Origin of the sequence: Chlamydia abortus (assembly GCF_002895085.1) — a bacterium.
Lineage (GTDB): Bacteria > Chlamydiota > Chlamydiia > Chlamydiales > Chlamydiaceae > Chlamydia > Chlamydia abortus.
Genome location: NZ_CP024084.1, coordinates 920,903 through 1,036,245 on the forward strand (window position 1 = coordinate 920,903; position 115,343 = coordinate 1,036,245).

Here is a 115,343-nt window from a genome sequence, read left to right on the forward strand (position 1 = left end):
AGATTCCTTCTTGTGAACGTTATGTAGATACACTACGTGATGCCTGTGTGATTGTGTCTCATAAAGAACGAAGAGAAATTATTGAACAAGGGTTAAAATCACATAGCTCGGATAATGTTTCGCCGATCACCAATCCTCGTCTACTTGAGGAAACCGTTTTCCTTACAGAGCATCCTTTTGTGACTTGTGGACAATTTGACCCTGAGTTTTGTTCGTTACCTAAAGAGCTTCTCATTGCTGAAATGGTAAATCATCAAAAATACTTCCCCACACAAAATAGAGCTCAACAAATTACCAATCAGTTTATTTTAGTTTGTGACAACTGTCCCAACGACATTATTATTCAAGGGAATGAAAAAGCCTTAACTCCCCGTCTCACCGATGGAGCTTTCCTCTTTGCCCAAGATCTAAAAACTCCATTAACAACTTTTGTGGATAAACTCAAATCCGTCACCTACTTTGAAGCTCTTGGCTCACTTTATGACAAAGTACAAAGGTTAAAAGCTCATAAGAAAATAGTTTACCCACTCCTACCTTTATCCTCTGAAGAAGACATAAACACAGCCATAGAGTTTTGTAAAGCCGACTTAGTTTCTGCTGTGGTTAATGAATTTGCAGAACTTCAAGGTATCATGGGGGAATATTACCTGAAACATGCGGGATTATCTCATGCATCTGCGGTAGCCATAGGAGAACATTTACGTCATATTACTTATGGTCAAACGGTCTCCACAACGGGAACTCTATTAAGTCTGCTAGATCGTTTCGATAATTTACTTTCTTGTTTTATATTAAATCTTCGGCCGACTTCGTCTCATGATCCTTATGCCCTACGCCGTCAGTCTTTAGAGATTCTTACACTGTTGCATGCTTCCGAAATTTCCCTGGATCTTGAAAGTCTACTTTATCATTTAGCGGATAACTTTCCTTCTACTGTTGAAGGGACTTCCTGGGATAAACCTGCGGTGATCAAAGATCTCCTAGCATTTATATGGGGAAGACTAAAAACCTTCTTAGCCTCGCTAGGATTCAGCAAAGATGAAATTGCTACTGTACTTTCTGACACCTCCGAGAAAAACCCTGTGGAAATTATAAAGTCTGCGACAGCCATTCAAGACATGAAAGCGCATCAAGGAGCTGCTTTAGAAAAAATTACAACGACGCATAATCGCTTAAAAAAGATTTTAGCTTCTTTGAAACTCTCTACTCATAAACACACACCCATGGAGCTGGATCTGCAAGAAGCCCGGCTACAAGCCGCTCTTGATCGATTTGATGCATCGGCAAATATTAAGAATAAAAAAGATTATTTCCTCTGTCTTGGAGAACTGACAGACGACATTAATACGTTCTTAAATGAAGTTCATGTGACTAGTGGCAGCGAAGAATTGAAAAACTTACGCATTCATCTGTTAGTAATGGCTATGGAGAAATTCTCTTCGTATCATTGGGAGTCTCTAAAAAATTAAGAGAAAAAAAAAGTGGCCTGATAGGTGCCTATCTATGGCCACTTTCTCAATTCTAAATGCATAAGATATTACAATTCCAATTGAGTGATATCTAGAACTGTGTCTTGTGATCCATCGACAATGACAGTGACTAAGAATACTCCGTGTCCAGCCTCAGGGAATTGTGTAGATGGGAATCTACTCTGAAAATCTTGAACTTTAGACGAATTTTCTTCATCACCGACTTCAGGTTGTAAAACTGCTATAACTGCTAGATCCTCTAGTGAACATCCAAAGAAATCACTGAGATCAAGCCCTTCCTCAATCAACTCTTCTAAAAGTGGGTTATGCTGACGACTCAGCAAAACAATGACCAAAGAAATACCTTCATCTTGGGCATGTTTTAAGGCTGCGTCATAATCTTGGAAGACACAAGTACAGCAATCCTCTGAAACCACTGTACTCATTGGCTCATCTATTGCTTGGACCAGCTGAGTGGGCAATAAGAAACATGATAATAAAGCTAATAAAATACGCATAAAATTACTTTCCCTAATTAAAATGCTCACCACAATAGCAGGACACAGAGAAAAAAGATATCCCGATTTTAGAAATTCTATCTCGGGATACTTCTAGGGAAAATCTATTTGACCACTAACGTATAGAAATCATTGGCTTTACAGAATCCTCTTGAGGCAAATCTATGGAAGCTATATCCATAATTTTTTCATCCCTATCGGAAACAGATAAGGTAATTAAGTATGTTCCCTTAAGATCTTTAACTTCTGGGAACAGCCCCTTAAAGTGTGCGATTTCTGCAAGCATAGGATCAGGAATAGGGGGATAGATTAACAAATTAATGCCTGTAGGACTCAGAACAGTAAAATTAGCATATTTACTTAGCACTGATTCTTCCATATTTACGGCCATAGAGAATAGCTGTTGGAAAGCAACCGTATTTTCATCACTGTATAGAACAATTAGAGTACTCAAGCCCTTCTCTCTTGTCGATTGCAAGCAATCGATATAAGAGTGAAATATAGAGGGGTGTTTTATTGAAATGTCTTCGATCTGTTGATCATTTTCTTCATCTTTCAACGATGTGGTTGTTTCTCCTCCGATGGCTGGTAGGGCTAACAACAGCGAAAGTATTGATAACAAGATGTGCATCAGGCACCTCCATTGCTAGTTTCAGTGAAACAAGAAAGGTTAGGATACCAAAGCCTTAGTTTTAATCATAGTCCATTTTAATTTTAAAATAATAATAACTTCAACGATCTAATTAAAGTATATAGAAATAAAACTTATAATATTAATTATCAGGCATTTGGAAGTATATGCCTGATAATTTTCGACCATAACAGCTTAGCCTTATGGGTCCATAAAATTGGACACAGAAGCAGGAATGACTCTGAGTACTTTGTCATAACCCTTAGGGCTTATAGTAATAAGAACCACGCAAGGTTCTTGAAGATCTAACTCCCAGAAACGATCCTGGAAATCCCCCATATACAACACCATGGGATCGATCTTAGGATAATAATCCGTAGAACTAATGAGACCTCGTTGAAAGACAACGATATTACAGAAATCTGCTAAAGCTTTGGGGAAACAAAAATCCTTATCGGCGAGGTGTGACCAAATTTTTGCAGAACTAGGGTTGAAAAAAACGAAAATACAACACTTGCCCTTTTTCACAGCATCTTGATAAGCGGAGGAATACGAATAATATACTCTTTCTCCATTAGAAAGTTGTACATATTGCGGAGGGGAAAACTTGTTGGGAATAGCATTTTCTTGATCCTTTAAAGGCAACTCCCGCCCCCACATAGATAAAGAAGAGGTGAGCAAAAAAAGAACAAAACAACAAAAACGCATAAACATTATCCCTATGTATCAAGGTTGATGAAAGCAAAACAGGCTGCGATTTTCCATCAACAGCCGGCTAAATTCTCGAAAAAGGATAAAACAACAGAGATATAAAATCACCATTTGTAAAAAACTTTATTACAAAATGTGAACAAAAACTCTAGATAACCCCGTTTTTGGCTATTAAAGTTTCTAACTCGATTGCCTGCTGATTTTGCCACTCTTGAAGTAAAACAGAAGCACCGTAACCCAAACCAGCAACCTTAGCGAATTCACCTGCACGTACAACTAAAGAGCTACGACGTGCAGCCGCTAACCCCATAGCTTCCGAAACAATGAATCCTCGAGTGTGATTGGATTCCGCGATCGCCCCCCCACAACATAAAGCCCAGGAGAGAATTGGCAAAAGAAACTTAAAAGTTTTCATAAAAATCAACAAATTAACAAGTTAACAACGCAACATTTTATATTAAACTTATTAATTTTTCAATCTTTACAAAATGTTTATAATTAATTAGGCCAAAACTATAAATAGAGAAACTAACATGCCTGTGGCTCTAACAGAGTAATGACGACTCTATCTTTACGTAGACGAACGTAATCCTCTAGAATGGACAGCTTTTCTTCGTGAGCACTTTTCGATTGCCTTGATAAGGGGTGGCATTGCTCTTTCCATTGGCGATCTGCGAGCTTTTGTAAAGATTGTACAAACACTGTTTCGAGGCAATCGGTATTCATACGACGTTTGATGAGTAATTCTATAATGACCCGATCTTCTAATAAGGAGAGAGCTTCGTCAAAAGGAAGATTGCTTTGGTGTTTTTCGTAATAGGCAATGAGATGAGAAAATAGTTTCCTACATTCCGGATGTTTGAAATCCATAGCTGTGAAGTAATGTTTCGCTGTATGTGGGATACAAGTTTGGTGGGTTTTACAAAATAACATACAGCGCAAAACATCTGTTTCAATAATCACATCCGAATGAATTTTCGGTAATTTCTCTTTATTCACTAAAGAAGATTTCGCGGGTGTCATCCCCGATTCTAGTTTCGCTAGAGAAAATACCATACTTTCGGGAATCATCATTAAAGAAGCTAATTGCTTGAGATGTTCATAAACAACAATGGGGTTCCCCCATTTTTTAATTTGTGTGATCGTCTCCTCAATGACTAGAGCCTTTTCTCTTGGAGAGAAATTCGGATACACGCGCATTTTTTGACTGATAAGAAAAGTCAGATAATCTTCACTTTGATCTAATAATTCTCCAAGAGGCCGGGCTCCCTTATGCATCAAAAAAGAATCCGGGTCTTCTCCTTGAGGTAGACGGCATACCATAGCAGCAATGCCCGCCATCTGACACATATCGCCAACGCGTACGGCTGCTTTGATGCCAGCATCATCACCATCAAAAAGTAAATATGCTTTAAGCACTCCTAGTTTACTTAACTCTTTTACGTGATCTTCAGTAAATGAAGTGCCCTGGGCAGCCAAAGTACAATTAAATCCCGAGTCTATCATTTGCAAGCAATCCACTTGCCCTTCAACTAAAATCACGCGTTTTTCTTTTGCGATTCTTCTTCGTGATAGATGGAGTCCGAAAAGAGCTCGGGATTTCTTAAAGATTATTGTCTCAGGAGTATTAACATACTTACTCCCCCGTGTGTTTTCCAAAAATTTTCTTGATGAAAAACCAATAGTATGCCCTAGAGAATCGTGTATAGGAAAGATGATTCTACGAGAAAATAAAAACCATTTATTCCCTATAAAACCTGCATCTTCCAGTTGTTTTTCTGAAATATTTTTTTCTCGCATGGCGTGAACAAATAGAGTTTGTTCAGGCGCATAGCCTAAATGAAAACACCCTACTGTATCAGGAGAAAATCCTCGACGATATAAATATTGTAAAGCCTCCCTACCCTCAGCAAGCTGATACAAACAAAAACGAAATAGTTTTTCTGCCTCAGCGTTAATCTGTCGCAATTCGTCCTTAGCCCCTGTAGCAAACGGTGATTGGACATCTTTCATCTTAATCACAAGGTCAACATGGAACTTCTTTGATAAGGTGAGAACAGCTTCACTAAATGAATACCCAAGATGATTCATTAAAAAGCTAATGGCATCGCCATGAGCTCCGCAGCCAAAACAGTGATAATATGCACCTGTGGGATTAACAATAAACGAGGGGGTTTTCTCAACATGAAAAGGACAACACGCTTTATAGGTACCCCCACTTCTTTTTAAATGGAGGTGTTCCGAAAGCACTTCGATAATATCAATGCTGTGTCTAAGATTATCTAAACTTTCTTCCGTGTACATAGAGTATCGTCTTCGTTGTTCCTTGGTTATGCCATAATCGCCGCTTTAAAAGAAAGGCGGCTCGTCCTATGAATCAGCTATCAACAAAGCTCTAAGAGAAACCTATCTTGATCCCGAAGAATAAATATAGTAACCTAGCAGGCTAACGCATAGGAAAATTCGGCAAAATCTCTATGGTCTTTTACAGGAGTTTGCTAATCTAACCAGCAGTTATGAATTTATGGAATAGCAACATTGCTAGGCGTTCTCTTCCACTAGACTAGGTTAATCTCTAGGTAATACTTTTCCCCAAAGAAGAACTATGACATCAAAAAAAACTACACCTATGATGAAGCAATGGCATCAATGTAAAGAGAAAGCAGGAGAGTCGCTCCTTCTCTTTCGTATGGGGGATTTTTATGAGGCTTTCTATGATGATGCTATTGTACTCTCTCAAAATCTAGATATTACTCTCACACAAAGACAAGGAATTCCTATGAGTGGCATTCCTGTATCTACAATTAATGGCTATATAGATCGCTTGGTGAGTAAAGGGTTTAAAGTTGCTGTTGCTGAGCAACTGGATGAGGCGCAGGATAACAAAGGAAAGTCTGAACCTTTATCGAGAGAGTTGCAAAGATTTATTACTCCAGGGACACTGCTCTCATCTTCATTACTTCCTGAAAAGGCCAACAACTACATCGTATCTATCAACCGTGTTGGAGCACTTTTTGGATTGGCATGTTTAGATTTCTCTACAGGATCCTTTCTGCTACAAGAATATGATAACATGAAAGATCTTGTAGACGAAATTTGCCGTTTAGCACCCACGGAAATCTTAAGTTGCGACAAGTTCTATAAAAAACATGCTGATATCATCGAACAAATTCAACAACATTTAAAACTTACTTTATCTACTTATGCGGACTGGGCGTTTGAGCATCAGTTTGCCACTCAAAAGTTATCTTTGCATTTCCATGTGTCATCTTTAGATGGATTTGGTCTTAAAGGTCTCGTCCCAGCCATCAATTCTGCTGGTGCCTTACTTTCTTATCTCCAAGATAAGCTCCTCTTACCCGTGGAGCATATTTCCATACCTAAAACACAAGGGAACCAAAAACACCTACTTATAGATACTGCATCTCAGGTAAACCTTGAGCTATTGACTCCCATTCACGATCCTCAAGGGAAAAGTTCTCTGCTGCATGTTATGGAACGTACCAGCACTCCTATGGGAGGTAGGTTATTACGCAATACATTAGTGAATCCTTTTTATGATCAAAAAGAAATCCTACTACGTCAAGATGCTGTAGAATTTCTTTTAGATCGTTCAGAATTAAGGAAAAACCTTAAATCTTTGCTTTCTCAAGTCCGTGACCTTGAACGTTTAACTACGAAAATTACTACCTCGTTAGCCGGTCCCAAAGATATTGGGATGCTTCGCGACTCATTAAATGCAAGTATACGTGTATGTGAGGTCCTTTCTCCTTTACCCTTACCAAAATTTTTCCAAGGGAGATTTACTTTACCTATAGGTCTAACTTCTTTATCGGAATTACTTTCTCGTGCTCTTTTAGGAGAATTACCTTTAAGAATTTCCGAAGGTAATATTTTTTGTGATAATCATCATCCTGATCTGCAACGCCTACGCTATACCAAGGAACATTCAAAGGAATGGTTATGGCAATATCAGGAAACCATTCGCCAGCAAACAGGAGTGAAAAAACTTAAAGTTTGTTACTCCCAGGCGCTGGGTTACTATATAGAAGTAAGTAGTGATTTTGCTCCTTTATTACCCAAAGAATTTATCCGGCGTCAATCACGTCTACACGCAGAACGTTTCACAACTGAAAAACTGCAAGAATTTCAAGACGATATGTTAAATATCTCAGACAAACTGCAGACGTTAGAAACGCAACTATTTAAAGATTTATGTGCACAAATTCTTCAACAGCGCGAAGAAATTCTGTCCCTGTCTCAAGTGATCGCGGATATTGACTACATCCTTTCTCTGTCTGATCTTGCAGCAGAGTATAATTACTGTCGTCCTATCGTAGACACCAGCGACTCTCTATCGATATCAGGAGGGATTCATCCTGTTGCTCAAACTCTATTAGATAAGGGAACTTTTATTCCTAATGATATAAAAATGCACAGCACGCGAACGCGAATGATTTTAATTACTGGGCCGAATATGGCAGGGAAGTCGACATATATCCGCCAAATTGCCCTACTTGTCATCATGGCACAAATGGGTTCGTTTATTCCTGCGAAATCTGCCCATATTGGTATGATCGATAAGATTTTCACGCGCATAGGTGCTGGAGACAATCTATCTAAAGGGATGTCAACATTTATGGTAGAAATGGCAGAAACTGCCAATATCCTACATAATGCTACTGATCGATCTTTAGTTATACTTGATGAAGTGGGTCGTGGGACAAGTACCTACGATGGTTTAGCCATTGCACAATCTGTCGTAGAGTATTTGCTATTCACTGAAGGGAAAAAAGCAAAAACACTGTTTGCAACGCACTATAAAGAACTTACAGATTTAGAAAATCACTGCCCACATGTAGAAAATTTCCATGCCAGCGTGAAGGAAAATGGTGGGCAACCTGTGTTCCTCTATGAGATTCTTAAGGGACATTCTCAGAAAAGTTTTGGAATACATGTTGCGAAACTTGCTGGCTTTCCTCTTTGTGTGATATCGAGAGCGCAACAGATCTTACGTCAATTAGAAGGCCCGGAAGCGACTTCTAAACAACCTCAAGAAAAAGAGCTGCAGCTCACATTGTTTTAAATCATGCGTGTAGAGGATTTTACTCCGAAACTGATTCCGGCATCTCCAGGTGTTTATCTCATGAAAGACAGCTCTGGAGAAGTATTGTATATCGGGAAAGCAAAAAACTTACGCAATCGCATAAGCACCTACTTTCGCAAAGACGGGGATTCTAGAGAAAGAATTCCTTTTCTCATGAAAAAAACAACAGACATAGAAACAATTTTAGTTTCTAATGAAACGGAGGCTTTTCTTTTAGAGAACAACCTAATAAAAAAGTATCATCCGAAATACAATGTTCTTTTAAAAGACGATAAAACCTTTTTTTGCCTAGCCATATCTCTGACTCATCTTTGGCCGAAAATAGATGTTGTTCGTACTAAAGCAGTTACTTCTTCGAAAAAGCAGATCATTTTTGGTCCGTATGTGAGTGCAGAAGCCTGTCGCACACTTTTAGAAGTTATCAGTCAGTGGTTCCCTTTGCGCACCTGTTCTAACCGTGAATTTGCTTCAAGAAAACGTCCGTGTATTCTTTATGAGATGAAACGCTGTTTAGCACCTTGTGTGAACTTATGTTCTCATGAGGAATATGAACAAACTTTAGATAAGGCCGTGTTATTTTTAAAAGGCCAAATCTCGGAAATCGTCCAAGATTTAGAGAAGTCTATCGAGAAAGCCTCTAAAGAACAAAAATTTGAACAAGCAGGGATGTATTACCGGACATTAAAACTGATCCAACAAGCTATGGAAAAACAGCATGTAGAGAAATTCCATTTTCAAAATATAGATGCTATTGGTCTCTATCGAAAATACCAAAAGACTGTTATCACTGTATTAACAATCCGTTCTGGGAAGTTACTCGGAGCGCGTCATTTCCCGTTTTCAGAAAATGCTCAAGAAGATGCCGATGTGCTTTCCTCTTTTATATTGCAGTACTATACAAACCAACCTCAAACGCCTAAAGAAATTCTTACTCCTATTCCGCTAAATATTCCTGATCTTCCGTCTTTATTAAATAAAGATACCCCGCCACAGCTACGTTCTCCAAAAACCGGTTATGGTAGAGAATTGCTCAACTTAGCCAAAAATAATGCTCAGGTGCATGCAGAGACAACTATACAATCCTCGGCACTACCTTATGAGGAGTTGAAGAAAATTCTGAAATCTCCTGATTATCCTTACCGTATAGAGTGTTATGATAATGCGCATCTACAAGGATCTCATGCTGTTGGCGTATACATTGTCTATGAAAACGACGCCTTGTCTCCCAAAGACTACAGGACATTCTCTATTTCCTCTTCTGCTTATAATGACTTAGCTGCTTTCCATGAGGTGTTATCTCGTAGGTTTATCTCGCTCACTTCATCTATTCCCGATATGATTCTTATCGATGGAGGGCGCACGCAATACGCACAAGCAAAGAAAACATTAAAAGAACTCAATCTTACAGGGATTCAAGTTGTTTCCATAGCTAAGGAAGCAGGCAACCACAGCGGCTCATTAAAAAACGAAAAACTATTTTGTGATACGTTTCCCCAAGGAGTGCTACTCCCTCCCACATCAAAGCTATTGCAATTTTTCCAGAAACTTAGGGATGAGGCACATAGATTTGCGCTCAGTAGGCATCGAAAAAAGCGTCACAAAGACTTCTTATTACCCAAAGAAAAGATTCCCGGAATTGGCGAGATCAAAAGAAAACGTTTATTACAAAAATTTAAAAGCTGGGAACAAGTTATGAAAGCTTCCCAGGGAGAGCTGGAAGCTATCCCTGGGCTCACGAAAAAAGACATTCAACATGTGCTGGCTAAGCAAGCTGAAGATACGTATCTAGAAGACTGAACAGTGGCTTACTCTTCAACTTCTTCTTTTATCTCCTCTAAAAAGTCCTCTGCTGAGGGTAAATCTGCTACACATAATTCTTCTATTTCATCCTCTGACTCTGATTCAGAGCGATCCTTAGGTTGCGTTAACCCTTTGATAATCACATGAACTGAAGCGACGTGAAGACCTGTATACTCTGATATTTCAGACACTATACATCCTTGGATTTCTTCAGTTTTTTCTGGTATAGAAACACCATAATCAACGTTGACTTCGACACGAACTTTGACTAAATGATTTTTAGAATCTTGTTCTACATAGATGCCCTTCATTCTCTCGATATCTCTACCGAATAAGGTATCAATTAAATTCCCCCCTAAAAGAGAAACTCCGTTGATTTTAGCTAAACAATGCAAAATAATGACTTGAATTACACGAGTTTCTATATCACGGCTAAATACAGTCTCTGGAAACTCAATTTCTTTCACATCTAATTTTAAATTCTGCTTATCCATATTCCTCCTATGTGCCTATTTCGCTAGCGAGAAATGTACTCTATAGAAATAATAAACGCTAGTGATTAGTCTAATGGTCAACCGGTTAATATGCTACCCTCAATGCTACCTATTTCTTTTTTTCTGATTTACATTCTGTTAGGGTTTGTATCCGCTTATTTGGCCGTGAAAAAAAATCGTAACCCGATCGGCTGGTTTCTTGCGGGAATGTGTTTCGGCTTCTTCGGGATCATTATTCTTCTTATTCTTCCTGATCTCCCTCCAAAGAATGATAACTCTACCCCCTCTTCCGAGGAAAACGAACCGTCTAATAATATTTTACATTCTATTCTAGAAGATTCTTCTGTAATTTCATCTCCGCCCCCTGTGACGCAGGTTCCTAGGGATACAGAAAAATGGTTTTATCTAAATAAACAAAAAGAAAATGTCGGTCCTTTGTTTTTAGAGGACTTACTGGTATTCCTGAGAGACAAAAACAAACACGCTGAAGAAAACACAAATCCGGAGGATATCTGGGTATGGAAAAAGGGCATGGAAAACTGGGAGAGAGTCAGAAACATCCCAGAATTAAATGAGGCGTTAAAAATTCTTAAGTAAAAAACAAAAAATCTTTAACACCCCTTCTATCATCGTGGGTGTGGTAGGAAGATTCTCTACCAGCTTGCTTTGACAACTCCGGGAATTTCACCCATAGAAGCCATCTGTCTAAAACAAATTCTAGAAATAGCGAACTTTCTCAAATAACCACGAGGACGACCCGTTAACAAGCATCGATTATGTAAACGAATAGGAGCCGTGTCTCTTTTCATTTTATTCAGTGCAACACGTGCATTTTCTTTTTCTTCTTCGCTAGCGGTTAAGCTTTTTGCAATTTTACGAAGCTCGCTTCTTTTTTTGTAGTTCGCCTCTACTAACTTTCGGCGCTTATTTTCTCTCGCTACTGCTGACTTTTTCGCCATGCGTTCTTACCTAAAACTTATTAAATTATTTTTTACGCGCAGGCCCTGCTTGACGTTGCTTACGATTGGGGTCTATCTTATTGATAACATAAAGACGCCCTTTACGACGAACAAGCTTATCTCCCTTTGAAGGATCTGCTTTAATAGATGAACTCACTTTCATGAAAATTATCCCCTCGTGGTCCCTCTCGATAATGCTGAGAAAGACGCTCTAAATTATGGAATATCGCTAAAAGGGACTAATTTAACCCCTTCCGTACTTTTTGACAACAGGAGACTTAAGCTGATGACAAGTTCCGTGTGCAAACGCGATAATCTCTTCAGTCCTCTTGAACTTATTCACCCAATTTTATAAACTTACGAGGAGTTTTTTCTAGTGTAATTATTCGATGAGCTAGAAAACCTAGAAACCAATAGGAAGGTACTGTGAAACGAACTTATCAACCTAGTAAAAGAAAGCGTCGAAATTCTGTAGGTTTCCGTGCTCGTATGGCTACAAAAAACGGAAGAAACTTACTGAATCGCCGTCGTCGTCATGGCAGACACAATCTAATCGACCTATAAAATATTTTGTTTTGTGTATCGATCAACTTTACCCAAGCGCGCTCGTGTATTAAAGAGACGGCAATTTCTTTATATATCACGAGCAGGATCTCGCTGCCAAGGTAGTCAGGTGATTTTTCATGTTGCTCCATCTAAATATCCTGGATGTTGCAAGCTGGGCATAACTGTGTCCAAAAAGTTTGGGAAAGCGAATAAAAGAAATTATTTTAAACGTATTGTGCGCGAGGCCTTTCGTTTAAAGCGTCACTCTCTTCCTTCTTGTCAAATTGTTGTCATGCCCAAAAACAAACACCGACCTAAATTTGAAGAGTTGCTTCAAGATTTTACTCAACAAATTCCAGAAGCACTCAACAGCAAATTCTCGAAAAATAAGTCTACGATTGGTGGCGAATATAGTCCAAAGAATGAGCAATGTGAGAGCGAACTTCCTTAGGAGCTGTTTCGAAAGCAACTTCAGCGTGTTGTAAAGCACTTTTCCATTGATCCGAGTCTAGGTAAAACTGAGCTATCATCATCTCGATTCTCCAGACATTTTCCTGATCCTGGTGTCCGAACTCTGTCAAATAAGCTTCTAAAGGTGCAATGACTTGACTAGGGTCCTGACTCACTCCTTCTTGAGATCTTTTAGCCAATTCTTGGAACTCAATTAAAGCGACAGTAAAGTGTGTATGTTTTTCATTTTTAGGATCTTGATCGAGTAATTTACGCTTTACTTTTTGACACTCTTCAGAATCCATTTTACCGCTTTCAACAAGAAGACGATATTTTTCTGATAGGAAGAAGTAATCATCATTGCGTACTCCCAATTCTAAAGCCTTGGCTATGAAATCCTTGCATGAGATCTCTTCAGAAAGTCGGTAATACTTCTGTAGTTCTTCCATAGACAATGTGTGCATAACTGGATAGACATTGTTGAGTAGACAGTCACTTTCAACAATATGGCATAAGCTTTCACCTAGATTTTCTCCAGTTTCATTACCAAAAGACCCGATTTTATAAATTTCTCTTCCATCATGAGAGAGTAAAAGAAGAGAAGGAAACTCATCAATTTTGAACTTAGTTTTTAGATATGTATTTTGTGCATGTAGGGCTTCACTTTGAGAAGAATGCCTAGGAAAATCTACTGCCAAGCAGATGAAATTCCCGTTTATCTTTTGAGCAAATTCCGTAGAATCCAGAACCTCTTTACGAATCTTCATGCATAAGGCATTCCAATCGGAACCGGAAAAAAAGATTAACATGGGCAATGCGGAATCGCGGCTTTTTTTCACAGCTTCGTTATAATCTAGATGCCAAGAAATCTTAGAAGAACTCTCTTGAACAACGCCATGCAAACTTACAGAACTTGCACCTAATAGAAACGTTGTTAATACCTTCAGTTGCTTCAAAGAATATTTCTTCACAATCTGTAACAGGATCATGGGCTTCCTCTCCTTCTCCTAGTGAATAGGACGCAACTCGTTCTATTTAGGCGTCACAGAATGCTCTCAGGGCATTCTATCAACCATTCTTGTTGTATAGTCTTTTTTTTATTAAAACGAAATAAAAAACACCACTTAAAAGTTTTAATCTCTTTCTACAATCAAACAGATATTCTATGGGATTAAATAATCATGTGTTTCTTAGGAATATTTATGCGTAAAATCCTTAGAATAACTCTTTTTCTAAATAATCCTAATTGACTAGTTCTCTCGCTGAGTTCCTTAGAAAACCATGGATTGGGAAACTATCTTGTGTTAAAGTTTCAACAAAAACATTCATTTTTCGTATTGAGGCGTTAGTCTAGCACCTTGAAACAAGCCTAATCTACGCTCTCACCGGTATAAATCTAGAACCTTTGAGAGTCTGCTCATGAGACAATCATCCGACAACAGACAGAACCTGTATTTATATAATACCGCATCGAGAACAAAAGAACTTTTTTCTCCCTCTAATGATCCTGTCAAATTGTATACCTGTGGTCCTACAGTATATGACTATGCGCATATCGGAAATTTCCGTACGTATATATTTGAAGATTTATTAAAACGGATTCTTTTGTTCTTTGGATACTCTGTAAAGCATGTGATGAATATTACAGATGTTGACGATAAGACCTTGGCTGGTGCGTGTAAAAACAATATCTCTTTGGATACCTATACAGCTCCGTTCATACAAGCCTTTTTTAAAGACGTTGCCACGCTGCATATCCTACCTGCGGATGCTTATCCCCGTGCTACGCACTATATCCCTCAAATGCTCGTGGCTATCCGCAAGCTTCTAGATGATGGCATCGCCTATATAGGCCAAGATCACTCGGTTTATTTTTCTATAAAAGAGTTCCCTTCCTATGGGAAGTTATCTCAGTTACAGTTACAAAATTTGCAATGTTGCTCTAGGATAGCTTCCGATGAGTATGACAAAGAAAACCTTTCGGATTTCGTATTATGGAAAGCATACGATAAACATAGAGACGGTCATATTTATTGGGAGAGCCCATTTGGCAAAGGTCGCCCGGGTTGGCATTTAGAATGTTCTATCATGGCTATGGAACTTCTTGGGCCTTCTATTGATATCCATGCAGGAGGTGTAGACAACATTTTCCCGCACCATGAAAACGAGATTGCCCAGTCGGAATCTTTATCTCACCAGCCTTTTTCTCGTTACTGGCTCCATTCTGAACATCTTCTTGTTGATGGGAAAAAGATGTCGAAAAGTTTAGGGAATTTTTTCACGCTAAGAAATTTGTTAGATCGTGGATTTTCTGGAGCAGAAATTCGCTATATGCTCTTACAAAGCCATTATAGAATGCAATTGAACTTCACTGAAGAAGGCCTCATGGCTTGCCGTCAAGCGTTAAAACGCTTACGTGATTTCATTTCTCGATTAGAAAGTCCCTACCCTGAAAGCGCCACTATTTCTGAAGGTATAGACCAGTGCGGGCAACGGTTTTTACAAGATTTTTCCAACGCTATTGCCAACGATTTAAACATAGCGGCCGCGCTTGCATCCCTTTTCGATTTTATTCATCAGACAAACTCACGGATTGATCAATCGCACTTCACACAGGCGGATAGCCACTATGTTTTGGACATTTTGAAGAAAATTAACACCGTACTTGGTGTTATTCCCTTCTCTACATCCTTAGAAATCCCTAGTGAAGTTGCCCGACTTGTTGAAGAACGAGAAATTGCCCGCAAGGAGAAAAACTGGAAGCAAGCGGATGTTCTTCGGAATCAAATTGCTTCTTTCGGCTATGTTGTTGAAGATACAAAATCAGGGCCTAAAGTAAAAAAATACTAGTCCTTTTCTGATTCTAAACGACGCATAGCTGGGAAATACAATACATCACGTATAGAGGCAGCATTTGTAAGAATCATGACCAAACGATCGATACCGATACCAAATCCCCCTGTGGGAGGCAAACCTTGGCACAGGGCTTCTAAAAATTCTTCATCTATAGGATGGTATTCACTATCTGGATCTAAAGCCTTTTTTGCCTGTTGTTGTTCTAAAAGTACTCTCTGACGCAAAGGATCATTCAACTCTGAATAGGCATTACAAAGCTCTTTACCCAAGCAAAAACTTTCAAAGCGCTCGACAAAATCCGCATCTCCTGAGCGCAAAGATTTACATAAAGGCGTCGTCTCTACAGGATGATCTGTAATATGATGAGGCGCAATTAATTTATCGCAGACTAACTCGTCAAATAATGCTGCGATTAATGAGCCTCTGGGAGCTGTCATGTACGATTCTTCAGGTAATGAAGAACATTCTTTTAAAATTTTTCGCAACTCATGATCTCCATGAAGATCCACATCGACGCCTCCATATGTCTTGATACTATCTTTCATAGTCATGCGAATCCAAGGAGCTTTAAAATCAATGGATACTGGCCCTTGTTTTAAATGTGTATAGGTCAAGACTGTACTCCCATCGTTCAACTCACAGACGAGATGTTCAACGAGATTCTCCACATAGGTCATGACACTGTGATAGTCTATATTCGTTGCATAAGCTTCGATTATGGTAAATTCAGGATTATGGGTTCTATCGATCCCTTCGTTCCTAAATACTTTTCCGATTTCGTAAATACGTGGGGTGCCTCCAACAAGGATTTTCTTTAAAGAAATCTCTGGAGAAATCCGTAGAAATACTTCTGAGTGCAAAGCATTCAACATGGTGATAAAAGGTGTGGCTTCAGCGCCACCATACACATTTTGGAGTATAGGAGTTTCTACCTCTATGAATCCCTGAGCATCCATATAGTGACGGATTAATTTGATGATTCGACTTCTTTTTAAGAAAGTTTGCCGCACTTCATCGGAGGCAATGAGATCCAACCAACGCTTTCTATAACGGGTTTCTTTATCACTTAGGCCGGCGTGTTTATCGGGAAGAGAAATTAAGGATTTACACAATAGTGAGACGGTTTCCACAAGAATGGTTAACTCTCCGGAATGTGTGAAAAATAGATACCCTTCGATTCCTAAAATATCACCGAGATCAAGCTTTTTCTCTATAAATTTTATTGGGGAAATCTCTGCATCTACAGGGAGACCTGCAACTGAAGAAAAATCCCTATTAAACATCACCTGGATCTTTTGATCATTATCTAAAATCTGCGCAAAAGCGTTCTTTCCCATAGAGCGGAAAAGCACCATACGCCCTGAGATTTTTACCTTAGGGGTTTCTTTATTAGTAGCGTCTTCGCTATTCCCGAGAGGTTGGGAGATATATTCTTTTTTTATGTCCTCAACACTCGTGGTTCCGGGGAATTCATAAGGATAGGGATTCATACCTAAATCAACTATCTCTCGAAGCTTGTTACTTCTGTGGAGAAAATCTTCTTGTTTTAGGTACTCAGCTTCTGTAGACATCGTTTTTCTAAATCCTTTTATCTATTTCTTCTTTTCTAAAGACTGTTCTAGTTATCACGTAATCCAGACATAAAAAATTCTATACGATCGAAAGAAAAGAAAGTTAAAAGTTCATTGTAAAGTGGAGATTTTCTCAAAAACAACAAAAAAGATGAACGTTTAATTAAGAGAAAATGAGAACTTTAGAGAGGAAAACCTCCTCTCTAAAATTCTTTAAGAAGAAATTCGCTATTTTGTACGCAAAGCAGCTTTGATTTTTTGAACGTAACTCTCACCACCGCCGTACTCGAATCCCATTCGAGCTTTCTCGACTCCATGAGCATCAATGAACACTAATGTGGGGAATCCATTTACACCGTATTTTGCTTTTAAAGCTTGATTTTGTTGTTTTAGATCTTCAGGTTGGCTAGCAGATTGTGGGAAATTCAGCTCTACCATGTGTAAGTGCTCATGCGCATACTGTTGAAATTCAGTAGTATTTAAAATCTGATCTTGCATCTTCATACACCAGATACACCAATCAGAGCCTGTAAAAAACAAACCAATATATTTTTTATCTTTTTTGGATTGTTCGACAGCATTATTGTAACTTTCCCACTGTACTCCAGAAGTGTTAACCACGTGTACAGTAGATTTATCGATCCCTTTTTGGTAATGAGAACGCCTTTTTGCTGCACAACAAGGCAGTGTAAGTAATAAACAGAGGGCTATTAAACTTCCTTGCAACCAACGTTTCATGCTCATCCTCTTAAAAAAATAATATAGAATTTTCCTTTAATCACCGAGTGTACCATCCTAATTATGCGCAAAAGCCAAGGAGATTTTCACATCGGAGAACTAAAGAGCATAGATGAATAAACCATCTATATCTATAGTGAATCCTTAGATATCTTTGCTATGTATATATATGACTCATCCTGATATTTCTTCTATTTTGCAAGAAATAATAGATCGCTATTCAGAGTACTATTATCCTTCTCTATCACAACTTATTCCTCTAACTTTCCCATGCGGACACAGCCCGGCTCCTATAAAAGCTTCTGTGGTACAAGAAAAACGTATGGCACAACCGCTTGTTGCTGATAAAAAATTAGACAAGCCTTTATCCAATCCAGTTCAAGATAGTGAAGCCCCTCCTCCCCTACCTATGGCTCACGAGCGCTTAAAAAAATCTTCCTGGGAGTGCGTTCCTCTCCCTCCTGATCTTTCCAGAGAAGAAATCTTGAAGTTTCGCTATTCTACTTTGCAAGCACATTGTTTAAAAACACCTTTGGATATACCTTGTGGGATCTTCGTAGATGAAGAAAAAGATGAGGAAATTTTATTTTTTAATAGATTATCAAAAATTCTTACTCAACAAATTTTCCCTTCTCGGCTCATTTTATCCACAAGTCATAAAGAGATTTTTCATAAAAATACGGGGCTGTCTTTATGTCTAGCACCTTTAACAATGATGCGTTATAAGATCCCCAATGTACGTTATCATCAATCTTTCGTGAAAGATGGGTGCACTTGGATTCCTATTTATTCTTCAGTATACTATGAAAATGATCCGCAATTGAAACGAGATCTATGGGTAATATTGAATCAACTACCTTTCGCCTATACGCAGAAGTCATAGTAAACTCCAATATCAATCAGGTATTAGACTACGGGCTCCCTCATCATCTCGAGCACATTACTAAGGGTACTGGTGTTAGCGTTTCCTTACGGGGAGCAAAAAAATATGGCATAGTCCATCAGATTAAAACACAAACAGAATGTAAACGAGTTCTTCCTGTTTTAGGTGTTATTGATTCTGGAATTATACTCCCTCAAGATCTTCTAGAACTGATGTTTTGGATGAGTCAATATTATTTTGCGCCTTTGGGTAGGACGCTGCGTTTAGTGCTTCCGGGAATATCTTCTAGTATCATACAGCCAAAACAGCAGTATCGCGTCCTACTCAAGCAAAGCAAAGCGAAGACTAAGGAGATAATTCTTGCTATTCAAAAAGAATCTCCTGCGCAAGCAGCGACTTTAAAAACATTATTATCGTGTAGCTCTCCTCCTGGTCTTTCCGAACTGATGGACAAGGCTAAGGTATCACAATCTCCGATCCATTCTTTAGAAAAACTGGGGGCTATTGAAATCGCCAGTGCTGCAGATCTTGAAATTCAAGAAGATCGTCTTACGTTCTTCCTTCCTGAAGCCCATGTGCTACATCCGCAACAACAAGATGCCGTGGATAAAATTTCTTCGTCCTTATCTTCAGGGAAATTTCAGACACATCTGATTTTTGGTGTTACAGGAAGTGGAAAAACAGAAGTCTATTTCCAAGCTATTCGTGAGGCAAGGAAATTAGGGAAAAGTGCGATCCTTTTGGTTCCTGAGATTGCTCTTACAATACAAACAGTGACCTTATTTAAAGCTCATTTTGGAAAAGAAGTGGGTATTCTCCATCACAAGCTGAATGACAGTGATAGAAATAAAACCTGGAGAGACGCGTCAAACGGAAATATTCATATCGTTATAGGTCCAAGATCGGCATTGTTTTGTCCTTTACAGAATTTAGGACTGATCATCGTTGATGAAGAACACGATCCTGCCTATAAACAAAGTGAAAGCCATCCCTGTTATCATGCTCGAGATGTTGCTGTTATGCGAGGGAAACTGGCAAATGCTACTGTAATATTAGGCAGTGCAACTCCTAGTTTGGAGAGCTATGCCAATGCTTTATCAGGGAAGTATATTCTTTCAGAATTATCATCACGTGCTGCTTCTGCCTATCCTGCGAAGATTTCTCTTATCGATATGAATATGGAAAGAGAACAGACAAAGACAAAAACATTATTCTCTCAAGCTGCACTGAACAGTATTGAAAAACGGCTCGCTGTTGGAGAACAAGTCTTAGTTTTCTTTAATCGACGTGGCTACCATACAAACGTGTCTTGTTCTTCGTGTAAACATACGTTGAAATGTGCACACTGCGATATGGTATTAACTTTCCATAAATATGCGAATGTTCTTCTCTGTCATCTTTGTAATTCTTCCCCTAAAAACCCTCAGACATCGTGTCCAAAATGTCATGGCACCATGACTTTACAATATCGTGGATCGGGGACAGAAAAAATAGAAAAAGTATTGCATAATATCTTCCCACAAGTGCGCACTATCCGTATTGATTCGGACACCACGAAATTTAAAGGAAGTCATGAATCTTTATTAAAGCAATTTGCCACAGGAAAAGCGGACATACTCATTGGAACACAAATGATAGCGAAAGGGATGCATTTTCCTGCTGTGACTTTAGCCATCATTTTAAATGGTGATTCTGGTTTGTACATTCCTGATTTCCGCGCTTCTGAACAAGTATTTCAATTGATCACACAAGTCACAGGAAGGTCGGGAAGGAGCCACCTCCCTGGGGAAGTCTTGATTCAATCGTTTCTTCCTGATCACAGCACCATTCGCTGTGCTATCAGACAGGACTATCGAGCATTTTACCACCAAGAAATCCCTGGGAGGGAATTGTGCAGCTACCCGCCATTTGTGCGTCTTGTTCGCTGTATATTCATAGGAAAATGCCCCAACCTCACGCGGAAAGAAGCGCAAAGAATCCACTCCATACTTAAAGAGAAGTTGGATACTCATACCCAATTAATGCAAATCACACCGTGTGGGCACTTCAAAATTAAAGATGTATTTCGGTATCAATTTTTAATAAAAAGCAAGCAAGTTTTGCCTGTAAATAAAAAACTCCATGAAGCTTTACTAACGGCAAAACTGTCTCCCAAAGTCAAATTCATGATTGACGTCGATCCGACAACCACATTTTTCTAGATAGCTATGCAAAACAGCAATCAAGAGATCCACTTCATCTTGATGGTTAAACGCATGGAAATTGACTCGTATAAAAGGCTTATCGGTAAAATTCACCCAGCTTACACGTAAGTTCGCCTCGTTAAGAAGGGAAACCAAAAGATCACGATGTAAATCCTGTAAGAACACAGGTTGTCCACAACCTTGGGAACTCAAACCAAAATACTGCTGAAAATACGCTTGAAGGGCAAAAACCTGTTTACGAGCGAGCTCCCCTGCGACTAACAAATGATCATATGCAGCACTGATGGCTATCAATGCGTGAGGGGCCAGTGCTGTAGTATAGCGTAATGGTGGGGAGTTCAACAGCAACTCGGTTTTTACTTCTGAGGAAGAAAGAATCGCTGCTCCCATGGCTCCCATAGCTTTACTATAGGTAACAAGAACGGCATAAAAATTCTCATATCCCCATGTGTGGCAGAACCCACGCCCTTCCTCACCAAAAATGCCCATAGCATGAGCTTCGTCTACGATAAGGTGAGCATGATATTTTCTTGAAAGAGGTAAAAGTTCTTCAAGAGGAGCTAAAGTTCCCAAGAAAGAGTATACCGAACAAACAAAAATGAAAATTCTTCCTGAGGAGACGGCTCTATGAGACATTAATAGAGATTCTAGAGCGGTTAAATCATTATGAGGGAACGATTGATGTTTTCCGGATATCATTTTTAGACTCTGTACAACGGATATATGTACAGACGCATCCCAAAAGACCATATCGGTATCTTTAGAAATGTGATAGCAGAAGCCTAAATTAGCCATATAGCCACTGTGCACAACAAAAGCAGCCTCCGCTTGATGGAATTGTGCTATCTTTGTCTCTAGTTTTTGTAGAGTTTGGGAAGGGCCTACGATAGCACGAGAACCACATGCTCCAAGTTGGGCGTGAGGAAATTGTTCACAATATACACGGTAACGTCTCTCAACTTCATTGACTAATACTGTAGAGCGAGAGAAACCTAGAAAATCGTTAGTTACAAAATCTATTGGGCATTCACTCATTAAAGATCTTTTCCTTGAAATCTAGTATCTTTAACTATTCAAGTGTCATTTTAGTCCCCATGAAACAGAGAAAGAGCTAGAGAATTTAAAGCTCGGTAATCAGGTTTTCCTGAGCCCAGCATCGGGATAGATTCCAACTGATGCTGATAGGATATCTTCATTATGCTACTTGTTTTTAAGTTTTTTAGGATATCATTTACTTCATTGAGATGGGTAGGAAACGTCGTAAATAAGCAGAGTTTGACTTTCTCTCCGGGTATACCACAAACGATCAAAGAAATATCATCGCGCTCATCAGGAAGCCCAAAACCTTCAATGAGTAAGTTTTCCAAAGCCTGCAAACTAATCATTTCGCTGCCAATTTTTACGAAACGACTCAGTCTACCTTGTAAAAACAACTGACCATTTCTATCTAAATACCCTAGGTCTCCTGTCACGTACCAACTTGCGCCTCCAAGGTGTACAAAACCTTGATGAGGATCTGCTTCCAAATAGCCGGAAAACAGTGAGGTACCTCGGATAAGAACTAAACCAACTTCTCCAGAAGACAGGGGAACATAAGTCTCTTCTGAAACGATCATAATGTCCATACCCTCAATAGGGACACCAACACAACGTTCATTTTTAGGACTATTCTCATCATTAACCGTAATCACAGGAGAGCACTCGGTGGTGCCATATCCTTGACGAAGAGCAATATGAGGAAAATATCTTTCAGTTTTATCTCTTAAAGAGTCTTTAAAAGCGTCTCCTCCGACAACAACAAAACGCAAAGAGCTTAAAGTAGATTCTTGTTTTTTCGCTGTTTTCAAAATGTAATCGAAAAAGATGGGTGTAGTACCTAAAAAGGTAGCATGCGTCTTATCTATAAATTCTACGATCTTTTTGGGTTGCAAAGGATTATAAGAAAACACTACGGACACTCCTGCAAGCATAGGTAAGAGAGCACAGCAGTTAAACCCATAAGCGTGGAATGGGGGAAGAAACGACATCATGACATCGTTTTCTACAGGATCAAAAAATCGTAAACAGGCACGTTGGTTCGCTATAAGATTTGCATGGGTTAAGGGAACGCCTTTAGGAAGTTTTTCTGTCCCGGATGTAAACAAAATAACGGCAACATCCTCCTGATTCTGCTCTGAAAGATTGAACAAGCGCAACAACCAGTTGTGTGGGAGAGATAGATAAAAAGCTATACGTATCTTATCCCAAAGGGAAAGTTGTTTACGTATATTTTCCATATAAATTAGCTTTGCTGGATACTCTACGCCATCACCGTGAATCTCGTGTAAGTGCTCAACCAGTTGCTTCGAAGTTAGGATATGCTCTACATGTGCTAGAGCAATACAGGCTTCCATTTCTCGAAGTCCTTGACTCCAATTGATCATGACAGGAACTTTCCCGGATAACAGCACAGCGAAATACGCAATATAGGCCCCAGCCGAGGCTGGCATCATAATTCCGATATTTTTGCCAGGATATTGAAATACTTGTAAGGACAACGCAATCATAGCCTTAAGCATAGCATCATAGGATAAAATCCCTAATTGCTCATCCCAGCAACTCGCTGCTGATCCCATTTCCGAACAGAGTTTTAAAAACTTCTCTAAAACAGTCCGTCCGTCGCGCAAACCTATACGGCGCTTTTTAGAATAATTCCAACGCTTATGCATATACCCTTCCCTTATATTAGGCATAAGGAACTTCTATAGGAAAACTTTCTTTATCTTCGTTAAACCACGAAGAAAGAAAAGCATTCAAATCCTGTTTCGTGGGGAATTGCTTCAAGAATTCGTTATTTATTTGGTGTATAGTCACTTTCACAGAGCGTTTTGGCATGAAAAATATCCCCCGTCGCAATAGGGACTTCATTGCCTCTTTGAATACTACGCCCAACTTCGGGATAGATTGAGTTTTATATCTTGAGAAAGCGCTCCCCCATAATCCGTTAATGCGTATCAAAAATACGTTGCACGCCTTAGATTTATGCAATAACACGTATGCCGAATACTGATTAACTATTTCTTCTTTGCCATTTCTTGATAACCGTCCGGAAGGATACAGCAATACACTGCCTTGATTATCCAAGACATGAATAGTTTGATTATAGAAATGTTCCATCTGTTCGACAGTTTTTTTACATTCTCGGCCGGGAACAACTGTGGGAACAGGTATAGCGCCAACAGAATTTAAGAACCAACGCACTATAGGATTCTTAAATAAATAACTCACTGCCAGGGGGCGCAAATGAAAACGCGGCCAAAATAAATATTCAAGAATTACAGGATCGATTTCGGCTACATGGTTGGATAAAAATAGACACCCTTGATTAGGGTTAGGATGTATAGACTTTAGGCCTTCTAATTTTATCTTGTAGCGCAACTTCAAGGCAAAACCAACCAGAAAAGCATACGTAGCTTCATAAATAGTTCGCCATACCTTAAGTATCATAGGTAACCCTTTCCCATAACAAATTCGCTTACACCCCCTCTAGTAAGTTTATCATAATCCTATCTTTTGATAATATGGTTTAACTAATACTTAGGAAAAAAATCGCTATGCCGTCTCATTTACTAGACTATCAAAGAGTTGCAGAAAGTATAGTTGAGAAAACAATCGCCGAGTTAATCCGTTATCGACAACGCCTTCCGCTAGTCCCTTTCTGGACAAAACCCGACGGGTCTTTTGTGACACCCGCAGATTATGCTGTTCAATATTGCCTTCAAAAAAAGCTATCAACAACTTTTCCACATATTCCGTTTATCGGGGAAGAAGTCTTAGACCCTGTAGACGATAAACATAAAATTCACAGTATTTTAGAATTCATTCACAGACTGGATGCGAAAGCCACACCTGATGATCTTTTAGAAACATTAAGTCCAAATCAAAAAGCCTCAACTTTATATTGGCTGGTTGATCCTATTGATAGTACGTCGGGATTTATTAAAAACCGTTTTTTTGCCTCTGCCGTATCCTTGATGTATGAGGATAGTCCTATACTTGCAGTTATGGCATGTCCGTGTGCAGATCGCCACACGTTCAAAATCTATTCGGCTGCTAAAAACTCTGGGGTTTCTTTATTTGGCACTGCAATTGAAACTCGGCAGTATTTAAAATCTGGAGAAACACTAACGGGGAAGTTTTGTGAAGCATCTCTAGCTGCACGTAACCAACAGCACCAGGCTACACGCTTATTAAGTCTCTCTTTACCGGGGCAACCCCAAGCTTGTCGAGTTGACAGTCAATACAAATACGCTATGGTCGCTGAAGGCGCTGTAGACTTTTTTATCCGCTACCCCTTTGCTATTTCTCAAGCAAGAGCGTGGGATCATGCTCCAGGAGCTTTTTTAGTAGAAGAGTCGGGAGGTGTAGTTTCTGATATTTTTGGGAATGCGCTCAATTACCGTCGTGAAGATTTCATTTTAGAAAATCATCCCATAATTCTAGCTTCCGGGAATGCGGAAATTCACAGGACTACGTTAGACGCCTTACAAGAACACTTAAATATTGTTTCTGAAGAAAACTTGCTAGCTTACTAAATGTAAGCTGTAAGTTTTTCTTCCACTATACTGTCTGATAAAATGACTGTATCTTGATCAGTATCTTCGCTTTTCTGATAAATTTCTTTAAGGATCAAAGGCAGTTGATTGACTTTTTGTAAGACTGTTTTGGGACAATAAGTTTTTCCAACAGCAAGAGCCACATTCAATAAGCCGCCGGCATTGGCTAGATAATCTGGGGCATACAATATTCCCTGAGCATGAAGCACAGCGCCTAAGGAAGGATGTTCTAATTGATTATTTGCGGCCCCTACAACAGCGCGACAACGCAAATTATAGACATTACTTCTATTAATCACTCCCCCGAATGCACATGGAACAAAAATATCACATTCTAGTGTGGGAAATGCATGTATAGGGACAACAGTAACTCCGTAGAATTTGGTTACTTCATCAAGAATAGAGGGATTCGCATCAGAAACATACAACTCGGCACCTGCAAAAAACAGCGAGTGTAAAAGCTTTCTACCGACAGCACCGAGACCTTGAATTCCGATCTTCCTTCCTGTCAAAGAAGAACTTCCCCATAACTGCTCTGCAGTTTCCTTGATGCATAAAAAGACGCCGTGGGCTGTATAAATTGAAGGATCCCCACTCACACTTTCTATACCGCATACCCAAGGAGTTTCCTGATGGATAATATTTATATCATTTACAGAGACTCCCATATCTTCTGCTGCAATATACTGTCCGCTGAGGGAATCTACTGCCTGACCAAAAGCTCTAAGTATATCTTCAGTAGGGCGTGTCATCCCTTGAGGAAGAATAATTACACTTTTTCCTCCACCGGTTCCTGTCCCACTAAGAACAGCCTTATATGTCATGCCTTTAGATAAACGCAAAACATCCGTCAAAGCAGCATCAAAAGAATCGTAACTAAAGGCGCGAACTCCGCCTAAGGCTGGACCCACTAGTGTCTGATGAATGGCAATTAACGCGTGTAGCTGAATATCTTCACAAGTCACTTCGATTACACGTTCGTAATCTTCTATATGCAAATCTTTAAACACCAGAGGATATTTCATAATCTTAAAGTAGAAGTATTTGTAATTATAACATGCAAGTATTGTATAGATTTAATTAAAAGTCAATTAACTAAACCCTCTCCCTTCTCTTAAAATTCCTCTCGTGTTACTCTAGATTACGCAGAAAAACTCGTGAATAAAAAAAAAGAGTATAATGAGAGTCGCTTATGTCTGAAAAACAATCTTTATCGATCATGCATCCTTGGCACGGTCCTATATTAACTCAAGATAACTATGAATCTCTATGTTGTTATATAGAAATTACGCCGCAGGATTCTGTAAAGTTTGAATTAGACAAAACTACAGGTTTATTGAAAGTAGATCGCCCTCAGAAATTTTCTAATTTCTGCCCTTGTTTATATGGATTATTACCTAGAACGTATTGTGGTGAACTTTCTGGGCAATATAGCGGAGAACAAAGTTTGAAAGCCGATATCCGTGGTGACGATGATCCCTTAGATGTTTGCGTGCTTACAGAAAAAAATATCACTCACGGCAACATCTTGCTTCAAGCACGTCCTATTGGTGGTCTGCGCATTATTGACTCTGGAGAAGCCGACGATAAAATTATCGCTGTTCTTGAAGACGATTTAGTCTTTTCAGAGATAAAAGATATCTCTGACTGTCCTTGTACTGTTCTTGATATGATTCAGCATTATTTTCTAACGTATAAAGCTACCCCAGAACACTTGATCAATGCAAAACCAGCAAAAATTGAAATTGTAGGGATTTACGGGAAGAAAGAAGCACAAAAGGTCATTCAACTAGCACACGAAGACTATTTGAATAAATTTGTTAGAGAGAAAACAACTATATAACTCATGTTTCTGGAGAGGAGGCTCCTCTCCTTACATTCTTCAACTTAGAAAGAGAAGAGATAGCTGTTGATAAACTTATCTGCTTCTACAGCAATCTCTTTAAGCTCAGGGAAGCTCAATAATCGTATACCTTCTTGAAAGCTTAACCATTGAGTGTCACAAATTTCATTCGGATCTGCATGTACATCCCCTTGAACTTCTGCTAAGAAGTAGGTGACTTCTTTACGAACAAATACCTCGTTATCATTAAAAGAATAGTGTTCTACAAGAACTTTTGGGAAAAAGTTGACTATACTCAAGCCAGTTTCTTCAACTAACTCTCTTTCTGCAGCCTCCTGAGGACCTTCTTTATCTTCAGAATGGCCTTTAGGGAATCCCCAATGCTTGCCTTGGGTATGGCAGATAAAACAAGCTTTTAGTGTACTTTTATCAGGAGTACCAAAAAACTTTATGGGAATAATACCAAAAGAGTATTCATACTTTGTCTTTATCATAATTAGGGTATATACCTCGAGAATAATATCGTTGAATTATGTCCACCAAAACCAAAAGAATTCGACATAGCGACATCTATATCCCAATCCTGGGCTTTATTTGCAACTACGTCAAAATCATCAATTTCCGTAATCGGGTTTTCTAAATTAATCGTAGGATGTAATTTCCCCGTTTGAATTGCTTGAATTGTCGCAACAGCTTCGACGCCCCCAGCAGCTCCTAGGCAATGCCCTATAAGTGACTTCGTGGAATTCATTCGCAGCTTCTTTACATGACTACCGAAAGCTTTTTTCAATGCTAAAACTTCCGATATATCCCCTAGAGGAGTTGATGTACCATGAGCGTTAATATAGTTTACGCGTTCTTTAGGAATACCAGAACTTTCTAAAGCCCCAAGAATACAGGAGGTGATCCCTTCTCCGTCATCTCTAGGAGCTGTAATATGAAAAGCGTCGCAAGTAGTATACGCACCGAGGATCTCTGCATATATAGGAGCTCCTCGCTTTAAAGCGTTTTCCAAGGTTTCCAAAACTAAGATTCCGGCTCCTTCACCAATGACAAACCCGTCCCTATCCCTATCCCAAGGACGAGAGGCTTCTTGAGGGGCATCATTCCTTTCTGATAAGGCACGATTAGCAATAAAACCTGCCAAGCCAACACGATTCACGGCAGCTTCGGTACCTCCACAAACTATAATATCCGCGCGTCCAGAAACCAGGTGCTGATACGCGGCATCTATACAATAGTTTGAAGTTGCGCAAGCTGTAGATATGGAATAGTTCGGTCCCATCAGCCCGAAATCCATAGCAATCAGGGCAGGAGCCATATTAGTGATAATGTAAGGTATGAAAAATGGAGAGAGTTTTTTATTACCAAGAATCAGGCGTTCCATACCATCGTCCAATGTCTGTAATCCTCCCATACCCGAACCGATGATCACACCGCAACGAAGAGGATCCGCTGGAAGATTATCTTTGTCCCATCTAGACATAGCAATAGCTTTCTTAGCTGCAACTACGGCGTAAGTAATAAAACAATCTACTCTTCGTGCTTGCTTTTTATCTAAATAGGGCTCGGGATTAAATTCGGGGATCCAACCAGCAAAACGCGTAGCATAATCTTCGCATGGGAAAGAAGTGATCGTACGAACACCGCTAACACCGGCAAGCAAATTATCATAAAAGGTGTCTATTTCGTTACCTAAACAAGAAACAACGCCCAATCCCGTGACAACTACACGTTTTTTACTCATAAAGTTATTCTACCCTGTTAAGAAGCTAGAAGCTTGGATGTAATAATGGAACCATCCTTCCAAAGCTCTTCCAATCGATACTGTTCTCTAATGGACGAGATGAACAAATGGATGACAATAAATCCGTAATCTATAACTACCCAGTCACCATGACTTAACCCCTCTACATGTAAAGGAGCCACATTATGTTCTTTCAATTCTTGTACAATCGTATCTGCCAAAGCTTTTACATGTACACCCACATGCCCTTCAGCAAAAATAAAGTAATCTGTGAGCTGAGAAATGGCACGAACATCTAAGATAACAGGATTATTGCCTTTTTTGTTATCAATAACTTTGGCAATTACTTTTAATAAATCAAAGCAAAATAATTCCATAGAAACTGGCACGAGAATACTCGATTATCTAAGATAAGGTCGAGCTTTTTTTCTTAGATTAAATAATATTCCAATAATACTTTCTCGCCATTTTTCTAAGTCTTCCTCTAGGTCGGACCACGGTTTTCTCCTCACCTAGAAGAAGAAAAGGCAAGTCAAGAATATGGTCTGAGAAAGTATGACTTCTCGCCCGTCCTATTTTTTTTAGATGGCTAAGTATTCTGGCTTTATTATCTCCAGTTAGGCATTGATTTGCAAGCGTTTGCCCTCTAGAAAATACTTGAAATTTCGAAGCATAACATATGTTGGCGCCTAACTTTTCCGCTATGGGTCTAACGATGAAATCTGGCGAGGAGGAAAAGATCATGACTTCCCCGAGAGGATCTTCTAAAGCTTCATAAAATTTTTCTAAAGCTGGTGTATAAAAATCTTTTTTTACTAGTGTCTGTGCAAAATTGCAGGCTGTAGCAGAAAGATCTTCAAATGCAACTGATGAAAATAATGAGGAGACTATCCGAGAATAAAACGAGGGTAAGTCTAAAAAAAAAATCGAAACCGAAGAAAATATAAAAAACAAGAAGGAAGGGTTTTATAAGAGAATAAGCGACGCTCTAGAGCGCATTTATAAAACCCTATACTGCTATTTCCTCGTAGCAACGTACCATCTAAGTCAAAAGCATATATACAAGATTGTCTCATGTTAACTGCTGAATTTGGCGCTTCAAGTCCAGGATACTTTGATCCAGTTCCTCTAAAGCACGTTTATCTTCTTCAACTAGAGCACTGTACTGCATAGCACGATCGAAATCTAGACCCGAAGATCCCAGAAGTTTCTTATCTTGCTCTAATTTATCTTTTAATTCCTTACGACGTTCTTGTCTTTGAGACAAAACTTGCCGCATATTTGTGAGTTTTTCACGAGAATCAGGAGAAGACAGCAGTTGTTCTTCAAAATATGCTGTTATATGCTGTAAAGTTAAATTCAATTGATTATCTAAAGAAATCCGTTCTGAAGCAGATAAGAAAGCTGCCTTAGTTAAAGATTCTTTCAACTCTTGCCACTCGGATCGTGTTTCTGAGTGAATATCCCCAGAAGTGCACTTTTCAGAGAACAGTTTGATCTTCTCAGTGAGCTCTTTTATAGCTTCTTGCCGGATTTGTTTATCTCTAGCTAATTGCTCTTGATATACCTGTTCGGCAGCCTCTTGTTTTTCTCTGAGCTTCTCAAACAAAACTTGCAGTTCTGTCTTCAAAGCCACAACATCGTCATGGATTAAGTCCAGAGACCGTATACGCTTTGCAGCGACATCTAAATCCTTGCGAATTCTAAAAAGATCACCGCCCTCTTCCAACACTTGAGCTATACCTGAAAGTTGCTCGCGAACATCTTTAGAGTTTTCAGCAGAAGCCACTCTTAGACGACTTTGCTCTTGGCGAATTTCTTTTTCTAAACCTTTGAGTTGATCCCAGCATTTACTGAGCTTCAAACGTGTATCAGAAAAGACAGTAGAAGATACAGCTAAGCATTTAGCCGCCTGCTGTAGATTTTTGATTTCCTTCCGTAAAAAAAAAACGGAACGCTTTAATGCGTCCTTATCTGCACGAGAAAAATATTTAGCAACAAAAGACTCCACATCTTCGGAAAAAGCGTCACTCACTTTCTCGATGAGTTCTTTTCTTTTCGGGAATACTTGATTGCCTAGAGAAGATAAATGTTGGAAAAATTTGCTTTTTAATCGCATACGCATGCCAACATTCATGAGCTCTTTACGCAAGTCAATGATTCTTGCTGAAAAGCTACTTAACCAAACTAATGAGGTATGTAACTCCTTATAAAAAGCCTTTCTTTTCTCTAACGTCTGGGTTTCTAAAAACACCGACTGCTCTTCTTGTACTGTTAGGGGATTTGTTCCTTCTAAGAAATTGGTGATATCTTGCTCTAGACAAGATATGGCCAACTCAATCTGTCCAACAACAAAAGTCCCCTCTTCATCTTGTAAGGATTTAATATGTCGTCCTTCTTTCGTTAAATCAATATAGCGCCGCCAAAATTCAGCCCGCTTACCAACGTTTTCTACTTGATGGAATAATGGAAGACAATGCTTTCGTATCGCCCAAAACAGCTTTAAATTTGCTCCTTGGTTGTTTCTTAAGGCTTGCTCCATTTTCTCTAGACTAAAAGTCACCTGCTCCTCTATCGATGAGAAAGCAGCTAACTCTTGAGTAAATATGGTAAAGGATTCATTAGTCATCGCGGCGTTAGAAATATCATCACTTTTGAATTTCAATTCCTCACTAGAAACCACTATAGAACCTTGTTTTGCTTCTGAAGAATAAAAGCTGTTGTCTGAAGTATCCATAATAACAACTTAGGGTGTAGGGCTTGACAAAGAAATAATGAATAGAAGATAAAGTTTGCCCCCGCACTACATTATCGTCAATCGTTTTTATGAACTTATTTACTAGAATTTCCTTTGACGAGGGATTGGAGTTATTTAGAACAAGTCCTTTAGAAAAACTACAGGAGGCTGCGAATATTTTACGCAAACAGCGCCATCCTGGTAATAAAGTCACGTATGTCCTAGACGCCAACCCGAACTACACCAACATTTGTAAAATTGATTGTACCTTCTGCGCGTTTTATAGAAAGCCTCACGCTTCTGACGCGTATCTCCTTTCTTTTGACAAATTTCGTTCTTTAATGCAACGATATATATCTATGGGAGTTAAAACTGTGCTTCTTCAAGGAGGGGTCCATCCGCAACTAGGGATAGACTATCTGGAAGAATTCGTACGGATCACGGTGCAAGAATTCCCCTCGATCCACCCCCATTTCTTCTCTGCAGTAGAAATTTCACATGCAGCCTCTGTATCCGGAATCAGTAACGAAGAGGCTTTAATGAGACTGTGGAATGCAGGGCAGAGGACGATTCCTGGAGGGGGTGCTGAAATTTTTTCCGAACGTGTGCGCAAGATTATATCGCCAAAAAAAATGGGGCCCGATGGGTGGATTAATTTCCACAAGCTTGCCCATCGTTTAGGGTTCTACTCTACAGCAACAATGATGTTTGGGCATATTGAAAACGCTCATGATATTCTCTTGCATCTGCAAGCTCTCAGGGACGCTCAGGACGAAACTCCTGGGTTTTATAGCTTCATTCCTTGGAGCTATAAGTCTGGAAATACCGCTTTAGGACGCAAGGTCCCTAATCAAGCCCCACCTGAGATGTATTATCGCATTCTCGCACTGGCTCGAATCTTCTTAGACAACTTTGAGCATATCGCGGCTTCATGGTTTGGAGAAGGTAAAGAACACGGAGCTCGTGGATTACATTATGGGGCCGATGATTTTGGAGGAACGATTATTGATGAGAGCGTGCATAAATGTGCGGGATGGACTTTAAAGAGTTCTGAAGAGGAAACTCGGACGATGATCGCTTCAGAAGGATTTATCCCTGTGGAGAGGAATACTTTCTATGAACCTATAGAAACGCCTTCTTATCAACCATGAAGAAAATAATCCTCTGCTATCTTTGCTGCTATCGTTTCTGCTGTTAATCCCAGGGTAGGCAATTCTCGAAATATAGGGTAACGTTTAAACCAGGTCCTTTGTTTTTTAGTATAATGGCAAGTATTGGTGATGAATTTTTGTTTAACAGCTTCATAAGATTCTGCGGGAGACCCCTGATCAATAAATTCGATCCATTCTCTATATCCTATAGCTCTTGATGCTGAGGAATTGTCTCTAATCCCCTGCTTGAGTAATCTATGCACCTCATCAATTAAGTCATCTTCGAGCATTCTTTGACAACGCAAGTGGATTGTGTCTCGCAGAAGTTCTTTAGGTGGTGATAAAAACCATCCTCGGCAATTATACTCCTGACATTCGCTAGCTTCCTTGGTCCATTTATGGTCGGAAACTTTTTTCCCTGTTAAATGGATAATTTCTAAAGCGCGGACGATTTTGTTTCTATCATTCTTAGTAATCGTACGCGCATATTCAGGATCTTTCAGGCAAAGATTTTCGTATAAAAGCGACAAGCCATGCTCCTGAATATACAGAGCTAATTTATCACGGAAATCGCAGTCGGGAGAAGGTCCTTGAGGAGGCCCTGAGAGAAAGGTATGAAAATAAAATCCGGTGCCGCCCACAAGAATAGGGACTTTATTTCTAGAGAGGATATTCTGACATGCCTGGATGGCCTGGTAATAAAAATCGACAGCATTAAAAAGTTCTTGGACATGGCATATATCGATCAGATAATGAGGAATGCGCTGTCTATCCTCCCAAGATACTTTTGCTGTGCCGATATCCATACCCCGATAGACTTGCATGGAATCAACAGATATAATTTCTCCATCAATCATAGGCGCTAGCCTTAAAGAAACATCCGTTTTCCCGGATCCTGTAGGTCCTGCAAGTAAAATCACCGTGCGCTTAAACAATTTTGCAAATGATTTTTGAGGATCTAAGCAGACATCACATCCTGTAGATGTCATGGCATTAGCATGGAATTCAGGAGCACGCATATGCACCAGGATTAAAACTTAGTGAAACATTCTTGTTCTGATTGGCAAACAGGCAGCAGTTGATCGACGCCTGCTATACGAATAACATCGGCTACCACATTAGAGACGCAACAAATACAAAGAAGACCCTGGCAAGCCTGTAAAGATTTAGACAATGAAAATACAAGGCGGATGCCTGCGCTACTCATGTAAGTCACGTATTGGAAGTTGAGTACAATTTTATGTTTACCTTCTGCAACTTTCTTATTTAGGAAGGCTTCTGCTTTGGGCACAGAAACAGCATCTAACGCCCCTTCTAAAGAGACAACAAGAACATCCCCATACTGTTTAGTTAACCAATCCATAAAAGCAACTCCAAATAGTATCTCGCAAATATTAACGATATTATTTACGATAAAAATAAAAAACAATGCGCACCCATGGTAAGAAGCTTTATAAAAATGCTTTTTTCTCCTGGACCAAGATATTCTCTGTCTTACGCATTCCTATGTATTTTCCTTAGCGTCCTCATTTTTATTCCTACCATGCATTGGCTTTTGTTTCCCGAGACTTTTTTATTTCCTATAACAAAAGCTCTTCCCATTAAAAATATTTTCCTTATTTCTCCATCGCCGTCTAGAATTCCTGAGGCTATCTTTTCAGAGACATTACAATTATCTGCAGATTATCCTACTTTCCTACATCAATTTGCAATTAAGCAAGCGGAGGCTACGTTAAAAGATCTAGGGATATTTTCTTCGGTATCGATAAAAAAAGTCCCAGACAACAAAGGCATCATTATCTTTTATGCTTTACACACCCCTATAGGCTATTTAGGTAACCAAACAAATACGTTAATCAACCATTCTGGGGAACGCTTCCCTTGCCAACCTTTTTTTAAAACGCAAAAACTTCCTAAGATTTTTTTCCCACAAAAAGATGTAGAATCTTCTATTTTACCTTCGTGGAAAATCGACATTGCCTCTCTTCTAATTGACGAACTCCGAGAAGATCCTCCTGTGGTTATTGATTTGTCTCTTACGGACATCTACCCTATGGAAATCACCGTTTCCTTATCTTCTGGAAATCTTCTAAGGTTTCAATACCATACGCTAGATGCAGGATTAAAAAATTATCACCTTGCTCAATATCATACTGTGATACAATCCAGAGACTGCCACATTTACGATTTAAGATTCCCCTCCTATCTATTATTAAGTAAGTTATGACCCCGATACTCATTTTGACTCAACTACCTTCTGAAGAAGAAGCCGAGCTTATCGCTCACACTTTAATCACTCAAAAATTAGCGGCTTGCGTCCATGTTTTCCCAAAAGGGAAATCTACGTACCTATGGGAAGGCCAGCTCTACATTTCTGAGGAATACCACATGCAAATCAAAACACTCTCTTCGCGATTTTCTGAGGTATCCAAAACCATTCGTTCTTTGTGTTCTTACGACGTTCCGGAAATCATTTTTATTAAAATTGATGGTGGCAATCCAGAATATTTACAGTGGTTATCTCTAGAAACTGCCCCACAAACATCTCAGGAAATGAATAAATCTTGACGTTTTTTCGAAATTCGGTATAATCTTTTCAGGAACTTTGAATGATGCATAAGTGCTTTATTCTTTTTTTCCACATCTCAATTTAATTTGGATTTTATGGAAGAGTTTGTAGCATATATCGTAAAGAATTTAGTTGCTGATCCTGAAGCTGTGGAAATTCGTTCTATTCAGGATGAGTCAGGTGAATCTATAAAGTTAGAGATACGTGTGGCTCCCGATGATATAGGGAAGATCATAGGTAGACGGGGAAATACAATACACGCATTAAGAACTATTCTTAGACGTGTGTGCGCGAGATTAAAAAAGAAGATACAAATTGACTTGATCCAGCCCGAGGGGATCAGAGAATCTGTTGACGAAAGTGAGGGTGTTTCCGGTAATTTCTGTCTGGATTCAAACAACTCTAGCGATTCAGAGATGGCCCATCAATGTTGTGGCCGAGGCAATTGCTGTTCAGCCGATGACGAAGATACAGAAGCATCTTCGGTTCATCACGAATGCAGTCATAATCACCATTCTGAATAATATTCACTACTTTTCTTCTTAATAAATAGAGTTTGGCAATAGCTAAAGACCCCTTTTCGGAGTTTTTAGCTCTTCGCAGTTACTAGACACTGCTTATTCAAGGTTCTGCCGACCTTTTTCTTCTGATCAAACTTATGTAGCCCTGATATAATCAATTGATGAATGACTTGTTCGAAAGTCCATCCTAAACGGACAAAATCATGAAGAAATGGACTTGCCTTTGTCATTCCTGGAATAGGGTTCATTTCAGAAAGCCAAAAATTTCCTTCATCATCTAAAAAGAAATCCACTCTACATGAACCTTGCCCTTGGATAACACGATACATTCGTTCTGTTAACTCCTTGACTCTTATTTTTAATTCTTCAGAGAGATCCAAATCGTATTGTATTTGCGCGCTAGTTCTACCATTTAATCCGTACTTATCTTCATAACTAATAAATCTTTTTTCACCACAACGTTCATGTGGTTCAGAAATATAGTAACAGCTACTAGAGTCTCCGAGACAAGACACTTCTATTTCACGAGATCCTAAACGACTTTCTTCAATAAAAATATCTGTATCATAGAGGAAGGCTTCGGATATTTTTGCTTTTAGTTCTTCTTCATTATGCACTTCAAAAACGCCGATACTTGATCCCAAATGTGCGGTTTTCACAAACATAGGGAAAGTAAAGGCCTCTGCAATCTTATGCATACATAACTCTGGCGTTCTTTTCCAGGCATGTAAAGTCAATGGCTGATAAGGAACTACGGGGACACCTACAGAAGCTGCAAGGCGTTTAGTCATAATCTTATCCATAGTGACTGAAGAAAAGAGCAAGGAGGGCCCGGCATAGGGCTGATTGATAATTTCTAAGAATCCTTGAAGCGTACCGTCTTCTCCAAAGGGGCCATGTAATATCGGAAGGATAAAATCTAAATGTATAAGAGCCTCTGTGATCTCTGAAGATAAGACATGATAACCTTTTCCTTCATAATCTTCGCATTCAATAGTCGAGACCTTGGACCATAATCCCTGACGATCGATAATAAAGTATTGTATATCGTAGTATTCGGGAGACAAATACCGAACGACATTTTTCGCAGACAATACGGAAATATCGTGTTCGCAAGACTTCCCTCCACAGACTACTCCAACGGAAAGTTTCTTAGGTTCAAAATCCTTTAAAGCGTTGCCTACAGCATAAATATTTCCTGCTCCTAAAGATATACAGATATCATGAACGCGTATTTCTTGTTGGAGATAGGGAAGAATGTCATCATAGGGAAGATAGCGACAACGTACATGAGAGGCTAAGGAAATCGTCTCTGCTAATTTCTCAGGAGAAGGTAAATCTAATGCAGTTTCTCCAGCACTGTAGACATCAGTAAGAATTACCTCATCAGCATCTTGGAAAGCTTTATAAAAATCTTCCAAGCAATATTGCAATCTAGAAAATCTATGTGGTTGGCATATGGCAACTATACGACGCAAGCCAACAGCATCTCGTAATCCTCTGAGAGTGCAAGAGATTTCAGAAGGATGGTGTGCATAGTCTTCAAAGAATAAGAATTTCTCGGAAATATTCTTTCTTTCCATACGTCTTTGAATACCGGCAAAGTTCTTAAGAGCCTCGCGAATACTTTCTTCATCAATGCCTAAAGTTAATGCTATACCCATGGCGACAGCAGCGTTTGCAATGTTGTGCTTGCCGATGAGGTTAAGATCTATGTCTAGGTAATCTTTCCCTAAGAAAGACAGAGAAAATAGCGAGCGCCAGCCATTCTGAGAATAGGAATATATACGTAAGTGACAATCTTGAGAAAATCCATAAGATGTTCCTAAGATTCTTCCTTTTAGTTCTTGGCAGTCGCCATTATAAAAGCATAAACGTGGATTTTCAACCTTACGGGTAAATTCTTCAATTGTTGAAGCAAGCTTTTCCTTACTCCCTTCGAAATTACTGAGATGTTCATTATCTAAATTGGTTACAACGGCAACTTTAGGAAGATAGTGTTTTAAAGATCCGTCACTTTCATCAGCTTCTGCTATAAAGTACTCTGAACTTCCTGAATAACCATTCAAGGATAGAGAATTCAGGCCTCCAATCGCATAGGAGGGATCTTTTTTTGCTGTTTGGAAAATGGCTGTGATTAATGAAGACACTGTAGTTTTGCCATGACTCCCTGAAACTAAAATACTTGTTTGTTCTTGCATCAAAAAAGCGAGAAGTTCAGAGCGATGGAGCATGGGTAGCTGTTTTCTTACAGCTTCTATATATTCTACATTATCCTTAGCAATCCCCGATCCATAAACGATAGTGCAATCTTCAGGAATATGATTTTTCTTATGTCCTTGCAAATACCGTGCCCCTTTAGCCACAAGCTTATCGACAATGGGTCCTCGATTTACATCACTTCCTGATACGGAATATCGTCGGTCTAATAAAATATGAGCTAATGCACTCATTCCTATTCCACCGATACCGATAAAATGATAATGGATTTTCCTATCCATAGATTACCCTATAAACATTCACATATAAATTGATAAAAAGACTTAGAAGATTTGTTTTGATAATAAGCTCGCAAAGCTTCTCGCCTATTTTTAATAGTTTCAGGATCCAGAGCAAGCAAAATATTTTTCGTTAACACTGCTTTAGAAAGCTGTTTTTCAAGGATCATTGATCCTCCTCCTATCGTATAGACAAAGAATTTTGCATTTTCTTCCTGATGTCGATAGGCTCCCGGATATGGGATAAGTATAGAAGGACTTTGTGCCCACAACAATTCATCCATAATCGTAGCTCCGGCACGACTAATGACAAGATCTGATGAAAGTAAGACACTCAGCATATCCTGCTCAAAGGATTTTACACAAAAGGACACACCACCACGACTATAGACATGCTGTATGGAAACTACATCACCTTTTGGTCCTGCAACGTGATGAACATACATATGGGGATAATCCTTGGCAACCTCAACAAGTGCGGGTGGGACATGATCATTTAATGTCTTTGCTCCTAGAGATCCTCCCACAACACAAATCGTTGGAGAATGGGAAGTTAGGCGTTCTACAATAGGATTAAAAGAAGAAAAAGCTCGTTTTGGTAAGGCAATCTCTTGAGCTGGACAGGCGAATCTCTTAATTACAGGTGGGAAAGATACACCTACACCCTTGGCAAAACGTGAAAACAGCTTATTTACCTTGCCGGGCACAACATTTTGCTCGTGTAAAAATATAGGGATTTTCTTTTTCAATGCTGCCATCAATACTGGTAAAGAGTGGTAACTACCGAAACCTATAACCACATCGGGATCAAAAATAAGGAGTTCTTTTTTTGCCTTTTTATATCCTGCATATAGAGAACATACTCTCCGGACAGCAGTGATAGGTCGCACAAATGTCGGCAATCCTGAGGGAATTTCTTTATAGAGGATTTGCTGTTCTCCAAGGCTTGGGTGGTTTTCTAAACCCTTACCCAGAAGCAGCACATCTACACCTTCTCTACAAAATGCTTCTCTTGTTGCTAGAGCGGGGACGATATGTCCTCCCGAGCCTCCGACGGCTAAAGCTATTTTGTTGATTTTCTTCATCACACACCCTTAACAGCAATGTAACACCACACATATTCGCAATCAGAGAGGACCCTCCCTGACTAAAAAAAGGGAGATTCACTCCTTTACTTGGTAATAATCCTGACACAACGCCCAAATTCATAAAAGCCTGCATGCCAATAATTACCGTTACGGCTATAGCCAAAGAAGCTCCTTCTAAAGAAGAGGCTCGGATAGCAATTACGTAACCACCGTAAACAAAATACATATACAACAAAATCAAAAGCAGCATACCTAGGAAGCCAAATTCTTCTGCGTATATTGCTGCGATATAGTCATTTTGTGCTTCTGGAAGATAGGTAAGCTTTTGTAGGCTAGCTCCTGGGCCCTTACCAAATAATCCCCCTGACCCTGCGGCTATTTTTGCTTGATAGGGCTGATGTCCTCGACCTTTAATGTCTAATTCTGGGTGGAGATAAACATTGAAACGGTGTCGCACGTAAGGCATTCTATAAGCAAGAGCGCCGCCAACAACAAGAACGCATAACAACGGAAGTAACCAATAACGTAAACGCACAGCTGTCATAATAAATACAGGAATCAAAGAAAAAGCTATTACGGCTGCGGAACCGTTGTCAGGCTCTATAGCAATAAGTAAAATAGGGAGAAACAGTGTAGCAGTGAGCTTAAGAAAGAGTTTGAAATTTTCTCGATACTGAGGACGAAATACAAGATATTCGATAGCGACGCAGGGAACAAGATATTTTACAAACTCTGAGGGCTGTAAAGTCAGTTGTCCTATACCTAACCACCGCTTAGCTCCATTTCTACAGACCCCTATACCGGGAATCAAAACAGCTATAAGCGCACATCCTGCTATGAACAATAATGTGGGGCTCATTTTTAGAAAATCTTTCCAACCTGTTATATAAACCAAAGTAGAAAGGCCCAATCCTAATCCTAAGTAGGTAATCTGACGGATTAAAGCCTTATGGGTACTACAAGGAAGTGAACGATCGAGAATTTCTGCAGAGGAAGTATCAAAGACCATAACTAGACCCAGGGAAAAAATCCCTAACAAACAAGAAACTATAAACCATTTCATATTCGGCCTAAAGAGAAACTATCGTATACGCAACTGATCCCCGGGTCTTAGTTTACGAGCTTTTTGTTCGTCAAGATCATTCATTTTTAATAGATCTTCAAGACGAATTCGATTACGTAACGCTATGGTCCAAGGGCTATCTCCTTCTTGGACAGTATAAAAATCCTCAGCACTCGCTACTTTCACTTGAGGATTCTTAGTTGTTTCTTGCTTATCGTATACAGGGACTTTCAGTACTTGACCTATCTTCAATTGGGTAGAAGATAGATCGTTGATCTGCATAAGTACAGCGACAGTTGTATGATTTGCCTTAGCAATACGTTCTAAGAAGTCTCCTTTCTTGACAACAACCGTGGCGTAAGCTTCCTTCTTAGGAGTTTCTTTAGTCACTTGGGTGTTTGGTTCTGGAGGTGTAGGAGGTGCAACTGGCGCAGGAGAAGTCGTTTGAGGAACATGCGGTGTTGGAGGGGCTTTGACAACTACAGACTTAGTTTCTGCAAATTGCACAGCCAATTCTTCTTTAGACACACGCTGTGGAACCGTTTCTACGACAGGTTTTTCGATCTTCTCGACTTTTTCCTGTACTTTTTCTACAGGAGGAGGGACAAATTCAACAAGTTTCGTAGGCAAGGGAGGGCATAATACATCGGCATTCTTCTTATCTGCATGCTTTGCTGTAGTAAAGAGTACTAGCACCAAAACAGCGTTCACTAAAGTTGCGATTATAATCGTATCTCTACGGTTCATATCTTTAATGCCTCCATCTCACCTACCAATTGCTTAAAGCAATCTCCTCTTTCCTCGAAGCTACGAAATTGATCAAAACTTGCACATCCAGGAGATAATAAAATTACGTCACCAGGCTGTGCTATACTCTGGGCTACATGGACTGCTTCTTGTAGATCTTGAGCTTGTGTTAAAGGAAGATTACTACTAGATAAAGCTTGGGCAATCTCTGTCCGACACTCCCCCATAGCCACAACATGTTTTACAGTTTGCGTAAGGACTGGAATCAAAGAAGCAAAGTTACTTCCTTTGTTTCTTCCCCCCAAAATAACAATAATGTTTTCTTTTACAGCTATTAGAGCTTTTTCTACTGAGCTCATAGTTGTAGCCTTACTATCGTTGATATAGCGCACGCCATCTTTTTCTCCCAGATATTCTATCCTATGGGGAGGTTTATCAAACGTAAGAACAGCCTGTAAAAACGATTCCAAAGGAATTTTGGTCACTTCATTAGCTAAAGCGTAGCCTGCGCAATAATTATTCCTATCATGCAAGTATAATGGTTTTAATGCACTCCCTTTATCTAAAACTAAATTGATTTCTCTAGTAGCTTCTAGATAGGATTTTCCAAAAGAAACACCATCGCCAACCCATAAAGATTCAGGAGATTGCAAACATTTAGCAATATGACTTTTTGCTTCGGTATAGGCTTGTAGGGTGTAATGATAATCTAAATGGTTTTCTGAAATATTTAAAATAGCAGCTGCGGAAAGCACAGGGATCTCGATTTCTTGTTCAGCCAATTGAAACGAGCTAATTTCCACAACACGGATACCTTTCTGATACATGGCTTGAAGTATCGGGAAACCAATATTTCCCATAGCACAAGCAGACATCCCGACAGAACGTAGGAGATGGACCAAAAACAACACGGTGGTGGTTTTCCCTGCGGATCCTGTGACTCCGAGGGAAGGATAACGATGAAATTCAGGATCTTGAAACGCCAACTGTATGTCAGTAACAATAGGAATCCCTCGATGTTTTGCTTCTACTACAAAAGGGTGGGAAGTTTTGATTCCTGGGGAACGTACACATAAGTCTATATCCTCAGGGAATTCTTCGGCGCTATCTAAATAACGCTCACAAAAGAAGTGGCAAGAATGTAGAGCTTCTGCCGATCCATCGACACCAATAACGTAATCTCCGCGATTACGGAGAAACTCGGCTGCAGATTTTCCTGTAACGCCTGATCCCAAGACTAAGACACGTCGATTATTCACAAATTATCTCCATAATGCTGCGATGATCCCGAAAACCATGCAGAAAAATCCTGCTGTCCAAAAACGCTTAACCACTTGAGTTTCTGAGACACCTTTATACTCGTAGTGATGATGTAGTGGGGAGCATAAGAAAATACGCTTTTTCCTGAACCGGCAACTAGCAATTTGTAAAATTACAGACCCTGCTTCTGCAACAAAAACCCCTCCGAGTAAAATTAATAGTAATTCCGCACGAAGCATAACAGCACAGCTACCCAACACGCCTCCTATCAATAAGGATCCTGTATCTCCCATGAAAACCTGTGCCGGAGAACAATTGTATTTTAGGAAAGCCAGACTGACTCCTAGCAATGCAGTTAATAGTACAGGGATGTCAGTCGCGAGGGGTATGGTCGTGCTTGTAACCGCAACCACCAGCAAACCAAAAGCGCACATACACGTGGTTCCTGCTGCCAAACCGTCAAGACCATCAGTAAGATTGACTGCATTACCCGTTCCGACGATAGCGAGTACTGCTAGAATAAAATAAAACACCTGTCCTAAAACAGAATGCCCGAGAGAAACAGATCCGAAAAAAGGAACTCTCAAAGTGTAAAATAGAGAAGTCCCTTTATATATATACATCACTGCGGTTGTGATCACTGCGGATATCAAAAGCTGCAAAACAAATTTCTGTTTTGCTGAGATACCATGTCCTTTCTTTTTTCTTTTTTTCACTATATCATCGTACCACCCGAGGCTGCTCCAACTGATGATCAAAAACGCAAATAACCATGTGGAGAGTTTCCCTAGGGGCAACCAAAAAAAAATGGTGAGTAACAAAACGATAAAGAAAAGAATGCCTCCAGCTGTAGGCGTATATTTTTTATCTTGATGAAGAACTTCTAATTTTTCACAGTATTCTTTTTGTACTTGATCATAATGATTACGTTTCTTCAGCCAACGTATTACGGGCTTGCCTAAGAAGATCCCGAGAATAAATGCCAGAGCAAATACTGTTAACAGAAAAAAAACCAAAGATTCATGAAGATAAAATCCAGAATTCATAAGTAAAGTATTGAAAATTAAAAACAGCTCAATAGAGATTCTAAAGCCAAAGACCGTGATCCTTTTAGCAAGACAATATCCCCTTGCTGGACGACTTTCTTTAACATCTCTTCTATTCCCTGAGCAGATGGGTAGAAAGAAACTTCACAAGCGCCATGTTTTACTAGATGCCGAATAGGCAACCACTTTTCGCCAATAAAGAAAATAATATTGGCTTTAGATAAAGCTTTATTGGCAACCACGGTATGGCCTTCCTCAGAATAATTTCCTAATTCTGCCATATGGCCTAAGATAAGTATGACTTTCCCCCCTTCTGAAGGATGAGGAATTGCATCCAAAGCAGCAAGCATTGCCTCTGGACAAGCATTGTATGCATCATTGATGATTTGAATGCCATTACGAATACTTTGCTCAAAACGCATAGGCGGAAGCTGTAAATCACAACAGGAATGAATAATTCTATCGACAGGGACATCAAGAAGCCAGGCTAAAGACAGAGAAATTAACAAATTACTGTAAGCGGGCTTGTATGGGAATGCTACAGCGAAATCTATATCCCCTTCAGGAGTGCTGATGACTACGCTATCCTTACGAATAACCTTATAATAAAAATCCGCTGTCTCATCATAAAAAGCAAAAGAAAACTTCTCCGCAGACATAGACTGTTTGATGAAGTGAGGGTACCAAGGAGAGTCCTTGGGAAGAAGTTGCACACGACTATTGCATAAAATCTGGCTTTTTTCTTCAGCAATGCCTTGGACACCCTGATCTGGGAAATTCATAACATGTTGATCTGTGATATTAGTAATTACAGCAACTTCAGGTTCTACTATAGAGAGTAAATCCTGCATATTCTTTGGTTCAGAAACTCCCATTTCTAAAATGACAAAATCTTCGTCTCCATCTGCCATGAGTAAACTTAAAGGCACGGTAAGTTGGGAATTATAGCTTTTAGGGCTAGCATACACCCGATACACGGAAGAAAGCAAAGTTTGTGTGAAAGCTTTAGTGGTTGTCTTCCCTATGGAACCGGTAATCCCTACAATTGTTCCTTGCAATAGGTGACTTTGACTTTCTCCTGCTTCTTTCAAAGCTTCTGTAGTGTCATTAACAACGATTAATTCTAAACCAAAGGAATCCCCTTGGTAATCTTTAGACACAACGGCGGCTACGGCTCCAGATTGCGCGGCCTGTTTGAGAAAACGATGACCATCCGTACACTGTCCAGAAAGAGCGAAAAACAAATCGCCTGGTCGCACCTGTTGGCTATCAATGGCAACCCCAGAAATCTTTTTCCCAGACCTTGGGTATTTTACATTGGATAACATTAGGGTTACCCAATCTTCTAATAAGATAGATCGCATTCCTTGGCCTTTTTTCTCTTACTAAACATATACTCTTCAAGCAAATGTGCTCTCACGAGCATACCATTTACAAGTTCTAGGATGAAGTTTTGAGGCATTTCAAATATTCTGTTCATTAATATAAATAAATATACTACATGAATGCAAGCAACGTTGTAGGGTACGAGGAAGATTTCCTACTGACTACAAAATCATATTTCGCTTAAACTAGGGTTTCCTTTCGCTTTCTTGGTGGCATAGCCAAGCGGTAAGGCCGAGGCCTGCAAAGCCTCTATCCCCGGTTCGATTCCGGGTGCCACCTTTCTTTTTACCTTTTTTATCTAAGGTATTGTGCACTAAAAAATGACTTGGTAGTGTGAATTTTTCCTAAGGTTTCTCTTGGAGACTACCCATGTTAGACAAGGAAAATTCCCTGTACGATACAGATAAAAAACTTTTCCATGGTATAGATCAAGTCTTTCATTCTATCAAGGATCATTATGGTCCTCGAATTTCCTCTCGCTCTTTCTTCGAGAATCAAGGCTATCTGGTCTTATCGCGCATCACTCTTGTGGATCCTTATGAAAACATTGGTGTGGATTTTGTCAAAGCTATGGCTAAGCACATTCATAAGAAATATCTTGATGGTGTAACGACTGGTATCATTTTACTTTATACTCTTCTCAAGGAAAGCTACTTTTTTTTAGATCAAGGCTTATCGCTGTATAAACTCTGCTTTGCGTTAAGAAAAATGAGCGAAAAGCTTTTAACATCTTTGAAAAAGCATGCCTGGCCTTTAAAAGATGGGAATAAAGCGAAAGGCATTGTTTTCTCTGCCCTTCCAGATTTAACGATTGCCACAGAAATGGCTGAGGCTTTTTCATCTGTCGGTTCTGATGGATTTATATCATTATCACAACTGGAGATGTCTCATATGCAGATCACACAAGGATTACAAATCCCTTGTGGCTATATTTCTCCTTACTTCATTTCTCCATCTCCCCAGAGGATCCTCACACTTTCACAACCTCGTGTTTTCGTTACTGACAAAAAAATTTCTACCTTCCTTAGTTTTCTTCCTCTATTGCAAGAGTTACGTGAACATGGAGAACATTTACTGATTTTTTGTAACGGTATAGATCCGGATGTTCTTTCTACATTCACTGTGAATAAACTTGAAGATCTCCTCGACATTGTTGTTGTTGATTTGAGTAGACACCCGGATCTTGATCCCTCGTTGTTTGAGGATATCACCTTATTCACAGGAACGAATGTGTTCTCTCAGGATTTTTCTCCAACCATACGGTTGCCCGAGCGTGTATCTTTAGGTTCATGTGCTTCTATAAAAATTTCCGAAGAAGAAACCATCATCATTCGTGGGCATAGTGTTTCTGAAGTTTTAGCATTAAAAATACACCAAATCGAAGAAGAAATTCGCACGAGCTCCTGTCAGGAGAGAAAAACTACATTAATCAAGAGAAAGCACCGCTTACAGAGTTCTGTTGCTATAGTCCCTGTACGCGAAGAAAATAAACTTTTCTATTCTTTAGCCCTTTCCACATTAACTGCTGCGGTAGACAAAGGCTACATTCCTGGAGGAGGTGCGGGTCTATTTTATGCTTCTTTACATCTATGTGATCAGGAAGAACTCTCAGAAGAAGAACGAGCAGCCATAAAGATTTTACACATGTGTTGTCGAGCTCCTTTAGAACAACTCATCAGCAATATGAAACTAGAAAGCCAGGTCGTTCTAGATAAACTGTTATCTCTATCCACACCTAGTTTAGGGATGAATGTCATTTCTCAACAAATTGAAGACCTTATTGCCTCAGGCATTCTAGATCCTCTATCCAAAATCGAGGATATTTTCTCCTTAGCCTTGGAAACAGGATTGAAAATCCTATCCTCAAAAGTCATCATTACCCATGCCGACAAATAAACTATTCTCTACGCTTAGGTGAAAACATCTTTTCTTTATGCCAACGGTTCGTCTGACAGACTGAAAAGCCTAAAATCCTAGCCCCATCCCATAAGATCTGCAAATAAAGCTGTTAATAAGAAAATCCCGACTCAGTACTATAAGTCTTTTTAGTACTGAGTCCGGAAATATTTTAGAATGAGAACACTGTTTTCCGTTTTTTTTCGGAGATAAACATTGTCCTATTGTGTGGTGTTTCTTAGTAAAAAAGAACTTGAATAGTTGAAGATCAGTACAAGACCTTAAGAAGAGTTAGGTAGAGAAAACAGGTAAGCTTTTTTATCAGCTGATTGTGCGGATAAATTATGCCAGCCTTTTGGGGAACAGGGTGATATGTATAATAAACCTTCACAAGCTCATCGTATTATTCATATCTCTGACGTGCATTTCTGTGTTTTCCCTAAAAATCCATTAACCTGTTTCAATAAGAGATTTAAAGGGGCATTACGCCAAGTATTTGGTGGTGTGACCTTTCAGTCTTCAACCATAGCCAAACGTTTTCCTGATTTAGCTGTACAACTGCAAGCGGATAGTATTTGTATTACTGGTGACTTTTCTCTTACAGCTTTAGACGCCGAATTTCTACTCGCTCAAGACTTTGTGAATACCCTAGCACAAAATGCCTCTGTGTATGTACTTCCTGGGAATCATGACGTTTATACGCAACAAGCACTGAATCAGCAGACCTTCTATCACTACTTCCCTAATGTACAATTACAAAACGAACAAATTTCCTTTAACAAACTCATAGATCATTGGTGGTTGGTCTTACTGGATTGTTCGTGTTTAAACGGATGGTTTTCTGCAAATGGCATGATCAAATCATCACAAATTTCTGTTTTAGAGAACTTTATTCTCAGTCTTCCTCCTAAGGAAAACATAATCATTGCCAATCACTATCCTCTCTTACCTACAAAAGACCCTTCTCATGATTTAATTAATCATCTGCTTTTACAACATGTTTTGAAAAAGTATCCTAATGTGCGTTTATATCTTCACGGCCATAATCATCAGGCTGCTGTCTATAACTTCAAAGATCACGCACCAAATATGATTTTAAACAGTGGCTCTGTCTCGTTACCTTCTAATGCTCGTTTTCACATTATCGACCTGTATCCTCAAGGATACCATGTATATACTGCAGCGATAACAAATCTCTTAAATACGCAAGAGCCTCTAAAAATCTCTATAGAAGCCAATTTGGAGTCTTGGTAATTTTTTAAGAAAACGACAAGATGAAAAATAGAAGAAACTGTGGAGAATAGCTAGACACCTTCTTCACAAATTTTTTCTGCAATGGCACGAAATACCTCTGGAGTATCAGGTATTTCGCAGTGAGAAAGGTCACGGGTGGATTCAGGCATAGCTATAAGCTTTTCAATCCACACTTGCCTCTTCTTTTGTTCTTCGAGGGCTAAAGCTTGATCCCGTAGTTTTTTCAGCAACTCTGCTTCCGCAGATAGCTCTTTTATTTTTTTTGTTCCCATACCACGGAATCTAAGAAAATCGTACTTTTTACACAATAGAACTTCTTATAATCCGAAGCTACTTGGAAACGCGGGATTCATAACTTCCTGTACGTGTATCTATTTTTACAACTTCACCTTCTTCTATGAAAATGGGAACCATAATTTTTGCTGCAGTATTTGTTACTGCAGGCTTTAATACTCTTCCCGAAGCTGTATCTCCACGTACACCTGGTGCCGTTTCCGCAATAGTCAGTTCCATAAAAATTGGAGGTTCTACCGCAATAACATTACCATTGTATAAAACTAATGTATAGATAGTGTCTTCTAATAGCCACTGACGGATATTTTCTATTTTGTCCCAGAAGATGACTTCTTGCTCGAATGTTTTATCATCCATGAAGGTAGCACCTTCTTGATCTGAATAAAGGAAACGCATCTGTTGTTCTCGCACATCTGCAGTTTCTACGGATTCTCCAGATTTAAACGTCTTTTCAATGACTCTTCCTGTAAGAAAATTTTTTACCTTAATCCTATTAAAGGCTTGGCCTTTTCCTGGTTTTACAAAGTCATTTTGCAAAATCAAATAGGGTTGACCATCAATTTCTATTCTTAATCCTACACGAAATTCACTAGTACTTACACGAACCATGGGGCCTTTTATCCTTAAAATTCTCCTATTTATGTTATCTAGGATTTTCTCCTTTGTCCAGAAGAATGTCTTGTGTGTGGCAGGATAAGTATAGCGATTAATATCTATTGATTTTAGTTTAGACGTGCAATTTTCCTATACGCAGTATAAAGAAAGTGATTATTTGACATCGACAACATCTAGTTAAACTAGGGAGCAAAAGCATGTTTAAGCATAAAGAAACGAAAACTAATGAAGCCAAAATCGCCCAGGATACGCTGGAGCGTTATTCTGGATCATCTATTAAAGAATTTTGTCCCTACCTACTTTTAACGAACTTTGCTCACTATACCCACGTATTTGCAGAAGCTTATCAGGTACCTATTTCCAAAGGATCTATGTTTTCTGCAGCACACGCTCCCCAAGTCAACACGTCTATTTTAGATTTTAAATTAGGATCTCCTGGAGCAGCTTTAACTATAGATTTATGTTCTTTTCTCCCTAACTTAAAAGCTGCCGTTATGCTTGGCATGTGTGGCGGTTTACGCTCGCACTATCAGGTTGGGGATTACTTTGTCCCCATAGCAAGTATTCGAGGAGAAGGAACCTCGGATATCTATTTCCCTCCCGAAGTGCCTGCTTTAGCAAATTTCATCGTGCAAAAAACGATCACAGAAATATTAGAAGAGAAAAAATCGAGCTACCATATTGGCATTACGCACACGACAAATATCCGTTTTTGGGAGTTCAATAAAGAGTTCCGAAAGAAACTTTATGAAAATAAAGCGCAAACTATAGAAATGGAGTGTGCCACCCTATTTTCTGCAGGTTACAGAAGAAACCTTCCCGTAGGAGGTTTATTGATTATTTCCGACTTACCCTTGAGAAGGGAAGGAATAAAAACTAAGGCAAGTGGGAATCACGTGCTGAAGACATACACACAAGATCACATCACTACGGGCATTGATGTCATTTCAAGATTAGACACAGTACTGCAAAACCGCCCCACAAAAGCCAACAAAGGCTTGCCGCATATGGAAATTGGAGAGGCTGATGATACTATGCCTAAAGATTCTGGCATCTCCGATAGCGATTATTGAGAAAGAATTCTCTGCAAAATGCAATCTGCAGTAAATCCACAAGCTTCCGCTACATCAGCGGGAGCTCCAGAATAACCGAATCTATCCATAGCAATAGCTAAGCCATTCGCACCGATATATTTATACCAGCCCAATGCCGACCCTGCCTCTATAGATACTCTTAAACCTAAATCGCCACCGATCACACTTTCTCGGTATTCAAAATCTTGCTGTTCAAATAACTCCCAACAAGGGAAAGAAATGACACGGACTTTTTTATCCAAATGGATCAGCTCTTGAGCTACAGCTAAAGCTAAGTGCAACTCCGATCCTGTAGCAAATAAAGTATAATCTGGTTTTCCTTGAGTCTCTTTTAAAACAATGTAAGCTCCTCGGCCGACACCTTCTTTAAAGGGTCGATGTGTTTGCGCGAGTGTAGGTAAATTTTGCCGGGAAAGTATCAATGCTGTGGGACCGGCATAACGCAATGCAGCATGCCAAGCGCCCTTGACTTCATTAGCATCCCCAGGACGGATAACTTGCAAACCTGGAATGGCTCGTAACGACATAATCTGTTCTATAGGCTGATGGGTAGGACCATCCTCACCCACAAAAATAGAGTCATGGGTAAATTGATAAATCACGGGTAATTTGGCTAAAGCAGCTAAGCGAATCGCATTCCTTAGGTAATCAGAAAATACTAAGAATGTTCCTCCGAAAGGCCGAAACACTTGTGAGTAAGCGAGGCCATTCATAATCGCCCCCATACCAAATTCTCGAACACCGTATTTAATATTTCTACCCGAGAAATCGTGGCTATTCATATCTTTAGCGTCGGTTATCCAGGTCCCATCAGAACTCGATAAGTCTGCTGATCCTCCAATAAGAGAAGGGATATTCTTAGCTAAGTCTTGAATAATCTTGTTAGATGCTGCGCGTCCAGCTATGTTGTCTGGCATGACTACGCCGTCAAGGATGATCTCTAGTTGCTCTGAGGAGAGCGGGGATTTTAATGAAAGAAACTCTTGATACAAGTCAGGGAATAGACGAGACCAAACACGAAAATTATCTTGCCACTCTTCTTGAACTTTGCGATCTTCATGCAACTTATTAGAAAAGAAAGACTTGACTACAGGAGAAATGAAAAACTTCTCTTCGGGCAGATGCCAGAAACGTTTTGTCTGTTCTACGCCAGCTTCTCCTAAAGGAGATCCATGCGCCTTATGGCTGCCTTCTTTAGGAGAGCCATGCCCGATGACTGTGTGGGCAATGATTAATACAGGACGCTGCTGAGACTGCTTAACTTTCACAAAAATTTCATGAATGCCTAAGAAGTCGTACCCATCAACTTCATAAATTTCCCAGCCGTAAGACTCGAAACGTTTTTTTACATCTTCTGAACTGACTTCTCCTAAGAAACCATCTAAGACAATATTGTTATAATCATAAATCACGACAAGATTGTCTAAACCCAAGGTCCCTGCAAAGCTGCAGACTTCATGGCTCACGCCTTCCATCATGCATCCATCACCAGCCAGGCAGTATACTTTACCATTAAAAATTTCATGCTCAGGACGATTAAAGCGAACGCCGAGCATCTTCATAGATAAAGCCATACCTACAGCATTACCTAATCCTTGGCCTAAAGGTCCTGTAGTTGCTTCCACCCCCTCTGTCTCTCCAAATTCTGGATGACCGGGAGTTCGGGAATGCAGCTGACGAAATTGCTGAAGATCCTCTAAAGAGACATCATACCCAGCAAGATGAAGACAGGCGTATAACAAAGCTGAACCGTGCCCTGCAGACAAGACAAAACGATCTCTATCAATCCATAAAGGATCTTTTGGGTTGTGTCGTAAAACATAACTGTACAGGTAAGCGGCAAGTTCCGCACAACCTAAAGGTAATCCCGGATGACCAGAACCAGCTTTTTGAATGATCTCTATACTCAATTGTTTAAGAGTTCCGGAGATCTTTTCCAAGATATCGATATCTACTTCTCTGTTCACCATTTATCAGACCTAAAAGCACTTCACAAGAATATAAATAACGAAATTATAGGATATGCATTACCAAAAAGCAAGACTACTCGCAATATAAGATCCCTTAATGTTTTGATGATGATTTCTTACCTAGGCTCTCACAGGTGTAGAGAACATTTTTTATGCATTAAGGACAAAAAGATTCTTTCTTAAGGACAGGATTAGAGACTAAAATACATCTCTCCCATATAATTACAGGAAGTTCAACGTTTTTGACACGGCAAAGTCATTCCTTATGTTAAGTAACACTCTCCGATCTAATTTTTTAAAATTTTACGCTAACCGTCACCATACTATTGTTTCTTCTTCACCTGTTTTCCCCCATAACGATCCCTCCATTCTCTTTACCAACGCAGGAATGAATCAATTCAAGGATATTTTTTTAAACAAAGAAACCGTGAGCTATTCACGAGCTACAACGTCTCAAAAATGTATCCGCGCTGGAGGAAAGCATAATGACCTCGATAACGTTGGGCACACATCTCGACACCTGACTTTCTTTGAAATGCTAGGAAACTTTTCCTTTGGAGATTACTTTAAAGAGCAGGCTATTGCTTTTGCTTGGGAGGTATCTTTATCTGTTTTCAATTTCGATCCGGATCGTATCTACGCCACAGTACATGAAAAAGATGATGAGGCCTTTGCTCTGTGGGAACAACATTTACCTTCGGAACGTATTTTCCGTCTAACTGATAAAGACAATTTCTGGAGCATGGCTGAAACAGGCCCTTGTGGATATTGTTCTGAGCTTCTTTTTGATCGTGGTGAGTCATTTGGCACAGCCACCTCTCCTCTAGAGGACAGTGAAGGCGAGCGCTTTTTAGAATACTGGAATCTTGTATTTATGGAGTTCAATCGCTCAGCAGAAGGTTCCCTACTCGCTTTGCCTAACAAACACGTGGATACTGGCGCAGGTCTCGAGCGTTTGGTTTCTATTATCTCCGGAACAAATACTGTTTTCGAAGCTGATGTATTACGTTTGCTTATTTCAAAAACAGAGACATTGTCAGGGGAAAAGTACCATGCAGATGAACCTCTCGGGGCTGCTTTTAGAGTCATCGCTGACCACGTGCGTTCGTTATCTTTTGCTATAGTTGACGGCTTGATCCCTGGAAATACGGAACGCGGATACGTATTAAGAAAAATTTTGCGACGTTCTGTAAACTATGGGAAACGTCTTGGGTTTACTCAACCCTTCCTAGCAGAAATCGTCCCTGCTTTGGTTGACGCTATGGGAGAGGCGTATCCCGAATTACGCCTCTCTGTATCTCAAATTCAAGAAGTTATGACCATAGAAGAGGAGAACTATTTCAAATCACTGCACCGTGGTGGAAATTTACTTCAACAGGTCCTTAAATCTTCTTCTTCCTCATCCACCATCTCTGGAGAAGATGCTTTCAAATTAAAAGATACGTATGGACTGCCTCTGGATGAAATTGCCTTGTTAGCTAAAGATTATAATTTCTCTGTAGATCTAGATACCTTTTATCAATTAGAGAAAGAAGCTAAAGAGCGTTCCAGAAAAAATGTAATAAAATCTCATAACGCTACAGATACAGTATACGATGCGCTTTCTTTAGGAGAGAATTCTACATTTGTGGGTTATCATGACCTGTCATGCGATACATTTATTGAAGCCATTATCAAGAATGGTGAACAAGTTTCCTATCTTAAAGAAAAAGAAAAAGGCATTTTAATCTTAAAAGAAACCCCCTTCTATGCAGAAAAAGGAGGTCAGGTTGGTGATTCTGGAGAGATATTCTGTTCTGATGGAACATTTATAGTGAGTCACACGACCTCTCCGAAAGCGGGGATGGTTATTCATCATGGGGAAGTCTCTCAAGGACAACTCCATTCGGCACAAGCTGTAACTGCACAAGTACATTGTCTACGTAGAAAAAACATCAGCAACAATCACACGGGCTGTCATCTTTTACATAAAGCTTTAGAGATGACTCTTGGAGATCATATCCGCCAAGCAGGATCTTTTGTTGATGATACAAAGATTCGTTTAGATTTTACGCATCCAAAAGCTATCGCTCCTGAAGACTTAGCTTCTATTGAGCTTTTAGTTAATGAGAAAATCCGTGAAAATCATCGCGTGGAGACCCGAGAAGCTGCTTACTCGGATGTGATGAATTCTAAAGAGATCAAGCAATTTTTTGGTGACAAGTATAGCGATGTTGTTCGCGTAGTTTCCGCAGGATTTTCTCACGAGCTCTGTGGGGGGACTCATGCAGATTTTACAGGAGACCTGGGTTATTTCCGTATCCTTAAAGAGCATGCTGTAGCCACAGGGATCCGTCGTATAGAGGCGGTAACAGGAAAAGAAGCTGAAGTTTTAGCCCGTCAAGACAATCAAGATCTCAATGAAATTGCGCTTATTTTACAATCTCCTCGAGATCAAATTCTGAATAAATTACAAAACATTTTAGATGAGAAAAAAGAACAAACTAAACTTATTTCTGATTTAGAAAACAAGCTTATCTATTCTTTATTGGATAAAGTTATTGATCGTTGTCAGCAGATTGAAGATGTTTCTTACTTTATTTATCATTTACCTGAATCGGAAAGTCATCGCTTACAACAGTATGCCAACTGCTTACATCAAAAAATACCAGTACGTTTAGTTTCTCTATGGACTACTCAGAAAAACGGAAAGTATATCATATTTTCAAGAATTTCTGACGATCTGGTTAAACAAGGATTAAAAGCTAAGGATCTTTTACAAGTATTACTCACACCTTGTGGTGGTCGTTGGGGAGGGAAAGATATATTTGCACAAGGTAGTGCTGATAGTCTCCCGCAAGCAGATATATTAAATAACACTTTATGCCAATGGATTTCGACCCAGTTAATTTAAACCTATCGATTCTATCTGAAATAACTAACACCTCTGTTCCATTACTCATAGAAAATATCCTTCCTGGAGCTCGTAGTTTCTTAGCTGCTAAGCTGTTTCACGAGAGGAAAGAGTCTGTGGTAATGATCACCACGCGCTCTCGTATTGACGATCTCTTTGAAGATCTTGCTTCGTTTTTGGGCTTCCCTCCTGTGGAGTTCCCTTCATCAGAAATTGATTTATCTCCAAAGCTTGTGAATATCGATGCGGTAGGGAAACGTGATAAGATTCTTTATGATTTATATCAGAAGAAAGCGCCTATATTTTGTGTGACAACACTCAAAGCTTTACTAGAGAAAACTCGATCACCCAAAGATACAGCGCACCAACATTTAGATATCCAAGTTGGGGATGTTCTTGATCCTGATATCATGATCGATCTATGTAAAAATTTAGGTTATCGCCATGAAACTCTCGCCAGCGATAAGGGAGAGTTTGCTTATAGAGGAGGGATTATTGACATCTTTCCTCTATCTTCTCAGGAACCTTTCCGGATAGAGTTTTGGGGAGAAAAGATCATCTCCATACGTCCTTTTAATCCTTCTGATCAACTCTCCACAGGGAAAGTCTCCCAGTTGTCTATATCCCCTGCAACCAAAGATTCGGGAACAGAAGTTTTATCACACTGCTTATTGGATTATTTTGCTACACCCCCGACATTTCTCTTTGATAATTTAACCATGTTAGAAGATGATTTCTCTGATATTTCGGGGACTTTATCTTCGTTACCTAACCGTTTCCTACCTATCCAAGATTTATGTCAACGCGCCTTTCAGTCACAGACGATTTTCTTTGAAGAGAAAAACTTTCCTAATGTTCGTACAATTAAACATAATACAGTAAACATTGAAGTTTTTCACTGCGATGTTCAAGCTTCCCGACTTGTTGCTCCTTTTATCTATCCTAACGAAATTCTCGATGAACAAACCAATCCTCTTCTTGGTTTTCTACAAAAGCTTCAAGAATATCTTCCTAGCCAAGGGCAACCTTTTAACGTAGCTCTCTACAATACAAAAGCAAAAGCTTTAAAAGAAGCTCGGGCCCTAATAGAAACTCTAGGCCAGAACTCTATACATATTTATGAAAAATCTGGAAATCTCTCTTCTAGCTTTGCTCTTGTCAACGAAAGATTTGCGGCTATTTCCCTAGCGGAATTTGCCTCTACAAAAGTATTACGAAGACAAAAACAGAGAAATTATTTTTCCGTAACTACGGAAGAAGTCTTCGTTCCTATTCCAGGAGAGACAGTTGTTCATTTACACAATGGTATTGGCAAATTTATCGGAATGGAAAAGAAACCAAACCATTTAAATATTGAAACTGACTATCTAGTTCTTGAATATGCTGACAAAGCCCGGCTGTATGTGCCTTCAGACCAAGCCTATCTGATTTCACGTTACGTAGGCATTTCTGACAAAACTCCTGACCTGCATAATCTCAATGGCTCTAAATGGAAACGCTCTCGAGATCTCTCTGAAAAGTCTCTCGTATTATATGCTGAGAAACTCCTTCAGCTCGAAGCCCAGCGCTCTACGACTCCTGCTTTTATTTATCCTCCTCATGGAGAAGAGGTGATAAAATTCGAAGAGAGCTTTCCTTATGAGGAAACTCCAGATCAATTAAAAGCCATTGAACAAATTTATTCCGATATGATGTCCGATAAGCTAATGGACCGTTTAATTTGCGGTGATGCGGGCTTCGGAAAAACGGAAGTCATTATGCGGGCCGCTGTGAAGGCTGTTTGTGATGGTCAGCGCCAGGTGATTGTTATGGTCCCCACGACCATTCTGGCGAATCAACATTATGAAACTTTCACCCAGCGTATGGCAGGATTGCCAATAAATATTGCTGTTCTTTCACGCTTTTCTGAAGGGAAGGCACTAAAAAAAATCTTTGAGGATACGGCTCAAGGTAATGTAGACATTTTAATTGGCACACACAAGCTAATTAATAAAAACTTAGAATTCAAAAATCCCGGTTTATTGATTATTGATGAGGAACAACGTTTTGGTGTTAAAGTTAAAGATTTTCTCAAAGAGCGTTACCCTACGATAGACTGTCTCACAGTATCAGCTACACCTATTCCGAGAACATTATACATGTCGTTATCGGGAGCTAGAGATCTCTCTTTGATTACCATGCCTCCATTAGATCGACTGCCTGTCTCTACTTTTGTTTTAGAACACAATGAAGAAACTGTATCTGCAGCCCTACGGCACGAATTATTGCGCGGTGGTCAAGCGTATGTAATTCATAATCTTATTGAGAGTATTTTTAGATTAGGGAATACCATACGGACCTTAGTGCCAGAAGCACGTATTGCTGTTGCTCATGGCCAAATGTCTTCTGACGAGTTAGCTTCTATTTTTCAAAAATTTAAGGATAAAGAAACTAATATCCTTGTAGCAACAGCACTTATAGAAAATGGTATCGATATTCCTAATGCTAATACTATTTTAGTCGACCACGCAGATAAATTTGGCATGGCTGATCTGTATCAAATGAAAGGTCGTGTAGGAAGATGGAATAGAAAAGCCTACTGTTATTTTTTAGTTTCTCACTTAGATAGATTATCAGGCCCCGCGGCAAAACGTTTACAAGCTTTGAATAAACAAGAATATGGAGGAGGAATGAAAATCGCTCTCCATGATTTAGAAATTCGTGGCGCGGGAAATATTTTAGGCACCGATCAATCAGGGCACATCAGTGCTATTGGATTCAACCTTTACTGTAAGTTATTGAAAAAAACGGTCGCTGCTTTAAAGAACAACTCTTCTCCTTTATTATTCAACGACGATGTAAAAATAGAGTTTCCTTATAAATCCCGCATACCTGATACCTATATAGATTTGGCGTCTCTGCGTATAGAATTCTATCAGAAAATAGGTGGTGCTGAAGATGCGGAACAGTTAGATTTTATAAAAGAAGAGATGCGCGATCGCTTCGGGCCTCTACCCGAAGAGGTCTTATGGTTATTCGCATTAGCGCACTTACGTCTATTTGCTTTGCAACACAACATTTCTAGCATTAAAGGCACGGGGAATGCTTTGTATATTCAACAGCGTCATGGAAAAACCGAGCAAATAAAGAAAACATTACCCTATTCTTTATCCCCCACTCCAGAACTCCTGGTATCTGAAGTGTTGGAATCTATAGAGAAAGCATTTCCTCTAAAAACCCCTCGTTAAGGAGGCTCGATGTCGAAATTTTACGACGTGATAAAACCCAAAGCCTCACGTCCACCTGTATGGTTTTTACGGCAAGTAGGCCGATACATGCCACAATATAGAGAACTCAAGGGTTCTCAGACATTGAAAGATTTTTTTCACAATACCGAGGCGATTACAGAAGCAACCCTGTTAGGGCCAAGCTTACTAAAAGTAGATGCTGCGATTCTCTTTGCTGATATTCTTTCACTATTAGATGGCTTCAATATCTCTTATGATTTTGCTCCGGGCCCGCAAATCTCTTTTTCCCCTAAAGAAGAACTCATTTTTACAAACGATCCTCAAGATACGTTTTCCTATCTTCTTAAAGCTATCAAGAATCTCGTCAAACGTTTATCAGTTCCTCTCATTGCGTTTGCGGCATCTCCCTTTACCATGGCATGTTACCTTTTAGAGGGTGGGGCCTCTAAAGATTTTCCAAAAACTATGGCTTTCTTGTATCAGCATCCCGAGAGGTTCGACGCACTGCTTAAGCAATTAGCGGAAGCTACTGTCATTTATCTTAAAGAACAAATCCAAGCAGGAGCTTCAGCTATTCAGTTATTTGAATCTTCTAGCCTACGTTTACCCTCAGCCTTATTTTCTCGTTATGTGACACGACCAAATACCCAACTCATCACCCAGTTAAAAAACTCGGTTTCGTCTCCTATAAGTTTATTTTGCCGCTGTTTTGATGAAAACTTTATAGATCTCTATTCTACGGGAGCGGATACTCTACATCCTGACTACCATGTTAACCTTAGTCAAATCTATACAGCAGTTACACATCCAGGATCTTTACAAGGAAATATTGATCCCGCACTATTTCTACTTCCTCAAGATCAGTTTCTGAACCACCTTGAAAAGTACCTTTCTGTTTTAAAACATCAACCTAAGTACATTTTCAATTCAGGGCATGGTATTCTTCCTGAAACTCCTTTAGAAAACGTTCAAGCTGCGGTATTATGTTTAACGTCAATTTCAACTTCTTAGAAGGTCTTCATCAACCTGCACCGAGATACACAAGCTACCCAACAGCTCTTGAATGGGAGGAATCTGACGCGAATCCTGCCTACCTTGCTTTTGAGTATCTTCAAAAAGATAACAGCCCTTTATCCCTGTACTTTCATATTCCCTTTTGCCAGTCTATGTGTCTGTACTGTGGATGTTCTGTAGTCATCAACCGTCGCGAAGATGTTGTAGAAAACTATATAGCTACGCTGATCAAGGAAATGGAGTATGTGCATACGCTCTTAGGAGGAAGACGGAAAACTTCACGGATCCATTTCGGAGGAGGAACTCCAAGCAGGTTATCCAGAAAACTCTTTGAAACACTGTTTTCCCATATTCATCGTTTATTTGATCTTTCCGAAGCTGAAGAAATTGCTATTGAATTTGATCCGCGTTCTTTAAGGAACGATGATACAAAAGCAGAATTTATCCAGTCTCTAGGGTTTAATCGTGTGAGCTTAGGCGTCCAAGATACCCAAGCTGCTGTTCAAGAAGCTGTACGGCGTCGGCAAAGTTACGAAGAGTCACTGTATGCTTATGAAAAATTCCGTGAGTTAGGTTTTGAAAGCATAAATATAGATCTCATTTACGGTCTTCCAAAACAAACGAAGGTAACATTTACGCAAACGATTGCGGATATTTTACACATGCGTCCTGACCGCTTAGCGTTATTTTCATTTGCTTCTGTTCCCTGGATAAAACCCCATCAGAAAGCTATGAAAGAAAGTGACATGCCCTCTATGGAGGAAAAATTCGCCATATATTCTTATGCTCGGCATACGTTAACAAAAGCTGGTTACCAAGCTATTGGATTAGATCATTTTTCTCTACCTGAAGACCCATTAAGCATCGCCTTTAAAAACAAAACTTTGATTCGAAATTTCCAAGGCTACTCTTTACCTCCTGAAGAAGACCTTATCGGGTTGGGAATGTCATCAACAAGCTTTATCCGTGGCATATATTTGCAAAATGCCAAAACTCTCGAATCTTACCATCAGAAGATTCTTTCGGGCTCTTTAGCTACAACGAAAAGTAAAATTCTTTCAGAAGATGATAAAATAAGGAAATGGGTAATTCATAAGCTGATGTGTACTTTTGTCGTATCAAAAAAAGAATTCATCCAGCTTTTCGGTTATTGTTTTGATGAGTATTTTGCCGAAAGTCAAGAACGAATAAACAGTATGGAGACTACGGGATTAATTCAAAATAGTTCATCTTTCCTTACCGTAACACCATTAGGAGAGCTGTTTGTACGTGTAATTGCTACAACGTTTGATGCCTATTTCTTAAAAACTGTGTCTTCACATCCTAGGTTTTCAAGATCCATATGAAAAAAGCCATTATCATAGGCGCAGGAATTTCAGGGTTATCCACAGCGTGGTGGTTACATAGGAAATTCCCCAATAGCGAACTTATAATTATAGATAAGGCAGATCGACCTGGCGGGCTTATCTACTCAGATTACCAAAAGAATTTTTCCTTAGATCTCGGGCCTAAAAGTTTTCTAGTCCGTGGTGAGGGACACTATACCCTGGAATTAATTCGTGATTTACAGCTGGAAGAGGCTCTCATTGTTAGTGATAAAACCGCGAAAAAACGTTTTATACGTTACAAAGGGAAAACACGAAAAGTCTCCCCATGGACATTAATCAAAGAAGGTTTGCCTTTCGCAATCATCAAAGATCTCTTTGCCTCCCGATATACAAAAGACAGCTCTGTATATGATTTCCTAAGTCGCCATAGCACAGTACATCTGATTCACAATATATTGAATCCTGTTGTTACCGCAGTTCGGGCAGGACATAGTCATCTACTTTCTGCGCATATGGCCTTTCCTTCCCTTTCTCAACGCGAAGCAAAAACAGGATCCATTTTACGCAGCTACTTAAAAGAACCTTCGAAGAAAAAAACACCTGGAGCTCCTTATCTGGTTTCTCTACGTCCCAATCTAGGCATCCTCATTGATACTTTAGTAAAAAAACTGCCCGTTACGTGGAAGCTTTCTTCTCCTGTTACAAAGATAGAGTGTTTCCCATCCAAGGTTGTGGTATCCACTACACAAGAAACATTCTCAGGAGATCTAGCCATATATACGGGGGCCACGTCTCTACTTCCTTCTCTTATTGATATCCCAGGAATGCAACAGCTTGCGAATAAAACACTTCATTGGGATCTTTCGTGTGCAACATTGGGGTGGAGTAGGGATATACCCACCATCCCTAAGGGTTATGGTATGCTGTTCTCTGACGAACCCCCGTTATTAGGTATTGTCTATAACTCGCGAGTCTTTCCTAACCAGATGCCTGGGAAAACAGTTCTATCATTACTATTAGAAAACCGTTGGCATCAAGAAGAAGCTTACGCTTTTTCCTTAGCGGCGATTTCTGAGTATTTAGGGATTTCTACACAACCGGATGTATTTTCATTATTTTCCCCAGAAGACGGTCTACCTCAACACGGCGTAGGGTTTGTAGAAATGAAAAACCGGATACTCCCCGCTATTCCTCATAATCTAAAAATTGTCGGGCAGAACTTCTCTGGTCCAGGATTAAACAGATGTGTAGCCTCAGCCTATCAAACTGTTGCTGCTATCTAAGGGGAGGAAACGCTCACAAAGAGAAAGTGTTGTGGTGATCATCTCTCTGAAATATTCTCTTCTTGAAGACGTTTCGAGTAGTCTTTTTTCCACATGATCTAGGAGATGCTGGGTGAGTTTATCTTTTTCATTAAGTTTTTCATAAGCACATGCGAGTCCGGATACCCAACGCATTTCCATGGCTACACGATGATTCATGTCTTCAATAAGGACTACCTGAGGATGATTAGGCGTTTCCCAATCCTCTTTTACTTCTTCAAAAACCTTAACAGCGCGAGCAGCATCCCCCAAGGAAAGATACGCATCGGCCAGGTCTAATTTCAAAGTATAGTATACGTATACCCAAGCCTTCGCATCTTCTCCACACAAAGTGATCTCTGCAAATTCATCTAAAGCTTTGATAAACCAGCTGATTTTTCTTATCATTTCCGTTTCTGCATGACCTTGGAAATAGTATACCAAAGATAATAATGAGGAATGGGGGAATAATTCTTGAAAGTACGATAAATGTAATAACGCGCTTTCTTTCCCTGAAAGATAGTCGTCTATATCATAGGCAAGAAGATATAAGCGATCTCCATATAAACGGAGATCAAGACGATAACAATAAAGATCCAAAAGCTCTTGATTAGACTGCCTACGTGTTAACGCCCAAACTAACCTAACCGTTGACTGCAATGCGGAACGCTCTTGTGAAAAGATATTTGTGAGAGCGGAACTCGCTTGAGGATCACGAGAATATAAGGCAGCAAAACAACATTTTGCGATGTCCTCGAATGAGGATGAGAAAGCTAGCGGTGTCGTATAAGTTGCCTCTGTAAACAATTCTCCACGCCGAAAAGCTAACCATAAAGTTAACACCCGACGATACTCAGGATTCTGTGTTTGCTCTAGAGTTTTTTGTAGATACAGTTGTTCCGTTATATCTATTTGGTGATCAATAAGGGCAAGTATAGGACTAGAATTACGCTTCCTATAACGATTGATCATATCATAGATAAAATAGTGATAGAGGTCCTCAAGAGCGACTTCACTATTAGATAACAATTCACACAACTTCACAACAGGAGACACAAAACTCGGGTCTTTCCTTAGAAATAACGCGTCTATAGATTTTACAATTTTACGATGTAGAAATGAGTCATGAGATTTCGAGTGCAACTCTTCGCACAAATCTATCTTTTTCTGAAGAGCGTAGGAAAGAAATAATCCTAAACCGGCCTCTTTACGACTCCAACTTTTATAAGCTCGAAGAAAGAAATCTTCAGCATCACCATACTTTTGTTCATAACAAGAAATACATCCTAGATACTCATACACCCGAGGTAAGGTGACTCCCAATCTAGAGGCATGATCCAAAATGGATACAAAAGTCTCTCGAGATTTTGTGAAATCTTGTTTCTCATAACTATAGCAACCTACGAAAAAGCTATATTCTGGGAAATACGTATGTTCAGGGACAAATACAGATTCTCCGGCCAGCAGTAAGCGTTGCATGGCAGAGAGGTTCTTCTCCTGATGATAGATCTCTAATAACGAAAAGTAACCGTAATACAGTAATGTCGATTGTAAATAATTCCCTTGATCTATCAGAACCTCTAATTCACGAATGCCTTTTTTCTGATTCCAAGGGAGGGTATACAAGGCATGCGCAAGGAGGAGCACATCAACCTCATGCGCACGTTGTACTTCACCTCGTGATATTCTCAATACCAAGTTGTCAATAGATTGAGCATAGTCTTTTTCAGCTTGACAATAAGGGAAGAGCAACGCTTCACAAGAATCTCCGACTTCTCGGGATTTCTTAATTTTCAAGCCTAAAACAATCTTTTTTAAGAAATTTTTTTCTATATCAATCACATCGGGATGAGGACTACAGGTTCCCTTTGCCATAGCTTGAGAAAGCTTCTCACATAATGCTAAAGCTTCGTCGTAATTTCCTCGTTCTTGCATTACAAGAATCTCTTGCTTGCGATCCTCATAACTACTATGTAAAGTCATACTATAAAGTTCGAGTAAGAGATTATCTTCTAATGTGTCTCTTCCCCTCTCTATACTATGAAATTGCGTGATCAACTCCCTTAAAGAAACTCCCTCAGGATTGAATTTCTGCCAAGCAAGACATATTTCAGACGTAATGTGAGAAGGCATGGTCACTACGGACAATAACTTTCTGATGATATCTGTACTGATAGATCGATCTTCTTGTTTGATTCTGACCTGTATATACTGACGTGTTAACGAGGCTATTGTTTCCCAATCTCTAGGAGTCAATGCTGTTTTTTCAAAAATAATACGCTCTACAAATGCTGAAAAAACTTCATCACAACCATTTCCCGACTTCAATGCTGTATGCACATCTGCACAGTAATGACCAAAAGACAATGGCTGAGTTGGAGCAGCCCAAACACTCCCCACACTCAAAATTAAAAAACACTGAAAAATGCGTAGTAACGGATGGTGATATACTTTCATGATAGATATCTCTCTACCATAGTACTGGCAGGAATTAGAAAAAATCACAATAGTTCAAAAAAAACAAACTATAGGTGAATCAAAAGTATAGTAGAAGACTCTATTACTCAAAAAGAATGTTCTGTTTAAAGTTTTTTATAAATTAAATAGCTACAGAACCTCCAAACTACCTACAAAACACAAAAAGAAAACTCGTACATGAAAATGTACAGGCTCTTCTTTAAAAAAAAGATATTAAGCTGACGCCAACTAACATACTGACAAACAAAGAAGTATGAAAAATTAAAAACTAGTAGTGATTCTCTGTTTTTCTTTTCTCTAAAAAAATTGTTGCATGAATTTGAACAAACAAACTAATTACAAATTAAAACAAGTAAAAATAGTTTAAAACAACAACTAGAGGACGCTTTTCATGGCGCTAAAAGATACGGCAAAAAAAATGAGAGATCTGTTGGAAAGTATCCAACGTGACTTAGACAAGGCCGAAAGAGGAAATAAAGCAGCAGCTCAACGAGTACGTACGGACTCTATCAAGCTAGAAAAAGTTGCTAAAGTATATAGAAAAGAATCCATCAAAGCTGAAAAGTCTGGCTTAATGACTCGCAAGCCTGCAGCAAAAGCGAAAAAGGCTGCGGTCACGAAAAAATCAGCATCTAAGCCTAAAGCAAAAGCTAAGCCAAAAGTACAAGCTAAAGCTGCCCCTAAAGCTAAAGCCGCTACAAAAAAGACTCCAGCTAAAGCAAAAGCTAAAAAAAGCTCTAAATCTCGCTCCCTAAGAAAATAGTTTTTTCCTTGTCTTGGTTTTTAGAGGGTAATTATATTTTATAACTTGCCCTCATTTTCCTTTTCTCTTGATTTCAAAAGATTATCCCTAGAAACACGGCGTTATGATAAAATTCTGCAGTAATGTTTAACTGCTGAGTGGACGCATAGTCATTCTATCCCGCAGGCACGTGAATTTTGCACATAAAATTCGATTCTAAAATTAGAGCCCTTACACATAGACCATGCTTACAGTCTCCAATTGTAAACATCTAGGCATTTGCGGTGGGTGTTCCTCACCGCACTCTGCCTATGCAGACTCTTTAAAAGCTAAAGAACGTATCTTACACGAGCTCTTTGCTCCTATTTTCCCTGCGTCAGATATTCTACCTATCATTCCATGCGATCCTCTTTTGCGGGGAAGAAATAAAATGGAATTTTCTTTTTTCCAAACTAAAGAGGGGGAGAAAAGTCTAGGATTCATTACTCCTACAAAACCGAAGCAAGGCATTCCCATTACAGAATGTCTTATGATTCACGAACATGCCATGGATATTCTAGAGATCACACGCACATGGTGGGACCGTCATCCTGAGATTACAGCTTACTACCCTCCCTTCAATAAAGGCTCTCTTTGCACCTTAACTGTACGTATTGGCAGCCCTGAACACACGCTCATGGTCATTCTCACAACATCTGCAAGAGAAGAATATGCCGTTGATAAAAAGATAATTGAAGAATGGAAAACTCTGCTTTTAGATTCTGATCTTCCTATAGTTTCTATTGTATGGGAAGAACGCGTTAGTGCGAAAAACGTTCCTACCTATTTCCGCTCTAACCTACTTTACGGAGAAGCATTTATTCAACAAAAGTTCGTCTTACCTAAAGATGGAAATTCCGCTGTATTTCATGTGCGCCCTAGAAGCTTCTTTCAACCACAAACTCTTCAGGGAGCAAAAATCATAGAAGTTGCCAAAGAGTTTATGGATCCACAACGATCGGAAACGCTCTTAGACCTCTATTGCGGTGCGGGAACTATAGGGATTATGCTTTCACAATATGTAAAAAAAGTTATAGGAGTAGAAATCGTCCCTGATGCTATAGATTCTGCAAAAGAAAATATCTTAATAAATAAAAAAGAACATCTCATGGAAGTACATCTAGAGGATGTAAAAACTTTCTGTAAGCGGTATCAAGATCATCCTTCTCCTGACGTTGCGATCATTGATCCCCCACGCTGTGGCATACAAAACAAAGTACTGAAATACTTAATAAGAATCGCCCCTAGAAAAATTATTTATATCTCATGTAACCCAAAAATACAGTTTGTGGAGTGTTATAGCCTAATTGCTGCAGGTTACCGCATGAAAAAAGTCCAGCCTTTAGATCAATTTCCGCATTCTCCGCACTTAGAAAATATCATTTTGTTAGAAAGAGAAGGTCACCTCTAGGAAAAGCATTGAATGCACGCTTCCTATTATGTTAACCTTTCTTTGAAATAACCGAAGTAAAGGTGGTTTAATGTTATCTCGTTTATTCATGTGTTTTTTATTTCTTTTGAGCTCATCATCTCTCTTAGCAGATGAAGACGGCTCTCAAGTAAAAAGTACTTTTGCTCAACCCGCTGTAATGCTTGGCATTGCAATTTTGTTCTTTTACTTCATTTTATGGCGCCCAGAACAAAAACGCAGAAAAGCCATGGAAAAACGCAAAAACGAACTTGCCAAGGGCGACAAGGTTACGGCTATGGGGATTTTAGGAACTATTGATGAAATCCGAGAACACACCGTTATTCTGAGTATTACCTCTGGAAAAATTGAGATACTGAAAGCAGCTATTTCTGAAATTTTGAAGCCAGATGGGACTAAAGCATAAGCTTTAAGATATAGACATTTACTGGCTACGATATTAGAGAAATCTACATTGATTTTTTATAAGCCAAGTTATAACTTGACACCATAAGCTATTCACGAAGTCGAGGATTTTTAGGATCATGACTTGGCTTTCAGGCCTATATTTTATCAGCATTGCTAGTTTAGTATTTTGTGTTATAGGTTTGATACTTTCTGGAATCATTCTTATTGCTCATAAATTTCTAGTTAAAATTCATCCTTGCAAGCTAAAAATTAACGATGACGACACTCTTACAAAAACTGTAGATAGTGGTCGTACCTTATTGTCTTCTCTATTAGATTCGGGTATTCCGATCCCTTCTCCATGTGGAGGCAAGGCTACGTGTAAACAATGTAAGGTAAAAATTGTTAAAGACGCTGATCCACCACTAGAAACAGACCGCGCAACTTTTTCCAAACAACAGTTAGAACACGGCTGGCGTCTTTCCTGCCAAACCAAGGTCCAACACGACATGTGTTTGGAAATCGAGGAGCGTTATTTACATGCTTCTTCTTGGGAAGGTACGGTCGTTTCTAACGATAACGTCGCTACCTTTATAAAAGAGCTTGTTGTTTCTATTGATCCTGCGCATCCTATTCCCTTTAAGCCTGGGGGGTATCTACAAATTCGTGTTCCTGCATATAAAACGAATACTTCTGATTGGAAGCAAACTATGGCTCCCGAATATCATAGTGATTGGGAACGGTTTAATTTATTTGGCCGGATTATAGATAACAGCCTTTTGGAGCCAGATTCTGCTAATAAAGCCTATTCTCTCGCATCTTATCCTGCAGAATTGCCGATTATTAAATTCAATGTTCGTATTGCGACACCTCCTTTTATTAACAATGCGCCTAATCCGGGTATCCCCTGGGGGGTATGCTCATCCTATATCTTCTCGCTACAACCTGGGGATAAGATTACTGTATCTGGTCCTTATGGCGAATCCTTCATGAAAGAAAACAACCGCCCGTTAATTTTTCTAATTGGTGGTGCGGGATCTTCATTTGGTAGAAGTCATATTTTAGATCTTTTGTTGGATAAACATTCTACAAGAGAGATCACTCTGTGGTACGGAGCTCGCTCTCTAAAAGAAAATATCTATCAAGAAGAATATGAAAAATTAGATAAGGATTTTCCTAACTTCCATTACCATTTAGTGTTATCGGAGCCTCTTCCTGAAGACATTGCCGCAGGTTGGGATAAGGATGATCCTGAGAAAACGAATTTCTTATTCCAAGCTTTTGAGCTTGGTCAACTCAGCAAACTTAGCAATCCTGAAGATTATCTATATTATGTATGTGGTCCACCACTACACAACAGTAGTATCCTGAAATTACTTGAAAATTATGGAGTTGAAAGATCTTCCATAATTCTCGATGATTTTGGCAGCTAGTTACTCAAGAGATGTTTTCTCGCTATAGATATTCTCAAGATTTTATCGATTACGAGTTCTCAGCATTCGGACTAAAGACGCAATGTATATTATCGTAGCGAGAAAGCTAAACACCATATGCGTAACTTGACTAATTGCATAGGCTCGGCCATTAGTGAATCCTTCCCAAACAGTCGTGTGATCATTGGGAATAATTTCGTCCGTGGTATTTGAGGTTTCATTATAGCGACAAGATTCACTGATTTCTAAACCCCCAAAAGTGGCCGCCCCTCCTATAAGAGCAAAGAAAATACCATAGACTGCTGTACTCACGATACTCGTCATCCTATAGTATCTATCCATATTTTCACGCCCTATCCTTGTTATTCTACTAGATAAGTGCTGTGGATCTTCCGTAACATCTCCAAACCATCTTAAGCATCGTCTGCATAATGCATCTCGAAGTCCTGGGAGAGCATACTCTAGCATATCTCTACCTAGTAACGTCCATCCCAAGAGAGTAATGACACCATATAAACCGGATTCGCACTCTGTAATTGTAGTACGCGCTGCCATACGGATATTATTTAGCAAATCTAATAGGTTCCCAAGAGGGAAAAATACGCGGTAACACAGAAATAAAATACGCACATTACGATATCTTTCTCTTCTAGAGCGAGAGCTGGTGAGCATTAAAAAGCAGCTACACAATCCATCTATACCAAAAAACACTGTACTGATGGCTAATACAAGGCCGTCTTCTGGTTCCTCAATGGGAATAAGCCAAAAAATAGATACTGCATCTGAAATTCTCAGGATATTAAGAGCAACTTCTCCAAGTCGATCTAACAAACTTTCGGGAGGCAATATGCTCTCTTCAACTTGGATCACGGTATCCGTCATACCGATTAGAGTTTGTATTCTAGAGAATACACCAGGGCTTGCTGTACGCGATACAATCACCCCCTGGATATTATGTCCAACTATGCCACTATTCCTCTCTTGATCATTTGGATTTGCATCACCTAAGGGCGATATTTCTGTAATCTCAACTCCATCTCTTTGTACCAAGCTTTGAGAAACAGCATTGACTCCTGCTATTTGCATAAATGTAGCTACAATAGCATTATTAAAGGCAGGATCAGTGAAATAGATCCAAGTAATTCCTAAACTTCCTGCAGAATAAGGCAATGTGACGACTCTAGATCCGAGAAATCCTCTGAAGTCTAAGCACGAAAATACATCTCCCCAAACACGATAATAATAGGATCGAGAATGTGGTATGTAGTCTGAAGGACAAATGCCGACTAAAACAATATTGTCAGCATGTGGTGTACATTGGATTGCCTCTCGAACATATCTAGCACCATTGCCAAAAAAATAATGAATAAAAGTGCTCCCTGGAGGATGAGAAGCAAAAAAGCTATTCCAAACATCTAAAATGGCTGCACAAATAGGATTCATTTCTTGTCGAGAGCTTCTAAAAAAAAATGAAGATCCGATCCCTTCTTTATTATAGATACCTATAACCTCTCTTCCGCCCAACAACTGGCTAAGATGCATAGTTTCATTTTGGGCTCTATAGTATCCTGATTGGCTACCATTGGTATACCCCACGCCAATTAAAGGTGTGGAGATCGGCGCGGATTCGATACTTTCATATGTAGTTTGAAAAATAGGAACAGGATGCCGATTTCTGGATTGTTCGTTATGGCGGCCATGAATAAATAAGTAAATACTACCTTCTTGAGTACCTTCTGAGAATAAACAGAATGTATAGGGGTAAACATAACATTAATAGCATGTTTTCGGACGTTTAATGCATTAAGGCGGAAGAACCTTTGGCATCCGACAAACAATTATTCAAATAAAATAAACAACATCTTACAAATGTCTCTAAAACAAAGTAGAGAGTATAATTTATTTGAGGCCCGTTAAATAAAAGAAAGAATAATTATCTTTGGAACTAGTTCTTTATAAGAAACTAAAAATACCCTGTAACGGGGTATCTCAATACATTTACCTAAATGGATAGACTCTTCTTGGAAGAGCGTTTGTACTTATACATTTTTGACACACAAGTTATTCAACAACTTCAGAAAAGTGAAATAAAGGAAACATCATTTTTCAAGCAAAACACTTAAACAAAAAAAAGGAGAATATTTCTGTTCTCCTTATAAAAACTCAGTTTACGAGCCAAAATAACTAAAAGCTTGGCGACGACCTACTCTCCCATACTCTTGTGTATAGTACCATCGGCGATAAAAGGCTTAACTTCTGAGTTCGGAATGGTATCAGGTGTATCCCTTTTTCCATTATCACCAAGCAAATTCTTGTAACGTAACATTCACGTATACTAATAGACGCTTAAGAGAGTCTTTAGTATCAACTTACATCGATCGATTTATTTCAACAAAAAAGCCTATTGAGCTTTTTATATGACAAAAACCAAGTCAATGGACTTATTAGTATTGGTTAGCTAAACACATTACTGTGCGTACACACCCAACCTATCAACCACATAGTCTATATGGAGTCTCATAGGGATACCTTATCTTAAGGGAGGCTTGGCATTTAGATGCTTTCAATGCTTATCCTTTCCGAACGTAGCTACTCGGCTATGCTTTTGGCAAAACAACCGACACACCATTGGTTCGTCCATTCCGGTCCTCTCGTACTAGGAACAGCTCCTTTCAAGTATCCTGCGCCCACAAAGGATAGAGACCAAACTGTCTCACGACGTTTTGAACCCAGCTCGCGTACCGCTTTAATTGGCGAACAGCCAAACCCTTGGGACCTTCTCCAGCCCCAGGATGCGATGAGCCGACATCGAGGTGCCAAACCGCCACGTCGATATGAACTCTTGGTGGCGATCAGCCTGTTATCCCCGGAGTACCTTTTATCCGTTAAGCGACGGCGATTCCACTTTCCACCGCCGGATCACTAAGCCCGACTTTCGTCTCTGCTTGACTTGTAGGTCTTGCAGTCAACCTATTTTATACCTTTACGCTCTACTCGTGATTGCCAACCACGATGAAATAAGCTTTGGGCTCCTCCGTTACTTTTTAGGAGGATACCGCCCCAGTAAAACTGCCCGTCTGGCAATGTCCATATTCCAGATTCATGGAATTATGTTAGATTCCCAACTTGTTAAGACCAGTATTTCAACGATGACTCCCACTCTCCTGACGAAGAGTGTTCTCAGTCTCCTGGCTATGCTACACATAACAAATCAAGAATCAATACCAAAGTACAGTAAAGGTTCACGGGGTCTTTTCGTCCTTTTGCGGGTAAACAGCATCTTCACTGCTACTACAATTTCACCGAGTCTTTCGTTGAGACAGTGCCCAGATCGTTACACCATTCGTGCAGGTCGGAACTTACCCGACAAGGAATTTCGCTACCTTAGCACCGTTATAGTTACGGCGGCCATTCACCAGGGCTTGGGTTCAATGCTTTGCCTTGCGGCTGACATATCCCTTTAACCTTTTGGCATTGGGCAGGCGTCACACCATATACTTCCCCTTAGAGGTTTGCATAGTGCTGTGTTTTTGTTAAACAGTCGCCTGGGCCATTTCTCTGCGGCCCCCCGGAGCTCATGCCGTAAAGGCAATCACTCTAAGAGGCTCCCCTTCTTCCGAAGTTACGGGGATAATTTGCCGAGTTCCTTAACGAAAGTTATCTCGCGCGCCTTAGAATACTCATCTCGCACACCTGTGTCGGTTTAGGTACGGTCACCATCAACAGCTAGAAATTATTTCTTGAAAGCCTTGCGCCACACTATCAGTTCCTCCGAAGATTTCCCTTAACCACAACCTAACCTTATGTTAGCGGATTTGCCTACTAACCGGTCTCATTGTGATACGGACATTTCCAATCGTCCGCGTGCTTAACGTACCCCGTCATTCCATTGCTAAAGTTTTAGGTGGTACAGGAATATTTAACCTGTTGCTCCATCGTCTACGCATTTGTGCCTCGACTTAGGGGCCGACTAACCCAGGGAAGACGAGCTTGACCCTGGAAACCTTGTGCTTACGGCGAGGAAGATTTTCACTTCCTTTATCGTTACTTATGCCATGGATCTTCACTAGTATCCGCTCCAGCACTCCTTACGGTATACCTTCACTGCTGAATACTACGCTCTCCTACCGCGTATATATAAATACACACCCGCGATTTCGGTTTTATGCTTGAGCCCCGATTATTATTGGCGCAATGATTCTCGATTGGTGAGCTGTTACGCACTCTTTAAATGATTGCTGCCTCTAAGCCAACATTCCAACTGTCTTAGAATCATCACTTCCTTACTCACTTAGCATAAAATTTGGGACCTTAATCGGCGGTCTGGGCTGTTCCCCTCTCGACAACGAAGCTTAGCCCCCGCTGTCTATCTCCCGGACTCACTTTTGGTATTCGGAGTTTGATTTCCGTTGGTAAGCCGGTAGGCCCCCGCTAGAATTCAGTGCTCTACCCCCAAAAGCTTAATATCCAAGGCTAACCCTAAAGTTATTTCGGAGAGAACAAGATATCTCCAAGTTTGATTGGCCTTTCACCCCTATTCACAACTCATCCAAACATTTTTCAACATGTACTGGTTCGGTCCTCCACAAGGTCTTACCCATGCTTCAACCTGGTCATAAATAGCTCACTTGGTTTCGTGTCTAAATCAAACGACTAAACGCTCTTTTAAAACTCGCTTTCGCTTCGGCTCCGGAATGTAGATCCCTTAACCTCGCCGTTTAACTTAACTCCCTGGCTCATCATGCAAAAGGCACGCCGTCAACCATGACTTCCGAAGAAGTTATAGGTCTTCGACCGCTTATAAGCTACTGGTTTCAGGTTCTATTTCACTCCCTTAACAAGGGTTCTTTTCACCTTTCCTTCACAGTACTGGTTCACTATAGGTCATTGACTAGTATTTAGACTTGGAGAGTGGTCTCCCCAGATTCAGACTAGGTTTCACGTGTCTAGCCCTACTCAGGTATCGAATAGAGTCTCTTGTTTTTTCGTCTACGGGACTATCACCCTGTATCGTTCTACTTTCCAGAAGTATTCGACTAAAACTTAAGATCCCATGTTATCGACCCTACAACCCCACATTAAAAATGTGGTTTGGTCTTCTCCCCTTTCGCTCGCCGCTACTCAGGGAATCTCTTTGATTTATTTTCCTCTGCTTACTAAGATGTTTCAGTTCAGCAGGTATCGCCTTATACGCCTATGTATTCAGCGTACAATGATAGATGATTAATCTATCGGGTTGCCCCATTCGGAGACCTCCGGGTCATAGCTTTATACCAGCTCGCCGAAGATTACTGCAGGTAAACGCATCCTTCATCGCCTGTCAATGCCAAGGCATCCACCAATAACTCTTAATAACTTGGTCTGTAAATTATTGATCCATGCAAATTAACTTCACCAAAGACAGATATTCTTAAACGTCTATTATTATATGTGAATTTACTTGTTACCATATTATTTACATAACATACTTGATCGTAAACTAAATGTTTTGGAAACAACGCTTAACAATGCAAAAGAAATAGAATACAAGATTAAAAAATGCTTGCCCAACCTAGTCAAACCGTCCTAAGACAGTTATCCTTATCCTTAAAAGGAGGTGATCCAGCCCCACCTTCCGGTAGGGCTACCTTGTTACGACTTCATCCCAGTCATCAGCCTCACCTTGGGCGCCTCTCTCCTTTGCAGGTTGAGTCAACGACTTAAGGCAAAACCAACTCCCATGATGTGACGGGCGGTGTGTACAAGGCCCGGGAACGTATTCACGGCGTTATAGCTGACACGCCATTACTAGCAATTCCGACTTCATGTAGTCGAGTTGCAGACTACAATCCGAACTGGGGCCAGCTTTGAGGATTTGCTCCATCTTGCGATATTGCTACCTTCTGTACTGGCCATTGTAGCACGTGTGTAGCCCTGGGCATAAGGGCCATGCTGACTTGACGTCATCCTCGCCTTCCTCCTGGTTAACCCAGGCAGTCTCGTTAGAGTTCCCACCCTAAGTGTTGGCAACTAACGATAAGGGTTGCGCTCGTTGCGGGACTTAACCCAACACCTCACGGCACGAGCTGACGACAGCCATGCAGCACCTGTGTATCTGTCCTTGCGGAAAACGACATTTCTGCCGCGGTCAAATACATGTCAAGCCCAGGTAAGGTTCTTCGCGTTGCATCGAATTAAACCACATGCTCCACTGCTTGTGCGGGCCCCCGTCAATTCTTTTGAGTTTCACCCTTGCGAGTGTACTCCTCAGGCGGCATACTTAACGCGTTAGCTACGACACGGATAGGGTTGAGACTATCCACATCAAGTATGCATCGTTTACGGCAAGGACTACCAGGGTATCTAATCCTGTTTGCTCCCCTTGCTTTCGCGCCTTAGCGTCAGGTGTAAATTAGAAAAGCGCCTTCGCCACTGGTGTTCTTCCACATATCTACGCATTTCACCGCTACACGTGGAATTCCCTTTTCTCCATCTACCCTCTAGAAAGATAGTATTAGATGCTGGCTTGGGGTTGAGCCCCAAGATTTAACATCTAACTTTCCTTTCCGCCTACACGCCCTTTACGCCCAATAAATCCGATTAACGCTAGCACCCTCCGTATTACCGCAGCTGCTGGCACGGAGTTAGCCGGTGCTTCTTTACCTGGTACGCTCAAATCGATTGGATATTAGCCAATCTCTCTTATTCCCAAGCGAAAGTGCTTTACAACCCTAGAGCCTTCATCACACACGCGGCGTTGCTTCGTCAGACTTTCGTCCATTGCGAAAGATTCTCGACTGCAGCCTTCCGTAGAAGTCTGGGCAGTGTCTCAGTCCCAGTGTTGGCGGTCAATCTCTCAATCCGCCTAGACGTCAAAACCTTGGTAGGCCATTACCCCACCAACAAGCTGATATCCCATAGACTCTCCCTTAACCGAAAGGTCCGAAGATCCCCTTCTTTAATATGTTTTAGATGCCTAAACATACCACATTCGGTATTAGCGGTCGTTTCCAACCGTTATTCCCAAGTTGAGGACAGATTATCTATGTATTACTAACCCTTCCGCCACTAAATAACAACCGAAGTCATTATTCCGTTCGACTTGCATGCCTCATCCACGCCGCCAGCGTTCAATCTGAACCAAGATCAAATTCTCAGAAAAAATAAATTTAAAAATTAACGGATTTTTTAAAATCCGAACAAGCATTTTTTTACTGGCTTGCATTCTATTTCATTTGCATTGTTAAGAAGAGAAGTTCGACGATGTCGATCTCTCATTTTGCGCGCCCACATCGAAGTGTGGACTCTTTCCTCTTTCGCTTATCGCGGTGAAGAAGAAATCAATATCTTATATAAACGGCATTTATTTATGCAATACATTTTGGTGTTCTTTTTTTCTCATCGCAATTTTTCCCAATGGAATTTTAGGCCTCACAATATGCTCAGAGCTAGAAAAATATATTTCGTTTTCTTTTGTTTTTTTTCGTTTGCCTGTGGTCTTTTGATGTGCTTACACGACTCTATTGAAATTCTGTTTATCACTAATACCCTTCTGAATCTTGTTTAAACGCATTTGATTATAATTTTTTTTTGATTCGAGTTTATTCCCTCTTCATCCCTGAATGCATCCCTGAATGAAAGGCGCTCGTTTCTTAGACGTACCTAGACCACCCTCCCTTTTAATACATATCGGGTAATACATATCGGGCTAAAACAGTGGGTATACCCTTCCTTAATGGAATTATTGAGATATTCAGAGTGAAATTTAAATTTGAGAAATGTGCATGGGATCTTCGCGAACAGTTAAGAAGACAAAGTGTTGTGCTTGGTAATATTAAGGAAGTTTCTTTGGTCTATGCGGCTAGGAAACTTAGGAGAAAAACCGTATCTGTGAGTCCAAGGAACTTTAACGATTGCATTATGTTTGCATTCACAGGCTTTTTGTCTTGGATAAATATTATCGTCGAGATAATATTTCTCTTTAGCTTTTATAGCTTATGGCGAACGTAGCTCAGTTGGTTAGAGCGTCGGATTGTGGTTCCGAAGGTCGCGGGTTCAAACCCCGTCGTTCGCCCTTCTTTATCTTCTTTGTTTCTTTTGCCATTCTTGCTATAACCAAGTATTAGAATAAATTCTCACTCTACTAAACACCTTGTGTCTATCATGGTAAGAGAGCGTCAGAAATCTAAATCCGTCCTATTTCCTTCGATACCTTTCGCGGTTAGGGCGAGCGCCTATCTATTTTTGGCTTGTTTTTCGGGTCTGAGTCTATGGAGTTTTCATAATACCCAGCCTTGTACACAAAACTGGATAGGATTGTTGGGCTGGTCCTTAAGTTCTTTTCTTTTGTATTGCTTTGGAGCTGCGTCTTTTCTTATCCCTCCCTATTTTTTATGGTTGTCTTTCCTGAATATGAGAAAAACGCCATCGAAAATCTTACATCGTAAAGCATTAGCATTTGCTGCGCTTCCTGTATGTTCTTCTGTTTTGTTATCCATGTTGTCTCCTATTCAGACATTGCCGCATGTTTTAGATACACGTCTTCCTAAGTTCGTTTTAGGGATCAATCCTCCTGTTTCTTATTTAGGAGGGATTCCTTTTTACATTCTGTATACGGGGCAATCCTTCTGCTTAAAACATCTGATAGGTTCTGTCGGGACGTGCCTAATCTTTTCGTTCATACTGTGTTTCTCTATTTTTTATCTTTGTGGCAGCATAGTTTTAATTAAAAAAAAAATCCTGCAAAAATTTCTCAAAAGCAAGTGTCAAGCTTGCTGGAATATTTGCAAAAGCATTTTAAAAAGACTAACTAACAAACAAAATTATCTTCCTAAGCCATCAATTAAAGTTCCCTCTTCCCCTATAGCAAGGAACAGTGCAAAGAAACCACCGACCCCGATTGTCTCCTTACCTATAGAGAAACGGGACTTATTGGATGATGTACAAATCGCCTCTCAAGCTTCAGAAAAGGCGACTCTTTTTTTAGCTCCACATCCTGAGAAACGCATGTTATCTCCGTTCCTCAAACCCCGAAATACAGAGCAGAAAAATTCAAAGATTAATGTACTACCTCAAGCTTTATCTTCGTCGAGTAATAGAGCAGAAAAACCTGTTCCTTTAAATCTATCTACATTTGGCGAGGGCAATTCTGAGTTACCTCAGTATCATCTATTAAGTAAGAGTGATAATTCTAAACCCGAATCCTTGCGTGAAGAATTACAAAAAAAGGGTGTGCTGTTACAGCAGACTTTAGAAAGTTTTGGAATAGAAGCTGATATTGGCAATATTTGTTTTGGGCCTACATTAGCTGCATTTGAAGTACAACCTCATACCGGTGTAAAAGTTCAAAAAATTAAGGCGTTAGAAAATGACATTGCGTTGAACTTACAAGCTTCGAGTATTCGTATTATTGCTCCGATTCCTGGGAAGGCTGCTGTTGGCATTGAAATTCCTAATCCCTATCCCCAGCCAGTCAACTTCCGGGATTTATTGGAAGATTACCAAAAACAAAATCACAAATTAAAGGTTCCTCTTTTACTTGGGAAAAAAGCCAATGGTGATAATTTCTGGGCAGACTTAGCTACAATGCCCCACCTGATTATTGCAGGAACCACAGGATCGGGGAAATCTGTTTGTATCAATACTATCGTCATGTCTCTGATCATGACCACACTACCTTCCGACATCAAACTTGTGATTGTCGATCCCAAAAAAGTAGAGCTTACTGGATATTCCCAGCTTCCTCATATGTTAACACCTGTGATCACAGAATCACGAGACGCGCATAGTGCTTTAGTTTGGCTTGTTAAAGAAATGGAACTTCGTTACGAAATTTTAAGATTCTTAGGTCTTCGTAACATTCAAGCTTTTAATGCTCGTCAACGCAATATCGATATTGAAGCTTCTTTTGATAAAGAAATACCAGAAAAAATGCCTTTCCTTGTAGGGATTATCGACGAGCTGTCTGATCTTTTACTTTCTTCTTCTCAAGATATAGAAACGCCTATTATTCGTTTAGCCCAGATGGCAAGAGCGGTCGGGATTCATTTAATCCTAGCGACACAAAGGCCTTCTCGCGATGTTATTACTGGGTTAATTAAAGCCAACTTCCCTTCACGCATAGCATTTAAAGTTGCTAATAAGGTAAATAGTCAAATCATCATAGATGAACCTGGTGCTGAGAATCTGATGGGGAATGGGGATATGTTAGTAGTTTCTCCCTCTTCTTTTGGAGCTGTGCGTGCTCAAGGAGCTTACATTTCCGATGAAGATATCAACAAGGTGATCAAAGACCTATGTTCTCGCTTCCCTACCAAATACGTTATTCCTTCATTTGATACTTATGAAGACTGTGGTAGGGAGGATTTCACGGATAGAGATCCTTTATATAATCAAGCGAAAACGCTCATTCTTCAAACAGGAAATGCCTCGACGACTTTCTTACAACGAAAACTTAAAATTGGTTATGCTAGGGCGGCAAGTTTAATAGACCAGCTGGAAGACGCACGTATTGTAGGTCCTTCCGAGGGTGCTAAACCTCGTCAAATCTTAATACAAATGCCTCCTCAAGAAGGATAAGTTTATGGAAGGTTTTTTCCCTTTAGCCTCAGGTTCGAAGGGGAACTGTGCCTATTTAGGAACGGAGTCCTCTAAAATTCTGATAGATTTAGGTATCAGCAAGCAACTTGTAACACGTGGACTCCTATCGATGAACGTGCATCCTGAAGATATTCAAGCAATTTTTGTATCGCACGAGCATTCGGATCATATTTCTGGAATTAAAAGTTTTATCAAGACTTATCACACTCCAATTATTTGCAATCTTGAAACAGCGCGTAACCTGTGTCAATTATTAGATATGCATCCAACGTTTAAGATTTTTTCTACAGGGACAACATTTTCTTTCCATGATTTAAAAATCCAAACATTTAATGTTCCTCACGATGCTGTGGATCCTGTAGGATTTATCTTTCATTATCGTGATGAAAAATTAGGTTTTTGTACGGACTTGGGTTGGGTAACTTCATGGATTATTCATGAACTTTACGACTGTGATTATTTACTTATAGAAGCCAATCATGATCCTGAACTTGTTCGACAATCTTCTCGCCCTGACATTTATAAAAAACGTGTTCTTAGTAAACTCGGCCACCTATCAAATCATGAGTGTGCAGAATTATTACAAAAAGTTCTCACTCCTAAAATAAAGAAAATCTACCTTGCTCACCTCTCTAGCGAATCTAATACACCTGAACTAGTGCTATCTACGGTATCTTCGGCCATAGAAAATATTACTTCCATTGATCCTGTCATTGTAGAAAGTCATGAAGTGACTGATCCTATTTACTTTAGTTCTTTAATTACCGTATGAAATTAGAAGATACTTCACACCCGACCCTATACATTTCTCTAGATCATCACTGGGAAAAGAGCACGTGCTACAGTATGGATAGAGCTTCGCAGTTACTGAATTTCAAATTTCTTCCCTTTCTTACTTTTGCAGATTGGAAAGTAGAAGAAAAAGTCCGTCAGCTCTGCCATAAGGCTAAGAAAAAACAATTCATTTCTCCTTTAGCAAAATGGTTGGGACAGCTTCACAAGCAAGATCTAATCACGCCTCCTATGCCTCCCATAGCCATTTGTTGGATCAACTCCTATATAGGTTACGGAGTCTTTGCTCGAGAAAGGATCCCGGCTTGGACATACATTGGAGAGTATACGGGGATATTACGTCGCCGTCAGGTCATTTGGTTGGATGAAAACGATTACTGTTTTCGTTATCCCTTATCCTTGTGGCTATGGCGTTATTTTACTATCGATAGTGGACATCAAGGAAATTTCACTCGCTTTATTAATCATAGTGACAAGCCTAACGTAGAAGCTATTGGAGTATTCCAGGACGGACTATTTCATGTGATTATTAGAACGATTCAAGCAATTGAAGCGGGCGAAGAGTTATGTTACCACTATGGCCCGCTATATTGGAAGCATAGGAAAAAGCGTGAAGAGTTTATTCCCGAAGAAGAGTAAGTATTTAACTCTTTTCGTATGTTCCCATGAGCTCTGCGGTATCTATAACATGACTTTCCATGACTTCAAGCAGCTGATCTCTGGTGACATTTTCCTCTATGGGCAAAATCACGTCTAAAACATAGCAGTAGAAATAATACCGATGCTGTCTATCTGGTGGACAGGGTCCTTCGTAGCAAGCTTTTCCTGAGGTATTTAACCCTTGAACAGCGTAAATATTTGCGCCTTCTACTAATTCGGTTATCGCTGGAGAGAGGTTATAGACTATCCAATGAATCCATAGACCATCTTCTCGTAAATTTTTGGGCACATCAGGATCTTCCATGATCAAGGCCATACTTTTGGCTTCTTGAGGAACATCTTTAAATATGAGGGGTGGTGAAATTCCAGCGCCTTGACATGTATATTTTCTTGGAATTGCTTTCCCATAATCAAATGCCGGTGAGAGTAACTGCATAATTCGTCTCCAGTTAGATATCTAGATTTTGCAAAACAGTGGGTTGAGCATCTTCTTCCAGTCTAAGTAAGGCAACTTCTCGATTTGTGGACACTACATCTTTAAACAAAGCTACCAAGGCTATAGAATTTAGAATCACCATACCCGCAAATCCTGTATCAGAAAGGCTCCAGATCAATCGCATATCTACTATGCCTCCGAGAGGTATAACCGCAACAAACAGGATCTTTAACCAGGAATTGGCTCGTTTTCCCGGGATCATATATTCTAAACTTTTTTCTGCGCAAGCAAACCAAGTCAGGACCGTCGTATAACCAAACAACGCCATGGCAAGAATGACAACGAGTCCTCCAATAGAGCCTAAGCTTGATTTAAAGGCATTTAACACCATCAGCGTTCCCTCTTGTCCTGAGACATAGGCACCGGAAACAATAAGAACAAGTGTAGTGATGGAGCACACTATCATAACAATGACGGGAGGTAAAAGCGTAACCAGACCATCAATCACTGGATTCTTGCTCTGAGAATCGGATTGTAGAATGGATACCATGCCGCTACCACAATCTGTAGCCATAATCGCACGGCTCATGCCTGTTGAGATCACTTGAGTGACTGTATAGCCTTCCAAGCCGGCAACTGTTGCTTTTATTCCGAAAGCAGACGAAATGATCAGTTTTAGCGCGGGGATGATCATGGCGCTATGCTGTATAAGAATAATCAGACAGGAGATGGCGTAAAAACCTGCTATAAAAGGAATCACTCGGGCTGAGAATTTTAAAATACGGCTATTTCCCCCTATGAGTACAGGGACAATTGTTAATGCAAGAAGCATGCCTACAAGAAATTTCAAAGGTATACTCTCGACACAGAGAGGGACTATGCAATTAATTTGTGCAAAATTTCCTGCTGAGAATGCTGTAATAATTGTGAATATACAAAAAAGACCGGCTAGGAATTTGCTTCCCAAGCCATAAGCGAGGCACCCTGTAGGTCCACCGATAAACTTGCCAGATTGTCTACACAATTTGCGATATTTGACGCCTAAAAAGGATCCTGAGTATTGAACAATGGCACCTAAAAGAGCGGCTACCCAGATCCAGACTAAAGCTCCAGGTCCTCCACAAGCGATAGCCACAGCCATGCCGGCGATATTTCCAGTACCAAAATTCCCAGCAAGAATACCGGCTACAGCCTCGTAACGAGACACTGTACCATTTTCAGTAGATGGATTTTCCTGTTTATTTTTCAACATGAGATTAAAGCCCAGCTTTAACCCCGTAAATTGCAAACCCCGTAATTTCCATGTTAATAATCCACCAAGAAATAGAATCGTGGGGAACACACAAAAGGAAATGCAGAAATTATTTAACTGTTCTAGGAAATGTAACATTTGTCTCTCTCTTTATTGCTAATAGTGTTCTTTTCGTGGAAGATCACAGCAAATTAGCTTGTAGCTTCCTCTCCTGGTTTAGGGGAAAGGAAGCTTCGTTGTAGAGAGCTTAAGAAGGTTGAGATATCACGATATCCACAAGCTCGGGCCACCTTTCCCCTTGCACTATTGAGGCAACGGTCCCGGAATCTAATCCTAAGGTGGAGGCAAAAGCAGAGACATCTTCTTCAGTAATCACACCCTGAGAAGCAGCTTGAGAAAATACGTCGCTTAATTCGGCCATAAACATATTCCAAATCCAATCACGACCTTGCATTTTCTTCATACCTTCAATTAATGAAGGGTTTTCAGCTAGAAGCTTTAATAAAGCTAAAGGGTGAAGTTCTCTGATGCGGTTTAAAGCACTCTTAATCTCACTCTGAGACATAGCTAACGATATAGAAGATTTTTCAGCAGCAGCAGACACAACGAAAGAGATATCTCTTTTGTCCTGATCCGATAACTGATCTTCATATTTCTTAAAGTTAGCTTGCACTTTCTGCGTGTCCTTCTTAGATTGACTACGTCGAGCAAATAATCTTCGCGAACGACGGGAAGGCTTTTTTTCACTTCTCGTGAGTATAACAGATTCGTGATTTATGTCCCTCGAGTTTTTTACGCGCTGCTTGGATCCATAAGGGTTCAAGCAGCAACTACTCAAACTCAAGAGCAACAGCAAACCGCTAAAACCGTACTTATAGATATATTTTTTCATTGCTTTAGTTTAATTTAAAATTAAAATTTATAATATTATATCACAAATACATTAAAATAGCGGCCTTTTAGTTATTTAACATCATAAGAATACGTATTCTCTGCTCTTCCAGGGAATTGATTCTTGAGTTTCTCGGGTTGATTTGTTATTGGCCATTTTGTTATCAACATGTGGCATTTAGTTAGTGCCCTTTATTAAGGGAAATTAACAAAACAATTAGACGCCAGGGGATCTTATGTTAAAAATCCTTACAATTCGAAGCTGCGCTTGTTTAGTAGCTTGTCTTTTAAGTTTTCCTTATCTGTCTGTTGGAGCTCCGACTTCATCGGTGATGCTCCAGACAAACTTATCTTCTGGTAAAGGAAAAATAGGATCCGATTCATGGATTGAACATAAACTGCGTCAATATCCGGAATTGCTTTGGTTGACAGAGCCGTCGGCTGCGGCAAGTATAGCGACAACAGGCAAAACGACCTATTCTTTATCTTTATTTGATAAGAAGATCCCTGCTTTTGATGTTGCTATACGTAGTTTGATCTACCTACACCTGTTAATACAAGGTTCACGTCAATCCTATGCTCAGCTTTGTCAATTACAGCCTGGAGAAAATAGCATTACCTTTAAGCAGTTCCAAACTGCTCATAGGCAACTAATGCATTTCTTAAATTCTCCGAAACACTTTGATAATACTCTAAAAATTTTAGAGACGGCCATTGTGTTAAAACATCTGGGATGTTCTGCAAAGGCTGCCGCAAACTTTAAACCTTACTTTACAGAGACTCGAGTTGATGCTTTTTATGCGAAAGCTTTGCATGTATTACAAGCATTTCCGGAACTCAGTCCGTCGTATTCGCGTCTATCTCCAGAGCAAAAAGAGGTACTTGTTGCGTTACGTCGCTTAACTGATTACGATGCCCTGTTCAACCTGACAACTGCCCCGAGTTCTCAGCTTTTATCTGTAGGTAGGGTAAAACGTCCTTTAGTGATTTTAGATTTATATCTATATTCTCTGGACATCTGTGGTGAGCACAATTGCTCTCAGGAATTTTACTATAACTTTGCTCCTTTATTATCCATGTTGCAGCAGCATGCGACTGTAGAAGAAGCTTTTTCCCGTTATTTCACTTACAGGGCAAATCGTTTAGGCTTTGAAGGATCTTCTCGTAGTGATATGACTTTGGTGCGTTTAGCCACACTCATGGAACTTTCTCCTGCGGAAACGAGTGCTCTTACCTGGAGTTATAAAAATCTTCCTATCGACGAGTCAGAAAGCTTAGTTAATAGCTTTTACACAGTACAAGGGGAACTCATTCCTCTAGAGATACGCGGTCTCCCAAATCTCATTACCGGTTTACTACAAGCAAACCATGGAACAGCAACATCAAGCCCTGAAAGCCGCTTACGTCAGGTGTACTCAACAGCGCTATCTTTAGTAGTGAAAAGCTTACGTGTTCAAAAGGATATGTTGAAAAAGCAACTACTTGATCAAACGACTGTGTTGGATTTCTCAGAAACGACAATTTCTTGTGGAGGTCTAGATATTTTCTCAGAAAATATTGCTGTACGTGTGCATTTAAATGGTTCGGTTAGCGTTACACTTTAAAGTATAACGCTACGCAATTATAACTTCTTAAAAAGATCCGCCATCTCTAGAGCTGTCCTCATTCCAGACACTCCTAAATGTGATCCTTTGATTCCCGCCCGTTGCCATGCGGAATCTACACAAGGGGCTGTGATAATAGAAAAGGTAATGGGTAGATTGTATTCTACAGATAGCTCACTAATTCTTGCCGACACTTGATCTGCTATGTGATCGTAATGAGTAGTTTCTCCCTTAATTAGAACTCCACAAGCGACTATAGCGTGATACTCTATGCCTGAAGTAAGGAGTTTCTTTAACGTACAGGGAATCTCAAAAGCCCCGGGAACGCGTACGATGGTGAGCCTATCTTCTGCCCCACCGAGCTCAAGAAAAGTTTGTGCGGCTCCAGAAACCAAAGCGTCCGCTATAGGCCCGTTAAAACAAGAGCCAACAATAGCCACGCGCATATCTTTTGCTGAGGCTATCCCTTTAAATGTTTTCATATCATCCTAGAATTATCTTATGTTCACTTCTTCTTTGTAAGAAGGAAAATCTATCCAATGTCCCATACGCTCTTTTTTTGTGCGGAGGTAACATTCATTTTCTTCAGAGAGATTGATTGGAAGAGCTATTCTATCAACAATTTCTAACCCATATCCCTGGAGGCCGAAATATTTGTGGGGATTATGGGTAATCAATTTGATCTTTGTCAATCCCAGATCAACTAAAATCTGAGCTCCGATTCCATATTCTCTAGAATCTATAGGGAAGCCAATTTCTAAGTTAGCATCGACAGTATCGTACCCACGATCTTGTAGAGCGTAGGCTCGAACTTTATGACCTAATCCAATACCACGTCCTTCTTGTCCACGTAGATAAACAAGAACACCTTCACCCTCTAATCCAATATATTCCATAGCAGAATGCAACTGGCATCCACAATCACAACGTATGGACCCCAGAATATCACCAGTAAGGCATTCAGAATGTACCCGCACCAGTACATTCTCCTTCCCTCGTACATCACCTTTGACCAAAGCGATATGTTGGATACCATCCAAAACGGACTCGTAAACATGAATAGTAAAATCCCCATATTCTGTAGGCAGACGAGCCGAAGAAATAGGGACAACGAGCCTTTCGGATAACATGCGGTAGGCTACTAAATCCGATGTAGATATTATTGAGAGCTTATGCTGCATAGCAAATTCTATAATTTGCGGAAGACGCATCATAGTGTGGTCTTCATTAACAAGCTCTGAAAGGACCCCGCAAGGCTGCATATTGGCTAAACGCATGAGATCTAAAGCAGCCTCTGTATGACCGGCTCGTTTTAATACACCTCCCGGTGTAGCCATTAAAGGGAAGAAATGCCCTGGACGGACAAAATCCCCAGGAACACTATTCGGGTCGGATAGGAGTTCCACCACTCTTGTTCTATCGGCTGCAGAGACACCTGTAGTTATGCCTTTCGCAGCATCCACCGACACTGTAAATGCAGTACGATAGCGACAGCGGTTATCTTTAACCATAGGGGGGAGGTCTAATTGTTTTATTCTCTCAGAATCTAAAGAAGCACAGATAATTCCCGTCGTATATTTAAGAAGAAAAGTCATTTTCTCGACGGTCATTTTCTCGCCTGCGATGATAAGATCTCCCTCATTCTCTCTCGAAGTCTCATCAACAACAATAACAAATTTACCTTCCGCAATATCTGCAATTGCCTTTTCTACAGGGACAAAACACGAGGCACGAGCATCATCATCGAATTTTATCACCAAAGTTCCTCCAAATTACAGACACCCACTCTCCAGGAATGCTAATAGAAATCCCCATTCACTGCAATCTCTTCCCCCGTTTTCTCTATACGAGGATTTCCCAAGAAGTTTTTAAAGAATTTCCTATAATTTCAGAAAATATAGGCACAATTTTTTGAGAAGAATGCAGGCGTAAACCTAGGTCCCCAAACGTAGGATTTCGTTGATCTCCTAAAATTTTAGGTCCTAAGTACAGGACAAGAGCATGGACTAAACGTTCTTTCAAAAATGCAGTATGTAAAGCTGCCCCGCCTTCAACAAGAACTTGTAAGGTAGGTGTAGTAGATAAATATGCCATCAATTCATGTAAATTTACTTTAGCCCCTTGTGGTTCTGTAACTAGGAGATCCACACCCAAGTCTTCGATTTTTTTTCTATGATCTTCTGAAGATTGTGGGGTCGTAACATAGAGAGATTTCCCGGCGCTATGAAAGACCTTCGCCTCTGGAGGGACCACGCCTTTACTATCCACAACCACGCGCAAAGGTTGACAAGGATAGAGTTCCCCGGAAGGTTGTCTAGCCGTTAACAAGGGGTTATCTTGTAAAACAGTTTTAGAACCTACAATAATAGCTTGAGAACGAGCTCGGAGTTTTCCGACATCAGCGCGGGCTTCAGGGCAGGTAATCCATTGTGATTGTCCGTCTCTATCGGCAACTTGACCATCCACAGTCGCGGCACTTTTAATGACCACCCAAGGTTTTCCATGGGTACGCTGGTAGATATAAGACTTTAAAGAACGCTCTGCTTCTTCTTTTCCTAAACCTTCATAAACACAAATGCCCGCTTTTCTTAAACTAGCGGCTCCCCTACCTGAGACACGAGAATCTGGATCGAGTAAGGCAATATACACCGCAGCAACTTTATATTTGATTAACAAGTTGACACAAGGAGGAGTGTTCCCATAGTGGCAGCACGGTTCAAGAGTTACATAAACTTCGCTGCCCTCAATGGATTCTGAAGCAGAACGTATGGCTTTTTCTTCTGCATGAGGTTGACCTGCTTTCTCATGATATCCCTCTCCTATTATCCGACCATTTTTTACGATCACACAACCCACCCAGGGATTCGGTTGTGAAGAAAAAGCCCCCTTTTCTCCTAATTCTATAGCTCTTCGCATAAAAAATAGTTGTTGCTCAGAAAAATCTTCCATATACTTTATCTTTGTGAGAAAAAGGTAATTCAAGAGACATAAGGATGTTGGATATAAAATTAATACGCAAGGCACCTGAAGAATGTGAAACCCGTCTTCGTAAGAAAGATCCCCTTATTTCTCTTCAGCCTATTCTTGATTTAGATAAAGAAATCCGTCACCTCAAGACAGAAACAGAAGCATTACAATCTCAAAGAAAACTTTTGTCAAATCAGATCCATAAAGCGAAAGCTCAAGGAGAGGATGTGTCCTCGATGATGGATAATGTGGAGAGAATTTCTCAAGACTTAGCCAAACTTGAACCTTTACTTGAGCAAAAGGAATCGACTTTACAAGACATGCTCGTACGTCTTCCTAACTATCCTGACGAAGATGTCCCTGTATGCCCCGATAAAACGGGGAACCAGGTAATTAAACAAGTAGGTGCCTTACCTACATTTTCTTTTACTCCTAAGCACCACGTAGAGCTCAACCAAAAATTACAAATTTTAGATTTTAAACTTCCTGCGAAAACTTCGGGTTCAGGTTGGCCTGCATACAAAAACCAAGGTGTCTGTTTAGAATGGGCCTTATTAACCTATTTATTAAATAAGCAAAGAGAACACGGGTTTCAGTTATGGTTACCTCCTCTTCTCGTAAAACATGAAATCCTTTTTGGCTCAGGACAAATTCCTAAATTCGACGGTCAGTATTACCGTGTAGAAGATGGAGAGCAATCTCTATATCTTATTCCTACGGCTGAGGTTGTTCTGAATGGCTTCCATTCTCAAGAAATTTTTAGTGAGAAGGACCTCCCTATATACTATGCGGCATTTACACCATGCTTTCGTAGAGAGGCGGGGGCTGCAGGAGCTCACGAACGAGGACTCGTTCGTGTACACCAATTCCACAAAGTGGAGATGTTTGCCTTTACTACCCCAGATCAAGCAGATCAGGCGTACGAAAAAATGCTCGCTGTGGTTGAAGATATTCTTACAGAATTACAACTCCCCTACCGGCTATCTTTACTCTCCACAGGAGACATGTCTTTCACAGCATCAAAAACCATAGATGCTGAGGTTTGGCTACCTGGGCAACAATCTTACTATGAAGTTTCTTCTATTTCACAATGTACGGATTTCCAATCTCGTCGTTCGGAAACGCGTTATAAAGATAACCGCGGAAAAATGCACTTTGTCCATACTCTCAATGGCTCCGGTTTAGCGACACCGCGTTTATTCGTAGCTATTTTAGAAAATAACCAGCAAGAAGACGGTTCTGTGATTATTCCTGAAGTTTTACGCCCCTACTTAGAGAATCAAGAAGTATTATTACCATAGGAGTAGCCTCTGTATGGTAAACATGAAAAAACCTAAGGCAATGTAAACCGTATACTGGATGGATAAAGTCAATGAATACTGATTATGCTCACTTCAAAAATGCAACCCCTGAAGAACACATCAAAATTGTTAGAGATCAGCATGGTGTCTGCCTGGGCGAACCTCATAGAACAATAAAAGGTTTTTTCTATCACCTGGCAAGTGACGCTCTATCCACAGGAATCTTTTTATTTTTCATTAGAACGCTGGCCTTCCTTCTTTCTATGCCTCAAGCAGCACAAACCGAAATTCTATTTTCGTTAGGACTAGGATGGATTTTTTACCGTGGTTGTTTGAAAGCAAAAAAAGCCTGGTCTTACATGGAGCTTTCTCATCGGTTCATGTTACAAGAAAAAGAAGAAATCGAAAACCATCCCGAGCAAGAACGCTTAGAGCTCAGTGTGATCTTCAAAAACCAAGGATTTAAGTCGCCTCTCCTTGAAGAAATGGTAGATTATGTTTGTTCGGACTCCACTCTTCTTCTGGATACGATGATTCGCGAAGAGCTGCACATTTCTATGGAGAATTTCCCTCATCCTTTAAAACAGGGAGGGACACGTATGCTAGGAGGCTTTATAGGCATCATTTTCTTCCTACCATTAATTCTCTGTTCTAGTTATACAGTAGTTGCCGTATTATCTGGCATCCTCATTACAGCACTCTCTGCTACTAAAGCAAAGATATTAGGTAATGATATGATTACAGAAGTTGTATGGGTTTTAGGTATTTTTATTACCTCGATAAGTATCGTTTGCACTTGTGTAAAATTTTTATAGATCCTAGGTATCATAATGTTTTCACAACTATTCTCTTCTCCATTTTCACCAGAAAAGCTAAATAATTTTTTTGAGTCGGGGATGACCGAAGACAATAGTCCGATGTTATCTCAAGGGAGCCGGTTACTCAACCGTAATTTATCTTTAAAATCGGCGTGTGTTTCCTTAGGGATGTACTTGTGTGCATTAGTGTTCTATTGGTTTCACGTTACAGAGATTTCCAATCTGTTTGTCGTTTTTACATTCTTTCTTGCTGGGACTCCAGCTTTGATAAAATCGTTAGATGATATTCGCAATAAGACTGTAAATATTGACATCTTAATGACGTCAGCAGCGTTCGGATCGATTTTTATTGGTGGAGCTTTAGAGGGATCTTTACTTCTTGTTTTGTTTGCTATTTCTGAAGCTTTAGGGCAAATGGTATCCGGGAAAGCCAAGGGAACATTAGCCTCTTTGAAACATCTAGCTCCCACAATAGCCTGGGTAGTCCAAGAAGATGGGAATTTAGAGAAAATTCCCGTACGTCTTGTAGAAGTTGGTCATATCATTCGAGTAAAAAGTGGCGAGATTGTTCCTTTAGATGGAGAAATTGTTCACGGATCTTCCTCGATCAATCTTATGCATCTTACCGGGGAGAAAATTCCTAAATCTTGTCAGGTTGGCTCTATAGTTCCTGCAGGGGCGCACAATCTCGAGGGAAGTTTTGATCTTAAGGTTTTGAAAACAGGTGCGGACTCTACCATCTCTCACATTATCAATTTAGTTATTCAAGCGCAGAAATCGAAACCACGTTTACAACAACGTCTAGACAAGTATTCTTCAGTTTATGCGTTGACGATTTTTGCTATCTCTACCTCTATAGCGGTTTTAGTCCCTCTATTTACCTCGATTCCTTTCTTAGGGCCTAATAGTGCGTTTTATCGTGCTTTAGCTTTTCTCATAGCAGCATCTCCCTGCGCATTAATTATAGCTATTCCTATTGCCTATCTCAGCGCTGTAAATGCTTGTGCAAAGCATGGTGTTCTTCTTAAAGGTGGTGTCGTTTTAGACCGTTTAGCTTCCTGTAATTCTATTGTTATGGATAAAACAGGGACCCTCACAACCGGAGAGCTTACCTGTATTGGTTGTGATACGTTCGGTAATGAACATCCTGATTTCTTCCCTTCGATTTTAGCTTTAGAACAATCTTCCATGCATCCTATAGCTCAAGCAATTGTTTCCTACCTCATGAAAAATAATGTTTCCTCACGTCCTGCAGAAGAGTACTGCATGATTCCAGGACAAGGTGTACGAGGGCTTTTTGAAGGCAAGGAAGCATTCGTAGGGAGAGTAGATACTGCCTTACAAAAAATTCCCCAAGATTACGTTCAAGAATTAGAAGAGCGTATACACACTGCACGACAACGCGGAGAAATCTGCTCTCTTGCTTATTTGCAAGATTGTTATGCTCTCTTTTATTTTAAAGACACACCACGTCCTGATGCCGAAAAAATTGTCAAGGAGCTTCGAAACGACGGGTATACGATTAGCATGTTGACAGGAGACCATCAAATTAGTGCAGAAAATACTGCCAAGCTTTTGGGGATCTCCGAGGTATTTGCAAATTTATCTCCCGATGACAAATTAGACAAAGTACGTGAACTTGCGAAGCAACGTCATATTCTCATGGTTGGGGATGGGATCAATGATGCTCCTGCTCTTGCCCAAGCCACGGTAGGTGTCGCTATGGGAGAAGCAGGCAGTGCGACAGCTATAGAAGCTGCTGATATAGTTCTCCTTCATGATGCGATTTCCCTACTACCCTGGATTATAAGGAAAGCTAAGCAAACACGAAGGATCGTGACCCAAAACTTGGGATTAGCTCTTGCGATTATTCTTCTTGTTTCTTGGCCAGCATCTTTGGGGATTATTCCCTTATGGTTAGCCGTGATCCTTCACGAGGGGAGCACTATCGTTGTAGGGCTCAATGCTTTGCGCTTGCTGAAATAGTTCTTAGTATTTTGAGAATCTACGGCTATAGATACTCTGTAAAATACCCAATGAAGCCATAGTCGAAATGACTGAAGATCCTCCATAGGAAACTAAAACGAGAGGAACTCCAGTAATGGGCATTAACCCACACATCATGCTAATATTAATTAGAACGTGCATAGAAATATGCACGGTAATCCCTGCGGCTAATAATCTACCGAAACCATCAACGGCAACAGCTACCGTTCGGCAACCGAAACAAATCAAACAATAAAACATCCATAAGGCAAAGAACAGGCCGATCAATCCGAACTCTTCTCCTAAAGCGGAAAACACGGAATCCGTATATCCATAAGGCAACCATCCCCTCCCAGCAAATTCTCCAGATTTCCATCCGCGTCCCTTCACACCTCCGAGTCCAATAGAAATTAAAGATGCACGTTGATGGTGGTTCGAAGGGCTTAATCTTTCATATTGGTATTCCTTGATAACCTTGAGTGCATAAGGTTTTACCTTTTCATGAGAAATCATCCCTGAGAAAATCAACAAGGAACACAGCATGCCCATGCCAGCAATGATCGTGCTAATTTTTACAAATACGGGGTGGATATTTCCTAGATAAAAAATTGCCAAAGCAACGGGACATAGCACTAAAGCCGTTCCTAAATCTGGCTCTTTCAAAATCAGGACAAAAGGGATTCCCACAATAATACAAGCCAGTAAAGCTGTGGTCTTCGAAGAAATGACAGATTTACGTATATCTAACGTATAGCTAAGCATGATCACAACAATCAGCTTAGCATATTCTGAAGGTTGAACACTTAAACCAATCAAAGGGATTTTGTACCATCTGTGGACATTTTGCACCGCAGGAACAAAAAATAAACCTATCAGGCTCAACAGCATAAGGATATAGAGACACCACGCCCAATTTCTCAATTTATGGTAATCAAGGTACATGCATAAGAAAAAGGCTACCCAGCCTAAAGCAAAATGGCGTATCTGCATGATACTTTTATTTGTTAGCAATCCTTTTGACGAGGTTACAAGTATCGTAGATGGGTCCATAGAAGAAATCACGACCACACTGATCGTCATTAATAAAATAATGACAACAAATACCCAAGAATTGACATAGCTGAAATATCTAGTGTTTCTCATAATGCTCTCTATAGCTTAAGAGTGGGATACTTCCAATGAAAGTTATTTATTATGAAATTGCAGAAACTCCATCTACAAATGCAACAGCAAAACAATTCATGCATGTGTGGAATCCTTTTGCTCTTACTGTTGTGTCCACTCAAAAACAAACCGACGGAAAGGGGAAATTTAATAAGTCCTGGGTATCTTCTAATAAAGACCTTACCCTTTCCTTCTGCTTTTTCATTACTGAACTTGATATTGATGTTAGCTTATTATTTCGTTTAGGGACAGAAGCGGTACTCGAATTAATTCAGGATTTAGGCATCACAAACGGAACCATAAAATGGCCTAATGATGTTTTGGTACATGGTGAAAAGCTCTGTGGTGTTCTTAGCGAAACTCTACCATCCCAAGGGTACTTGGGTATCGTTTTAGGAATAGGGATCAATGGCAATAGTTCCCAGGAAGACCTAGCCTCTATTGAGCAACCTGCCACCTCTCTCTCTATACTTTTACAGCATCCTATAGACCTTGAAGAGATCCGTCATCGGCTTGTGGAACATGTGCGGAAGTGCATCTTGCAAAGATTCTCAAAAATCTTAGCGAGAGAAATGAATCACGGGTAAATCTAAAAAACGAAATACTCTCGAAGCTACCCATAATGACGGTCGGGATCTGTGTTCCAAATATTTCTCCACGGCTTGTTCATAAGCCGCCGTCTCAAAAGCAAATAAATTATCTCTAGCCCAGAAATCTTCTATGAATGGGACTGCTGTTTCCTGTTGGTGGTTATCACCTAGAATGTCTAAAATCTCATGAACAATCTGAGGCAATGTTTCTTCCATCTCTTGAAACGCAAAAAGAATATCGTAGCCGTATTTTAGAAAAGCTCTCCAGGACATCTGGTGATGATGCAATAAAAATTCTGTTTCCTGGGATAACCGCGATATTTTGATATTACCTAAAGAAGCTAGTGAGAGGAGAGCTTGACGCTTGGCAATGGCGTGAGAAAGCAAACATTCCCAAGAAATCATTATATTCTTCACGAGATAGTATAACTGACAGTAGGCTCCGAGAAAAGCACCCAAGAGCACGCTAAAAATAACTACAAAGACGCATCCTATCATAGGTTATATATCGCTGACACAGGATAAAAAAGCAACTGAGCTCTACATGTAGGTAAGAATCTCTGCGTCAGTAAGCTCGCGATATTCCCCGTAACGTAGACCACCGAGAACGAAACTCCCGATACGAATACGAGAAAGCTCTAAAATAGGCAACCCTGCAGCCTCAGCAAATAAACGAATTTCGTGTTTTTTCCCTTCATTTACAATAATCTTGAGGGTCCCTCGACGGATTTTCTCTACAGAAACCGGCCTGACTCTCTTGCCATCGATAACTGTACCTTCCATAAGATCTTCAAGATTTTTTGCTGTAACATCACGACTGACTTTAAGCAAATACTCTTTTGTAATGCCAAAAGAAGGATGAATAATCTTATTAGAAAATTCCCCATCATTCGTGACTAAAATCAACCCTGAAGTCTCCTTGTCTAACCTACCCACAGTAAATACGCGATAAGGGAGATGGGAAAATAAATCGATAACTAACTTATCACCTGGGAATGTTCTCTCTGAAGAACACAAGTATCCCAGGGGCTTATGTACCATAAAATACACCTTCTTGGTCATGCCTACTCGACGACCGTCGACCTTCACTGTGTCCGTCTCTTCATCCACCAAGACAAAAGGGCCTGGCGCTACCCGACCATTTACAGTTACATGTCCTGAAAAGATGATCTCATCACACTTTCTCCGCGACGCAACCCCTGAAGAAGCTAAAAATTTATTAAGACGAATCTTTCCCATAATATTCTCCATTCAAGACATATATTGTGCCGAAGAATAGCAATAGAGGTCTACCTTTCTTTATTATAAAAAAATGTTGTCTGGGGAAAATCTTTCTTCTGGACAAAAGTTTTTTTGTTCCTATGCTAGTTTTCTTAATCTCATTACTCAAGAAGCCATGGCCTTTCTTATCTTATTACGACACGGGAAATCCGTCTGGAATGAAAAAAACCTTTTTACAGGATGGGTGGATATTCCCCTAAGTCAAAAAGGTATTGACGAAGCAATGCTTGCAGGCGAAGCCATCAAAGACCTTCCCATAGATTGCATCTTTACCTCCTCTCTTGTGCGAAGTTTAATGACGGCATTGCTTGCTATGACGCATCACAACTCTAAAAAAATCCCTTACATTGTTCACGATGATCCTGAACAAAAGCACATGAGTAAGATCTATAGTGATGAAGTCAACCACATGATCCCACTGTACCGTTCTAGCGCACTCAATGAAAGAATGTACGGGGAACTCCAAGGAAAAAATAAAAAAAAAACCGCTGAGCAATTTGGGGAGGAGCAAGTAAAATTGTGGCGACGTAGTTATAAGACCGCCCCTCCTAATGGCGAAAGTCTTTATGATACTGGGCAACGCACCATCCCCTATTTTCAGGAAACTATTTTCCCTTTGTTGCAGAATTCAAAAAATGTATTTGTATCTGCACATGGAAATTCCTTACGTTCACTCATTATGGATATAGAAAAATTAAGTGAAGAAGAGGTACACTCCTTGGAGTTACCTACAGGAAAACCCATAGTATATTTATGGACCGGTCACACATTCGAACGACATCCAGAGTTATTTGGTTAAACAACCAACAAGCGATTCCTCCTTCTGCTTCAGTGAGGGGGAGCTTTGAAACCTATGCCGATCCCTTTTCCTTGATACCCTCTTCAGCAATCAAGCTCCTGAATGAAACTGAAGAGGCTGTCCGTAAGCTGGTCGGTTGTTCTAAAGAAACGCACACGTTTCATTTTCTTCCACATTTCCCTCATGCTGTTATGATTATTGTAGCGGCATTATTAGAGAATCTGACTTTTTTCCAGGGGAGGAATCACCTTCTGATTTCTTCTCATGAACAGCAATATCATATCGACGCGATTTGCCGCCGCCAAGGTTTGGGAACTACTTATGATTGGGTAACGATCAACTCGTCGGGAAGACTCTCTCCGGAACAACTTACAGAAGCATTAACACCACGCACTTTATTATTTTCATTATCTGCAGCTAACGGCATGACGGGGCTGATCGAACCTATAGAGACATTACAGCCCTTATGTCAGGATCGGGGGGTTATCTTGCACTTAGATCTCTCTGATATTTTAGGACGTGCCACGGTAACTCCAGAAATGCTGCATGCCGATATCCTAACGTTTTCTTCTCTAGCTTTAGGAGGCATTGGGAACATCGGAGGAATGTTCATTAAAAAATCCCTGAGTAAGTTTTTCGATTTATGGTTACCTTCTAACTCTCCAGGAACATTGTGTTTAGGTTCTGTAGCCGCGATGAAAACGGCTTGTCAAGAACGCGCATCTTCTTTGTCCTCACTCATCTTACAATCGATAAATCTAAGAAGCAAACTGACGAAAGAACTCCAAGCAGCGTGTCCTGACGTGCAATTTCTTTTCCCTGAGTTAGAAAATAAACTTCCCAATGTCATGCTCGCCGCTATAGAGGATACCCCTGCAGAGAGCTTAGCTTTCTTCCTGCATCAACAAGGCATCTATCCCGGGCTGGGTTACGAACGCTTCCAACCTATATCTCAAATCTTACAAAATTGTGGTGTATCGCCTTTTCTCTGTCATAGTACCCTACACTTTTCCTTTACAGAGAGAACGAAAGATGAACAGTTTACTACCTTAGGGCATGTTATCCAAGAGGGTATTGCCCACCTAAAATCTGCAATTGCGAGCTCCGTATGACAATTCCATTTCAACCTGTCGCCTCTTGGGCAAACGTATCTCCAAAAGTGATGAAGAAGTTTCACAAGTTTTACTGTGGGGGAACATTTTCCGCTGAAGATGCAGAAAGTAAAGGGGCTCATCTGATTATCGGCAGTCAAGGCCATCGCCTCATGGGGAATTACGTCATATTCTATTGGTTGATCGATAAGGTAAATGGAAAAATTATGGACGCTAAATTCCAATATTTTGGCCATCCCTTTTTACTCGTCCTTGCTGAAGCTACGTGTAATTTAGTTATTGGCAAAACCTACGCACAAGCCTATAACCTTACGGTGAACTCTATCGACACCGAACTCCGCTCTCATCCCAGCAAACCTGCCCTTCCAGAAAATAGCTCGTCTCTGTACCACAGTATCATCGATGCTTTGGATATTGCTGCAGAACAATGCATGGAAATTCCTCTTGAGGATGGTTCCCTTCCTCTCAAAGAATCTTTCTTACCTTCAGAGATCGAAGACGCTAATCCTTATACTCAAGAAGCCTGGGAAGCTCTGTCCGTAGAATCACGACTACATGCTCTACGTACAATCACCGAAGATAAAATCTCTCCCTACGTAGCTCTTGATGGTGGTAGTGTACTTATTGAAAAACTGGAAGGAAATATCGTAACAATTGCCTATGCAGGAAATTGTTCTGGATGTTTTTCTGCTATAGGATCTACATTGAATTCTATAGGCCAACTTTTACGTGCCTACGTTTATTCTGAATTGCAAATTAAAGTAAATGAGGCCTCTTTAGATTTTTCTATGTCTCAATACTCCGACGAAACTAATTAACTTTTAAAGTTCGTGAATTGTCAATAATTCGTATCTTTTGATAAAGAATAATAAAATGTTAATAACTCTATAATGATTTCATTATTTTTTCCTGAGGATTATTGTGTTTTTCCAATTCCTGAAAAAGAAAGTTGCTTCATTAGGCATCTCTCCCTTAGGCATCTTACTTGTTTTTTCGGCTTTAGGGGGCGCAATCTTTTTTAGGAATAACGCGTCTAACTCTCCTGATTTTCCCTCTCCACCTGAAAAAAAAACCTCGGGATGGCTTAAGCTGAGCCAAGTGGCACATCCAAAATTGTTAGAATCCTTAGCAAAAAAAGAACAGTTAGAAAGAGACCTCACTATGTTTCAACCGGTAGCTCATGCTACTGTTGCTCTATCTCTTCCTACGGAAGACGATCCTCATATTGTGCCTCAAGTATCGGTGATTCTCTCCTCTCATAAAAATGAAATGTTTTCATTACCTCTATTGCAATCCATTACTGATTACTTATCCAGTAGCGTGCCGGGATTAACTAAAGAGCACATTACCTTGTCGGATAATTTAGGAAATACATATTCTCCGGGGGAGCTCTCTACAAATTCTCTATTGCTCTCTGCATGCGAACAATATTTAGGGAAAATTTTCCCTAAAGAACACTTTGCTTTAGCTTGCCTAGCAAACAACACTCCAGGGATCCAGCTAACAATTAATGAGAAATACCTAGCAAAGTTTCCAAAAGAAAAAAGAACAACATTTTTGCTTCATGCGGAAGAACACCTGAAGAAAATCTGTGGCCCCGCCCAACCTATTGTTATTGAGAAATTCCCTTTCTCACAAACCATAAAAAAGGATCGTCTTTCCTATAAGCTCCTCGTTGGAGGAACGATTTTACTTTCTAGTTTAGGGATCATTGCTTTGGCAAGCTTCTATCTTGCTTTCTATGCTTATGAATGTATTCCCTCAGAATCGAAAAAAATAAAACAAGGCATAAATATTACAAAGCTGGTAGAGATACTACAAAAAGAGTCTCCTGAGAAAATCAGGTTAATTCTCTCGTATTTGGATCCTAAAAAAGCCGACGAGATCTTCAAACATTTACCTGAAGATATAAAACACCAAGTACTGAAATTATAAACATTAAGAATTAGGTATATCTTGTGACGATGTCTCAATCCCCTGGTTCGCTTTCAGATACTGAAGATTCCCCAGAAAAAACTACAGACTGGGACGCAGGATTCTCCCAAGGTTTTTCAGAAGGAGAAGCCTCGGGATATGATAAGGCATTTCAAGAACTATTATCTCTAATTCAGATATTCCGAAAGCTATCGATCCGTATGCTCTCTGAAATAGAGAAAATCCCTCAACAACTCAAACCTGACCTTGTAGAACTCGCTATTCTTACCTGCGAAAAATTCCTCTATAAAAAATTAGATAATGTGGAAGAGCTTGCGCTTTTGATTTCGTCAGCTCTACAACAGCATACCTCCTTACGATCTTTATCTCCGGTAAAGATTTTCCTTCATCCTGAAGACCATAAGAAACTAAATGATTGGATAGCCACGCATGAAATCCCCATGATTAAACATGCAGAGTTTCTCCCCGACATCTCTTGCAAAAAATCCAGCTATAAAATGGAGGTTCCCTCAGGAATCCTAAGACAAGAAATTGGAGAAGAACTAGATCATTTGCTTTCTGTTTTAACAGTATGACACATTTAAACTACGAAAAATCCCAACTGCACTATTGGCAGCCTTACCGTACGTGTGGACTGCTTTCTAGGGTTTCTGGAAATCTCTTAGAAGTTCAGGGGCTTTCTGCATGTCTCGGAGAACTCTGCCGCATCTGCACTCCCAAATATCCCGATATACTTGCTGAAGTTATCGGTTTCCATAACCAAACAACATTGCTCATGTCCCTATCTCCTATGCATCATGTGGCTTTAGGTTCGGAAGTGCTTCCCCTACGTCGTCCACCCTCACTCCACCTCTCGGATCATCTTCTTGGTCGTGTTATTGATGGATTTGGGAACCCTTTGGACAACAAAGAAAGTCTCCCAAAAACACAGATAAAACCGTTAATTTCTCCGCCTCCATCTCCCATGTCACGTCAACCTATTCAAGAGATTTTCCCTACAGGGATTAAGGCAATCGATGCATTTTTAACCTTGGGGAAAGGACAACGCATCGGAGTATTTTCAGAACCGGGAAGTGGGAAATCTTCACTATTATCCGCCATTGCGTCAGGATCAAAATCTACTATTAATGTCATTGCCCTGATTGGCGAAAGAGGACGTGAAGTTCGTGAGTATATAGAACAACATGCTTCAGGACTAAAACATCATCGGACCATCATTGTTGCCTCTCCCGCACATGAAACAGCACCTACAAAAGTGATTTCCGGGCGTGCTGCCATGACTATCGCGGAATATTTCCGAGATCAAGGACATGATGTGTTATTTATTATGGACTCGCTATCACGATGGATAGCCGCACTACAAGAAGTTGCGTTGGCAACAGGAGAAACACTAGCAGCACACCATTATGCCGCCTCTGTTTTCCATCATGTTTCTGAATTTACAGAACGTGCTGGAAATAACGAACGCGGTTCGATAACAGCTCTTTATGCTATTTTATACTATCCCAACCATCCGGATATTTTTACTGATTATCTTAAATCTCTCTTAGATGGGCATTTCTTCCTTACGCATCAGGGGAAAGCTCTAGCCTCTCCCTCTATTGATATTCTTCTTAGCTTATCAAGATCGGCGAAAAAACTTGCCCTTCCTCATCACTATGCAGCTGCGGAAAAGCTGCGTAGCTTACTCAAAACATATCAAGAAGCTTTAGATATTATCCATTTAGGAGCCTACAGTCCCGGACACGATAAAGATCTCGATGATGCTGTAAAAATCCTTCCTAGCATAAAAAACTTCCTTTCGCAGCCTTTGTCCAGTTACTGTCAGTTGGAAAATACTTTGAAAGAGTTGGAGGCTTTGGTAAATCTTGAATAAGAAATTAGCAGCCTTATCTAGCCTATCCAAGATAGAAATTTATCATTCTTTATTAAAAGTACGACACTTTAAAAGTGAAAAGCATTATCTATCTCAAGAGCTTGTTAATATAAAAGAGCGCATGACGCTAGTTTCTAAAGTCAGGAAGGAGCAGTTTTTATACCGAAATAACATCGAGCATTACAATTCACTTTTAGAACACTTGCAAACATTACAAGTCTCTATTTATAAACAACACGATATCTCGTGTAATCGCCTACAAGAGCATCAAAGTAAATTACTAGAATTAATTAACCGTAGAAAAATCATCGAAAAGATCAAGAATAATAAGTATTCTAAATATCAAGAGATAGGAACGCAAGGCTAACTGTAATGACCGACTCTGTAACCTTCCCGTCTGTCGTGGACATGTCTTCACTAACAGAAAAACTCAAGTCTATTAATCAGGAGCATTTATTAGATTCGTGGTCGTCCCTTTCTCAAAAACAACAACAGCGTCTCTATCACCAAATTTCGTCTATAGACATAGACCTTTTCCATAAACAAAGACAACTGATCACTTCTCCAAGACCTATCCTAAAAGATTTTCATCCCTTAACCTCTTTCACTTCCTCAGGAGAAGATCCTGAAAGAACTCAAGTAGGGACAAATCTCCTCAAGGAAAAGAAAGTCGCTTGTGTTGTTCTTGCTGGAGGCCAAGGATCTAGATTGAAATGTGACGGACCTAAAGGCTTGTTCCCTGTATCTCCTATCAAAAAGAAGCCCTTATTCCAGCTTGTTGCTGAAAAAGTCTGTGCAGCAAGCAAACTGGCAAATCAACCTTTGCCTTTAGCTTTTATGACATCACCTCTAAATAATCGTCAGACGCGTTCCTATTTCGAATCTAATGATTATTTCCATCTTGATCCCAACCAAGTAGACTTTTTCTGCCAACCTCTTTGGCCTTTATTATCCTTATCGGGCGATCTGTTCCTTGAGGATACGGACACTTTATCCTTAGGGCCTAATGGAAATGGTTGCCTAGCAACTCTTCTCTATACCTCAGGGTTATGGGAAAAATGGAAGAAAGCAGGAATTGAAATGGTGAGCGTGATCCCTATCGACAATCCTCTAGCCCTACCTTTTGATGTAGAACTTTGTGGATTCCATGGTATGGAAAATAACGATGTCACTATTAAAGCTGCTTTACGACAAACCGCGATTGAAGATGTGGGCATCTTAGTCAAATCTAATGACTCTGGGAAAACCTCCGTCATTGAATATTCTGAAATACCCCAAAATGAAAGATTTGCTACGAACTCGGATGGCACGCTAAAGTATTGCCTAGCCAATATCGGTCTCTATTGCTTATCTATGGATTTCATTGCCCATGCGGCCATGCGCGAACTTCCTCTTTATAAAGCTCATAAACATGCAAAACAGTTAGGGCTATATTCCTCAGAGAAAAACTCTTGGAAATTCGAAGAATTTATCTTCGACCTCTTTTGCTATAGCGAACGTTGCCAAACGCTTGTGTACCCCCGTCAAGAATGTTTCGCACCACTAAAAAATCTTGAAGGCAACCATAGTCCTGCTACTGTCAGAGAAGCTCTTTCCGCTAGGGAACGTCAAATCTTCCATAAAGTTACTGGGAAAAAACTTTCTCCAAACACAACATTTGAATTAGAAGCCGATTTTTATTATCCTTCAACCTCTACTTCCCTACACTGGGAAAATAAAGCGTTTTTCGAGGAACCATTTTTTGAGGCCTCATGAAAGAGAAAATTGCCTACTTAGGTATGGGCATTTGGGGATTTTGCCTTGCTTCCTTATTAGCGCATAAGGGTTATCGTGTAGTAGGATGGGCTCGTAATCCTGAATTAGTTGCGCAACTACAAACTGAGCACCGGCATCCCCAAGCTCCTGATATGCCAATCCATCCGAATTTGTCATTCACTACAGATATGGTGGAGGCGGTGGACGGTGCTTCCATGATTGTGGAGGCGGTCTCTTCCGCAGGAATACGCCCAGTATCTAAACAGCTAAAAACAATTACCGACCTCAAGGTGCCTTTTGTCATTACCTCTAAAGGTATTGAGCAGCATACCGGACTCCTCCTCAGTGAAATCGTTGTGGAGATTTTCGGCAGCCAGGCTTCCCGATATCTCGGTTATCTCAGCGGGCCTTCTATAGCAAGAGAAGTCCTTAAAGGCTGTCCTTGTTCTGTTGTCATCAGTGCGTATGACCCTGACACCTTGAAAAAAATACATCATGCTTTTCTCACCCCGAAGTTTCGTGTGTATCCCAACAGTGATCTTAAAGGCGTAGCTCTCGGTGGTGCTCTAAAAAATATCATCGCTATTGCCTGTGGGATTTCTGATGGATTCCAATTTGGAGATAACGCTAAGTCAGGATTAGTCACTCGTGGTCTTCATGAAATACGCAAATTTGCCACGATCATGGACTGCCGCCCCGATACGCTCTATGGCTTAGCCGGCCTTGGAGATCTTTGTACAACCTGTTTTTCTTCACTAAGTAGAAACACGAGGTTTGGGAAGCTCATAGCTCAGGGATTCACTCTCGAACAAGCAAAAGCAGAAATCGGCATGGTTGTAGAAGGTGCGTATACAGCCCTTTCCGCATATCAAATTGCTAAACATCATAAAATCGATATGCCGATCACTACAGGCATCTACCGCGTTTTATATGAAAATCTCGATATCAAAGAAGGTATCGCTGCACTCTTACAAAGAAATACTAAGGAAGAATATCTTTAAACATGGAGATAGGCTCTATTTGCTCATCTCCTTAGACAGAAGGCTCCTCCTACTGAGTTTTCATTTGTACATTTTTTTACCATTTGTTAAAGATGAATTTATAACGCATAGTAAATAAGGTCATCTACTAAATGAATAGCAAGCTGAAAAAGCACCTACGTTTAGCATCATTTTCTCTCCTAGCTTTATCAAGAATGTTCTCCTCCTTTGCCCTTAATGCTATGCCATCGGGGAATCCTGCAAGTCCTGTAATTCCTAATATTAATCCTGAACAAAAGGGAATGTGTGCTTTTGAAATCTGCAATAGCTACAATCTCTTTGCAGCACTGACCGGCAGCTTAAAAATAGGATTTTCCGGTGATTATGTTTTTTCAGAAAGTGCGCGTATAAGTAATGTTCCCGTAGTGACCTCAGTGACTACAATGAACACAGGTCCCTCGCCTACAGTCACCTCAACAACCAAAGACTTCGATTTTAATTTAAATGATTCTAAAGTGAGCTCTAGCTGTGTCTTTGCCTCAGTAGCTATCCAAGATACTTCACCAGCAGCTATCCCCCTTTTAGACATTAGTTTTGATGTGAAAATCGGTGGCTTAAAACAATACTACCGTCTTCCCCTGAACGCTTACCGAGATTATACCTCTTCTCCTCTAGCCTCCGAATCGCAAGTTACCGACGGTTTAGTAGAAGTTCAAAGCAATTATGGTTTCGTTTGGGATCTAAGTTTGAAAAAGATCCTTTGGAAAGATGGGATTTCTTTCATAGGTATTGGTGCGGATTATCGTCATGCCGCATGTCCAGTCAACTACATTGTTGTGAATAGTCAAGCCAACCCTGAAGTGTACTTCGAAGACTCTAAAGGAAAAATCAGCTATAAAGAATGGTCGGCAAATATCGGCATTACCACCTATGTAAACGATTACATTCTTCCTTATATTTCCGCTTCTGTAGGGAATGCTTCAAGGCAAGCCCCTGCCGATAGTTTCAAACGTTTGGAAAGCCAATTCACCAACTTGAAGTTTAAAGTGCGCAAAATCAATAACTTCCACCGAGTAAACTTTTGCTGTGGGGCTACTTGCTGCGCGTCTGACAACTTTTTCTATAATGTTGAAGGTCGTTGGGGTTGCCAACGCGCCATAAATGTAACCGCAGGTCTCCAATTCTAATAAGAACTAATTAACGTACGATACACGTTATGTATCAGTTTCAATGATGCTGCTATTAAGCTCCACTCTTGCTGCATAGCACGCATCTGAAGCTCCAACATCAATTGGTGTGTTTGCGCAAGGTCTCCATAATTTTGTACGTCAGCAAGGCAAGTGTTAAAGAAATTAAGTAAGCCTCCTTTAGCTGTTCCTGTAGCGATATCTATCTCACCATCAACAACCTTATGCTCTAAATCTTGTAATGTAATTATAGAAAAATCCAACCCCATAATCTTGTAAGAAGCTTCATACTCATTATTCCCAGGAATGAAAATCAGCGAGTTTAGATTCAACATCAGATTTTTCATCTGTGTTAACATAATCACTAACTCGCTGTCATACCCGCTAACGATATCCTGAAGTTGTTTTTTCTGATCATCAGTCAGCGTAGCATTCCCCTGAATGTTTTTAGAAATTTGCTTCAATAGGGCCTGAGCATTCTCAGCACTTTTAATATCATTTCTTAACTGCAGACGTTCCTCTTCATAGCGATCTACGATCATCTGATAGCCAAATTTAAAATTTGCCGTTCCTGATGTCTGAGAGATGTACGATCCTAAATTGTAAATAATAGGAGCAGAGTTGAAAGTCTTAATAACTTCTAAAAGCGGACTAAACAGATTCTGAGCATATCCTGAAAGGTTCAGCTCCCTTCCTAAAGCATATAAAGCTGTCTCTTGAGCAGGGATATATTTATCTAAAAGAATATAAGCAAACGCCGATTGAAAAGGCATTTTATTGACTATAGAACCCTCAACAGGAGCAAGCTCAGGAGCCGTCGTCAAAGCCTGAGGCGATGTCCTTTCTAAATGCTCTTGGAAAATCTTATTTGCTTGCTTGCGTAGCTCCTTATTCTCTTTTTCTGTTAATACTGTCTGCATCACCGCAATCTCAAAGCCTGTATCTAAAAAATCACGATTTAAAGATGAAACAAATTCCCTACGCAATCCCAATTCACTCGCTTCCTTGAGTAAATCTTGCATGATTTTTAGATGCGAAGCTACTTCATTCATTTTTGTATAATCAGCAGCAACTTCTGCAGGTGATACACGACGCTCTGCAAATTTTGGACCTTCAAAAATCTGATAGGGCTGTTGGTAACCTTGTATCGGGGAGTTTCTCATAACTGCTCCTATTTCAATCTACGTGTTAACTTCGCAAATATCTGATTCATTAATGCTAGAGCAGCACTAACCATAGTCCACTCTTGTTGAATTGCGGAAGACTCTAACTGCAGAGCTAACTGTTGGTTTTGGTTAAAAGTTGTAAAATTCAACTGGGTAGCTTCTAAACTCTGCAAAATCTGCTGTTCCCCGCCAGGAACAACACCATTTTCACCACCTTCAATAACAAAACTCTCAAAAGAAGCCAGAAAACGCGGCCAATCCTCAGACTCCTTGCCGTTGACCAAGATCTTAAAAGCTTCATCGTGATCGTCAGGATTATCTATAGGCTGAAACTGCATGTTATTTAGGAAAATAGACAAATTTCCTAAATTACGAATCAAAGCATCGAATTGAAATTGATATCCAGAAATAGTCTGACGGAGCTCTTGTGCTTGAGAAGCGGTTAACTCTTTATCTTGATTAATGCTTGCTAAAATCTTTGTGAGTTCCTCTTTTGCTCTCTGACAACGCGCAATATCACTTTGACAACGTATCTTTTCCTTACTCAAGACACTCTCGGCTTTACCTTTGGCATCAGTAAGAGCCTGAAGGTTCATCTGACGTAAATATATCGCAAGAGAATAGTAGACATCCGAAGTTTGGAAATTCGTAATATGATGAATGACTTGATTCATATACTTAGCAGCTTTATTAGAGAATGTCATCTGCACCCCTAAAGTCTCCAATACTTGCTGCTGATTCGGTAAATACTTATCTAAAAGCAAAGAGGAATAAACCATTTGTATCGGAGACGTCTTGACGAAAATATCTTTACCCTCAGACATGCTTGTGAAGTAATTCAACTTTGTAGGATCCATGGAAGCTTTCTGAGCCATCAGCTCCGCAGATTCTTGAGTCCATTTATTAATCTGCCCTTGGATTTGCGCAATTCCTTCATTCATTTTCTCGACAACATAATCATAGTCCGAACGCGATGCCTCTACTTTCGATTTAGTCATTAACTCAATACAATTCTGGAAAAACTCTGGGTTAAGATTCGTTGTACCATTATTAAATAACTTGATCCCTTGATACTCTGCCTGGGGATTAGAAACAAAGTTAGACATAGGTGCTTGTGAGATATCAAATCTAGTCACCACACGTTCGCTCCAATAATTTTTTTCTTGTGTCAGAGCTCTTTGATAATCCGATATTTGGGAGGAAGACTTCACTCCATATTGGGCCACACAAGCTAAATAAGCATATTGTAAACTTAAGAAATTCGCGAATTTAACGTCATCATTGATGCTCATAATATTCATGGACGTCATAAAAGTAGATATCCCATCTTTAATTTCCTGAGGCAGAGGATCTGTAACACTATCCGCATACTTCTCCATCAGCATACGATACACTCCACCAAGGACTAGGTAGCTCCGGGTCATACCACCTTGTATAGCGTTATAACCTGAACCACTTAAACCTGATGCCTCTGAGGAAACATCCCAAGCAGGGTTGAGTAAGTCCTTGAGAGAACTTACAAACTGGCGCATAAGCTCGATGATTTTGTTGGCTTCATCGATATTTAATGAACATACAGCAAGTCTAACGTTGAGTTCTTCAGATACAGGATAGGCTAAAGAGACCATGGCGTTATAAACGACCATCATGTTCTGCCAAAAATGAATCACTTTACTTTTTGGCGGGGCTTCTTTTCCCTGTAATTTCTCTATTGCAGCTACAAACTCTTTAGACAGAGCGTATAATGAATTATAATGATTTTCTGAGGGAGATCCCGCAGTAAATGCCTGTTTTAAAGTATTGAGCTTGACTTGATATTCTCTAACTAGAGTTTTCTCAGCTTCTGTAGAATCAAAGAGTCCACCTTGATCTACAGGTTTGACCCAATCTTCAAAATTCTTTTCAAGACCTTCTATATATACTTTTGCAGCAGCAAGATTTGGATCTTTAAGGATATTTTCAACTGTACTGGAATCTGAAGCAACTTTAGGAAGAGTAATTTTCCCATCAGAGAAATTATCAAAAACAGTATCCTCTACCAGCCCCGAAGACATTTGTGCAACAGGGAATTGAGATTCTGTCTCTTGCAACAAACCAAGAGCGTGTTTTAATCCTCTAGCTTTTTGGTCTAATTCTTGAAAAAGAAAGACCGCACTGGAAAACGGCGTTGTCATATCTACCTGATCACCAAGTAGTGCCGCCGTCACATTGCGATTAAAAGTGATATAAGAAGGTTGTATCGTCACTATGATTTATCCAGAAGAGATTAATTATTTTTCTAATTTTAAAATAAAAAAAATATTTCAAAAATAAAAAATAATTATCTTTCGAACTAAAACATAAATAACAAAGAACTTTGATTATTTAATTATTTTTAATTCGTTTTCTATTCTGAATAATTCATCCGTGATCGCTTGAGGAAGGTCAGACCCAAAGATCTTACAATACTCACGCACATTGGCAACCTCCTTAAGCCATCCAGGAACATCCACAGATAGTAGATCCTGTAGAGCTTGCGTAGATAAGTTCAACCCTTCTAAGTTTAATGCAGACTCTTCCGGTAAGTAACCAATAGGCGTTTTCTTAGCGATCGACTCCTCACCATTTGTTCTGCGGAAAATCCATTCTAACACACGAAGGTTATCACTAAACCCAGGCCAGATAAAATTGCCGTTCTTATCCTTGCGGAACCAGTTCACACCATAGATCTTTGGTAATTTTAAACTTGTATTAGAAGCAAAAGATAACCAATGATCAAAATAGTGCGCCATGTTGTAACCACAGAAAGGCAACATCGCAAAAGGATCATGGCGTAACTTACCCTGCTCACCAACACTCGCTGCAGTAGTTGCAGAAGACATACTTGCACCAATGGTGACCCCATGTTGCCAACTTAAAGCTTCATAAACTAAGGGTATAGTTTCAGAACGACGACCACCAAAAATCATTGCTTCTATCGGTACCCCTTCCGGACTATTCCATTGAGGGTCTAAAACAGGACACTGTTGCACCGGTGTGGTAAACCTCGAATTCGGATGTGCAGCAGGAGCCCCTCCTGGTTTCCAAGGCTTCCCTTGCCAATCGATCAGACCTTCAGGAGGTTGACTTGTCAGTCCTTCCCACCAAACATCTCCATCAGGAGTCAAAGCAACATTGGTAAAGATGGAATTCGAGGTGCACGTAGCTAAGGCATTAGGATTTGTAGTTGCCGATGTTCCCGGAGCAACACCAAAAAAACCAAATTCAGGATTTACAGCATAGAGCCTTCCGTCTGGGCCAGGGCGTATCCAAGCAATATCATCACCCACACATTCGACTTTCCATCCAGGGATCTTCGGCTTTAACATGGCTAAATTCGTCTTACCACACGCACTCGGGAAAGATGCGGCAAAATACTTCTTCTGACCTTCAGGGTTGGTCACGCCTATAATCAACATATGCTCAGCAAGCCAACCTTGCGAACGCGCTATATATGAAGCTAAACGCAAAGCCACACATTTCTTTCCAAGTAAAGCATTGCCTCCATAACCACTACCAAATGACATCACACTACTGTCATCTTGGAAATGCACAATACGCATATGCTGAGGATTACACGGCCATGCTAAGTCTTTTTCCCCGGGGGCCAAAGGAACGCCCACACTATGCAAACATTTATGGAAAGACCCTGAGGTTCCTAGAGCCTTTAATACTTCTTCTCCCATACGGGTCATGATCTTCATAGAACACACAACATAAGGAGAGTCCGTAATTTCAACACCAATAAGAGAAAATGGAGAATTTAAAGGTCCCATGCAAAAAGGAACGACATAGAGTGTTCTTCCGCGCATACAGCCACGGAATAGACCATGTAGCTCCTGACGCATCTCTTCAGGATCACGCCAGTTATTCGTCGGACCCGCATCTTTTTGTTCTTTCGTGCAAATAAAAGTAAACTGTTCAACACGAGCAACGTCTTCAGGAGAAGAGCGAACTAGAAAACAATTTGGATGTACATCACGATTTAAAGGAATAGCCACGCCTGATTGTTGCATTAGGCCATAGATTTCAACATATTCAGAATCAGAGCCATTGCATATACGTATGTCCTTAGGAGTTACTAATTCAGCAACTTCTTGGATCCATTGTTTTAAATCTTTATGCTGAATTGCTTCACTCCATACACTGGTCATACCATATTCCCTTTGCGTTTCTTGAATTGATCTAGGTGTTCTAAAGCCTTGCCTGTGCCTAAACACACAGCAAGTAAAGGATGAGGTGCCGTAATTACAGAAAGTCCCGTGTTTTTACTCAAAGCCTTGTCGAGACCTTTGATTAAAGCCCCGCCTCCAGCTAAGACCATGCCACGTTCAACTAAATCCGCAGAAAGCTCAGGTGGGCATTTCTCTAAAGTTAAACGGACACATTCAATAATTTGTTGGATAGGCTCCGCTAAACATTCACGAATTTCTACAGAATTAATCCTTTTTGTAATAGGTAACCCGGCAACTTGATCACGACCACGAACTTCCATTTCAAGTTCATGATCTCCTAAGGGATACGCAGAACCAATAGTAATCTTAATTTCTTCAGCAGTGCGCGGGCCAATCATGAGGTTATACGTACGACGCATGTAATTGATAATGCACTCATCAAACTCATCGCCAGCAATACGTAAAGAACGCGACTCAACTATCCCCCCTAAAGAGATGATAGCAATCTCAGTGGTTCCTCCACCAATATCAATAATCATACTGGCGGCGGGCTCATGAACAGGAAGATCTACTCCAATCGCTGCCGCCATCGGCTCCTCTATCAAAATGACTTCTTGAGCTCCAGCATGTAAAGCGGAGTCTTCAACAGCCCGCTTTTCAACTCCAGTGATCCCAGAAGGCACAGCTATTAAAATTCGTGGACGAAACATACTACGAGAAGGAGTAACACGCTTGATTAACGCTTTTAACATGCCTTCCGCTATTTCAAAATCTGCAATCACACCGTCTTTCATAGGACGAACAGCCATGATCTTACGAGGGGTTTTCCCCAACATAGCCTTAGCTTTATGACCAACAGCAAGAACCGTGTGAGTTTGAGCATCTACAGCGACTACAGAAGGCTCACTGAGCACAATACCACGCCCACGAACATACACTAAAGTGTTCGCTGTTCCTAAATCGATGCCAACATTACCAGAAAAAAAGTTGAAAACTTTATCAAAACGACCTAGAGTCTTGTTGTACAAGCGATTAGACAGATTCTTAATTTTAAATAAGCTTCGATGTGGGCTCATAGCATCATATCTGTAGCAATTCTAGTACTTCTTCCCAAGTCAACTTGGAAACGACTTCATCATCAGAGTTGATCACTTTCTTTACAAGGCTCTTTTTCCTATTTTGCAGCGTTAGAATTTTTTCTTCGATTGTATTTAACGTAACTAACTTATACGAAGACACCGAACGATTCTGCCCTATACGATGCACACGATCTGTCGCCTGATTTTCTACAGCAGGGTTCCACCACATATCATAGTGAATTACTGTATCCGCACCAACAAGGTTCAACCCCGTTCCCCCCGCTTTTAAAGAAATCAAGAAGACTAATAAGCCAGGATCCTCGTTAAACTGGTTAACTATTTCCAATCTGTTCTTGGTGGAACCATCCAAATAAACAAAACGAACTCCACGCGCCTCTAAGTCCTTTTTAATGATACTCAACATCTTGGTGTACTGACTAAAGAGGACCGTTTTATGTCCTGTCTCCACAAGAGAAGAAAGAAGATCCATCAGCAAGTCATACTTTGCGGAATCTCCTGGCTCAGGAACGTCTTTGGCAAAAATAGCAGGGTGACAACAGATCTGCTTTAAACGAGTAAGTGTGGCAAGAACGTGAATATGAATACGATCAAAACCTTCTTGTTTCACCAAACGAGAAAGCTCTTTCTTCGCTGAAGCTGCGTAAGAATGATACAGTTCTTTCTGCGAATCTGTAAGATGACAGTGATACAGAATCTCCGAAACAGGAGGCAGATCTTCCAAGACATCTTCTTTCATACGACGAAGAATAAATGGTGCTACCTTCTTCTTCAACGCCACCATATTGTCGGTCTTATTCCCCATATAGTTGCCAGTACGGATGTATTTACCAACAAAGCGATCGTAACTGCTTAATAAACCGGGCATTAAGAAATCGAATAAACTCCACAACTCTTCCAAAGAGTTTTCAATCGGCGTACCCGTGAGAATTAATCTATGCCCCGAACGAATCATTTTTACAGATTTCGCATTACGCGTTGTACGGTTCTTAATATGATGCGCTTCATCTAAAACTACATAATCAAAGACAAAATCCTTATAGACATCGATATCCTTTTGTAATAGGTTATACGAGGTAATGGCAACGTCGTAATCCGACAACGTAGCCAGCTGTCTACGTCTATGTGAAGGGACTCCATCAATAATCACAGCCTTAAATTCCGGATTGAATTTACGGAACTCTTCTTTCCAATTGTATACCAAAGAAGTCGGGCAGACAATTAACGAACATCCCTTGCCCTTCTCTAACTTACTTTGCGTAATCGCAATAATTGCTTGTAAGGTCTTTCCAAGCCCCATGTCATCGGCAAGAATACCATTGAGATGCATCTTTCTAAGACGTTCTAACCAATGAATTCCTTCAGTTTGATAACTACGCAATGTTGCCTGTATCTGCTCAGGAACCTCTTGGAATTTAAAATCAACTTCTCCACGAATTTGTTTTTGTATTTCCGCCAACTTTTTCGTCATTTTGAAGTTAACCGGAAGACCTTTGAATAGCCCTGGAGAAATCCCTGTCAGACTCCATAAAGGACACTTCTCTACAAAATCATCCAAGACTTTAAAACCGATTTCATTAAAGATCTGAATTACTGGAGAGATCTTCTCTAAGTCTAAAACCAAAATACAAGGAAGTTTTGTAGAACCTGAAGCTCTTCCTCTGCGCGTCTTGACATGCCGCCCTTTTTTTGGCAACTCTAAGAAACGTTTCTTAGCACTTATGCAATCCCAAAGCAGGTCTAAGCTAATGCCTTTCAAGTAACCGTTGACTTTCAGTTCTGCTTCATAAGTATTGACTTCAGAACCTTCTCTGAAAGCAAGATCAAAGACAGTTTCATCATAAATAAACTGATCCGAAAGGGTCTCAGGACAATTAAATGTTATCCTGTGTTGGTTATTCGGAATAGTTTCTGTCATAAACTCTACGATTTTCTTTTCACTTTTTACATGAAAAGCCCCGTCCCGCTCGTCATAAATAAAACCAGAAAAGACTTCGTCTATGATCTTGCGCTCTTCAACAAGATTTCTTGCTAGAATACCATCTTCACGAATAAACGCACGGATCTCATCAAATTGCAAAGAAAAAGGAACAGCAGGAACCCTAAGATCATCATAAATGAAATACAACTTTGCCTCTAACTCTCCATCCAAGTAACTGATATTGCATTCACCTCGAACATCCTCAACATAAGGAAGAGTGACAAATGAATTCAGAACTTCGACATTAGAAACCTCTGCATATTCCTTAAACACAAGAAGAGCATTTTCGCGGAAAGAACCAAATAAAGCTTCTGGTATAGTAACATCACGCAACTTCGAGAAAGAACGTAAGTGCGCACGCCGAATCTGAGGAGCAAAATGGTGGTATACATTGTTATGGATAATACCAGGAACATTCGATTCCAAAAGAATCGCTTGCTCCGGCTGAAGGGTGTCATCATCCACAAGGATCAATGGCGTCATTAATAATGCTTTGTACGGAGTATCGAAAAAGTCTAAATCAAACTTCATCTTAGCTGGAGTCACTGACCAATATAAAGGCTCCTCAAGATTCCCACAGAATATTCCTGAGAAACTTTCTTTCTCTCCAGATTGACAACCTCCACGATCCGCCATTTGATGTTCATACATCTTGGCTAAAATGACACCTAAAGAGGTTAACGTAAGGTACGCAGATTTTAACAATTTCTCTTCAGGCGGTTGGTTAGCATAACGAACATAACGAATCAGCAAATCTATAAGCTTACGATCAGAAGCATTAAACGATTGCATGGTGAAAAAGAAGTGCCGTCCGTTCAAGATAATAGGCTCTTGATACAACACTCCTTCCAAAAATGTTTTAATATTTGAAATGTAAAATGGTTTAGAACGCCCAGGAAAACGTAACACTAATTGAAATTCTACATGCTGATTCGGACGGAATACTTCATCATTGGAAGCAACAAATAAAACAGCAAGCTCTGCAGAATTCTTCTCAAGATATTCCTGAGGAAGGAAAAATGGATTTGCGCTTAATACGTTAGCCGCATGAATGTACTCGCTTAAGATTTCTTTTTGATGAGCACGGTCTTTTCTTTCTTCTTCTCTATTTGCAGCAGCGACAAAAGTTTCCTGAAGCTCTTTTTTAACATCTTCGTTGATCTCTTGATTCGTCTCTAAGTTAGCTTCTTGAGAATACGCCACGACCATTTCATTGAAATACCTTTCTAAATAAAACAGCAGCGCGACTATATGCTGACAATCATAGTTATAAGAGCAGTCACAGTTGGAATCTATGGTATCGGATTTCGATCGGTCAACTTCTATTTCACATTCATATACGTTGTCATATAGCCCTCGAACCTGCGCTCCTATGCAGACTGATTCTCCATTCATAGACAGGATTTTCGCATTAATCACAGCTCCTTGGTCAAAAAGTTCCTTGCCATCTTGCAAAATGTTAGCTGTAAAATCCCTTCGTAATTTGCGAAAATTGAGCATTTCTCCTCTAAATTATAGAGTTCTGATTGAATCAGCTTACTTGTACCTGTTTACCCATGCTAAATCAATGAAAAATTTTATCAGGCCTTTTCTCTTGTATTTTCACCCGCTTTGTTGCACTAACTATTACTCCTGTAATTGACTAGTCATTGATAAAAACTCATCAAATATCTAGAATGTTGCTTTTCTTGCGGGTGTAGCTCAGTGGTAGAGCGCCACGTTGCCAACGTGAAGGTCGTGAGTTCAAGCCTCATCACCCGCTTTTCCTTCCAGAAAAGCTTCAAAGGGTAGTCTTGTGTCGCGAAATTTTTCTAACGAACAATTTTCTGTTAATTTAGAAGAACAGCCTGGGTGTGTTGTTTCTGCTGAAGTAAAAACTACACCTCAACTGTTAGATAAGCTGCATAAACAGGCTATAAAGAAGATAAAGAAAGATGTCATTTTGCCAGGGTTTCGCAAAGGCAAAGCTCCTGACGGAATTATCGTTTCTCGCTACCCCAGCCAAGTCACTAAAGAATTAAATCAACTACTCATTCAATCAGCCTATCAGGCTTTAGCCTCTGTGGGAGACCGAAGACCTCTTTCCCCACAAGCTATCAAATCGACTTCGGTAACAAAAGCAGATATCAATGAAGGTGGTCAAGTCAACTTTACCTATGAGGCTTTCCCAACGATTTCTGATATCCCTTGGGATAAACTCTCCCTATCAGAAGAACCTGCTGTAAAAGATATTACTGATGAAGAAATGGAAAAAGGCTTACAGAATATTTCTTATTTCTTCGCAACTAAAACTCCTGTAACTCGTACTTCTCAAGAAGGCGACTTCATCTCACTATCTCTTCATGTATCCAAACAAAATG

Annotated in this window: 94 protein-coding genes, 3 tRNA genes and 3 rRNA genes (2 of these 100 running past the window's edge); 49 read left to right on the forward strand and 51 right to left on the reverse strand. The window is 40.1% G+C overall.

Features of this window, described 5'->3' with window-relative positions; translation table 11 throughout:
• Nucleotides 1–1,469, forward strand: partial view of a glycine--tRNA ligase gene (locus CHAB577_RS04160; RefSeq protein WP_011097334.1) — the 3' portion only. The gene continues 1,549 nt to the left of window position 1, outside the view; 1,469 of the gene's 3,018 nt are visible here — the last part of the coding sequence; its start codon lies off the left edge, out of view; its stop codon occupies nucleotides 1,467–1,469.
• A gap of 68 nt (nucleotides 1,470–1,537) precedes the next feature.
• Here CHAB577_RS04160 and CHAB577_RS04165 read toward each other — a convergent pair whose 3' ends face one another.
• The 5 genes from CHAB577_RS04165 to dnaG all read right to left on the reverse strand — a co-directional run bounded on the left by CHAB577_RS04165 (nucleotide 1,538) and on the right by dnaG (nucleotide 5,633).
• A complete protein-coding gene (locus tag CHAB577_RS04165; protein WP_173024165.1) occupies nucleotides 1,538–1,987 on the reverse strand; it encodes a CT795 family Sec-dependent secreted effector in 450 nt (149 codons plus the stop codon).
• Nucleotides 1,988–2,102: 115 nt separating this feature from the next.
• Nucleotides 2,103–2,618 carry a CT795 family Sec-dependent secreted effector gene (locus CHAB577_RS04170; RefSeq protein ID WP_006344400.1) on the reverse strand — a complete coding sequence of 172 codons (516 nt, stop codon included), beginning with the start codon at nucleotides 2,616–2,618 and terminating at the stop codon, nucleotides 2,103–2,105.
• A gap of 201 nt (nucleotides 2,619–2,819) precedes the next feature.
• The gene (locus CHAB577_RS04175; protein WP_173024166.1) at nucleotides 2,820–3,326 is read right to left on the reverse strand and encodes a CT795 family Sec-dependent secreted effector; all 507 of its coding nucleotides are present in this window, start codon (nucleotides 3,324–3,326) and stop codon (nucleotides 2,820–2,822) included.
• A 151-nt stretch (nucleotides 3,327–3,477) separates the two neighbouring features.
• Nucleotides 3,478–3,744 carry a hypothetical protein gene (locus tag CHAB577_RS04180; RefSeq protein ID WP_035395359.1) on the reverse strand — a complete coding sequence of 89 codons (267 nt, stop codon included), beginning with the start codon at nucleotides 3,742–3,744 and terminating at the stop codon, nucleotides 3,478–3,480.
• Nucleotides 3,745–3,857: 113 nt separating this feature from the next.
• Nucleotides 3,858–5,633, reverse strand: a complete 1,776-nt coding sequence (dnaG, locus tag CHAB577_RS04185; RefSeq protein ID WP_011097336.1) for a DNA primase — start codon at nucleotides 5,631–5,633, stop codon at nucleotides 3,858–3,860.
• A 301-nt stretch (nucleotides 5,634–5,934) separates the two neighbouring features.
• Here dnaG and mutS point away from each other — a divergent pair, with 301 nt between their 5' ends.
• Nucleotides 5,935–8,415 (forward strand): DNA mismatch repair protein MutS, encoded by a 2,481-nt coding sequence (gene mutS / locus CHAB577_RS04190; RefSeq protein ID WP_011097337.1) that lies wholly within the window; start codon nucleotides 5,935–5,937, stop codon nucleotides 8,413–8,415.
• 3 nt (nucleotides 8,416–8,418) lie between these two features.
• A complete protein-coding gene (uvrC, locus tag CHAB577_RS04195; RefSeq protein WP_011097338.1) occupies nucleotides 8,419–10,233 on the forward strand; it encodes an excinuclease ABC subunit UvrC in 1,815 nt (604 codons plus the stop codon).
• 8 nt (nucleotides 10,234–10,241) lie between these two features.
• Here uvrC and CHAB577_RS04200 read toward each other — a convergent pair whose 3' ends face one another.
• A complete protein-coding gene (locus CHAB577_RS04200; protein WP_006344406.1) occupies nucleotides 10,242–10,730 on the reverse strand; it encodes an Asp23/Gls24 family envelope stress response protein in 489 nt (162 codons plus the stop codon).
• 90 nt (nucleotides 10,731–10,820) lie between these two features.
• On the opposite strand from CHAB577_RS04200, the gene CHAB577_RS04205 reads away from it, so the two are divergent.
• Entirely contained in the window at nucleotides 10,821–11,327 is a 507-nt protein-coding gene (locus CHAB577_RS04205) for a DUF4339 domain-containing protein (protein WP_011097340.1), read from the forward strand.
• Between the two features lie 56 nt (nucleotides 11,328–11,383).
• Here CHAB577_RS04205 and rpsN read toward each other — a convergent pair whose 3' ends face one another.
• Nucleotides 11,384–11,689: a 30S ribosomal protein S14 gene (rpsN, locus tag CHAB577_RS04210; protein WP_006344408.1), complete on the reverse strand. Its 306-nt coding sequence runs from the start codon at nucleotides 11,687–11,689 to the stop codon at nucleotides 11,384–11,386.
• Nucleotides 11,690–11,714: 25 nt separating this feature from the next.
• Nucleotides 11,715–11,852 carry a 50S ribosomal protein L36 gene (gene rpmJ, locus CHAB577_RS04215; protein WP_006344409.1) on the reverse strand — a complete coding sequence of 46 codons (138 nt, stop codon included), beginning with the start codon at nucleotides 11,850–11,852 and terminating at the stop codon, nucleotides 11,715–11,717.
• A gap of 263 nt (nucleotides 11,853–12,115) precedes the next feature.
• On the opposite strand from rpmJ, the gene rpmH reads away from it, so the two are divergent.
• Complete coding sequence (gene rpmH / locus CHAB577_RS04220) at nucleotides 12,116–12,253, forward strand: 50S ribosomal protein L34 (protein WP_006344410.1); 138 nt, start codon at nucleotides 12,116–12,118, stop codon at nucleotides 12,251–12,253.
• Between the two features lie 13 nt (nucleotides 12,254–12,266).
• Complete coding sequence (gene rnpA, locus CHAB577_RS04225; RefSeq protein WP_011097341.1) at nucleotides 12,267–12,686, forward strand: ribonuclease P protein component; 420 nt, start codon at nucleotides 12,267–12,269, stop codon at nucleotides 12,684–12,686.
• Here rnpA and CHAB577_RS04230 read toward each other — a convergent pair.
• Nucleotides 12,628–13,674 (reverse strand): thioredoxin family protein, encoded by a 1,047-nt coding sequence (locus CHAB577_RS04230; protein WP_011097342.1) that lies wholly within the window; start codon nucleotides 13,672–13,674, stop codon nucleotides 12,628–12,630. The two genes, rnpA and CHAB577_RS04230, sit on opposite strands and share 59 nt — an antisense overlap.
• 430 nt (nucleotides 13,675–14,104) lie before the next feature.
• On the opposite strand from CHAB577_RS04230, the gene cysS reads away from it, so the two are divergent.
• Nucleotides 14,105–15,535: a cysteine--tRNA ligase gene (gene cysS, locus CHAB577_RS04235; RefSeq protein WP_011097343.1), complete on the forward strand. Its 1,431-nt coding sequence runs from the start codon at nucleotides 14,105–14,107 to the stop codon at nucleotides 15,533–15,535.
• Here the strand turns inward: cysS and lysS are convergent.
• Both lysS and dsbH read right to left on the reverse strand, forming a co-directional pair.
• Nucleotides 15,532–17,112 carry a lysine--tRNA ligase gene (lysS, locus tag CHAB577_RS04240; RefSeq protein ID WP_011097344.1) on the reverse strand — a complete coding sequence of 527 codons (1,581 nt, stop codon included), beginning with the start codon at nucleotides 17,110–17,112 and terminating at the stop codon, nucleotides 15,532–15,534. The two genes, cysS and lysS, sit on opposite strands and share 4 nt — an antisense overlap.
• Nucleotides 17,113–17,340: 228 nt before the next feature.
• Complete coding sequence (gene dsbH / locus CHAB577_RS04245; RefSeq protein WP_041461348.1) at nucleotides 17,341–17,850, reverse strand: disulfide reductase DsbH; 510 nt, start codon at nucleotides 17,848–17,850, stop codon at nucleotides 17,341–17,343.
• A gap of 169 nt (nucleotides 17,851–18,019) precedes the next feature.
• Here dsbH and CHAB577_RS04250 point away from each other — a divergent pair, with 169 nt between their 5' ends.
• Together CHAB577_RS04250 and priA are read left to right on the forward strand one after the other, a co-directional pair.
• On the forward strand, nucleotides 18,020–18,733 hold the full coding sequence (locus tag CHAB577_RS04250; protein WP_006344416.1) for a hypothetical protein: 714 nt from the start codon (nucleotides 18,020–18,022) through the stop codon (nucleotides 18,731–18,733).
• Nucleotides 18,685–20,934: a primosomal protein N' gene (gene priA / locus CHAB577_RS04255; protein ID WP_086393209.1), complete on the forward strand. Its 2,250-nt coding sequence runs from the start codon at nucleotides 18,685–18,687 to the stop codon at nucleotides 20,932–20,934. The genes CHAB577_RS04250 and priA overlap by 49 nt, the downstream gene beginning before the upstream one ends.
• On the opposite strand, the gene CHAB577_RS04260 is transcribed toward priA, so the two are convergent.
• The 3 genes from CHAB577_RS04260 to CHAB577_RS04270 are packed head-to-tail and all read right to left on the reverse strand — an operon-like array spanning nucleotide 20,866 to nucleotide 24,423.
• A complete protein-coding gene (locus tag CHAB577_RS04260; RefSeq protein WP_011097347.1) occupies nucleotides 20,866–21,972 on the reverse strand; it encodes an aminotransferase class I/II-fold pyridoxal phosphate-dependent enzyme in 1,107 nt (368 codons plus the stop codon). The genes priA and CHAB577_RS04260 overlap by 69 nt on opposite strands.
• Before the next feature lie 50 nt (nucleotides 21,973–22,022).
• Nucleotides 22,023–23,645: an AMP-binding protein gene (locus CHAB577_RS04265; protein WP_041461366.1), complete on the reverse strand. Its 1,623-nt coding sequence runs from the start codon at nucleotides 23,643–23,645 to the stop codon at nucleotides 22,023–22,025.
• A 16-nt stretch (nucleotides 23,646–23,661) separates the two neighbouring features.
• The gene (locus CHAB577_RS04270; protein ID WP_011097349.1) at nucleotides 23,662–24,423 is read right to left on the reverse strand and encodes a lysophospholipid acyltransferase family protein; all 762 of its coding nucleotides are present in this window, start codon (nucleotides 24,421–24,423) and stop codon (nucleotides 23,662–23,664) included.
• Nucleotides 24,424–24,530: 107 nt separating this feature from the next.
• On the opposite strand from CHAB577_RS04270, the gene CHAB577_RS04275 reads away from it, so the two are divergent.
• Nucleotides 24,531–25,511 carry an inositol monophosphatase family protein gene (locus CHAB577_RS04275; RefSeq protein WP_011097350.1) on the forward strand — a complete coding sequence of 327 codons (981 nt, stop codon included), beginning with the start codon at nucleotides 24,531–24,533 and terminating at the stop codon, nucleotides 25,509–25,511.
• Here the strand turns inward: CHAB577_RS04275 and CHAB577_RS04280 are convergent.
• Nucleotides 25,508–26,557 carry a Glu/Leu/Phe/Val dehydrogenase family protein gene (locus CHAB577_RS04280; protein ID WP_011097351.1) on the reverse strand — a complete coding sequence of 350 codons (1,050 nt, stop codon included), beginning with the start codon at nucleotides 26,555–26,557 and terminating at the stop codon, nucleotides 25,508–25,510. The two genes, CHAB577_RS04275 and CHAB577_RS04280, sit on opposite strands and share 4 nt — an antisense overlap.
• 167 nt (nucleotides 26,558–26,724) lie before the next feature.
• On the opposite strand from CHAB577_RS04280, the gene CHAB577_RS04285 reads away from it, so the two are divergent.
• Nucleotides 26,725–27,375: an inorganic pyrophosphatase gene (locus CHAB577_RS04285; RefSeq protein ID WP_011097352.1), complete on the forward strand. Its 651-nt coding sequence runs from the start codon at nucleotides 26,725–26,727 to the stop codon at nucleotides 27,373–27,375.
• Nucleotides 27,376–27,419: 44 nt separating this feature from the next.
• Here CHAB577_RS04285 and CHAB577_RS04290 read toward each other — a convergent pair whose 3' ends face one another.
• The 5 genes from CHAB577_RS04290 to CHAB577_RS04310 all read right to left on the reverse strand — a co-directional run bounded on the left by CHAB577_RS04290 (nucleotide 27,420) and on the right by CHAB577_RS04310 (nucleotide 31,859).
• Complete coding sequence (locus CHAB577_RS04290) at nucleotides 27,420–27,869, reverse strand: bis(5'-nucleosyl)-tetraphosphatase (protein WP_006344424.1); 450 nt, start codon at nucleotides 27,867–27,869, stop codon at nucleotides 27,420–27,422.
• Between the two features lie 2 nt (nucleotides 27,870–27,871).
• A complete protein-coding gene (gene fabF / locus CHAB577_RS04295; protein WP_011097353.1) occupies nucleotides 27,872–29,122 on the reverse strand; it encodes a beta-ketoacyl-ACP synthase II in 1,251 nt (416 codons plus the stop codon).
• A gap of 17 nt (nucleotides 29,123–29,139) precedes the next feature.
• Entirely contained in the window at nucleotides 29,140–29,499 is a 360-nt protein-coding gene (gene rsfS / locus CHAB577_RS04300; protein WP_011097354.1) for a ribosome silencing factor, read from the reverse strand.
• A 58-nt stretch (nucleotides 29,500–29,557) separates the two neighbouring features.
• On the reverse strand, nucleotides 29,558–30,076 hold the full coding sequence (locus CHAB577_RS04305; RefSeq protein ID WP_041461349.1) for a haloacid dehalogenase-like hydrolase: 519 nt from the start codon (nucleotides 30,074–30,076) through the stop codon (nucleotides 29,558–29,560).
• A 118-nt stretch (nucleotides 30,077–30,194) separates the two neighbouring features.
• Nucleotides 30,195–31,859, reverse strand: a complete 1,665-nt coding sequence (locus CHAB577_RS04310) for a coiled-coil domain-containing protein (RefSeq protein ID WP_011097355.1) — start codon at nucleotides 31,857–31,859, stop codon at nucleotides 30,195–30,197.
• Between the two features lie 89 nt (nucleotides 31,860–31,948).
• Between CHAB577_RS04310 and mqnC the strand changes: the two genes are divergently transcribed.
• The gene (mqnC, locus tag CHAB577_RS04315; protein WP_011097356.1) at nucleotides 31,949–33,010 is read left to right on the forward strand and encodes a cyclic dehypoxanthinyl futalosine synthase; all 1,062 of its coding nucleotides are present in this window, start codon (nucleotides 31,949–31,951) and stop codon (nucleotides 33,008–33,010) included.
• Here the strand turns inward: mqnC and miaA are convergent.
• Both miaA and CHAB577_RS04325 read right to left on the reverse strand, forming a co-directional pair.
• On the reverse strand, nucleotides 33,001–34,029 hold the full coding sequence (gene miaA / locus CHAB577_RS04320; protein ID WP_006344429.1) for a tRNA (adenosine(37)-N6)-dimethylallyltransferase MiaA: 1,029 nt from the start codon (nucleotides 34,027–34,029) through the stop codon (nucleotides 33,001–33,003). The two genes, mqnC and miaA, sit on opposite strands and share 10 nt — an antisense overlap.
• 11 nt (nucleotides 34,030–34,040) lie before the next feature.
• Nucleotides 34,041–34,373 carry an STAS domain-containing protein gene (locus CHAB577_RS04325; RefSeq protein ID WP_006344430.1) on the reverse strand — a complete coding sequence of 111 codons (333 nt, stop codon included), beginning with the start codon at nucleotides 34,371–34,373 and terminating at the stop codon, nucleotides 34,041–34,043.
• Nucleotides 34,374–34,448: 75 nt separating this feature from the next.
• Between CHAB577_RS04325 and CHAB577_RS04330 the strand changes: the two genes are divergently transcribed.
• The 3 genes from CHAB577_RS04330 (at nucleotide 34,449) to CHAB577_RS04340 (ending at nucleotide 36,103) form a co-directional block, all read left to right on the forward strand.
• Nucleotides 34,449–35,237, forward strand: coding sequence for a cell division protein FtsQ/DivIB (locus CHAB577_RS04330; RefSeq protein ID WP_006344431.1), 789 nt, complete (start codon nucleotides 34,449–34,451; stop codon nucleotides 35,235–35,237).
• The gene (cutA, locus tag CHAB577_RS04335; protein WP_006344432.1) at nucleotides 35,234–35,578 is read left to right on the forward strand and encodes a divalent-cation tolerance protein CutA; all 345 of its coding nucleotides are present in this window, start codon (nucleotides 35,234–35,236) and stop codon (nucleotides 35,576–35,578) included. Before CHAB577_RS04330 ends, cutA begins: the two co-directional genes overlap by 4 nt.
• Before the next feature lie 96 nt (nucleotides 35,579–35,674).
• Entirely contained in the window at nucleotides 35,675–36,103 is a 429-nt protein-coding gene (locus CHAB577_RS04340; protein ID WP_086393207.1) for a KH domain-containing protein, read from the forward strand.
• A 65-nt stretch (nucleotides 36,104–36,168) separates the two neighbouring features.
• On the opposite strand, the gene CHAB577_RS04345 is transcribed toward CHAB577_RS04340, so the two are convergent.
• Genes CHAB577_RS04345 through CHAB577_RS04375 form a run of 7 tightly spaced genes read right to left on the reverse strand, consistent with a single transcriptional unit; the run spans nucleotide 36,169 to nucleotide 45,166 of the window.
• Nucleotides 36,169–38,601: a bifunctional UDP-N-acetylmuramate--L-alanine ligase/D-alanine--D-alanine ligase gene (locus CHAB577_RS04345; protein ID WP_086393206.1), complete on the reverse strand. Its 2,433-nt coding sequence runs from the start codon at nucleotides 38,599–38,601 to the stop codon at nucleotides 36,169–36,171.
• A gap of 8 nt (nucleotides 38,602–38,609) precedes the next feature.
• The gene (gene murG, locus CHAB577_RS04350) at nucleotides 38,610–39,686 is read right to left on the reverse strand and encodes an undecaprenyldiphospho-muramoylpentapeptide beta-N-acetylglucosaminyltransferase (protein WP_011097359.1); all 1,077 of its coding nucleotides are present in this window, start codon (nucleotides 39,684–39,686) and stop codon (nucleotides 38,610–38,612) included.
• Nucleotides 39,595–40,749, reverse strand: coding sequence for a putative lipid II flippase FtsW (gene ftsW, locus CHAB577_RS04355; RefSeq protein WP_006344436.1), 1,155 nt, complete (start codon nucleotides 40,747–40,749; stop codon nucleotides 39,595–39,597). Before ftsW ends, murG begins: the two co-directional genes overlap by 92 nt.
• A gap of 18 nt (nucleotides 40,750–40,767) precedes the next feature.
• The gene (locus CHAB577_RS04360) at nucleotides 40,768–41,496 is read right to left on the reverse strand and encodes a muramidase family protein (protein WP_011097360.1); all 729 of its coding nucleotides are present in this window, start codon (nucleotides 41,494–41,496) and stop codon (nucleotides 40,768–40,770) included.
• Complete coding sequence (gene murD / locus CHAB577_RS04365; RefSeq protein ID WP_011097361.1) at nucleotides 41,493–42,755, reverse strand: UDP-N-acetylmuramoyl-L-alanine--D-glutamate ligase; 1,263 nt, start codon at nucleotides 42,753–42,755, stop codon at nucleotides 41,493–41,495. Before murD ends, CHAB577_RS04360 begins: the two co-directional genes overlap by 4 nt.
• Nucleotides 42,756–42,758: 3 nt before the next feature.
• A complete protein-coding gene (mraY, locus tag CHAB577_RS04370) occupies nucleotides 42,759–43,802 on the reverse strand; it encodes a phospho-N-acetylmuramoyl-pentapeptide-transferase (protein WP_011097362.1) in 1,044 nt (347 codons plus the stop codon).
• Nucleotides 43,803–43,819: 17 nt separating this feature from the next.
• Nucleotides 43,820–45,166, reverse strand: a complete 1,347-nt coding sequence (locus CHAB577_RS04375; RefSeq protein ID WP_011097363.1) for a UDP-N-acetylmuramoyl-tripeptide--D-alanyl-D-alanine ligase — start codon at nucleotides 45,164–45,166, stop codon at nucleotides 43,820–43,822.
• A 230-nt stretch (nucleotides 45,167–45,396) separates the two neighbouring features.
• Between CHAB577_RS04375 and CHAB577_RS04380 the strand changes: the two genes are divergently transcribed.
• The 3 genes from CHAB577_RS04380 (at nucleotide 45,397) to CHAB577_RS04390 (ending at nucleotide 48,338) form a co-directional block, all read left to right on the forward strand.
• Nucleotides 45,397–45,467 (forward strand) — tRNA-Cys (locus CHAB577_RS04380).
• A gap of 90 nt (nucleotides 45,468–45,557) precedes the next feature.
• Entirely contained in the window at nucleotides 45,558–47,084 is a 1,527-nt protein-coding gene (groEL3, locus tag CHAB577_RS04385) for a variant chaperonin GroEL3 (RefSeq protein WP_011097364.1), read from the forward strand.
• A 372-nt stretch (nucleotides 47,085–47,456) separates the two neighbouring features.
• Entirely contained in the window at nucleotides 47,457–48,338 is an 882-nt protein-coding gene (locus CHAB577_RS04390; protein ID WP_011097365.1) for a metallophosphoesterase family protein, read from the forward strand.
• Between the two features lie 50 nt (nucleotides 48,339–48,388).
• Here CHAB577_RS04390 and CHAB577_RS04395 read toward each other — a convergent pair whose 3' ends face one another.
• Nucleotides 48,389–48,610 carry a hypothetical protein gene (locus CHAB577_RS04395; RefSeq protein WP_035395373.1) on the reverse strand — a complete coding sequence of 74 codons (222 nt, stop codon included), beginning with the start codon at nucleotides 48,608–48,610 and terminating at the stop codon, nucleotides 48,389–48,391.
• Nucleotides 48,611–48,668: 58 nt separating this feature from the next.
• Nucleotides 48,669–49,241, reverse strand: a complete 573-nt coding sequence (gene efp / locus CHAB577_RS04400) for an elongation factor P (protein ID WP_011097366.1) — start codon at nucleotides 49,239–49,241, stop codon at nucleotides 48,669–48,671.
• 203 nt (nucleotides 49,242–49,444) lie between these two features.
• On the opposite strand from efp, the gene CHAB577_RS04405 reads away from it, so the two are divergent.
• Entirely contained in the window at nucleotides 49,445–50,320 is an 876-nt protein-coding gene (locus tag CHAB577_RS04405) for an AMP nucleosidase (RefSeq protein WP_011097367.1), read from the forward strand.
• On the opposite strand, the gene tkt is transcribed toward CHAB577_RS04405, so the two are convergent.
• Nucleotides 50,314–52,311, reverse strand: a complete 1,998-nt coding sequence (tkt, locus tag CHAB577_RS04410) for a transketolase (RefSeq protein ID WP_045071969.1) — start codon at nucleotides 52,309–52,311, stop codon at nucleotides 50,314–50,316. The two genes, CHAB577_RS04405 and tkt, sit on opposite strands and share 7 nt — an antisense overlap.
• A 265-nt stretch (nucleotides 52,312–52,576) precedes the next feature.
• On the opposite strand from tkt, the gene alaS reads away from it, so the two are divergent.
• The 5 genes from alaS to CHAB577_RS04435 are packed head-to-tail and all read left to right on the forward strand — an operon-like array spanning nucleotide 52,577 to nucleotide 62,056.
• Nucleotides 52,577–55,204 carry an alanine--tRNA ligase gene (gene alaS / locus CHAB577_RS04415; RefSeq protein WP_011097369.1) on the forward strand — a complete coding sequence of 876 codons (2,628 nt, stop codon included), beginning with the start codon at nucleotides 52,577–52,579 and terminating at the stop codon, nucleotides 55,202–55,204.
• Nucleotides 55,174–58,431, forward strand: coding sequence for a transcription-repair coupling factor (gene mfd / locus CHAB577_RS04420; protein ID WP_011097370.1), 3,258 nt, complete (start codon nucleotides 55,174–55,176; stop codon nucleotides 58,429–58,431). Before alaS ends, mfd begins: the two co-directional genes overlap by 31 nt.
• 9 nt (nucleotides 58,432–58,440) lie before the next feature.
• Nucleotides 58,441–59,442, forward strand: coding sequence for a uroporphyrinogen decarboxylase (gene hemE, locus CHAB577_RS04425; RefSeq protein ID WP_011097371.1), 1,002 nt, complete (start codon nucleotides 58,441–58,443; stop codon nucleotides 59,440–59,442).
• Nucleotides 59,415–60,791 carry an oxygen-independent coproporphyrinogen III oxidase gene (gene hemN / locus CHAB577_RS04430; protein WP_011097372.1) on the forward strand — a complete coding sequence of 459 codons (1,377 nt, stop codon included), beginning with the start codon at nucleotides 59,415–59,417 and terminating at the stop codon, nucleotides 60,789–60,791. The genes hemE and hemN overlap by 28 nt, the downstream gene beginning before the upstream one ends.
• Nucleotides 60,788–62,056 (forward strand): protoporphyrinogen oxidase, encoded by a 1,269-nt coding sequence (locus tag CHAB577_RS04435; protein ID WP_011097373.1) that lies wholly within the window; start codon nucleotides 60,788–60,790, stop codon nucleotides 62,054–62,056. Before hemN ends, CHAB577_RS04435 begins: the two co-directional genes overlap by 4 nt.
• Here CHAB577_RS04435 and CHAB577_RS04440 read toward each other — a convergent pair.
• Entirely contained in the window at nucleotides 62,027–64,531 is a 2,505-nt protein-coding gene (locus CHAB577_RS04440) for a hypothetical protein (protein ID WP_011097374.1), read from the reverse strand. The two genes, CHAB577_RS04435 and CHAB577_RS04440, sit on opposite strands and share 30 nt — an antisense overlap.
• Before the next feature lie 412 nt (nucleotides 64,532–64,943).
• On the opposite strand from CHAB577_RS04440, the gene hctA reads away from it, so the two are divergent.
• The 4 genes from hctA to nqrF all read left to right on the forward strand — a co-directional run bounded on the left by hctA (nucleotide 64,944) and on the right by nqrF (nucleotide 68,582).
• Nucleotides 64,944–65,315, forward strand: a complete 372-nt coding sequence (hctA, locus tag CHAB577_RS04445; protein WP_006344453.1) for a histone H1-like protein HctA — start codon at nucleotides 64,944–64,946, stop codon at nucleotides 65,313–65,315.
• Between the two features lie 223 nt (nucleotides 65,316–65,538).
• Nucleotides 65,539–66,744, forward strand: a complete 1,206-nt coding sequence (gene rlmD, locus CHAB577_RS04450; protein WP_011097375.1) for a 23S rRNA (uracil(1939)-C(5))-methyltransferase RlmD — start codon at nucleotides 65,539–65,541, stop codon at nucleotides 66,742–66,744.
• A 70-nt stretch (nucleotides 66,745–66,814) separates the two neighbouring features.
• Nucleotides 66,815–67,168, forward strand: a complete 354-nt coding sequence (gene yajC / locus CHAB577_RS04455; RefSeq protein WP_006344455.1) for a preprotein translocase subunit YajC — start codon at nucleotides 66,815–66,817, stop codon at nucleotides 67,166–67,168.
• Between the two features lie 118 nt (nucleotides 67,169–67,286).
• A complete protein-coding gene (nqrF, locus tag CHAB577_RS04460; protein WP_011097376.1) occupies nucleotides 67,287–68,582 on the forward strand; it encodes an NADH:ubiquinone reductase (Na(+)-transporting) subunit F in 1,296 nt (431 codons plus the stop codon).
• Between the two features lie 42 nt (nucleotides 68,583–68,624).
• Here the strand turns inward: nqrF and CHAB577_RS04465 are convergent, their stop codons facing one another.
• The 4 genes from CHAB577_RS04465 to CHAB577_RS04480 form a co-directional block, all read right to left on the reverse strand.
• On the reverse strand, nucleotides 68,625–70,298 hold the full coding sequence (locus CHAB577_RS04465) for a DUF687 family protein (RefSeq protein ID WP_103025477.1): 1,674 nt from the start codon (nucleotides 70,296–70,298) through the stop codon (nucleotides 68,625–68,627).
• A 474-nt stretch (nucleotides 70,299–70,772) separates the two neighbouring features.
• A 5S ribosomal RNA gene (gene rrf / locus CHAB577_RS04470) occupies nucleotides 70,773–70,887 on the reverse strand.
• Between the two features lie 118 nt (nucleotides 70,888–71,005).
• Nucleotides 71,006–73,944, reverse strand: a 23S ribosomal RNA gene (locus CHAB577_RS04475).
• A gap of 227 nt (nucleotides 73,945–74,171) precedes the next feature.
• Nucleotides 74,172–75,723: ribosomal RNA gene (locus CHAB577_RS04480) — 16S ribosomal RNA — on the reverse strand.
• The 16S, 23S and 5S rRNA genes sit together here, the layout of an rRNA operon.
• Nucleotides 75,724–76,561: 838 nt before the next feature.
• Between CHAB577_RS04480 and CHAB577_RS04495 the strand changes: the two genes are divergently transcribed.
• The 4 genes from CHAB577_RS04495 (at nucleotide 76,562) to CHAB577_RS04510 (ending at nucleotide 80,591) form a co-directional block, all read left to right on the forward strand.
• Nucleotides 76,562–76,635: transfer RNA gene (locus tag CHAB577_RS04495), tRNA-His, on the forward strand.
• An 89-nt stretch (nucleotides 76,636–76,724) separates the two neighbouring features.
• Nucleotides 76,725–79,139, forward strand: coding sequence for an FtsK/SpoIIIE family DNA translocase (locus CHAB577_RS04500; RefSeq protein WP_041461352.1), 2,415 nt, complete (start codon nucleotides 76,725–76,727; stop codon nucleotides 79,137–79,139).
• 4 nt (nucleotides 79,140–79,143) lie between these two features.
• Nucleotides 79,144–79,932 carry an MBL fold metallo-hydrolase gene (locus CHAB577_RS04505; RefSeq protein WP_011097380.1) on the forward strand — a complete coding sequence of 263 codons (789 nt, stop codon included), beginning with the start codon at nucleotides 79,144–79,146 and terminating at the stop codon, nucleotides 79,930–79,932.
• Complete coding sequence (locus tag CHAB577_RS04510; protein ID WP_011097381.1) at nucleotides 79,929–80,591, forward strand: SET domain-containing protein; 663 nt, start codon at nucleotides 79,929–79,931, stop codon at nucleotides 80,589–80,591. The genes CHAB577_RS04505 and CHAB577_RS04510 overlap by 4 nt, the downstream gene beginning before the upstream one ends.
• A 4-nt stretch (nucleotides 80,592–80,595) precedes the next feature.
• Here the strand turns inward: CHAB577_RS04510 and CHAB577_RS04515 are convergent, their stop codons facing one another.
• The 3 genes from CHAB577_RS04515 to CHAB577_RS04525 form a co-directional block, all read right to left on the reverse strand.
• Nucleotides 80,596–81,048 (reverse strand): YbhB/YbcL family Raf kinase inhibitor-like protein, encoded by a 453-nt coding sequence (locus tag CHAB577_RS04515; protein WP_011097382.1) that lies wholly within the window; start codon nucleotides 81,046–81,048, stop codon nucleotides 80,596–80,598.
• Nucleotides 81,049–81,061: 13 nt separating this feature from the next.
• A complete protein-coding gene (locus CHAB577_RS04520) occupies nucleotides 81,062–82,438 on the reverse strand; it encodes an alanine/glycine:cation symporter family protein (protein ID WP_011097383.1) in 1,377 nt (458 codons plus the stop codon).
• Nucleotides 82,439–82,547: 109 nt separating this feature from the next.
• Nucleotides 82,548–83,192: a DUF8085 domain-containing protein gene (locus CHAB577_RS04525; RefSeq protein WP_011097384.1), complete on the reverse strand. Its 645-nt coding sequence runs from the start codon at nucleotides 83,190–83,192 to the stop codon at nucleotides 82,548–82,550.
• Between the two features lie 235 nt (nucleotides 83,193–83,427).
• On the opposite strand from CHAB577_RS04525, the gene CHAB577_RS04530 reads away from it, so the two are divergent.
• Nucleotides 83,428–84,795 carry a hypothetical protein gene (locus tag CHAB577_RS04530; RefSeq protein WP_006344464.1) on the forward strand — a complete coding sequence of 456 codons (1,368 nt, stop codon included), beginning with the start codon at nucleotides 83,428–83,430 and terminating at the stop codon, nucleotides 84,793–84,795.
• Nucleotides 84,796–84,812: 17 nt separating this feature from the next.
• Here the strand turns inward: CHAB577_RS04530 and ribH are convergent, their stop codons facing one another.
• The 3 genes from ribH to ribD all read right to left on the reverse strand — a co-directional run bounded on the left by ribH (nucleotide 84,813) and on the right by ribD (nucleotide 87,744).
• Nucleotides 84,813–85,277 carry a 6,7-dimethyl-8-ribityllumazine synthase gene (gene ribH / locus CHAB577_RS04535; RefSeq protein WP_006344465.1) on the reverse strand — a complete coding sequence of 155 codons (465 nt, stop codon included), beginning with the start codon at nucleotides 85,275–85,277 and terminating at the stop codon, nucleotides 84,813–84,815.
• A gap of 12 nt (nucleotides 85,278–85,289) precedes the next feature.
• Complete coding sequence (locus tag CHAB577_RS04540; RefSeq protein WP_035395381.1) at nucleotides 85,290–86,552, reverse strand: bifunctional 3,4-dihydroxy-2-butanone-4-phosphate synthase/GTP cyclohydrolase II; 1,263 nt, start codon at nucleotides 86,550–86,552, stop codon at nucleotides 85,290–85,292.
• An 85-nt stretch (nucleotides 86,553–86,637) separates the two neighbouring features.
• Entirely contained in the window at nucleotides 86,638–87,744 is a 1,107-nt protein-coding gene (ribD, locus tag CHAB577_RS04545; RefSeq protein WP_011097385.1) for a bifunctional diaminohydroxyphosphoribosylaminopyrimidine deaminase/5-amino-6-(5-phosphoribosylamino)uracil reductase RibD, read from the reverse strand.
• 44 nt (nucleotides 87,745–87,788) lie between these two features.
• On the opposite strand from ribD, the gene serS reads away from it, so the two are divergent.
• From serS to CHAB577_RS04560, 3 genes are all read left to right on the forward strand, one after another.
• Complete coding sequence (serS, locus tag CHAB577_RS04550) at nucleotides 87,789–89,063, forward strand: serine--tRNA ligase (RefSeq protein ID WP_011097386.1); 1,275 nt, start codon at nucleotides 87,789–87,791, stop codon at nucleotides 89,061–89,063.
• A gap of 71 nt (nucleotides 89,064–89,134) precedes the next feature.
• Nucleotides 89,135–89,878 (forward strand): VIT1/CCC1 transporter family protein, encoded by a 744-nt coding sequence (locus tag CHAB577_RS04555; protein WP_011097387.1) that lies wholly within the window; start codon nucleotides 89,135–89,137, stop codon nucleotides 89,876–89,878.
• 15 nt (nucleotides 89,879–89,893) lie between these two features.
• On the forward strand, nucleotides 89,894–91,867 hold the full coding sequence (locus CHAB577_RS04560; RefSeq protein ID WP_011097388.1) for a cation-translocating P-type ATPase: 1,974 nt from the start codon (nucleotides 89,894–89,896) through the stop codon (nucleotides 91,865–91,867).
• A gap of 3 nt (nucleotides 91,868–91,870) precedes the next feature.
• On the opposite strand, the gene CHAB577_RS04565 is transcribed toward CHAB577_RS04560, so the two are convergent.
• Nucleotides 91,871–93,010 carry an FtsW/RodA/SpoVE family cell cycle protein gene (locus tag CHAB577_RS04565; protein ID WP_006344471.1) on the reverse strand — a complete coding sequence of 380 codons (1,140 nt, stop codon included), beginning with the start codon at nucleotides 93,008–93,010 and terminating at the stop codon, nucleotides 91,871–91,873.
• Between the two features lie 35 nt (nucleotides 93,011–93,045).
• Here CHAB577_RS04565 and CHAB577_RS04570 point away from each other — a divergent pair, with 35 nt between their 5' ends.
• Nucleotides 93,046–93,618 carry a biotin--[acetyl-CoA-carboxylase] ligase gene (locus tag CHAB577_RS04570; protein WP_006344472.1) on the forward strand — a complete coding sequence of 191 codons (573 nt, stop codon included), beginning with the start codon at nucleotides 93,046–93,048 and terminating at the stop codon, nucleotides 93,616–93,618.
• Here CHAB577_RS04570 and CHAB577_RS04575 read toward each other — a convergent pair.
• Both CHAB577_RS04575 and CHAB577_RS04580 read right to left on the reverse strand, forming a co-directional pair.
• The gene (locus CHAB577_RS04575) at nucleotides 93,592–94,119 is read right to left on the reverse strand and encodes a hypothetical protein (RefSeq protein ID WP_011097389.1); all 528 of its coding nucleotides are present in this window, start codon (nucleotides 94,117–94,119) and stop codon (nucleotides 93,592–93,594) included. The genes CHAB577_RS04570 and CHAB577_RS04575 overlap by 27 nt on opposite strands.
• A 42-nt stretch (nucleotides 94,120–94,161) precedes the next feature.
• Nucleotides 94,162–94,860 (reverse strand): pseudouridine synthase, encoded by a 699-nt coding sequence (locus CHAB577_RS04580; RefSeq protein WP_006344474.1) that lies wholly within the window; start codon nucleotides 94,858–94,860, stop codon nucleotides 94,162–94,164.
• 157 nt (nucleotides 94,861–95,017) lie between these two features.
• Here CHAB577_RS04580 and CHAB577_RS04585 point away from each other — a divergent pair, with 157 nt between their 5' ends.
• The 10 genes from CHAB577_RS04585 (at nucleotide 95,018) to CHAB577_RS04630 (ending at nucleotide 104,546) form a co-directional block, all read left to right on the forward strand.
• Nucleotides 95,018–95,701 carry a 2,3-bisphosphoglycerate-dependent phosphoglycerate mutase gene (locus CHAB577_RS04585; protein ID WP_006344475.1) on the forward strand — a complete coding sequence of 228 codons (684 nt, stop codon included), beginning with the start codon at nucleotides 95,018–95,020 and terminating at the stop codon, nucleotides 95,699–95,701.
• Nucleotides 95,656–96,813 (forward strand): aminotransferase class V-fold PLP-dependent enzyme, encoded by a 1,158-nt coding sequence (locus CHAB577_RS04590; RefSeq protein ID WP_011097390.1) that lies wholly within the window; start codon nucleotides 95,656–95,658, stop codon nucleotides 96,811–96,813. The genes CHAB577_RS04585 and CHAB577_RS04590 overlap by 46 nt, the downstream gene beginning before the upstream one ends.
• On the forward strand, nucleotides 96,810–97,631 hold the full coding sequence (locus tag CHAB577_RS04595; protein WP_011097391.1) for a NifU family protein: 822 nt from the start codon (nucleotides 96,810–96,812) through the stop codon (nucleotides 97,629–97,631). The genes CHAB577_RS04590 and CHAB577_RS04595 overlap by 4 nt, the downstream gene beginning before the upstream one ends.
• 103 nt (nucleotides 97,632–97,734) lie before the next feature.
• Nucleotides 97,735–98,748: a type III secretion system protein gene (locus tag CHAB577_RS04600; RefSeq protein ID WP_011097392.1), complete on the forward strand. Its 1,014-nt coding sequence runs from the start codon at nucleotides 97,735–97,737 to the stop codon at nucleotides 98,746–98,748.
• A 29-nt stretch (nucleotides 98,749–98,777) separates the two neighbouring features.
• Nucleotides 98,778–99,323: a FliH/SctL family protein gene (locus CHAB577_RS04605; protein ID WP_172600730.1), complete on the forward strand. Its 546-nt coding sequence runs from the start codon at nucleotides 98,778–98,780 to the stop codon at nucleotides 99,321–99,323.
• Entirely contained in the window at nucleotides 99,320–100,624 is a 1,305-nt protein-coding gene (locus tag CHAB577_RS04610) for a FliI/YscN family ATPase (protein WP_006344480.1), read from the forward strand. Before CHAB577_RS04605 ends, CHAB577_RS04610 begins: the two co-directional genes overlap by 4 nt.
• Entirely contained in the window at nucleotides 100,617–100,991 is a 375-nt protein-coding gene (locus CHAB577_RS04615; protein ID WP_011097394.1) for a hypothetical protein, read from the forward strand. Before CHAB577_RS04610 ends, CHAB577_RS04615 begins: the two co-directional genes overlap by 8 nt.
• 5 nt (nucleotides 100,992–100,996) lie before the next feature.
• Nucleotides 100,997–102,379, forward strand: coding sequence for a UTP--glucose-1-phosphate uridylyltransferase (locus CHAB577_RS04620; protein ID WP_011097395.1), 1,383 nt, complete (start codon nucleotides 100,997–100,999; stop codon nucleotides 102,377–102,379).
• Nucleotides 102,376–103,380: an NAD(P)H-dependent glycerol-3-phosphate dehydrogenase gene (locus tag CHAB577_RS04625; protein ID WP_011097396.1), complete on the forward strand. Its 1,005-nt coding sequence runs from the start codon at nucleotides 102,376–102,378 to the stop codon at nucleotides 103,378–103,380. Before CHAB577_RS04620 ends, CHAB577_RS04625 begins: the two co-directional genes overlap by 4 nt.
• Before the next feature lie 131 nt (nucleotides 103,381–103,511).
• Nucleotides 103,512–104,546, forward strand: coding sequence for a membrane protein (locus CHAB577_RS04630; protein ID WP_011097397.1), 1,035 nt, complete (start codon nucleotides 103,512–103,514; stop codon nucleotides 104,544–104,546).
• On the opposite strand, the gene CHAB577_RS04635 is transcribed toward CHAB577_RS04630, so the two are convergent.
• The 5 genes from CHAB577_RS04635 to CHAB577_RS04655 form a co-directional block, all read right to left on the reverse strand.
• Nucleotides 104,543–105,709: a CT620/CT621 family type III secretion system effector gene (locus CHAB577_RS04635; protein WP_011097398.1), complete on the reverse strand. Its 1,167-nt coding sequence runs from the start codon at nucleotides 105,707–105,709 to the stop codon at nucleotides 104,543–104,545. The genes CHAB577_RS04630 and CHAB577_RS04635 overlap by 4 nt on opposite strands.
• Before the next feature lie 8 nt (nucleotides 105,710–105,717).
• Nucleotides 105,718–107,958 carry a CT620/CT621 family type III secretion system effector gene (locus tag CHAB577_RS04640; RefSeq protein WP_006344486.1) on the reverse strand — a complete coding sequence of 747 codons (2,241 nt, stop codon included), beginning with the start codon at nucleotides 107,956–107,958 and terminating at the stop codon, nucleotides 105,718–105,720.
• Between the two features lie 114 nt (nucleotides 107,959–108,072).
• Complete coding sequence (locus CHAB577_RS04645; RefSeq protein WP_011097399.1) at nucleotides 108,073–109,884, reverse strand: phosphoenolpyruvate carboxykinase (GTP); 1,812 nt, start codon at nucleotides 109,882–109,884, stop codon at nucleotides 108,073–108,075.
• Entirely contained in the window at nucleotides 109,881–110,981 is a 1,101-nt protein-coding gene (locus CHAB577_RS04650; protein ID WP_006343575.1) for a rod shape-determining protein, read from the reverse strand. Before CHAB577_RS04650 ends, CHAB577_RS04645 begins: the two co-directional genes overlap by 4 nt.
• Before the next feature lie 4 nt (nucleotides 110,982–110,985).
• Nucleotides 110,986–114,483: a DEAD/DEAH box helicase gene (locus tag CHAB577_RS04655; RefSeq protein WP_011097401.1), complete on the reverse strand. Its 3,498-nt coding sequence runs from the start codon at nucleotides 114,481–114,483 to the stop codon at nucleotides 110,986–110,988.
• A 190-nt stretch (nucleotides 114,484–114,673) separates the two neighbouring features.
• Here CHAB577_RS04655 and CHAB577_RS04660 point away from each other — a divergent pair.
• A tRNA-Gly gene (locus tag CHAB577_RS04660) sits at nucleotides 114,674–114,745 on the forward strand.
• A 33-nt stretch (nucleotides 114,746–114,778) separates the two neighbouring features.
• Nucleotides 114,779–115,343: the 5' portion of a trigger factor gene (gene tig, locus CHAB577_RS04665; RefSeq protein ID WP_011097402.1), read on the forward strand. The gene runs 761 nt beyond the window's last position; the window shows 565 of its 1,326 coding nt (coding positions 1–565); it begins with the start codon at nucleotides 114,779–114,781; its stop codon lies off the right edge, out of view.

Bases quoted from the DNA above. Each gene is read 5' to 3' on its own strand.
- CHAB577_RS04165 (WP_173024165.1), bottom strand. From the start codon at position 1,987: ATGCGTATTTTATTAGCTTTATTATCATGTTTCTTATTGCCCACTCAG.
- CHAB577_RS04170 (WP_006344400.1), bottom strand. From the start codon at position 2,618: ATGCACATCTTGTTATCAATACTTTCGCTGTTGTTAGCCCTACCAGCC.
- CHAB577_RS04175 (WP_173024166.1), bottom strand. From the start codon at position 3,326: ATGCGTTTTTGTTGTTTTGTTCTTTTTTTGCTCACCTCTTCTTTATCT.
- CHAB577_RS04180 (WP_035395359.1), bottom strand. From the start codon at position 3,744: ATGAAAACTTTTAAGTTTCTTTTGCCAATTCTCTCCTGGGCTTTATGT.
- dnaG (WP_011097336.1), bottom strand. From the start codon at position 5,633: ATGTACACGGAAGAAAGTTTAGATAATCTTAGACACAGCATTGATATT.
- mutS (WP_011097337.1), top strand. From the start codon at position 5,935: ATGACATCAAAAAAAACTACACCTATGATGAAGCAATGGCATCAATGT.
- uvrC (WP_011097338.1), top strand. From the start codon at position 8,419: ATGCGTGTAGAGGATTTTACTCCGAAACTGATTCCGGCATCTCCAGGT.
- CHAB577_RS04200 (WP_006344406.1), bottom strand. From the start codon at position 10,730: ATGGATAAGCAGAATTTAAAATTAGATGTGAAAGAAATTGAGTTTCCA.
- CHAB577_RS04205 (WP_011097340.1), top strand. From the start codon at position 10,821: ATGCTACCCTCAATGCTACCTATTTCTTTTTTTCTGATTTACATTCTG.
- rpsN (WP_006344408.1), bottom strand. From the start codon at position 11,689: ATGGCGAAAAAGTCAGCAGTAGCGAGAGAAAATAAGCGCCGAAAGTTA.
- rpmJ (WP_006344409.1), bottom strand. From the start codon at position 11,852: ATGAAAGTGAGTTCATCTATTAAAGCAGATCCTTCAAAGGGAGATAAG.
- CHAB577_RS04230 (WP_011097342.1), bottom strand. From the start codon at position 13,674: ATGATCCTGTTACAGATTGTGAAGAAATATTCTTTGAAGCAACTGAAG.
- cysS (WP_011097343.1), top strand. From the start codon at position 14,105: ATGAGACAATCATCCGACAACAGACAGAACCTGTATTTATATAATACC.
- lysS (WP_011097344.1), bottom strand. From the start codon at position 17,112: ATGTCTACAGAAGCTGAGTACCTAAAACAAGAAGATTTTCTCCACAGA.
- dsbH (WP_041461348.1), bottom strand. From the start codon at position 17,850: ATGAAACGTTGGTTGCAAGGAAGTTTAATAGCCCTCTGTTTATTACTT.
- CHAB577_RS04250 (WP_006344416.1), top strand. From the start codon at position 18,020: ATGACTCATCCTGATATTTCTTCTATTTTGCAAGAAATAATAGATCGC.
- priA (WP_086393209.1), top strand. From the start codon at position 18,685: ATGGGTAATATTGAATCAACTACCTTTCGCCTATACGCAGAAGTCATA.
- CHAB577_RS04260 (WP_011097347.1), bottom strand. From the start codon at position 21,972: ATGAGTGAATGCCCAATAGATTTTGTAACTAACGATTTTCTAGGTTTC.
- CHAB577_RS04265 (WP_041461366.1), bottom strand. From the start codon at position 23,645: ATGCATAAGCGTTGGAATTATTCTAAAAAGCGCCGTATAGGTTTGCGC.
- CHAB577_RS04270 (WP_011097349.1), bottom strand. From the start codon at position 24,423: ATGATACTTAAGGTATGGCGAACTATTTATGAAGCTACGTATGCTTTT.
- CHAB577_RS04275 (WP_011097350.1), top strand. From the start codon at position 24,531: ATGCCGTCTCATTTACTAGACTATCAAAGAGTTGCAGAAAGTATAGTT.
- CHAB577_RS04280 (WP_011097351.1), bottom strand. From the start codon at position 26,557: ATGAAATATCCTCTGGTGTTTAAAGATTTGCATATAGAAGATTACGAA.
- CHAB577_RS04285 (WP_011097352.1), top strand. From the start codon at position 26,725: ATGTCTGAAAAACAATCTTTATCGATCATGCATCCTTGGCACGGTCCT.
- CHAB577_RS04290 (WP_006344424.1), bottom strand. From the start codon at position 27,869: ATGATAAAGACAAAGTATGAATACTCTTTTGGTATTATTCCCATAAAG.
- fabF (WP_011097353.1), bottom strand. From the start codon at position 29,122: ATGAGTAAAAAACGTGTAGTTGTCACGGGATTGGGCGTTGTTTCTTGT.
- rsfS (WP_011097354.1), bottom strand. From the start codon at position 29,499: ATGGAATTATTTTGCTTTGATTTATTAAAAGTAATTGCCAAAGTTATT.
- CHAB577_RS04310 (WP_011097355.1), bottom strand. From the start codon at position 31,859: ATGGATACTTCAGACAACAGCTTTTATTCTTCAGAAGCAAAACAAGGT.
- mqnC (WP_011097356.1), top strand. From the start codon at position 31,949: ATGAACTTATTTACTAGAATTTCCTTTGACGAGGGATTGGAGTTATTT.
- miaA (WP_006344429.1), bottom strand. From the start codon at position 34,029: ATGCGTGCTCCTGAATTCCATGCTAATGCCATGACATCTACAGGATGT.
- CHAB577_RS04325 (WP_006344430.1), bottom strand. From the start codon at position 34,373: ATGGATTGGTTAACTAAACAGTATGGGGATGTTCTTGTTGTCTCTTTA.
- CHAB577_RS04330 (WP_006344431.1), top strand. From the start codon at position 34,449: ATGGTAAGAAGCTTTATAAAAATGCTTTTTTCTCCTGGACCAAGATAT.
- cutA (WP_006344432.1), top strand. From the start codon at position 35,234: ATGACCCCGATACTCATTTTGACTCAACTACCTTCTGAAGAAGAAGCC.
- CHAB577_RS04340 (WP_086393207.1), top strand. From the start codon at position 35,675: ATGGAAGAGTTTGTAGCATATATCGTAAAGAATTTAGTTGCTGATCCT.
- CHAB577_RS04345 (WP_086393206.1), bottom strand. From the start codon at position 38,601: ATGGATAGGAAAATCCATTATCATTTTATCGGTATCGGTGGAATAGGA.
- ftsW (WP_006344436.1), bottom strand. From the start codon at position 40,749: ATGAAATGGTTTATAGTTTCTTGTTTGTTAGGGATTTTTTCCCTGGGT.
- CHAB577_RS04360 (WP_011097360.1), bottom strand. From the start codon at position 41,496: ATGAACCGTAGAGATACGATTATAATCGCAACTTTAGTGAACGCTGTT.
- mraY (WP_011097362.1), bottom strand. From the start codon at position 43,802: ATGAATTCTGGATTTTATCTTCATGAATCTTTGGTTTTTTTTCTGTTA.
- CHAB577_RS04375 (WP_011097363.1), bottom strand. From the start codon at position 45,166: ATGCGATCTATCTTATTAGAAGATTGGGTAACCCTAATGTTATCCAAT.
- groEL3 (WP_011097364.1), top strand. From the start codon at position 45,558: ATGTTAGACAAGGAAAATTCCCTGTACGATACAGATAAAAAACTTTTC.
- CHAB577_RS04390 (WP_011097365.1), top strand. From the start codon at position 47,457: ATGTATAATAAACCTTCACAAGCTCATCGTATTATTCATATCTCTGAC.
- CHAB577_RS04395 (WP_035395373.1), bottom strand. From the start codon at position 48,610: ATGGGAACAAAAAAAATAAAAGAGCTATCTGCGGAAGCAGAGTTGCTG.
- efp (WP_011097366.1), bottom strand. From the start codon at position 49,241: ATGGTTCGTGTAAGTACTAGTGAATTTCGTGTAGGATTAAGAATAGAA.
- CHAB577_RS04405 (WP_011097367.1), top strand. From the start codon at position 49,445: ATGTTTAAGCATAAAGAAACGAAAACTAATGAAGCCAAAATCGCCCAG.
- tkt (WP_045071969.1), bottom strand. From the start codon at position 52,311: ATGGTGAACAGAGAAGTAGATATCGATATCTTGGAAAAGATCTCCGGA.
- alaS (WP_011097369.1), top strand. From the start codon at position 52,577: ATGTTAAGTAACACTCTCCGATCTAATTTTTTAAAATTTTACGCTAAC.
- mfd (WP_011097370.1), top strand. From the start codon at position 55,174: ATGCCAATGGATTTCGACCCAGTTAATTTAAACCTATCGATTCTATCT.
- hemE (WP_011097371.1), top strand. From the start codon at position 58,441: ATGTCGAAATTTTACGACGTGATAAAACCCAAAGCCTCACGTCCACCT.
- hemN (WP_011097372.1), top strand. From the start codon at position 59,415: ATGTTTAACGTCAATTTCAACTTCTTAGAAGGTCTTCATCAACCTGCA.
- CHAB577_RS04435 (WP_011097373.1), top strand. From the start codon at position 60,788: ATGAAAAAAGCCATTATCATAGGCGCAGGAATTTCAGGGTTATCCACA.
- CHAB577_RS04440 (WP_011097374.1), bottom strand. From the start codon at position 64,531: ATGAAAGTATATCACCATCCGTTACTACGCATTTTTCAGTGTTTTTTA.
- hctA (WP_006344453.1), top strand. From the start codon at position 64,944: ATGGCGCTAAAAGATACGGCAAAAAAAATGAGAGATCTGTTGGAAAGT.
- rlmD (WP_011097375.1), top strand. From the start codon at position 65,539: ATGCTTACAGTCTCCAATTGTAAACATCTAGGCATTTGCGGTGGGTGT.
- yajC (WP_006344455.1), top strand. From the start codon at position 66,815: ATGTTATCTCGTTTATTCATGTGTTTTTTATTTCTTTTGAGCTCATCA.
- nqrF (WP_011097376.1), top strand. From the start codon at position 67,287: ATGACTTGGCTTTCAGGCCTATATTTTATCAGCATTGCTAGTTTAGTA.
- CHAB577_RS04500 (WP_041461352.1), top strand. From the start codon at position 76,725: ATGGTAAGAGAGCGTCAGAAATCTAAATCCGTCCTATTTCCTTCGATA.
- CHAB577_RS04505 (WP_011097380.1), top strand. From the start codon at position 79,144: ATGGAAGGTTTTTTCCCTTTAGCCTCAGGTTCGAAGGGGAACTGTGCC.
- CHAB577_RS04510 (WP_011097381.1), top strand. From the start codon at position 79,929: ATGAAATTAGAAGATACTTCACACCCGACCCTATACATTTCTCTAGAT.
- CHAB577_RS04515 (WP_011097382.1), bottom strand. From the start codon at position 81,048: ATGCAGTTACTCTCACCGGCATTTGATTATGGGAAAGCAATTCCAAGA.
- CHAB577_RS04520 (WP_011097383.1), bottom strand. From the start codon at position 82,438: ATGTTACATTTCCTAGAACAGTTAAATAATTTCTGCATTTCCTTTTGT.
- CHAB577_RS04525 (WP_011097384.1), bottom strand. From the start codon at position 83,192: ATGAAAAAATATATCTATAAGTACGGTTTTAGCGGTTTGCTGTTGCTC.
- CHAB577_RS04530 (WP_006344464.1), top strand. From the start codon at position 83,428: ATGTTAAAAATCCTTACAATTCGAAGCTGCGCTTGTTTAGTAGCTTGT.
- ribH (WP_006344465.1), bottom strand. From the start codon at position 85,277: ATGAAAACATTTAAAGGGATAGCCTCAGCAAAAGATATGCGCGTGGCT.
- ribD (WP_011097385.1), bottom strand. From the start codon at position 87,744: ATGGAAGATTTTTCTGAGCAACAACTATTTTTTATGCGAAGAGCTATA.
- serS (WP_011097386.1), top strand. From the start codon at position 87,789: ATGTTGGATATAAAATTAATACGCAAGGCACCTGAAGAATGTGAAACC.
- CHAB577_RS04555 (WP_011097387.1), top strand. From the start codon at position 89,135: ATGAATACTGATTATGCTCACTTCAAAAATGCAACCCCTGAAGAACAC.
- CHAB577_RS04560 (WP_011097388.1), top strand. From the start codon at position 89,894: ATGTTTTCACAACTATTCTCTTCTCCATTTTCACCAGAAAAGCTAAAT.
- CHAB577_RS04565 (WP_006344471.1), bottom strand. From the start codon at position 93,010: ATGAGAAACACTAGATATTTCAGCTATGTCAATTCTTGGGTATTTGTT.
- CHAB577_RS04570 (WP_006344472.1), top strand. From the start codon at position 93,046: ATGAAAGTTATTTATTATGAAATTGCAGAAACTCCATCTACAAATGCA.
- CHAB577_RS04575 (WP_011097389.1), bottom strand. From the start codon at position 94,119: ATGATAGGATGCGTCTTTGTAGTTATTTTTAGCGTGCTCTTGGGTGCT.
- CHAB577_RS04580 (WP_006344474.1), bottom strand. From the start codon at position 94,860: ATGGGAAAGATTCGTCTTAATAAATTTTTAGCTTCTTCAGGGGTTGCG.
- CHAB577_RS04585 (WP_006344475.1), top strand. From the start codon at position 95,018: ATGGCCTTTCTTATCTTATTACGACACGGGAAATCCGTCTGGAATGAA.
- CHAB577_RS04590 (WP_011097390.1), top strand. From the start codon at position 95,656: ATGGACCGGTCACACATTCGAACGACATCCAGAGTTATTTGGTTAAAC.
- CHAB577_RS04595 (WP_011097391.1), top strand. From the start codon at position 96,810: ATGACAATTCCATTTCAACCTGTCGCCTCTTGGGCAAACGTATCTCCA.
- CHAB577_RS04605 (WP_172600730.1), top strand. From the start codon at position 98,778: ATGTCTCAATCCCCTGGTTCGCTTTCAGATACTGAAGATTCCCCAGAA.
- CHAB577_RS04610 (WP_006344480.1), top strand. From the start codon at position 99,320: ATGACACATTTAAACTACGAAAAATCCCAACTGCACTATTGGCAGCCT.
- CHAB577_RS04620 (WP_011097395.1), top strand. From the start codon at position 100,997: ATGACCGACTCTGTAACCTTCCCGTCTGTCGTGGACATGTCTTCACTA.
- CHAB577_RS04625 (WP_011097396.1), top strand. From the start codon at position 102,376: ATGAAAGAGAAAATTGCCTACTTAGGTATGGGCATTTGGGGATTTTGC.
- CHAB577_RS04630 (WP_011097397.1), top strand. From the start codon at position 103,512: ATGAATAGCAAGCTGAAAAAGCACCTACGTTTAGCATCATTTTCTCTC.
- CHAB577_RS04635 (WP_011097398.1), bottom strand. From the start codon at position 105,709: ATGAGAAACTCCCCGATACAAGGTTACCAACAGCCCTATCAGATTTTT.
- CHAB577_RS04645 (WP_011097399.1), bottom strand. From the start codon at position 109,884: ATGACCAGTGTATGGAGTGAAGCAATTCAGCATAAAGATTTAAAACAA.
- CHAB577_RS04650 (WP_006343575.1), bottom strand. From the start codon at position 110,981: ATGAGCCCACATCGAAGCTTATTTAAAATTAAGAATCTGTCTAATCGC.
- CHAB577_RS04655 (WP_011097401.1), bottom strand. From the start codon at position 114,483: ATGCTCAATTTTCGCAAATTACGAAGGGATTTTACAGCTAACATTTTG.